A 115,343-nucleotide genomic window follows, 5' to 3' on the forward strand; every position below is an offset into this window, starting at 1 on the left:
TGGCCATTGTGATGAGAACATGCTGCCGCCGGATATGAAATTTACCGGACGTGGTGTGGCTGACGGCCCGTGGGAAGCCCGCGCCCGTGTGCGCGAAATGGTCAAATACGGCGCCGACGTAATCAAGATCTGCGCTTCGGGTGGCGTGCTGTCGAAAGGCGACGAGCCGGGCGCGCAGCAGTACACGCTGGAAGAGATGCAGGCCATCGTGGCGGAAGCCCATAAACTGGGCCGCAAAGTCGCCGCGCACGCACACGGCACCAGCAGCATCCGCGATGCCATCCTCGCCGGTGTCGATTCGATCGAACACGCCAGCCTGATCGACGAAGAGGGCATCCGTCTGGCGCGCGAGAAGGGCGTATATCTGGTGATGGACATCTATAACGACGACTACATCCTGCAGGAAGGCGAGAAGGCGGGCATGCTGCCCGAGTCCATCGCCAAGGAAAAAGTCATAGGCCAGACCCAGCGCGACAACTTCCGCAAAGCCTTTAACGGCGGCGCCAAAATGGCTTTCGGTTCAGATTCCGGCGTCTACCCGCATGGCGACAACGGCAAGCAGTTTGCCTACATGGTCAAGTACGGCATGACGCCTATGCAGGCGATACAGTCGGCCACCATCAACGCGGCCGATCTGCTGGGCTGGAAAGACAGCGTAGGTTCGCTCAGCGCCGGCAAATTTGCCGATATCGTGGCCGTCAAGGGTGATCCGTTTGCCAATATTGGCGAATTGACCAAGATCGACTTCGTCATGAAGGGCGGCGCCGTTATCCGCCGCTAAAATGCGGGCACAGGGATGGGCAGGCCGGCGGCTACACGTGCGGCGCGGCCTGCGCGGTCATCCCGCTGGCTCGCCGGGTCATGCTGTTGTGGCGCAGATGGTATAGGGTGTTGTTAGCTTTTCTATATACTTTTTGCTTTCAGATCGAGCCCTGCGAGCCCGTATGCGTTTACTAGCTTTTCCCCGCCAGCTAGCCTGTCTGCTGCTGGCAGCCTCTCTGGGCGCTTGCGGTGGCGGCGCCTCTTCTTCCAGTTCTTCCTCCCAGACCAGTTCCGGCAGTACGAGTACGCCGGATACCAGTGCCAGCATCACCGTGGCCAGCCCGCAGCTGGTGACGCTGGCCGGCAATGCCGCGCTCAAAGGGCTGGGCGAAGCGCTGGTGGTGGGCGAGCGCATCGTGATGCTATCCGCCTCGGAGGCGGAAATCACCCTGAATAAAAAGCAGGTGCACCCGCGCACCCGCCTCAGCGTGCTGGACAAGGATGGCACGCTGCTCTCCAGTACCGATTATGGTTTCACGCTGGCCGACGCCTATGTGGGCGAGTGGTTGCTGCTGCCGGCACCTGACGGTTTCGTCATGCTGCAGGCCGGCCCCGGCACGCGCATGCTGAAGTTCGACATGCAGGCGAAACTGCAGGGCAGTGCGGTCGATCTGTATCCCGTCGTGGCGGCCAGTTCGACCACGGAACTGGCAGCGGCCGAAAATGCGGCCTCGGTGGACGGTAACGGCTTCTGGCTGGCCACCACTTTCTCGCTGCTGCCGGTGAACGACAAGACCCAGTATCTGCTCAAGCTGTGCAAGTACGATTTCTCTGGACGCCAGCTCACGCCGCCGTTCGAAATTGCGCTGTCGGCCGTGCGGCCGCGCGTGGCCACGTCAAGCGGCACGGTGCTGACCACCTGGCTGGATGGCTCCACTGCCATGCTGGCCATCTGGCCCCAAGGGCTGGGCGCTCCCGTGATCCACTCGCTGGGCACGGGCGGGGCCGAGCCTATGCCGGTGGCGCTCGATAGCAACGGCAAGATGGGCGCGATCTGGAATGGCAAAGCCACTTTCACCAGTCCGGGCGGGGTGATGGGCGTGGCGCTCGACAAGAACGGCGTAGCCGTGCTGCCGACGGGGCGCACGGAACTGGGGCAGGAAGTACTATCGACCCAGTGGGCCGCGTCGGGACGGGCGCCGTTTATCGATGCACGCCTGTACAAGAATAATCTGCTGCTGGCCGATGTGGGTGTGGGCACCTATGCCAGCGGCGATGCGCAGGGCGATGTGCTGGTGCTGGCTGATTACGCCATCGGCACGACGGCCCTGTCGGAGCAGAAGGCCACCATCAAGCGCTTACGCCTGTATGGTGGTGCGCTGGTGATGGGGAACTATCCCGTGCTGCGTCAGCTGATGTTCAGCGATCACAGCCTGCTGCTGGTGGGGGATGAATACCATCTGGAAGTGTTCCGCATCACCCGTCCGTAACCTATTGCGGTCTAGATAGAAATAGACTTTTCTAGACCGGATTAGACTAATCTAGACCGATCTAGACCGATTTAGACCGGAAGACGAAAAGGACTACAGCAGGGTCTCCGCCAGATCTTTCAGATCTTCTGCATACACCAGCTCATCGAGCTGCTTGCGTGCTACGCCGCTGCCATAAGCTGCGGCAGCGATTTTCGGCGTGACGCCGGATAGCAGACGCGGATCGAGCAGGCCCGGTACCACATAGTCCTTGCCAAAGCGGCTGTCGCTACGGGCCATCTCGGCCAGCGCCATGACGCAGGCGCGCTTCATTTCCTGATTGATAGTAGAAGCACCGCTATCGAGCGCCGCGCGGAACAGGTAGGGGAAGCACAGCGCGTTATTGATCTGGTTAGGATAGTCGGAACGACCGGTGGCGATGATGGCATCCGGCGCCGCTTCGCGCACCAGTTCCGGCCGCAGTTCCGGTTCCGGATTGGCCAGCGTGAAGACGATGGGCTGCTTGCTCATCTGCTCGATATCGCGCGGCGACAGCACGCCCGGACCGGACACGCCGAGGAATACATCGGCACCCACCATCACTTGCGACAGGGTGGTGGCGCCGGTGTCCTGCGCCCATGCGGCTTTTTCGCCGTCGAGCTGGCGGCGCGTACTCAGCACGCCCTTGCTGTCGCAGACAAAAATGTTCTCGCGCTTGGCGCCCAGATCGAGCAGCAGGTCGAGGCAGGCCATGGCGGCGGCACCGGCACCGGAGCAGACGATTTTCACGTTGCCGATCTCGCGCCCGCTCAGTTGCAGTGCATTGATCATGCCGGCGCCCACCACGATGGCGGTGCCGTGCTGGTCGTCATGGAATACGGGAATGGCCAGCCGCTCGCGCAGCTTGCGTTCGATGTAGAAGCACTCCGGTGCCTTGATGTCTTCCAGATTGATGCCGCCGAAAGTAGGGTGCAGGGCAGCGATGATATCCACCAGTTTATCGGGATCGGTTTCATCGATTTCGATATCGAAGGCATCGATGCCGGCGAACTTCTTGAACAGCACCACTTTGCCTTCCATCACAGGCTTGCCGGCCAGCGCGCCGATATTGCCGAGGCCCAGCACGGCGCTGCCGTTGGTAATCACGCCCACCAGATTGCCTTTGGCCGTGTACTCGTAGGCACGGGCCGGTTCGCGCTGGATTTCCACGCACGGTGCGGCCACGCCGGGCGAATAGGCCAGTGCCAGATCTTCCTGCGTGCCTACGCTCTTGGTCACTTCTATGGCGATTTTGCCGGCGCTGCCCTGACGGTGATAGGCCAGCGCCTTCTGTTCGATGGTGCTCATGTGGTCCCTTGTTTTGGTTCTGCAAGCGATGTAAAAAACGCCTGCACGGGCCGGAGCCGGTGCAGGCGCGAACTGCTGGGGATCAGTACATTATGGATACAGGCCGCGGACTTCGCGCGCCTGCAGCACGCGGGTGCAGGCGAGGATGAAGGTGGCGGTGCGCAGCGTGACTTTCTTCTCCTGTGCGACAGTCCACACCGAGTTGAAAGCGTCCTGCATGATGCGGGTCAGGCGCGCGTTGATTTCGTCTTCGGTCCAGAAGAAGCTGGAGAAGTCCTGTACCCACTCGAAGTAGGAAACCGTGACGCCGCCGGCATTGGCCAGCACGTCCGGCACGATCAGCACATCCTTGTCGGTCAGGATGTCGTCGGCTTCCGGCGTGGTCGGGCCGTTGGCGCCTTCCAGAATGATTTTGGTGCGGATCTTCGGTGCGTTGGCAGCCGTGATCTGCTGTTCCAGCGCGGCCGGAATCAGGATGTCGGACTCGATGCCCCAGAACGCGTCGCGGTCGAGGAAGGCTTCAGCGCCGGGGAAGCCGGATACGCTGCCGCATTCGGCCACGTGCTTGTGCAGACGCGGAATATCCAGGCCGCCCTGATGCACCACGGTGCCGGTATGATCCTGCACGGCGATGATTTTCGAGCCGGCTTCTGCGAACATGGTGGCAGCAACGCCGCCCACATTACCGAAGCCCTGTACTGCAACGCGGGCACCTTCGATCGCTACGCCGCGCTTGGCAGCAGCTTCGCGGCCTACCACGAACACGCCGCGGCCGGTGGCTTCGCGGCGGCCCAGCGAGCCACCCAGCGAAATCGGCTTGCCGGTCACTACGCCGGTCGACAGATTACCTTCGATCATGGCGTAGGAGTCCATCATCCATGCCATCACCTGTTCGTTGGTGTTGACGTCCGGTGCAGGAATGTCCTTGTTAGGGCCGATGATCAGCGAGATTTCGCTGGTGTAGCGGCGGGTCAGGCGCTGCAGTTCGCCGCGCGAGAGAGTCTTAGGATCGACACGGATACCGCCTTTAGCGCCGCCGTATGGCACGTTCACAGCGGCGTTCTTGACCGTCATCCATGCCGACAACGCCATTACTTCGGAGAGAGTTACGTCCTGGTGGAAGCGCACGCCGCCTTTGCCCGGACCACGCGACATATTGTGCTGTACGCGATAGCCTTCGTAGTGGGCGATGCTGCCGTCGTCGCGTTCGATCGGAACGTCAACGGTCAGGATACGCTTCGGGCGTTTCAGGGTTTCGACCCAGCGCGACAGGCTGCCGAGGTGCGGCGTGACGCGATCGATCTGTTGCAGGTAGACGCCCCATGGGCCCAAATCTTCTGGATTCAGGTAGGAAGGCAATGCGTGTGCTGGTGCGGTAGTCATGCTCAGGTCTCCGATAGATTCGAGGCTGAAGCGCACTTGTGGCGCGCTTCAAGTGGGGCGAATCATAGAACCGGAGGGCGCGAGGCGGCCAATGCTGTATGCGCATTCAACTATGCAAAATTTGCATAGTTATGAAATTCGCTGATCTGATCTGGCGCAGTTGCGGCCTTCCACACTAGTGTTGCGCACTAGCGTTCGGACACCGCTACGCGGCGTTTGCGGCCACTGTTTTTCTGCTGCTGTTCGAGGTAGTCCCACAGCCGCTCGACGATGGCTTTGCCGCGCCGGCTGGCCGAAGGGCGCTCGCGGTAGAGGCGGATTTCCATTTCGATTTCCCACTGTGCGCTGCCATCGTCGGCGCGCGCGAGCTGCTTGCTTTTGAGTTCGCGGGTGACTGCCGATTCGGGCAGGAAGGCTACGCCGCGGCCTTCCAGTGCCATCATCTTGAGGCCTTCGGCCATATCGGTTTCGTACTGGCGATCCAGATGCAGCGGGGTGCGCGCATCGGTCAGGATCAGTTCCACCATACGTCCCAGATAGGCATTGTTGGTGTAGGACAGGAAGGGCAGCGGTTCCTTTTTGCTGCCGGGCAGGCTGAATTCCGGCACGCGGTTTTTATCGCAGCGGGCATAGGCGCGCAGCGATTCGCGCCCTAGCACCAGCATGTCGTAGCGGCCCGGATCGAGCTGCACGGGCTGGCGCGGATGGTGGTAGCACAGCAGCAGATCGCAACCGCCTTCCACCAGCTGCATCACGGCGTCGTGCACATTGAGCGCCATCAGGCGGCTGCTGATGGGCGCGAAATCCTGCTCGAGTGCCGTCAGCCATTTGGGGATGAAAGTCAGCGACAGCGTGTGCGGCACGGCCAGATCGATGCTGGTCTGGGCGGCCGCCCGTTTGGAGCGCAGCATGTCGCGCGCGCCGTTAATCTGCGCCAGCATTTCCAGCGCCTGCTCGTAGAACACCACACCGGCCGGGGTCAGGCTGGTGGGGTAGGAAGTGCGGTCGATCAGATCGGTGCCCAGCCAGTTTTCCAGCGACTGGATGCGGCGTGAAAAGGCCGGCTGGGTGACGTGGCGCAGGGCGGCGGAACGACTGAAGTTGTTGGTCTCGACCAGCGAGATGAAGTCTTCCAGCCATTTGGTTTCCATGCGATGTCCTTTACTGCGCTTGCGTTGCGTCGGGCGTGTTAGCGGTGATGCTGCCGATAGGCGTGAACAGGTAGGCCAGTGCAGCAAACGTGACCAGTATGATGCCACCGCCGACGAACAATTGCGACAGCGAGATCAGTTTCAGCAGCCAGCCGGTGGCGGCAGCGGAAATCGGCGCCAGCCCCATGAAGATGAACATGAAAATGCTCATGGCGCGGCCCATCATCTGCGGCGGTACGCGGCGCTGTATCCAGGTGAAGACATTGATCTGCACATAGCCGCCCAGTACACCGAGCAAGAGCAGCAGGGCGCCGGCCAGCCAGGCATTGTAGGCTGCGCCCAGTCCCATCACCAGCACGCCGGCCAGTGCATCCATCAGCAATATCATGGCGCCGAAGCTGACGAAACGCAGCCGTGCACCGATGGCCGCTGCCGCGCCCATGCCGAGCAGGGTGCCGGCACCGTTGGCGGCCAGCAGCAGGCCCAGTGCCGAGGCGCCGTGCAGCAGATCGCTGGCCAGTACGGGCAGCGCCACCTGCATGGAGCCGCCGATGAACAGCGATACCGTGCCCCAGTAGATGAAGCACAGCCGCAGCGGCACATCGCGCCACACCATCAGCAGACCCGAACCGATGGAGCTCCACACCGACAGTGCGCTCGCGCCGGCAGCATTGCCTGCGCCAGGCCGGGCGGTGACACGGCTCAGCGTCCACGCCGAGACGACGAAGCTCAGGCAGTCGAGCGCGAAGGCGGCGGCCAGCCCGTGCGCATCGGGCATGCCGGCGCTGCTGATGCTGCTGCCTGCGCCGTTGCTACCACTGTTGCCATTACCGCCAAAGACGGCCAGCAGGACAGCGGCCAGCACGGGACCGAGCAGCATGGAGAGCTGGCGTAGTCCCATCAGCACGCCGTTGGCGGCCTGCAGATATTCGGCCGGTATCGATTGCGGCATGATGCTGGTGCCGGACGGTACGCCGAAGGCCTGGGCCAGACCTATGCCCAGTGCCAGTGCATAGATCAGCATCAGGGTGATGTGGGGCGTCAGTTCCAGGCTCAGTTGCAGGCTGCTGCCCAGCGCCAGTGTGATCACGCTTTGCTGGCGCAGCACCAGCAGTGCCAGCAGACCTAGCAGGATGGCGTTGGCGTATTTGCTCAGCATGAGTACGCGCTTGGGCGAATACTGGTCGACCACGGCGCCGCCGATCAGGATGAAGGCGGCGCGCGGTATGCTCATCAGGGCGATCACCAGCCCCAGTGCCATGGTGTCGCCCGTCAGCTTGAGCACCAGCCATGGCAGTGCCACCATGGTCAGCTGGTCGCCCAGCATGGAGATCACGCCGCCGCGTAGCAGCCATTTGAAGTTGGGATTGCGCATCAGCTCTGCGCGCTGGTTCGGTGCCGGATGGGACATGGTCTGTGCTCCTGCCTAGTTTGCGCTGCCGAGGGGGACGCTGGGCAGGCCGCTGATGATGGTCATGGCTTCGGTCAGGCTGGCGTATTGCTCGCCCGGACAGTTGCGCAGCAAGTCTTTGCTGCACAGTTCTGCTGCCGGGGTGGCATTCAGCAGCAGTTCGCGGCCGCTAGCGGTCAGCGCGGCATAGGCCACGCGCGCATCGCGCGGGTCCTGCTGGCGTTCGATCAGGCCGATTTTTTCCAGCGGCAGCAGGGTGCGGGTGACGCCGGAAGCAGTCAGACCCTGACGCTCGGCCAGATCGACGCGGCGCATACGTCCGCCCGGCGCGCGCGCCAGCGAGTTCAGCAGCATAAAATCGCCGAAGCTGATACCGTGGTAGGAACCCAGTACCTGATCGAGCCGGCGTACCATGGTGGCCTGGGCGCGCGCCAGACCAAGGGCCAGCGCCAGCGCTGCGCCCGTTTCGGGCAGGGGAGAAGAGAGGTCGCTCATAATGACTTTCGGTAAGCTAGTAATATTGAAAACTACTGCATAACTACTTAAATAGTGTTTGAGTGCGCAAGTATAATCCTATTTTCTGACTTGGCAAGCATTGTTTTGTTTTGGACAATGTGTGACACAAAACTACAGTTTTGCTAAACACGGAGAATATTTACTGATTTGCATATTTTGCGCATAAACCGCGCTAGAATTGGCGCGGCTGGCCTTGCTAGCTTTACTTAAACTACAAAAAATTTTTGGAGACATATGCACATGGCGACCACAGAAATTTTCCTGATCGCGATGCTGATCATATTCAGCCTGCCTTATCTGATCTGGCGTGTCGGTCAGACCGACTACTATGCGCCGCTGGTGGTGGTGCAGATTATTACCGGCATACTGCTAGGCCCCGGCATTCTGGGCCGGGCCTATCCCGAGTACTATCAGTTCGTATTTAACCCGCAGGTGGTGCAGTCCTTGAACGGCATTGCGTGGTGGGCCGTGATGATCTTCGTGATGATTGCCGGTATCGAACTGGATCTGAAAAAAGCCTGGGAACACCGGCGCGAAAGCAGTATCACGGCCGGCCTGGCGCTGGGCGTACCGCTGGTATTCGGCAGCATCGCGGCACTCGGTCTGCTCGGCTATGCCGGCTGGATGGGACCGAAAGCCCAGAGCTGGCAGTTCGTGCTGGGCGTGGGCATGGCTTGCGCCGTGACGGCACTGCCCATCCTGATCCTACTGATGGAAAAACTGGAAATCCTGCGCCAGCCTATCGGCCAGCGCATCCTGCGTTACGCCAGTCTGGACGATATCGCCATCTGGGGCGTGCTGGCCGTGATCCTGCTGGACTGGGAACGCATGGGGCGCCAGCTGGGCTTCCTGCTGCTGTTCGGCGTGGCGACCATACTGTACCGCCGCCTGATGCAGGGTCTGCAAGAGCGCGACCGCTGGTATGTGGCCTTCATCTGGCTGGCCGCCTGCGCCTTCGCAGCGGACTGGGCTGGCCTGCACTACATGGTGGGCGCTTTCCTGGCCGGTGCCGTGATGGATGCGGACTGGTTTAACCAGCAGCGCATGGACTTCCTGCGCGCCAATGTGCTGATGGCCGTGATGCCGGTATTCTTCCTCAGCACGGGCTTGCGCACCAACTGGGCGCTGGGCGGTTCGGCCGTGTTTCTGGTGGCGGCCGTCATGCTGTTCGCTTCCGTCGCGGGCAAGCTGACCGGCATCCACATCGCCGGCAAGATCCTCAATTGGGGCCCGGGCGAAGCGTCGATCATCGGCTGGCTGCTGCAGACCAAGGCGCTGATCATGATCATCTTCGTCAACATCCTGCTGGACAAGCAGATCATCACCAGCGAAACGTTTACCGCGCTGCTGCTGATGGCGATAGGCAGCACCATGCTGACGGTGCCGGTGGTGTATCCGAAACTGCAGCGGGTGGCGCAGCTGATCTTCAAGACCAGCTAAAGCGGCTGCAGGCGGGCAGGGAGCTGATGCTATAATCTCGGCATGAACGATACTACTCAACTCCCTCCGCTGCCCGATCGCCTGTCGATCGACCCGCGCAGCAAATTCCATGTTGCCGCCATCTTCGAACACGATATCGGCATCCGTTTCAACGATAAAGAGCGTCTGGATGTGGATGAATACTGCATCAGCGAAGGCTGGATCAAGGTCGCCGCTGGCCGCAGCCTGGACCGCCATGGCCGCCCTATGCTGATCAAGCTGAAAGGCAAAGTCGAGGCATACTACCGTTAAGCGTCGTGCGGGCCGTGTGTGCGGCCTGTAACGCAAAAAAGCCACCATCAGCCTGAGCATGCTCAGTGCGGTTGGTGGCTTTTTTACGTCCGTGGATGACGCGGCGTGCGCGTCAGGACAGCAGGCTAGATGGCGGGTGCCGTAATGGCGACCGGCACTTCGGCGCGCAGCTTGTCCAGCATTTCCAGCGTGGCGGGCATCATGTTCATGATGCCGTGGTAGGCGCAGTATTCGCAGAAGGCTTCTTCTGGCGTCATGGCGCTAATGCTGGCGTCGGAATGGCCGCGGCGGCGCAGCGCGCGCAGGCAGCCGGCATCCATGGTTCTCGGGTTCATGTGCTATTTCCCTTTCTGTAATAAATAGTGGGCGAGCGGTAATCGTCATGAACCATTATAGTACAAAAAAGATGCCGTGCGGCAACAATGTATTCAATTATTTCATTGTCTTGGACAGAAACTCAAGATTGCCGGGGCCGTAGCGCCAGTTGCTGGTGCAGCCGCCACACCAGCACCATAGCTAGCAAAGCGGAAGCAACGACCACGTAGCCGATGCGGTCAAAATGCAGCAACTGGCCGCCGGCGCCACTGACCACGATATGCCCGGCCAGCACCGAAGCCAGCCCGCCCGACAGCTGCTGGATGGAGGCGCTGATGGCATTGAATGCGCCCCGCTTGGTGGCCGTCGGCACGCTACTCATCATGGCCTGCACGGGGATCATGCGCGAGAAGATGCCGATGAACAGCAGGGTATTCACGATGATCAGGGCCAGCAGCGAGATGTGGCCCAGATTGGTGTAAATCAGCACCATGGCGATAGACAGCACGGTGCCGAACAGGTAGACGCGGAATTTGCCCACGCTGTCGGCCGCCTTGCCCACCAGTGGCCCGATGAAGATGGTGCACAGGCCCGTCACCAGATAGATGGTGGGCAGGTGGTCGAGCGAGATGCCCAGATTGTTGACCACGTAGGCGCTGCCGAAGGGCATCAGCATGAAGCCACCCGTGCTGAGCAGGGCCGTGATGGCGAATGCCAGCAGGTGCTCGCGCTCGGTCAGCGTGTGGTACAGGTGCAGCCAGGCGCTATGTTCCTGCGGCTGCTTCAGGTGGGCATTCACGGGCTGCATCTGCCAGACCACCAGCAGGCCGCCGGCCAGACCGAACAGGGCCATGGCAATGAAGGGCACATGCCAGTTCCACTGGTTGGACAGGTAGATGCCGGCCGGCAGGCCCAGCACCTGACTGGCGGCAAACGCGGTCTGGATCAGGCCCATCACGCGGCCACGCTGCTCCGGTGCAAACAGGTCGGTGGCGATGGCCAGCACCACCGAGCCGATCACGCCGCCGAACAGGCCGGTGACGATGCGCGCCAGCAGCAGCGATTCAAAGCTTTGCGCCATGCCGCACCACAGGGTACCGAGGATGAAGCCGGTGTAGAAGAACAGCAGCAAACGCTTGCGGTCGTAGCGGTCGGCAAAACCGGCGGTGAGCAGGCCGGAAATGCCGGCGCTGAAGGCGTAGGCCGAGACGACGACACCGAACTGGCTGGGGCTGATCTGCAAGGCCGGCATGATCAGCGCCCCCAGCGGCGACATCAGCATGAAGTCGAGGATGACGGCGAACTGCAGGAAGGCCAGCAGGCCTACGACGATTTTCTGGTAACTGCTAAACGGTGCGGCGGAGTGTTTTTTCATTCAGCTTGGGCTTCAGGTTTGGCTGCGGGTTTGGGTTCAGCTTTGGGGCGGCAGAAGATGCCGCGATTCTTGTGGAACAGGGCCCGCTCTTCCGGCGTCATGGCTTGCCAGCGTGCCCAGCGCTCGCGGCCGAAGCCGTGATGGCCATGACCGTGGCCGCGCCGGCCGCGGAAGCCGCCGAACAGGATGCGGCATAGCACCAGTAGGCCCATGGCATGCCAGAAATCGATGCACTGGGCGCCGGTAAAGATGGCCGGCATCACAGCATTCCAGAGCAGCATCACCAGTGCCGACATGGCAGCGACGGCGATCAGGATCATCGGGATCATACACAGTTTCCAACGCATTGCAGTTCTCCTTATTCGGGCTCGTACAGGTATTGCAGGCGTGCGCGCAGGTATTGCACGGCATAGCGCTTGCGTGCCAGCAGAGTATTGATGGGGGTGCCGCTGGCCTCGGCCATTTCCTTGAAGCTGACGCCGTCGAGTTCGTGGGCGACGAAAACATCACGCTGGGCAGCGGGTAAATCTTCCAGCGCCGCCTGCAGTTCTTCCAGCAGGGTGGCGCGGGCATAAGCTTCCTCGGGGCCGCCATCAGGCGAAGGTAGCAGCAGGTCGAGGGTATATTCTTCATCATCGTCGCTGCCAGTCAGATCGGCCAGCGCCACTTCGCGCTTCTTGCGGAAGCGGTCGATGATGCGGTTGCGTGCTACACGGTAGAGCCACGCAGTCACCTGTTCTATCGGTTCCGGTAAACGATAGGCTTGCACGAACTCATGGAACACATCCTGCAGGATGTCGTCGGCATCGGTAGGGTCGGCCACGCGGCGGCGGATAAAGTTGCCTAGGCGTGAACGCTCCTTGAGCACGGCGGCGGTAATGGCCTGTTCTGTCATGGTTTGCGCGGAAGTCATGCCCTGAAGACGGGCCAGCAGAGCAGATATTGTAGTCGCAGTTAGAAAAAACGCCACCGGCAGTGTGACTGGCGGTGGCGTTGCGGGGTTTTTACCCGTTCAGATCGCGCCGGCGGGACTGAACGGGCGGGGCGGCCGATTAGCGGTCGCCGTAGCTGCGGCGGGCTGCGCCTTCGCTGCTGCGCGGGTTGCTACCTTTGTAGCCGCCTTCCTTGCGCGGTGCGCCCGGCTTGCTGAAGCTGCGCTGGCCCGGCTTGGCGCCATTGCGGTTGTCGCCCGGCTTCCAGCCGCCCGGACGCGAGCTCGAACGTGGCGGGAAGCTGGTTTTCTTCGGCTCGTAGCCTTCGATCACGTTGACCGGAATCAGCTGCTTGGTGAAGCGCTCGATACGCTTCACGTTCATGCCTTCGGCGTGGTTGACCAGCGAGATGGCCAGACCGTTACGGCCGGCACGGCCGGTACGGCCGATGCGGTGCACATAGTCTTCCGGGAATTTCGGCAGATCGTAGTTGAACACGTGGGTGATGTTCGGTACGTCGATACCGCGGGCGGCAACGTCGGTGGCGATCAGAATCTTCACGTGGCCGCGGCGCAGGCTTTCCAGCGTGCGGTTACGGGCGCCCTGGTGCATGTCGCCATGCAGTGCGGCGGCCGAGAAACCGGCGATGTTCAGACGGTCGGCGATGGTGTCGGCGTCGCGCTTGGTGGCGGTGAATACCACGGCCTGATCGAGCGCTTCGTCGCGTAGCAGGTGGTCCAGCAGGCGGTTCTTGTGCGACAGGTCGTCAACGAAGTGCACGCGCTGGGTGATGTTTTCATGCTTGTTGGCGGCCGTCATGATCTGGATGATCTGCGGATCTTTGGTGATGCGGCGTGCCATATTGCCGACCACGCCGTCCAGCGTGGCCGAGAACAGCATGGTCTGGCGGCTGGCCGGGGTGGCGGCGACGATTTTTTCGATGTCGTCGATGAAGCCCATGTCCAGCATGCGGTCAGCTTCGTCCAGCACCAGAATTTCCAGTTGCGAGAAGTCGATCTTGCCCGATTCCATGTGGTCGATCAGACGGCCTGGCGTTGCCACCAGAATCTCGGGATTCTTGGCTAGCAGTTGCATCTGTTTCGGGTAAGGCATGCCGCCCAGAATCGACACGGCTTTCAGGCGGCGCAGGTTGACGCTGTATTTGTCAGTATTGGTGGTCACTTGCAGGGCCAGTTCGCGGGTCGGGGTCAGCACCAGCATTTTTGGCTGGGCAGGCTTGAAACGTGGACGTTCGCCACGGGCGCGCGCGGCCTGCATTTCCTGATTGTGGGTTTTGCCGCCGGCGGCTGGCTCGAGGGCGGACAGACGGTGCAGCGAAGGCAGCATGAATGCTGCCGTTTTGCCGGAACCGGTTTGCGAGGAAACCAACAAGTCCTTGCCGGCGATGGCGGCGGGTACGGCTTGCTCCTGCACGGGCGTAGGCTTGGTGTAGCCGGCGTCGGTCAGGGCTTTGATAATGGACGTGTTGAGACCAAGTGCTTCAAATGTCATGCTGTTCTTTCGTAAAATTCTGCGTCCGGCTCAGGCGCCGAGCGCGATATAGCAACGCCAACCACAGACGAAATGGCCCATCGAACTAGTATAGGACAGAAATTTCGGCACAAAAGCTTTGCGCCGGGACGGTGTCAGGTTCGACACACAGGGCGGGAGGGCTTTATAAATCGCGACACCCCAGGGGTGCGCTACAGGCTTGCGAAGCTGCTCATTGTTATCTTTGCCACTGTAATGTACAGGGCAGGGCGGCATTATATACGAGATTGCGCAGGGCTGCACCAGCTATTTTTGCGCTGCCGCATTTGCCGCTGTCACCGCTGCCGGTATGGCGGCAAACTGGCCGGCGAAAAAAAAAGCGCCCAGCGGGCGCTTTTTTCGTGGCTAGGTGCCAGCTTATGCGTAGTCTTCCGCGTTCAGGCCCATCACATGCGAGAAACCGCCATCGACATAGGTGATTTCGCCGGTGATGCCGGAGGCCAGATCGGACAGCAGGAAGGCGGCCGTGTTGCCGACTTCTTCGATCGTCACATTGCGGCGCAGCGGAGCGTGCGAGGAAGCAAAGCCCAGCAGTTTGCCGAAGTCCTTGATGCCGGAAGCGGCCAGAGTCTTGATCGGACCGGCGGAAATGCCGTTGGAACGGATGCCGTGCTTGCCCAGGTTCTCGGCCAGATAGCGTACCGAGGCTTCCAGCGAAGCTTTGGCCAGACCCATGGTGTTGTAGTAAGGGATGGCACGGATGGCGCCCAGATACGACAGGGTCAGCAGCGAGGAACCTTCTTTCAGCAGCGGCAGGGCGGCTTTGGCCAGTGCCGGGAAGCTGTAGGCGGAAATGTCATGGGCAATGCGGAAGTTCTCGCGGGTCAGGCCGTCGAGGAATTCGCCAGCGATGGCTTCGCGCGGGGCGAAACCGATGGCGTGCACCAGACCATCGAGCTGGTTCCAGCTCTGGGCCAGATCGGTAAACAGGGCAGCGATCTGCTCGTCGCTGGTGACGTCGCAGTCGTATACCAGCTTGCTGTCGAATTCGGCAGCGAACTCGGTGATGCGGTCTTTGAAACGTTCGCCCACATAGGTGAACGCCAGTTCGGCGCCTTCGCGGTGGCAAGCTTTAGCGATACCGTAAGCGATGGAACGGTTCGACAGCAAACCAGTGATGAGGATTTTTTTGCCTTGCAGGAACGCCATATTGACTCCGATTGCGACTGCGTGCCTGGCTGGCCGAGTAGGCGGGCTGGCGACGTCAGTTTGGTTGTTGAGTTGGCCGGAGGCCGGACAAGACCGAGATTGTAGGGCCAGTAGGACGCTACTGCAACCCGGTCGGCAGGCCGATTTCCGTGAAAACCGGCCCCGAACTGGATAAAACGGAGCAAAAACGACAGTTTTGCCCTTGAGACAGCATTAGTCGTCGTGTTTGTGACGTTTCTTGTGCGTGCTGTTTTTTTCCGATTTGCTGTCGCTGCGGGCCTGCTTGTAGCTAGTCTTGCTGACTTTGCCAGCTTTGCTGCTGCGTTCGCGCTCGGTTTCGAAGGCGACGGTGGCCGTGCGTTCCACTTCGGCCGGAATGTCGATGCTGGCGCTGGTCGACAGTTTCGGCACCAGAATGGTGGAGCCGGCCTTGAGTGCCGTTTTCTGCGGAATATTGTTGGCCTGACGAATCACATCGGGCGTGGTGTGGAAGCGCGAGGCCAGCGTGCTGATGCTTTCGCGTGCACTGGTGATCTTGTGGGTGGTCCAGGTGGACAGGTTTTTCCCCCACTGGGCCAGATTCAGGTGGAATTTGTCGGCGTTTTCCTTGGGCAGCAGAATCTTGGTCTGTTCGTCGCCCGTGATCACGGGGCGCTTGAACTGCGGGTTCAGGGCCTTGAATTCGTCCACCGACAGTTCGGCCAGATGGGCCGCAATGGTCAGGTCGATATCGCTGGTCTTGTCCACGGCCGTGAAATACGGCGTGTTGTCGATGGCGGGCAGGTTCAGGCCGTACTGGGCCGGATTGGCCACGATGTTTTTCACGGCCTGCAGCTTGGGCACATAGTTGCGGGTTTCGGCCGGCATCAGTTCGGCCAGGCTTTCGAAATCGGTAGGCTTGCCGGCCGCCTGATTGCGCTTGATGGCTTTCTGCACCGAGCCTTCGCCCCAGTTGTAGGCGGCCAGCGCCAGTTGCCAGTCGCCGAACATATCGTACAGGCGCTGCAGATAGGTCAGGGCAGCATCGGTCGAGGCCAGTATGCCGCGTCGCTCATCCTTGAAGGCATCCTGCTTGAGGTTGAAATCGCGTCCCGTGCCCGGTACGAACTGCCACATGCCGGCCGCATTGGCGCTGGACAGGGCTTGCGGGTTGAAGGCCGATTCGATGAAGGGCAGCAGCGCCAGTTCGGTCGGCATGCCGCGTTTTTCCAGTTCCGTCACCACATGGAACAGGTAGCGCGAAGCGCGCGTGGTGGTGCGGGCAATGTAGTCGGGGCGGGTGGCATACCAGTTCACATGCTTGCCGACCAGCTCATTGCTGATATCGGGGATGGCATAGCCGCTACGGATGCGGCCCCACACGTCTTTTTCGCGGAAAGCATCGTCCTCGGCGCTTTTGGCGGCCGGTTTGGCGGGTTTCTGGGAGCTGAGGTCGGAGACGGGGAAGCGGGGGAGGTTGCTGCTGACGCTGTTGACTGGACTGGTGGCGGCTGAGCCTGCCGGCGGGTAGCCGGTGTTGTCATCGTGAGCCTGGGCCGGCGCTAGTAGTTCCAGCACTAGCAGAGTAGCCAGAACTGCGGAATGGGGAATTCGTGCTTGCATAGTATCCTAATATTGTCGACTGGAAACATCGATCGGACTATGAATAAACCCCGAGTGTACGGAGACCCTGCCGGCACGTCAAGAACTATGTCAGGCGTATGACAGGGTGGTTTGTGGAATATTTCCAATCAGATAGCGCGCAGATGGCGGCAGAATGCGGGAAGTAGGCTTTCCGCGGCAGAGTGCGTACAATCCTGCTTTTGCGCAGTCCACAAGGAATTGAATATGAGCCGTCCCGTCCCCGATCATGATGCCGTTATTGCCGCCACTGCCCACTGGGTGGACAAGGCAGTGATCGGCCTGAACCTGTGCCCGTTTGCCAAGGCAGTGCAGGTGAAGAAGCAGATCCGCTATGTGGTCTCGGACGCCACCACGCCGGAACAGCTGCTCGAGCAGCTGGTGGCGGAACTGGAAGTGCTGGCCGAAGCCAACCCCGAGAAAATCGATACCACCCTGCTGATCCACCCGCAGGTGCTGACGGATTTCGAGGACTTCAACGAGTTTCTTGATGTGGCCGATGCGGCGCTGGAAGAGCTGCAGCTCGATGGCGAACTGCAGATTGCCAGCTTCCACCCGGATTACCAGTTTGCCGATACCGACCGTAACGATATCGACAACTACACCAACCGTTCGCCTTATCCTACCCTGCACCTGATCCGCGAAGACAGCATAGACCGCGCCGTGGAAGCCTTCCCCGAAGCGGCCGATATTTTCGAAAAGAATATCGCCACCATGCGGGCGCTGGGCCACGATGGCTGGGACAAGCTGATGCAGGGCAAAGATGAGTGATCTGCCGATCCGGCCCGATACGCCGTGCGTGGCCGTGTGCTCGACCACCTTCGATGAAATCTGCCGCGGCTGCGGCCGCAGTGTGACGGAGGTGGCGCACTGGGTCTCCATGAGCGCCGAGGCCAAGGAAGTGGTGTGGCAGCGCATCCTGGCGCAGGGCTATCCGCGCCGCAACACCTGAAGCCTAGGGCCGCCGGGCGGCCGTGCAGCTTAGTTAGAGCTTAGTAATTACCGATAAAGTCTTTCTTGCCGATTTCGATGCCGTTGTGGCGCAGGATGTCGTAGGCCGTGGTGGCGTGGAAATAGAAATGCGGCAGAGCGTAGTGGAATAGATACACGGCGCCCATGAAGTGTTTGGTTTTCTCGCCGCTGCCGGTGGTGATGGCGCGGCCTTCGCTGCCTTCGATGGCGCTGCGCGGCACGCTTTCGATGAAATGCAGAGTTTTCTCGATGCGGGCGCGCAGTTCGGCGAAGCTGGTTTCGTTGTCGTCGTAGGAAGGCACGTCCTGACCGCCGAGGCGGGCCGCCGCACCTTTGGCAAAGTCGCAGGCGATCTGGATCTGGCGGGTGAAGTTCAGCATGTCCGGATAGAGGCGGTATTGCAGCAGCGCTTGCGGATCAATTTTCTTTTCTGCAACATGTGCTTCAGCCTTTTCCAGCAATGCCAGCTGGGCGCCCAGTATCTGTTTAAACACGGGGATGGATGCGGTGTACATAGAGAAGGTAGTCATGGTGGTCCCTCGTAATCGGTGAGTGGCGATCATAGCCTGCCATGGAGATTTTTGCATGCCATGGAACTTTTAAGACGGAATCCGTGCATAATTCTGTCTAGTAATATTATTTTTCCGCTATCCAGAGCGCCCTACACGATGCTGTTTCAACTCTGTTCCTCTTGCCCGCATGCTTAGTCGCCTGATAGTCAGCCTGCGTGCACGGCTGGGATTACTCTACGGACGCTCCATTTATGGTGCGCTATTGCTCGTGGTGCTGGGCGGTCTGGGCGTGCCTGCCATGGTCGGCAGCTATGTGCTGGTGGGGGTGCGCGAGCAGGAAGCCGCCCGTACGGCGCTGCAGGAGGCTTTGCAGCGCAATGCCGACATTCTGGCGCTGGGCATGCAGGAATCGTTGTGGAATATGAACACCGAATCGGCCCATTCGCTGGTCGACTCCGTCATGCGCGACCCTGCCGTGCTGCAGGTGCAGGTGGTGGGGCAGGCCGATATCCAGTTCATGAAAGCGCAGTCGCAGCGCAAGCTGACGGGCCATGTGCTGCGTGCCGAGCGCGAAGTAGTGATGCGCGGCGAGCGTATCGGCCATATCACGCTGGAAATGGATGATGCGCGCAGCCAGCAGGAGCTGGCCGAGAAGCGCACCTCGTATATTCTGGTGCTGGCCGGGCAGGTGCTGATTTCCGCGCTGCTGATCGTGCTGTTCCTGAACGCCCGCCTGATGAAACCGCTGCGCAAGCTGATGCGCTTTTCCAACCGGCTCTCGCATGGCGATTTCGACACCCGGCTGGATCTGAGCGGCAGCGATGAACTGGGTCTGCTGGCCAGCCAGCTGGACCAGATGCGGGTGGCGATCCGCCGTCTGTTCGACGATATCGGCCAGCGCGAAGAGCGTTTCCGCACCATCGTGACGCAGGTGCCGGGGGCGGTGTTCCGCTGCCGTCCCGATGGCGCCATCGATTTTGTCTCGGAAGCCATCGAAGAGATTTCCGGCTATCCGGCCGCCCAGTTCATGCGCGGCACCACCCATGAATGGACCAATCTGATCGTGCCGGAAGACCGGCGCCGCCAGCGCCGCGCCGTCACGGATGCCATCCAGTCGCGCCAGCCGTATGAAGTGGAATACCGCATCGTCGATGCAGGCGGGGTGGAACGCTGGGTGCTGGAAAACGGCCAGCCGCAGACCCATGAAGATGATCCGGCACCCTGGGTGGACGGCATCATTTCCGATGTCAGCCAGCGCAAGTCGAATGAAATGCGGATTGCCGCCCTGCTGGCCGAGCAGAGCGCGATTCTCGATAACGTGATGTTCGGCGTGATGTTTGTGCGCCACCGCCAGATCGTCTCCGTCAACCGTCGTTGCGAACAGCTGTTCGGCTACGAGCCGGGTGCGCTGACGGGGGCGTCCACGGCCATCCTGTTTGCCGACAGTTTCGACTTCGAAGCCAGCGGCATACGCCAGTACCGTGCGCTGTCGCAGGGCGAATACTTCAGCGAAGAACGCCATTACCGGCGCAAGGATGGCAGCATGCTGTGGTGTCTGGTCAGCGGCTGTGCGCTCGACAAACAGCATGCGGAAGAAGGCAGCATCTGGGTGTTTGCCGATATCAGCGAGCGCAAGGAATCGGAAGAGAAGCTGCGCCTGTCGGCCACTGTGATCGAGCACATCGCTGACGGCGTGGTGGTGCTCGATGGCCAGGGCATGATCGTGGCGGTGAATCCGGCCTTCACCCAGATTACCGGCTATACCGAAGCCGAGGCGCTGGGCCAGGACCATACGCTGACCCGTTCGGGCCGGCACGATGCGGCCTTCTACGAAAGCATGTGGCAGGAGCAGGTGACGCAGGGCCACTGGCGTGGCGAAATCTGGAACCGCCGCAAGAGCGGCGAGCTGTATCTGGAACAGCTGACGGTGAATGCCGTGCGTGACGGCGATGGCGTCACCACCCATTATGTGGGCGTGTTCAGCGACATCACCAAGGCCAAGGAATCGCAGGAAAAACTCGATCATCTGGCGCACCACGACCCGCTCACGGCGCTGCCTAACCGCCTGCTGTTCCACGACCGCCTGCAGCATGCGCTGCAGCGTGCCTCGCGCGACAAGGAGCAGCTGGCGCTGCTGTTCATCGATCTGGACCGCTTCAAATACGTCAACGATACGCTGGGTCACCACATCGGCGACGAGCTGCTCAAGCAGGTCTCCAAGGCGCTGCAGGCGCGCCTGCGCGAAGGCGATACGCTGGCGCGGCTGGGCGGCGATGAATTCATCGTGCTGCTGGAAGATATCGATAACCAGTATGGCGCCAGCCAGGTGGCGGAAAAACTGGTGCAGATGTTCGAGCAGCCTTTCGTGGTGGCCGGCCACGAACTGTTCGTCACCTGCAGCGTGGGCATCAGCCTGTTCCCTGATGATGCCACCGACCTGAATATGCTGATCCGTAATGCCGATGTGGCCATGTATCAGGCCAAGGCGCGCGGCCGTAACGGTTATAGCTTCTACACGCCGTCGATGACGGGCGAAGGGGTGGAGCGCCTGCGGCTGGAGACCTTCCTGCGCCGCTCGATCGAAAAAGACGAAATCTTCCTCAACTACCAGCCCCAGGTCGATATCGATACGGGCACTCTGGTCGGGGTGGAAGCGCTGGTGCGCTGGAACCATCCGGAACTGGGGCTGGTGCCGCCTATCCGCTTTATCCCGCTGGCCGAAGATACGGGCTTTATCAACCAGCTGGGGCAGTGGGTGTTGCGCGAAGCCTGCCGCCAGATGGTGCGCTGGCAGGAAGCCGGGCTGGTGGTGCCCAAGATCGCCGTCAATCTGTCCGTCAAGCAGTTCGAGCGGGGCAGCATTGTCAACATGGTGGCCGATACGCTGCGCGAGACGGGTCTGGAACCGGCCCGGCTGCAGCTAGAGGTGACGGAGTCGGTGATCATGAATACCGACGATGCCATGGTCTTCATCAACGACCTGCACGCCATCGGCGTCGGGCTGGCCATCGACGATTTCGGCACCGGCTATTCCTCGCTGGCCTATCTCAAGCAGCTGCCCGTGCAGACCCTGAAAATCGACCGCTCCTTCATCAAGGACATATCCACCGACGTCAATGACGAAGCGATCGCCATCGCGATCATCCAGCTGGGCAAGAGCATGAATCTGTCCGTCATTGCGGAAGGGGTGGAGACGACGCAGCAGGCCGAGTTCCTGCTGCGCCACGGCTGCCATCTGGCGCAGGGCTACCTGTACAGCAAACCGCTGGATGCCGATGTTATGCTGACGCACTGGAAAAAATAAAAAAACGGGAGACTCCCTCATGCAGCAAGATCAGCAGGCGCCACAGCGCGTCCCTGTCCGGTCATCGCGCCGGCGTTTCATCTTTGGCGGCGCAGCAGCGCTGGGGGCGCTGGTGGTGGGCTGGGGCGTGCTGCCGCCGCGCCAGCGCCTGCATGCCAGCCATCCTTTGCCACTGAGCGGCGACGCGGTGGCACTGAACGGCTGGATCGCACTGGGCGCCGATGGCAGCGTGATGCTGGCCATGCCGCGCAGCGAAATGGGGCAGGGCATACACACGGCCTTGCCCATGCTGGTGGCGGAAGAACTCGATGTGCCGCTGGCAGCGATCCGGCTGGTACAAGCGCCCATCGATAAAATCTACGGCAACATCGCCATGCTCAAGGATGGCCTGCCGTTCCACCCCGATGACGATGGCCGCCTGAAGGCAGCCGCCAGCTGGATGGTGGGCAAGGTGGCGCGCGAGCTGGGGCTGATCATCACGGGTGGTTCGTCCAGCGTCAAGGATGGCTGGCTGCCCATGCGCGAAGCGGGTGCTACGGCCCGTGCCATGCTGCTGGCTGCAGCGGCCAAGCAATGGCAGGCCCGCGCGGCCGACTGCCGCACCGAGCAGGGCTTCGTGATCCATGCGGACGGGCGCCGTCTGGCCTATGGCGCACTGGCCCATGCGGCCGTGACGGCCACACCGGCGGAGGTGGTGCTGAAAGCGCCGCAGGACTTCAAATTGATAGGCCGTGCCCAGCCGCGCCGTGATGCAGCGGCCAAAGTCAATGGCAGTGCCATATTCGGCATCGATGTGCGGCCCGAGGGCATGGTGTATGCGGCCGTACGCATGGCGCCCGTGATCGGCGCCAGTGTGGCAAAAGTCGAGCCGAGCGCCGTGCTGAAAATGCCCGGCGTGCTGCAGGTGGTGGACTTTTCTGCCGCGCTGCCTGCGCGCACTGGCGCTGGTGCCGGCGTGGCCGTGCTGGCGCGTAGCTACTGGCAGGCCAGGCAGGCCGCACTGGCCTTGCCGCTTGAGTGGCAGGAGGGGCCGGGTGCCAGCCTGAATAGCGCAGCCATTTATGCCGATATGGCGGCCCGTCTGGATCATGAAGCAGGCCACACTTATTACGCACAGGGCGATGCTGAAGGCGCGCTGCAGCAGGCAGGTAGCGCTGCTGGCGTAAAGCGCATTACGGCCGAATACCGCGCACCCTTCCTCGCACACGCGGCCATGGAACCTATCAATTGCACGGCGCAGGTCAGGGATGGCAAGGTCCGGCTGTGGGTGCCCACCCAGTCGCCCGGCTTTGCCGTGCAGGCGGCCGCCAAGGCGGCCGGTGTAGCCGATGATCAGGTCGAACTGGTGGTTACCATGCTGGGCGGCGGCTTTGGCCGCCGGCTCGATGTAGACATGGTGGCGCAGGTGGTGGCTGTGGCCAAACAGGCTGGCGGCGTACCGGTGCAGATGATCTGGAGCCGCGAAGACGATACCGGCCATGACGTCTACCGTCCGGCTGCGCTGTCGCGTTTTCAGGCCGCGCTCGATGGGCAGGGGCGCGTGCTGGGGCTGGTGTGCAAATCGGCCAGCGGTTCGGTGTCGCACCAGTTCTTGGCGCGCAATCTGGGCCTGCCTGCCGGCGGTCCCGATAAGACCACGGCCGAGGGCGAGTTCGACATGCAGTACGAATTCCCCCATCAGCGCATCAGCCATGTGATCGTCGACAGCGCCGTGCCGCTGGGCTACTGGCGCTCCGTCGGGCATTCGCACAATGCCTTCTTCAAGGAGAGCTTTATCGATGAACTGGCTCATGCGGCGGGGCAGGACGGGGTGAGCTTCCGGCGTGGCCTGCTGCAGCGCCATCCGCGCCATCTGGCCGTGCTCGATGCGGCCGTGGCACGTGCCGGTGCGCCAGCTGCGGGGCGCGCCCATGGCGTGGCGCTGCACCAGTCTTTCGGTACCATCGTGGCGCAGGTGGCCGAGGTGGCGATCGAAGAGGGCCAGATCCGCGTCTACAAAGTGGTGTGTGCGATTGATTGCGGCATCGCCGTCAATCCCAACATCATTGCCCAGCAGGCTGAATCGGCGGTGCTATTCGGGCTGTCGGCAGCGCTGTATGGCGCCATCACCATCAAGGATGGCAAGGTCGAGCAGAGCAATTTCCACGACTACCCCGTGCTGCGCATGCCGCAGGCGCCGGTGGTGGAAACGCTGATACTGCCTAGCGCCGAACATCCGGAAGGGATGGGCGAACCGGCCACGCCGCCGATAGCGCCGGCGGTGGCCAATGCCGTGTTCAAACTGACGGGTAAGCGCTTGCGCAGTCTGCCGCTCACGCTGTAGTGCTGTAGTCCTGTGGGCTGCTGCGCTGACGCAGCGCGTCAGTCCGTCAGCAGCGTGCGCAGATTGCAGTCGTTCTGCCAGTCGCGCCGTTCGGCGCTGCTGGCCGCTTGTGCAGCCAGTTCGGCCTCGCTGAGCGCAGCCTGCGCCGTGATCAGGCGGTGTGCCACGCCGGCATCGGGCAGGGTGGTGCCGAAGAAGGCCACCACGTCATCATGCTGGATCAGCAGGGTAGGGAAGTTTTCTACGTCAAGATCGCCCACCACGTCGGCGTGGTCTTCGATATCGATCCAGACAAACTGTTTGTCCGGATGGCGGCTGGCCAGTTCTTCGAAAGTGGCACGGTAGCTGCCGCAGGTGCCGCACCATGCGGCGCACAGGCAGGCCACCACCCAGCCTTCGCCAGCGATGGCGGCGGCCAGTTCCTTGCGGTTGTCGGCGTTCAGGGTGATTACAGGCATGGCCAGAGTCAGAATTTTAGTCGGATGCGGGTTCAGGCTGCGGCGGCAAGTCGCCTAAGGGGCGTATTTTACATGGCTGAGCGGGGTCGCGCCTGTTAGCGCGGCAGGTTAAAATAGGGGATGCCTATTATTCTTGCCATTGAAACTTCGTCCGAACTGGCTTCCTGCGCGCTGCTGCGCGGCGAGTCGGTGCTGAGCCGCGTCTCGTCCGGGGTGCGTACCCATTCCCAGTCGGTCTTGCCGATGATACAGGAACTGCTGGCCGAAGCCGGTATCGCCCTGTGCGATTGCGACGCCATTGCCTTCGGCTCCGGTCCCGGTTCCTTCACGGGCGTGCGCACGGCTTGCGGCGTGGCGCAAGGGCTGGCATTTGGCGCCAGCCTGCCCGTAGTGCCAGTGGTGACGCTCGATGCCATGGCGCTGGCCTGCCATCAGCAGCACGCTGCACGGGACGTGCTGACCGTGCTCGATGCCCGCATGGGCGAGGTGTACTGGGCGCAGTATCGCTTTGGCGCCGATGGCAGTCCGCAGGCGGTGCTGGCACCGGTGCTGTCGGCACCGGCTGCGGTGCAGCCGCAAGGTACGCCGCTGGCGTGCGGCAATGGCCTGTCGGCCTACGCCGAAGCGTATGCTGAAACGCCACTGGCGCGCGGCGATGCTGCCATCATGCCGCATGCAGTACAGATCGCGCAGCTGGCGGCGCTGGCGTTTGCCGCCGGGCAGACCGTGACGGCGGCCGATGCCCAGCCGCTCTACCTGCGCAACAAGATCGCTTACACGCAGGCCGAACGGGCCGCCATGGCGGCTGCCAAAGCGGCGGAGGGCGGCGCGTGAAACCGGTGTGGGATCTGGCGCGGCTGCAGTACGAGCCTATGCAGCCGGCCGATCTGCTGGAAGTGGCAGCACTGGAGGCGAGCGTCTATCCCCATCCGTGGAGTCTGGCCAATTTCGAGGATTCGCTGCGCAGCCAGTATCAGGCATGGGTGCTGCGCGACCAGAGCGGCAGCCTGCTCGGTTATTTCCTCGTCATGGCGGTAGTCGATGAAGCCCATCTGCTCAATGTCGCGGTGGCGGCCGAGCAGCAGGGCAAGGGGCTGGGGCGTTTTCTGCTGAACCAGGCCGTGGCCTGTGCGCGCGGGCTGGGCATGGAATCCATGCTGCTGGAAGTGCGGCCTTCGAATACGCGGGCGCTGGAAATCTACGAGCGCTATGGTTTCAAACACATAGGCCGGCGCAAGGGCTATTATCCGGCCGCTAACGGACAACGCGAGGACGCACTGGTGATGCGTTTCCTGCTATGAGCGCCATGGATAAACGTTCGGCCATTTTCCTCGACGAGATGGACATAGGCGTGCAATGGCAGTTGCGCCAGCGCCCGGCCGTGCCTGCAGCCGACGAGCTGCCTGCCGAGGCGGAGCCGCTGACCGATGTCGCGCAGGACGATATCGCGCCGCCGGCGATGGATGCGGCAGAGCTGCCGGTTCGTGCGCATTCCGCAGCTCCGGCGGGAGCTGTGGCGATGGCGCCGGCACCGGCCTCACCCGCGGCGCCTGTCGCCGCCCCCGCCCCCGTTTCAGTTCCGGCTTCGGTGTCGGGCAAAACTGCCGGTGCGGAAGACATGTCGTGGTTCGACGATGTTCCTGCGCCCATGGTGGCGCCGACTCTGAAGGGGGCACCGGCAGTGGCAGCGCCTGCCGCCATTGGTGCCAGTGCCGCGTCGCTGTCCGATGCGGCGATCGCTGCGCTGGACTGGCCTGCCCTGCAAAGCGCCATCAGTCTATGCACCCGCTGTACGCTGTGCCGGAGCCGCCAGCAGCCCACCATCGGACGTGGCAGCCATACGGCTGGCGCTATCGCAGTGGTGGCTGCCGCCTCGGCACAGGACGAAGCGGCGGCAGAACTGGTATCGGGCGACGCCGGCCAGTTACTGGGCAATATGCTGGGCGCCATCGAGCTCGATCTGGCCAGCGATGTCTATCTGACGGCGCTGGTGAAGTGCCGCCCCGTGGATGATCAGGGACAGGAGCGCGCGCCCAGTGCGCCGGAACTGCAAGCCTGCCGCCCGTATCTGGAGCGCGAACTGGCGCTGACGGGGGCGACGCTGGCAATAACCTTCGGCCAACATGCAGCGCGCGGCCTGATGCTTGGCGCAGCGGCACGGGGCAGCGTGATGACCTATGGCGCCAGCGGTCTGCCCGTCGTCGCCACCTATCATCCTGACGATCTGCTGCAACGTCCGCAGGACAAGGCCAAAGCATGGGCCGATCTGTGTCTGGCAAGGTCGGTGCGTGACTAATCCTCTGCTCGCGCAAGGCGATGCCTATCAGGCTGGCTTTGCGCAGCGCTGGGGCCATCTGGCCCATCCCCATGTGCGGGCGCTGGCCTGGCTGCTCGATGCGCCCGATCTGCTCGACCCCGCCGCGCCCCAGTGGCAGGGGCAGGTGGCTACGCTAGGGCCGGTGAGTGCAGCCGTGGCCGACTGGCTGGCTGCACTGGACCGCCAGCCGGCCGCGCTGGAAGCGGCCTTAGGTCAGCACCGCCAGACTCGCCTCGGTAAATATGCCGAGCTGCTGATGGCCTTCTATTTCGCAGCGCAAGGCCAGCTGCATGCCCATGGACTGCAGGTGCGCGCCAGCCGTAACGACACCGTGGGCGAGTTCGATTTCCTGCTGAACGCCGGTGACGGCCTGCAGCACCTTGAATTCGCCACCAAGTTCTATCTGCTCGATGCCGCTGCGGCCAGCGATTTCAGTGGTCTGATCGGCCCGAATCTGGCCGATACACTGGGTGCCAAGATGCGCAAGATCTTCCAGCAGCAGCTGTCCCTGTCGGCCCATCCGGCAGCGCAGCCATTGCTATCCAAGCCCGTGACGCAGGCGCAGGCGCTGGCCAAGGGCTGGCTGTTCTACCCGCCGCAAACTCCGGCGCAGATGTCCGGCATCTCCAGCGCACATTGCCATGGCTACTGGCTGACGCGCAGCGCAGCGGCGCAACTGGAAGGCGAGCGCTTTGTGCTGTTGCCGCGGCTGCAATGGCTGGCGCCCGTGCGCCTGCCGCTGGCGGCTGCCGGCGAGGCGGCCGTGCTGGATCTGGCCGAGCTGCTGCTGGCGCTGGACGACCAGCAGGCGCAATTGCCTGCGCCGGTGATGGTGGCGCATCTGCTGCCTTACGGCGAGAGTCTGGTGGAAGTGCGGCGTGGTTTCGTGGTGCCCGATGCGTGGCCCGAACTGGCCATGCAGCGCCGCCAGAGCGGCGCGCTGCCGGTCTGAGCCGGCGTCAGCGTAACGCTGTGGCGGGCCGGCGCAGGCCGGTGATCAGTGTTTGGCTTCGCCGATCAGCGCGACGGAATCGAACTCGCGCTGGTTGGCCTGATGCTTGCGCAGGATGAACAGCATGGTGCCGGCGAGGAACAGGCCGAACAGCACGATGATCACGTCCAGATTCAGGTGGGCGCGCAGCATCAGCGAGTACACGGCCAGCATGGTGAGGATGGACAGATTCTCGTTGAAGTTCTGCACGGCGATGGAATGGCCGGCGCTCATCAGCACGTGGCCGCGGTGCTGCAGCAGAGCATTCATCGGTACCAGGAAGAAACCGCCCAGCAGGCCGACCAGTATCAGCAGAGGGTATGCCACTTTGACCGAGGTCACCAGCGTCATGCTCATCACGATCACGCCCATGGCTATGCCCATGGGAATCACGGCCAGCGACTTGCGCAGGGCGATGAAGCGGGCCGAGAGCACGGCGCCCAGCGCCACGCCGATGGCCACTACGCCGACCAGACTGGTCGACTGTTCATAGCTCAGGTGCAGGGTACGGTTAGCCCATTCCAGCACGATGAATTGCAGGGTCTGGGCAGCGCCCCAGAACAGGGTGGTGACGGCCAGCGAAATCTGGCCCAGTTTGTCTTTCCACAGCAGGGTGACGCAGTTGGAGAATTCGCCGATCAGCTTGATCGGGTTGCGCTCCTGATGGCCGTACACGCAGCCCGTGTCGGGAATACGGGTATTGAACAGGGCTGCCAGGGCATAAATGGCCACCACCACGCACAGCGCGGCTTCCGGTGCCGTGTCGATGCCGGTATCGAAGAAGGGCAGGTCGAACGACAGCAGGAAGCCCGATACCTGTGCGCCCACCAGTTTGCCACCCAGCACGGTGCCGAAAATAATCGACAGCACGGTCAGGCCTTCCACCCAGCCGTTGGCGGCAACAAGTTTCTCTGCGGGAAGTAATTCAGTGAGGATGCCGTATTTGGCGGGCGAGTAGACGGCGGCGCCGAAGCCCACCAGCGCATAGGCGAGCAGGGGATGGACGTCGGCAAAGATCAGTAAACAGCCCGCAACCTTGATCAGATTGGAAATGAACATGACCTTGCCCTTGGGCATGGAATCCGCGAAAGCGCCGACAAATGCGGCCAACAGCACGTAAAACAGCGTGAACGAGAGTTTCAGCAGCGGGGTGATCCATGCTGGCGACTTCATGGTAACCAGCAAGTCTATCGCAACGAACAGCAGTGCATTATCCGCCAGAGAGGAGAAGAACTGCGCTGCCATGATGGTGTAGAAACCACGCTTCATACTGGATGCCTGAAAACTTATCTGGCTTGCTTTATACCATGCTTTGTTCGTATCCCCAAGAATTGCACCGCGCGCTAGAGGCGCCACACGGTAAAATACGGGCTTCTCTGATTTTGCGTATTGTGATTATGCCTAGGCCTATACTCGCTACCATCCACGTTGATTCCCTGAAACATAACCTGGCGCTGGCAAAAGCGCAGTCGCCCGGCGCGCGCGCCTGGGGCGTACTCAAGGCGAATGGCTATGGCCACGGGCTGGAGCGGGCCATGCGCGGCTTTGCCGAAGCCGACGGACTGGCGCTGGTAGAAGTCGATTACGCCGTGCGCCTGCGCGAACTGGGCTGGACCAAGCCTATCCTGCTGCTGGAAGGTTTTTTTGACGCCCAGGATATCGAGACCATGGCCGAGCACAATCTGCAGGCCGCCGTGCACTGCAATGAGCAACTGGCCTGGCTGGAAGCGGCGCAGGAGCGCCTGACGGCGCGCGGGGTGCGATTTGATCTGCATCTGAAAATGAATAGCGGCATGAACCGTCTTGGTTTCATGCCGCAAGCCTTTGCGGCGGCCCATGCCCGCCTGAGCGCGATTTCCTGTGTGGCCAGCATCACCATGATGACCCACTTTGCCAATGCCGACGATACCGAGCATCCGCTGCTGCCTATCGCCGAGCAGATCCGCCGTTTCGAAGCCGGTACGGCCGGGCTGGAAGGGGCGCGTAGTCTGTCCAATTCGGCCGGCGTGCTGCTGCACCAGAAAACTCTGCGCAACGACTGGATACGCCCCGGCATCATGCTGTACGGCGCCACCCCGGGCGGCGCCACGGCCCAGCAGTTCGGCCTGCAGCCGGCCATGACGCTGAGCAGCGAAATCATAGGCGTGCAGGAAATCGCAGATGGCGAGCTGGTCGGCTACGGCAGCCGTTTCCAGGCCGAAGGCAAGATGCGCATAGGCGTGGTCGCTTGCGGCTATGCGGACGGCTATCCGCGGCACGCGCCGCTGGGCACGCCAGTGCTGGTCGATGGTGTGCGCACCCGTCTGATCGGCCGCGTATCGATGGATATGCTGACGGTGGACCTGACCAACCTGCCGCAGGCCAAGGTAGGCAGCAAGGTAGTGCTGTGGGGCCGTGGCAACCCTATCGATGATGTGGCCACGGCAGCCGGCACCATAGGCTATGAGCTGATGTGCGCGCTGGCGCCGCGGGTGCCGGTGGTGGAAGGCTGAGCATGGCCAAGGCGAAAACCCAGTACACCTGCAGCGAATGCGGTGCCACGGCCAATAAATGGACGGGGCAGTGCAGCGCCTGCCAGCAGTGGAATACCATGGTGGAGACGCTGGTGGAAACGGGTGGCAACAACCGCTATTCCCAGCCCCAGCATCTGTCGCTGGCGCAGACGGCGCCCGTGCTGTCGCTGGCCGATATCGATGCCATCGACGTGCCCCGTTTCGGCACCGGCATCGAGGAATTCGACCGTGTACTGGGTGGCGGGCTGGTGGCGGGTGGCGTGGTACTGATAGGCGGCGACCCCGGCATCGGCAAGTCCACGCTGCTGCTGCAGGCGCTGGCGAATGTGTCGCATCTGAAAAAAGTGCTGTATGTGAGCGGCGAGGAATCCGGTGCCCAGATCGCTTTGCGTGCCAAGCGGCTGGCCATCGATGCGCGCGAACTCAAGCTGCAGGCAGAAATCCAGCTGGAAAAAATTCTTGCCACGCTGGCCGACCTGAAGCCGGAAGTGGCCGTGATCGACTCGATCCAGACCCTGTATTCGGATGCGCTCAGTTCGGCACCAGGCTCGGTGGCGCAGGTGCGCGAATGCGCGGCCCAGCTGACCCGCGTGGCCAAGCAGACCGGTATCACCATTATTCTGGTGGGCCATGTGACCAAGGAGGGGGCGCTGGCCGGGCCGCGCGTACTCGAACACATCGTCGATACCGTGCTGTATTTCGAAGGCGATAGCCATTCCAGCTTCCGGCTGGTACGCGCCATCAAGAACCGTTTCGGCGCCGTCAACGAACTGGGGGTGTTTGCCATGACGGAAAAAGGCCTGAAGGGCGTGTCCAACCCGTCGGCCCTGTTCCTGTCCCAGCACGACAATCAGGTGCCTGGTTCCTGTGTGATGGTGACGCAGGAAGGCACCCGTCCGCTGCTGGTGGAAATCCAGGCGCTGGTCGATGCCAGCCACCAGCCCAATGCGCGCCGCCTGTCCGTTGGGCTGGAGCAGAACCGTCTGGCCATGCTGCTGGCCGTGCTGCACCGCCATGCCGGTATTGCCGCCTTCGATCAGGATGTCTTCATCAACGCCGTGGGCGGGGTGAAGATCACTGAACCGGCGGCCGATCTGGCTGTGCTGCTGGCAATTAATTCGTCGATGCGCAACAAGCCGCTGCCGCGCGGCTTCGTGGTGTTCGGCGAAGTGGGGCTGGCCGGTGAAATCCGTCCGGCGCCACGCGGCCAGGAGCGTTTGCGCGAAGCGGCCAAGCTGGGCTTTTCGATCGCCATGATCCCGAGTTCGAATGCGCCCAAGCAGCCTATCGAGGGCATGAGCATACTGGCCGTCGACCGCATCGACGATGCCTTTACCAAGCTGCGCGAAATCCAGTAAACCTGTATTGTTATGCTTGTCCGTAAATAGCGCGGAAATGCTGGGAAATAGAGTGGTTTGCAGCTTAAAAGCTGGCAAAGTATTAGTACAAAGGATAGCAAATTGTTAGCCGATCAACGAGCTGTAGCGCGTAAGATTCTAAGAGCAAAAGTTATGGTGGCGATGGACGGGATGCCGCCTTATCAGGGGCGCACCATCGATATCTGCCCGCAGGGCTTGTCGCTGCATTTTGATCACAAGCTCAACCCCGGCCAGACGGGCCAGATGATGTACGAGATTTTTCTCGATGGTAAAGCTCAGGTGCTGACCTGCCGCTGCAAGGTCAGTCACTGCATCTTCAGCGGTGACCAGTTCAAGATCGGCTTCCAGTTTGTCAATCCTGATGCGGCCGTCACGGCGGCTATCGCCAAATATATGCGCTAGGCAGGGCCAGTCGCACGAGCAGAACACGATTTCCGATGCTGCTCGCGGCTTTAAAAATTCCATCATGTTGCATACTATGTAAGTAATTGTGATCGGATCTCACCATGGCTACCTCCACCATCAATACCGCCACCACCAGTAGCGGTACTTCGCTGTCCACCGACGTCTATAACCGCGTCCAGAAAACCATGTCTGCCCAGAATGGGGTGGCCACCAAGCTCAACACGGCGCTCAAGGCCGATCAGACCAAGCTATCCGGACTGGGCCAGCTGAAAAGCGCCTTGTCCGCTTTCCAGACGCTGGCCGCCAGCCTGAGCGGCAGCGGCCTGAGCACCAGTGCCAGTGTTTCCGCCAAGTCCGTGCTGACGGCCAGCAGCAGTGGCGCCGCCAAAGCCGGCACCTACGCGCTCGATATCAAGCAGCTGGCACAGGGCCAGTTCCTCACCAGCGACGCGTTTGCGGCTTCCGACGCCAAGCTCGGGAGTGGCGCCGTCACCACCGTCAAGATCGATTTCGGCACGGCCAGTGCCAAGGGTTTTACCATCAATGGCAGCGCCAGCAGCAAAGCCATCACTATCAATAGCAGTAACAATACGCTGGATGGTATCGCCGCTGCGCTCAAGGCGGCCGGAGTGGATGCCAAGGTGGTCAAGGATGAGGACGGCAAATATGCGCTGGCCCTGACGGGCGCCAGCGGCGCAGCCAATAGCATGCGCATCAGCGTATCGGGCGATGCGGCGCTGAAAAGCCTGCTCAGCTTCGATCCCGATGGTACGCAAAAACTCAAACAGGGGAGCGCGGCCAGCGATGCCGTGCTGACCGTGGGCGACAAGCAGATCACCAGTGCCAGCAATACGCTGGACAAGGCCATCGCCGGCCTGACCCTGAAGCTGACGGGAACGGGCAAGACCGAGGTGACGGTGGCGCAGGATGCCAGCCAGATAGGCAGCAATCTGAAATCCTTCGTTTCGGCTTACAACGAGCTGAACAAGAAACTGCAGGCTTTGCAGAAGGGCGATCTGAAAGGCGATACGGCACTCAATCAGGCCGTCAGCCAGTTCAATACGCTGCTCAGGTCGGGTGGCGGGGTATCGCAATCGGCGCTGGCGACAGCCGGGCTGGGGCAGGATGCCAATGGCAATCTGGTGCTCGATGATAAGAAATTGCAGGCCGCCCTGAAAACCGATGCGGCCGCTGTCGGCAAATTGTTCACCAACGAAGGCCGCGGTCTGGCCGATCTGCTGGCCACGCAGGCCGGTAGCCTGACGGGGGACAGTAGTGTGCTGAAGCGGGAAACCACGCAGGTGAGCAAGGAAATCACCAGCATCAATGCCAAGCGCGCCAGCCTGAGCAAGGCGCTGACGGCGCAGGCGACGGCGCTGGCGGCGCTCTACTCGGCGCAGGCACAGACGGGGGCAGGCTCGGCCATCAACGGCGCGGCCGGCAGTGCCGGTACCCTGTTCGACATGCTGGGCTGAGTCAGCACTGGTATCAGCACCAGCGCGGGCCCCGTTTAGGCGCATTTTTCTACAGAACTCCTTGCATCCCTGCCAGCTATGCCCGATCATGCGGGCTAGTGATAGATTCCTATTTCGGAGGTGTTATGGCAGGGAAGTTGGTTGGTAGTCTGATGCTGGCAGCCGGTCTGATGGCAGGTGCGGCGCAGGCGCAAGAGGAAAAAGTCCTCAATATCTACAACTGGTCGGATTACATCGCCGACGATACCGTGAAAAACTTTGAAAAAGAGACCGGTATCAAAGTTCGTTATGACCTGTTTGATAACAACGAGATTCTGAATTCCAAGCTGACGGCCGGTAAGTCCGGCTATGACATCGTCGTGCCGACGGCGCAATGGGCCCGTCTGCAGATCGATGCCAAGCTGCTGCGCAAGCTGGACAAGAGCAAGCTGCCGAATCTGAAAAACATGGATCCGGCCATCCAGGCCAAGCTGGCCAGCATAGACCCGAACAATGAATACCTGATCGACTGGCTGTGGGGCTATACCACGGTCGGCATCAATGTGAACAAGGTCAAGGCCGCACTGGGCGGCATGCCCATGCCGGACAATGCCTGGGACCTGATCTTCAACCCCAAATATGCCGCCAAGCTGAAATCCTGCGGCGTGTCCTTCCTCGATTCGCCGTCGGAAGTGCTGCCTGCCGCCCTGATCTATCTGGGCAAACCGGCGTATTCGAAAAACGCCGCCGATTACACGGAAGCGGGCAAGCTGCTGCAATCGATCCGTCCCTACATCACCCTGTTCAGCTCCTCGGGTTATATCAACGACATGGCCAATGGCGCGGTCTGCGTGGCGCTGGGCTGGTCGGGCGACATCAGTATCGCCCGTCAGCGCGCCATCGATGCCAAGAACGGCAATGTGATCGAAGTGCTGGTGCCCAAGACTTCGGCTGCACTGGTGTTCGACACCATGGCGATTCCAGCCGATGCGCCGCACCCTAACAATGCCCACCTGTGGATGAACTACATCATGCGGCCGGAAGTACATGCCAGCCTGACCAACAAGGTGTTCTATGCCAACCCGAATTCGGCCAGCGTTAAATTCGTGCGCAAGGATATCGCCAGCAACCATACGGTGTTCCTGACCGATGCCGACAAGCAGCGCATGGCCGCGCCGGAAGCCGTGCCGGCCGATATCCGCCGCAACATCACCCGCATCTACACCAAGTTCAAGACCGGCATGTAAGCAGTGTGACGGGGCCGCGCCTTGCGGCTCCGCAAAAAACTAAGGCGCCGGCAGCGGTGTGCTGCGGGCGCCTGTCAGGCTCAAGGCCATACTGGCTATTCGTGATAGCGGTCCATCAGTTTGTGTTTGCTGCCGCGCATTTCGACAATAATTTCATACACGACTAGGGCGATCATTCCGCCGAAGATCCCCATGGTGAGCAAGGTGAACATGCGATCCTCCCTCCGGTTGATACGCTTTCACTCTAGCAGCCAATTGCCGTTTTACAAGGCTCGTTCCACGGGATTTTTGCGCTAGCTCAGCTTGCTTTTATTTCATCACCAGATCGGCCGCCATCACGGCTTTCAGGTAGAGGCTGGCCGGGTCACCGGCATCGCGCTGGCAGAACCACCAGGCGCTGGCCTTGCGCATTTCCCAGTCCATGTCGTCGCCCGTCATCAGCAGCGCGGCCACCTGTCCCAGTGTGGGCTGGTGGCCCACCACCAGCACGGAATCCTTGTTGCCGGGCCAGTTGGCGGCTTTCAGGATGTCGGCCGGGTCGGCTCCCGGCGCCAGATCGTTGTGGATGCGGTATTTGCGGCCCAGAGCTTCGGCCGTCTGCAGGGTGCGGATGGCGGGGCTGACCAGCACCTTGCAGCTATCGGGCAGTTGCGAGCCTAGCCACTGGCCCATGCGGCGCGCCTGCTTCTGGCCCTTGCCGGTCAGCGCACGTTCCAGATCGGACATGCCCGGCTGAGGGTCTTCGGCTTCGGCATGGCGCCACAGGATCAGATCCATCTCACTCCTCCAGTTGCGGACTAGGCGTGCCCAGCGTTTCCATCAGATGCTGCTGGGCGCTCAGGGCCGCCTGCTTGGCGCGCGGTTTGCGGCGCTGATACTGGCCGCTAGGTTCCAGTTCCCACGCGTTGGTGTTGTCCTTGAGGTAAGGATTCAACCCTTCCGCCAGTACCCGCCGTTTCAGCTGCTTATCCAGTACGGGGAAAGCCACTTCGATACGGCGGAACAGATTACGGCTCATCCAGTCGGCACTGGCCAGCAGGATGTCGTGCGCCAGATCGTTGCGGAAGTAATAGATCCGGCTATGTTCGAGGAAGCGGCCTATGATGGAGCGCACGCGGATGTTTTCCGACAGGCCCGGTACGCCGGGCTTGAGGGTGCAGGCACCGCGCACGATCAGATCGATCTTCACGCCATCCTTGGAAGCCGCATACAGCGCGCGGATCACCGATTCGTCGACCAGTGCATTGATTTTAACAATAATCCGTGCCGGCCGTCCCGCGCGCGCGATGCGTGCTTCGTTGCGGATTGCCTTGATGATTTCGTTCTGCAGCGCGAACGGTGCCAGCCACAGGTGCGACAGGCGGTGCGGCTTGGTCAGGCTGGTGAGGTGGATGAAGACTTCGTTGACTTCGCGCGCAATGCCGTCGTGGCAGGTCAGCAGGCCGAAGTCGGTATAGAACTTGGTGGTGCTGGGGTGGTAGTTGCCCGTGCCGAGGTGGGCGTAGTAGCGCAGCTTGTGGCCTTCGCGCCGTATCACCAGCGCCACTTTGGCATGGGTTTTCAGACCCACCACGCCATACACCACCTGCGCACCGGCCTGTTCCAGCTTGTCGGCCCAGTTGATATTGGCTTCTTCGTCGAAGCGGGCTTTCAGTTCGACGATGACGGTGACTTCCTTGCCTTGCTGCGCCGCGAGTATCAGCGATTCCATCAGGTCCGAATTCATGCCGGTGCGGTAGATGGTCTGCTTGATGGCCACCACATGGGGATCGGTGGCGGCGCTGCGGATGAAGTCTATGACGGTCTGGAAAGTCTGGTAGGGGTGGTGCAGCAGAATATCGTGCTGGCGCAGTTCGGCAAAAATATCGAGGTTGGCATTTTTGCGTGCATTGCCGGGAATGAAGGGCGGGAAGCGCAGCGCCGGTTTGTTGACGTGGTCGGTGATTTCCGTCAGCCGCACCAGATTGACCGGGCCGTTCACTGCATACAGGCGGCTCTGGTCGAGGCCGAACTGGTTGAGCAGGAATTGCGACAGCTCGGGCGGGCAGTTCATGGCCACTTCCAGCCGCACGGATTTACCGAACTGGCGGCCCTGCAGCTCGCCTTTCAGGGCCTGACGCAGATTCTTCACTTCATCTTCGTCCACCCACAGATCGCTGTCACGGGTGACGCGGAACTGCGAGTAGGCCAGCACTTCGCGGCCGGCAAACAGGTCGGAGATGTGGGCGTGAATCACCGAGGACAGCAGGCAGAACGACACGCCGCCATTGTCCGACAGGTGGTCGGGCAGGCGGATAATCCGTGGCAGCACGCGTGGCGCTTTCACAATGGCAATCGCCGTGCCGCGCCCGAAAGCATCTTTGCCGGACAGGGAAACGATGAAGTTGAGGCTTTTGTTAACCACCTGCGGGAAGGGGTGGGCCGGATCGAGGCCGATAGGGGTGAGCAGGGGGCGCACTTCCTGATCGAAATATTCCTTTACCCAGGCACGCTGGGCTTCGTTGCGCTCGTTGTGGCGCACCAGATGTACACCCGCTTCGGCCAACTGGGGCAGCACTTCCTGATTGAGGATTTCATACTGGTGGGCCACCAGCGCATGGCATTCGTCGCTGATGCGGTTCAGCGTGGCGACCAAGGCAGGGTGGTTGGACAGTGCGCCGTCAATGGTGCCGGCCGCCAGCAGGCTGGCGACGCGCACTTCGAAGAACTCATCGAGATTGCTGCTGGCGATACACAGGTAGCGCAGCCGTTCCAGCAGGGGTATCGAGCGGTCCTCGGCCTGCGCAAGCACACGCCGGTTGAACATCAGTTGCGAAATCTCCCGGTCGAGGAAGGCGGAGGTCTTGCTTATGTCAGCGGACAGGTCTGGCTTCATGTCTTTTTGTTCACTTTGCAATTATTGCATTCTACGCCAGGTAGCGTAATTGTTGTCAGTGTAAGCATCAAATATGACAAGTTCGTGACATAAGCTGTCATAAAAGCCTGTCACAAACCATGAAATATGACAGCCCTCGACGTCATATTAGTCCCGTTGCGGCGAACTTTTCATAGTGCGTTCCGTCTATTCCATTAATGCTTGGGGAAATTTCAAGTTTTTTTGTTCATGTCATAAAGCTGTCACATACGCTGGTTAGACTGCGCAGCATCCTAACCCGTCATAACAAAGGACTTGATATGCGACTGAAACACTTGTTTTCCTCTCTGGTAGTTGGCGCGGCTGCTGTAATGGCATTCTCGTCCGCTGCTCACGCCGCCGATATGACCGGCGCCGGCGCAACCTTCCCATACCCTATCTATGCCAAATGGGCAGAAGCGTACAAAGCCAGCACCGGTAACGGTCTGAACTACCAATCCGTCGGCTCGGGCGCCGGCATCAAGCAGATCAAAGCCAAAACCGTGGACTTCGGCGCTTCCGATATGCCACTGAAAGCAGAAGAACTGGACGCCGAAGGCCTGATGCAGTTCCCTGCCATCATGGGCGGCGTAGTCACCGTGGTGAATCTGGATGGCGTGACCCCGGGCCAGCTGAAACTGACCGGTCCTGTGGTAGCTGATATCTATCTGGGCAAGATCACCAACTGGAATGCACCGGAAATCGCTGCCCTGAACCCTGGCGTGAAAATCCCAGCCGGCGAAATCACCGTGGTACACCGCGCTGACGGTTCGGGTACCTCCTTCCTGTTCACCGACTACCTGTCGAAAACCAGCCCAGCCTTCAAAACCCAGATCGGTGCCGGCACCGCAGTCAAGTGGGTAGTAGGCGTAGGCGGTAAAGGTAACGAAGGCGTTGCTGCCAACGTACAGCGTATCAAGGGTTCGATCGGCTACGTCGAGTGGGCTTACGCCAAGAAAAACAAGATGTCGCACACCCAGCTGAAAAACAAGGATGGCAACTACCTGCAGCCTGATGACGACTTCTTCAAAGCTGCTGCTGCCAACGCAGAATGGACCAAGACCCCGGGCTTCGGCGTGGTGCTGACCGACCAGGCTGGCAAGAACTCGTGGCCTATCACCGGCGTGTCCTTCATCCTGATGCACAAAGCTCAGGCCGACGCGACCAAAGGCAAGGAAGTCATCAAGTTCTTCGACTGGGCCTTCAAGAACGGCGGTACTGCTGCAGTGGAACTGGACTACGTGCCTCTGCCACCAGCGGTCGTGAAACAGGTACAGGATGCCTGGAAAGCTAACCTGAAAGACGCTTCGGGCAAAGCCATCTACTAATCCTCAGTCCCTTCGCCGCCACGGCGGCGAGGGGGTTAGCCTGCGCTACCCGGGTGGGCAGCGCAGGCTAGCTTCCATCGACGAGATCACAATATGAGTGCTGACATCACTTCCACGCCCTTGAATACCAACGAGCCAGTCCAGATGGCAAAAGCCGCCGCCAATACCGATGCCGAACAGGCCGCCCAGCGCGCCATGCATCGTACTATGCGTAACCAGCGCATTCAGGACTTCTTCTTCCACAAGACCACCATGCTGTTCGCCCTGTCCGTGCTGGCGGTGCTGCTGGGGATTATCGCTTCGCTGATGGTGGGCGCCTGGCCTGCCTTCAAGGAGTTCGGTCCCCGCTTCATCACCACGGTGGAGTGGGACCCGGTCAATGACCAGTACGGCGCGGCCATCGCCATCGTCGGCACGCTGGCCACTTCGGGCATTGCGCTGCTGATCGCCTTCCCCGTCAGCTTCGGCATCGCCCTGTTCCTGACTGAAATCTGCCCGGCCCCGCTGCGCCGTCCGCTGGGCACGGCCGTGGAGCTGCTGGCCGGTATCCCGTCCATCATTTACGGCATGTGGGGCCTGTTCGTGTTTGCGCCGCTGTTCGGCGACTATGTGCAGCCGCTGATGAAAAGCGTGCTGGGCCCGCTGCCCATCATCGGCCAGTTCTTCAGCGGCCCCACCATGGGCATAGGCATCCTGACCGCGGCATTGATACTGGCCGTGATGATCATTCCCTTCATTTCCTCGGTGATGCGCGATGTGTTCGAAATCGTCCCGGCCGTGCTGAAGGAATCGGCCTACGGTCTCGGTTGCACGCGCTGGGAAGTGGTACGCAAGATCGTGCTGCCTTACACCAAGACCGGTGTGGTGGGCGGCGTCATGCTGGGCCTGGGCCGCGCGCTCGGTGAAACCATGGCCGTGACGTTCGTGATCGGTAACGCCAACAAGCTGTCGTGGTCGCTGTTCGCGGCCGGTAACTCGATCGCTTCCACGCTGGCCAACGAGTTCGCCGAGTCGGATACGCCGCTGCACACTTCCTCGCTGTTCGCACTGGCCCTGATCCTGTTCGTCATCACCTTTATCGTTCTGTCCGCCGCCAAGCTGATGCTGGCTGGCATGTCTCGCAAGGAAGGCGTCAAATGAAGCAAGTTATGAATCCGGTGTACCGCAAGCGTCTGCGCATGCACCGCATCGGCATCGCGCTGTCGGTGGGCGCCATGTCCATCGGTCTGCTGGTGCTGGCCTGGATCCTGATCACGCTGGCCGTGAAAGGTTTCGGCGCCCTGAGCCTGAATATGTTCACCCAGACCACGCCGGCCCCGGGCAGCGAAGGCGGCGGCCTGATGAATGCCATCTTCGGCACGGTGATGATCGTCAGCCTGTCGACGCTGATCAGCACGCCGATCGGTATTCTGGCCGGCATCTATCTGGCCGAATACGGCGAAGAGAACAAGGTGGCCAACCTGACCCGCTTCGTCACCGACATCATGCTGTCGGCCCCGTCCATCGTGATCGGCATGTTCGTCTGGGCCATGTATGTGGCGACGGCCAAGCACTACTCGGGTTACGCCGGTTCCATCGCGCTGGCCCTGATCGCCGTGCCGGTGGTGGTACGTACCACCGACAATATGCTGCGACTGGTGCCGAACAGCCTGCTGGAAGCCGCTTTCGCGCTCGGTGCACCGCGCTGGAAAGTGGCCCTGATGGTGCGTCTGCGCGCCGTCAAAGCCGGGGTGATCACCGGTGTGCTGCTGGCGGTAGCGCGTATCTCGGGCGAAACGGCACCGCTGCTGTTCACTGCCCTGAACAACCAGTTCTTCAGCGCCGATATGAACGGGCCTATGGCCAACCTGCCGGTGGTGATCTACGGCTTCGCCATGAGCCCTTATGACAACTGGCGTGAACTGGCATGGGGCGGTGCCCTGCTGGTGACGTTCAGCGTGCTGGCGCTGAACATCCTGTCGCGTACCGTGTTTAGCCAGAAACAACCGAATTAATCTGATAGAGCGAGTATCCATGAATACCCAACTGAGCGCAGAAAACGTGGTAGCCAACCAGAATAGCGTGGCCGTGAACGGCAAACCGAAAATTATCGAAATCCAGGGCCTGAACTTCTTCTACGGTAAGAGCCAGAGCCTGCACAACGTCAACCTCGACATCCACGAGAAGCAGGTCACAGCTTTCATCGGCCCATCGGGCTGCGGCAAATCGACTCTGCTGCGCACCCTGAACCGCATGTACGACCTGTATCCGGGCCAGCGCGCGGAAGGATCGATCCGCTATCGCGGCCACAATATTCTGGAAGGTACGCAGGACGTCAACATGCTGCGTGCCAAGGTGGGCATGGTGTTCCAGAAGCCTACCCCGTTCCCGATGTCGATCTACGACAACATCGCGTTCGGCGTGCGCCTGTATGAAGACCTGTCCAAAGGCGAGATGGACGAGCGGGTGGAATGGGCGCTGAAAAAGGCCGCACTGTGGACCGAAGTGAAGGACAAGCTGAACAAGAGCGGCCTGTCGCTGTCCGGCGGTCAGCAGCAGCGTCTGTGCATCGCCCGCGGCGTGGCCGTGAAGCCGGATGTGCTGCTGCTGGACGAGCCGACTTCGGCGCTGGACCCGATCTCGACTTCCAAAGTGGAAGAGCTGATCAGCGAGCTGAAAGGCGATTACACCATCGCCATCGTGACCCACAATATGCAGCAGGCTGCCCGTTGCTCGGACTACACGGCCTATATGTATCTGGGCGAGCTGGTGGAATTTGGCGAGACCGACCAGATCTTCATGAATCCTGCCCGCAAGGAAACCCAGGATTACATCACCGGCCGTTTCGGCTGATCAACCTTATAATACCCATACGATTACGGAGAGCAGCATGATCGGTGAGCATTCATCCAAACAGTACGACAACGAATTAGAGTCCATCCGCTCCAAGGTATTGCTGATGGGCGGCATCGTCGAGACCCAGTTCCTCGACGCCATGACCTGCTTCCGCATCGGCAACCCCGAGCGGGCCGACCGCGTGATGCGCGAAGACGACGCCGTCAACCAGCTGGAAGTGTCGCTGGACGACGCCTGCAGCCACCTGATCGTGCGCCGCCAGCCGGCAGCCAACGATCTGCGCACCATCATGGCCACCATCAAGGTGATCACCGATCTGGAACGCATCGGCGACGAAGCCACCAAGATCGCCCGTATCGCCAAGGCCCTGCATGCGCGCGGCACCGTCACGGTGAGCCACTATGAAATGGTGCGCGGCATCGCCACCAATGCCAGCGACATGCTGCACGACGCGCTGGACGCGTTTGCCCGCAACGACGGCAAGCGCGCGCTGCAGCTGATCGCCCAGGATGCCGTGATCGATCACGAATTCCGCTCCATCATGCGTAACCTGATTACGTTTATGATGGAGGACCCGCGCACCATTTCGGCGGCGCTCGATACGCTGTGGGTGGCCAAGGCCATCGAGCGTATAGGCGATCACGCCAAGAATATTGCAGAATATGTGATTTACGTCGTCGATGGTAAGGACATCCGCCATACCAAGACGGCGCAGATCGAAAACAGCGCCCCCGAGCAGGCGGAGTAAACTGCCGCTACGGACGGCGCAATAAATACAATAAAATAAAGAGCTATGGCATCTGATAAAACTACCATTCTGATCGTCGAGGATGAGCCGGCGATTGTGGAACTGGTGACTTTCTCCCTGCGTGAAGCAGGCTGGAACTGCGTTGCGGTACAAAGCTGCGGCGAGGCGTGGGACTTTCTGCAAACCCGCACGCCGCAACTGATACTGCTGGACTGGATGCTGCCCGACCAGACCGGCCTGCGTCTGCTGACGCGCATCCGCGCCGACCGTCACTTCAATGAAATCCCGGTCATCATGCTGACGGCCAAGAGCATGGAAGAGGACAAGCTGGCCGGCCTGAATAACGGCGCCGATGACTACATCACCAAACCGTTTTCGCCGCGCGAGCTGCTGGCCCGTGCCAAGGCGCTGCTGCGCCGCAAAGCACCGGAACATGCGCAGGCCACCATGCGGGCCGCCAATGTGGTGCTCGATCCGGTCAGCTGCACGGTGATGATGGACCAGCAGAAGATCGATATCGGCCATGCCGAATACAAGCTGCTGAAGTTCCTGCTGGCCCATCCGGAGCGCGTGTTCTCGCGCAGCCAGCTGCTCGACAAAGTCTGGGGCGACCACGTGGTGATCGAAGAGCGCACGGTGGATGTGCATGTGCTGCGCCTGCGTAAGGCACTCAAAGAAGCCGAGCATTTGATCAAGACGGTGCGTAGCGTAGGCTACATGCTGTCGGAAAAATAGAAAGCGTAACGGATGAATCCCAAGTTGCTGTTCTGGGTGCCGGCGGCACTGCGCAGCGCCATCATACTGGGTGGTTGCGCAACGCTGGGCTGGCTGTTTGGCTGGGTAGAAGGACTGGTGCTGGCGCTGGGCGCCATGATCGTGATGGTGTTTGTCCAGCTGTCGTATCTGTACCAGCTGAGTAGCTGGCTGGATGATCCGCAAAGCGCCAAGCTGCCCGATGGCTGGGGCGCGTGGACCAGTATTTTCTCGCGCCTCTACAAGATGCGGCGCGAAGATGAAAAAAATCAGGCCGAGCTGACCGAATGGCTGGCGCGCTTCCGTCAGGCCATGCATTTGCTGCCGGACGGTGTGGTCATCATGGACGATGTGCTGTTCCTCGAATGGTGCAATCCGGCTGCCGAAAAACATCTGGGCCTGACCCATGAACGCGACAAGGGCATGCGCGTGACCAATCTGGTACGTAATCCCGATTTCATGGATTACATCATCCTGGGCCGCTACGACCAGCCGCTGACCATCAGCTTCCGCGACCGCAAGCTGATCGTGCAGATTATTCCGTTCGAAAACCGGCGCCAGATTCTGGTCACTCACGATGTGACGGAGAGCGAGCGCATCGAGGAGATGCGGCGCGACTTTATCGCCAATGCGTCGCACGAGCTGCGTACGCCACTGACGGTGATCGTCGGCTTCCTCGAAATCGCTGCCTCGGAAGGTCTCGATGCTGCTACCCGCAGCGCCCACCTGAAGCTGATGACGGAGCAGGGTCACCGCATGCAGCACCTGATCGAAGACATGCTGACGCTGTCACGGCTGGAATCGGTGGACTACCCGCTGCGTGCCGAACGGGTCGATGTGCGGCGGCTGGTGGAGCAGGTACAGCGCGACGCCGAAGCCCTGTCGGCCGGGCGGCATGAGATCAGCATCGCGATCGATGGCCCTGATGTGATGGGCAGTTATGAAGAACTGCATAGCGCCTTCGGCAATCTGGCTTCGAACGCCGTGCGCTACACGCCGGCCGGCGGCCAGATCCGTCTGGTCTGGAAGGCTTCGGATGCTGGTGCCAAATTCATGGTGGAAGATACCGGCATAGGCATCAGCACCGAACATATCTCGCGCCTGACGGAACGTTTCTACCGCGTCGACAAGAGCCGCTCGCGCGAAACCCAGGGCACGGGGCTGGGGCTGGCCATCGTCAAGCACGTGCTGCTGCGCCATAGCAGCACGCTGCAGATCAAATCGGAAGCAGGCAAGGGCAGCACCTTCATCGTCTGCATGCCCAAGACGGCACTGGTGCTGCCGCAGATCGAACTACAGCTGCACTAGGCTGGATTAGCTGGCCAGCGCGGGGTAGGTGAAGCCGAGGAAGTGCACAGCGTTCACCAGCAGGTGGGTGGCGATGGCTGCCTCGATGCGCCCCGTAGCATGGTAGGCATAGGCATAGCCAACACCGGCCAGCGCCGCCAGCGCGGCATAGGCCGGGCCGCCGCCCAGATGGGCCGCGCCGAACAGCAGGGCAGAAACCAGCACGGCCAGCAGGCCAATCCAGCGTGTCTGCGGCCAGCGCTGCTCCAGCCAGCGCGTCAGCTGGCCCTGTATCAGACCACGGAAGAAAGTCTCTTCCGCTATCACCGTAAAGAACAGATTCACGACAATGAACTGCAGCGTGTAGGCGGGCAGTTTGGCATCGATGCGCACAAAGCCGCTGGCCAGTGCCGCAGCCATCACGGTGACCACGGTCGCCGGGGCGAGCACTGCAAAGCAGCGCAGGGCCGTGCGCAATTGCGCCATGTTGTGCAGGCGCTGGCTGACAAGGGCCAGCAGCACCAGCCCCACGCAAGCCTTGTCCAGATTGGCGTACTGGGTGAACGGCAGGCCGTCCGGCGACACCAGCACGCCTTTGAGCAGTACCGGATTCACGAAGCCCGGCAGCTTGTGCATGGCCAGCGCCAGTGCCAGCACCAGTGTGAGCACACCGCCGAGCAGGCGCAGCGCGCGCTGCGGCGCATGGCGGTAGGCCCACGCCGATAGCAGCAGCGCTGCCAGTGCCAGCCAGCCGGAAGCATGCAGGGCGCCCAGCAGAGTGGCCCAGCCTAATGCCAGCACGGCCAGCACCAGCCAGCGCGGTAGTTGCAAACGGGGGGAGAGGGTAATCGGCGGGGACCAGACGGTGCCGATGGCAGCCATCAGGATCAGCGAATACGGGGCGGCGGTGATGAGAGCGAGCATAAACGGGAGCAGCACAGGCCTTGGGGTGTACGGCTCCCGATCATAACATTATGACATCGTTATTAGAACGAATAGATCAGGCCAGTCAGCAGTATCGGCGCGGTGCGGCGTTTGGTGAGGGGGCTGTCGGCCGCATCGCCCGTCAGGGTCTTGAAGCCGGCCACCGTATGCACCGACCACTGCTTGTCGATTACGTGGTTCCAGTTGACGGCCGCACCCACGCTGGTGAAGCCGGCCTTGGTCGAGAAGCTGTGATAGCCGGAGTCCTGGCTCTGTTTCGCGGTGACGCCGAAGTAGGTCTGCACATGTTTGCGGTCGCCGTATTCGGCCGAGACGCCCAGCCCGATCTGATCGCTGGGGGTGCTCATCAGCTGCAGGCTGCTGCCCAGCGTGTAGGTGTTGCCGTGGCTGCGCTTGCCCAGACTCTGGGTGGTGCCCAGGCTGACGCTGATGGCGTCGAAGCGGTAGCTGGCGCTGAGTACAGCCTGCGCAGCGCCGTCGATGTCGCCCATGCCTTTCAGTGCATCCGAACCTTCGAACACATTTCGCTTGTGGTCGGCGCGCGCACCGCCATAGCTCAGGGCTGCGCTCAGTTGCAGATTATCCTGAGCCATCTGTATGCCGAGGCCGCGTACGCTGCTGATGAATATACCGTTGCTGAAGGTACGCTCGAAGATAGGCATGGGAACTACGCGGCTTTTTTTGGCACCGGTATATTCCGGGATGTAGGCCAGCCCCACACCTAAGCGCATACTGTCTTCGCTGGCGGCGGCTGGGCGGTCTTCCGTACTGGCGCTGGCTAGCGGATCGGCGTGGCAGGGCAGACTCAGGGCGCTGATGGCGCACAGGGTGGCAAGGGTGATGGCGACTGGCTTCATAATTTCCTCGTTGTTGGGGAGTGGCGTTGCCCCGCCGGCGCTTTGTGTAATGGCCCGGCGCTGGAGCGAACGCAGTATTGCCGTTTTTATCAGACGCCACCAGCGCTCAGTCTGAAGTATCATGTGCCGCATATTCTGGTATCACGCGGTGATGCCTCACCTTCGGAGCTTCCCATGTCGCTGACGCTGTATTACCACCCGCTCGCTTCGTTCTGCCACAAGGTGCTGATCGCCCTGTATGAAAACAATACAGCGTTCGAGCGCCGCATCATCAATCTCGGTGAACCAGCCGACCGCGCGGAGCTGGAAGCTATCTGGCCGCTGTGCCGCTTCCCTGTCGTGCGCGACCACGCGCGCGCGGTAGATGTGCCGGAGACCAGCATCATCATCGAATATCTGGACCGCTACTATCCGGGTGCGCAGCCGCTGCTGCCGGACGACTTCGATGTGGCACTCGATGTGCGCCTGTGGGACCGCTTCTTCGATCACTATGTGCAGGAGCCCATGCAGTCCATCGTACTGGCGCGCCTGAACGACGTTCAGTGCGATCTGACGAGTGAGCGCACCAAGCTCAAGACGGCTTACAAGATGATAGAAAAGCGCATGGAAGCGCGCGCCTGGATGTGTGGCGACAGTTTTTCGCTGGCGGATTGTGCCGCTGCGCCGGCGCTGTTCTACGCTGCTACCGTACTGCCTTTCCCCGAGGAGTACGATGCGCTGACGACTTACTTTGATCGCCTGATGGCGCGGCCTTCGGTGCAGCGCGTGCTGGAAGAAGCCAGGCCGTACTTCCAGATGTACCCGTTCTACGACGATATTCCAGAACGTTTTCTGTAAGGAGCGGGAACGCCCGCTGGCGCTTCGGGCCGCAGGCATCGTGCGCCTGCTGCCCCTGCTAACTGTGGGCGGCTATTTACCGGCGAAGTGGGCTTCGATTTCTTCCAGCGTCTTGCCGCGCGTTTCAGGCAGCAGCAGGGCCGCCGTGAGGAAGTACAGTAGCGAGCAGCCGGCACCATAGAAGAACAGGGTGGCATAGCCATACTGTCCCACCGTGGGCAGGAAGACGGCAGCGATGGAAGTCGAGACAAACTGGTTGATCAGCAGGGCGATGCTCATGCCGTTCGAGCGTATGCGGTTGGGCATCAGTTCGGACAGTGCCAGCCACACGCACACGCCGGGGCCGACGGCAAAGCTGGCCACGAACAGACACATGGCCAGTGCGACCTGCCAGCCATGGCTGGTTGATGGCAGCGACGACAGGTGGGCCTGTTCGATGCGCAGCGGCGCACCGGCAGCATCGGCCGGATCGGCAAACGGATTCAGGTGCAGGCGACGGAAGAAAGCGCCGATCACGCTATCCGGCTGCACCGTGTCGGCGCGGTTCAGGCGCAGTATGGGCAGGGCCGGATCATCGCTGCGCAGGCTTTGCACATTGGTGAAAGGGCCATAGGAATAGGCCAGCGTCAGTTGCTGTGCCGGCGCAGCGGCGGCGGTGCCCGACACCGTCGCCGCGTTGCTGCTACTGGTAGCGGCGCTGGCACTGGCGCCCAGCGCCTGCAGGGTGGCGCTATCGAGTTGTATGCTCAGGCTATCGCCCTGCACGCGCGCCTGCAATACACTGGCTACATCACGCTGATGGCCTTCGGCGCTGCGGAACAGCAGTCCGGCCGATAGCAGCGCCAGCACGATGCCGCCCGTGCCCAGCATCAGCAGGAATTTGCGGCCCTTGCGGTCCACCAGCGCTACTGCGACTACCGTCATCACGGCATTCAGTACCTTCAGGCCCACATCGGCCATATTCGCACTGGCGCCGGACAGGCCGGCCTGATTCAGGATGGTGACGATATACGCCAGAATCGAGTTGATGCCGGTCGCCTGCGTCAGCGCCAGCACCAGACAGGCTAGCAGGAAGGGCAGCACATAGCGGCGGCTCAGCAGCGGTTCACCGGAGTGGCGGCTGTCCGCCGTTTCCGGTGCCAGCGCCTGTTCGATTTCGCGCAGTTCGGCTTGCGCTTCGGCGGCAGGGCGGGTGCGCAGCAAGGCCTGATGGGCCTGCGCCAGCTGGCCACGGCGGGCCAGCCAGCGCGGTGATTCGGCCAGCAGCAGGCTGCCCACTGTGAAGATCAGGCCCGGCGTCAGGCAGACCCAGAAAATGCTGCGCCATGCGTGATCGCGTGCGGCAAACAGTGCGTCTGCCCGGGCTTCGGGTGCCAGCGCCTGTGCTGCCGTGCTGACGGCTTCCACACTCTGGGCCTGATACAGGCCGATCAGCGCGGCCGCTACCAGACCTATGGTGAGCAGCAGCTGGAACAGGGCGGCGCCGCGGCCGCGCTGGCGCGCGTGCAGGCACTCTGCCAGATACAGCGGCACTACCACGCCGATCAGGCCACCGCTGATACCTTGCAGCAGACGACCCAGTAACAGGGGCAGATAGCCGTCGGCCAGCGCAATCAGGGGAATGCTCAGGGTGAACAGGGCACCGGCCAGCACCATGGCCCAGCGCCGTCCGATCAGATCGGCCAGCGCACCAGCGAACAGCGAGGACAGCACGGAACCGAGCAGCACGGCCGCCACGATGAAACTTAGCTGCTGCGCGCTCAGATGCCATGCCACCGAAGCCGTGGCTTCCAGATAGGGCAGGGCACCGGCGATGATGCCGACGTCGATGCCGTACAGCAGACCGCCCATGCCGGCGATGAATAGCAGATAGCGCATGGCGCGGGCAGTGGATTTCAACTCGGTGGGCGTTGCTGCGCTAGGCTCGGTGACGTGCATCGGTGCTCCGGTTCGGGTTGGTGGGGGAAGTGGCAGTGGTTCAGGCGGCGTTCAGCGCGATGGCTTCACCTTCGACGTAGACGGCAACGGGCTGCAGGTCGGCATCGAGCACCACCAGATCAGCCCAGGCGCCCGTCTGCAGGCGGCCACGTTCGGTTTCGCCCAGATAGTCGGCCGGGTAGAGCGACAGGCGGTGCGAGGCATCGGCCAGATCCAGCCCCAGTGCGACAAAGTTGCGCAGTGCCTGATCCATGGTCAGCACGGAGCCGGCCAGCGAACCTGTGGCCAGCCGCACGCAGCCCATGCATTTGTAGACGCGCTGGCTACCGAGGCCGTACTCGCCATCGGGCATGCCGGTGGCGGCGGTGGCATCCGTCACGCCATACAGGCGCGGGATGGCGCGCAGCGCAGCGCGGATGGCGCCTTCGTGTACGTGCTGCAGGTCGGGAATGATTTCGGCATATTCGGCATGGGCCAGCGCAGCGCCGACGATGCCGGGCTGGCGGTGCTGCAGCGCCGTCATGCCGTTGAACAGGTGGGTGAAGCCGGCTGCACCGGCCTGCAGCGCGGCCACGCCGTCGTCGTAGCTGCCGTTGCTATGGCCTAGCTGGACGCGGATGCCCAGCTGTTTCAATTGCGGTATCAGCTGCAGATGCCGGGCCACTTCGGTGGCCAGCGTCATGGCCCGTATCGGCGCAATGGCGTGATAGCTGCGTACCAGATCGAGGCTGCCTTCCACCACCGCGTCGGCTGGCTGGGCGCCGAGCCGGTGAATGCTGAGGAAAGGGCCTTCCAGATGCACGCCCAGCATGCGCGCGGCGCCGGCCGGACGCTCGGCGATCGCAGGCGCCAGACCGTTGAGGGCACGGCGGATGGAGTTGTCGGTGGCCGTCATGGTGGTGCCCAGCATGGCCGTGGTGCCATGGCGGGCGTGGGCGCGCGCCACGGTCACGCCGGCATCGCCGCCCTGCATGATATCGACGCCGGCGGCGCCGTGCACGTGCAGATCGATGAAGCCGGGCAGGATGGTCAGCTTGCCGCCGGCGGCGCTGGCCGCAGCGTCGGCTGCCGCGGCATCGGCCTCGATGGCGCCGATGCGCTGGCCGAACTGCAGGCTGCCTTGCAGCCAGCCTTGGGGGGTGAGGATGTTACCGCTTACTTTACGGGGAAACACGTGCTTAGTCCGCAATCAGAAGTTCGATACCGGCGGCCAGCAAGCCTTCGCGATACTCGTCGCTGATGCTGGCGTCGGTGATGACAGTGTCGACCCGGTCCAGCTGCACGATGCGGTGCAGGCTGACCCGGCCAAATTTGGAGGCATCCGTGAGGACGATGATTTTCTTGGCCCGCTCGACCATCTTGTGATTCAGGCTGGCTTCGGCCTCATGGTGGGTGGTGACGCCGAACTGCAGATCGAAACCATCCACGCCGAGGAACAGCTTGTCGAAGCTGTAGGCCTGCAGGCAGGCTTCGGCCTGGCTGCCCTGTACCGACAGCGATTGCTTGCGCAGCAGGCCACCCGTCAGGATCAGGTCCACGCCCGGTGCCTGCGCCAGTTCCCACGCAATGTTCAGGCCATTGGTAAGCACCGTGACGTTTTCTGCGTCGTGCAGGTGGCGCGCCAGCGAAATGGTGGTGGTGCCGGAATCGATGATGATGTTATCGCCGGGCTGCACCATGCGGGCAGCACAGGCGCCGATGCGCTCTTTCTGTTCGTGGTTGAGCGCATCCTTCTGCGGTATGGTCTGTTCCGGCGGTGGCGTGCGGCTCAGGCGCGCGCCGCCATGGCTGCGCCGCGCCAGTCCCTGTGATTCCAGAGCACTGAGGTCACTGCGTATGGTGACCGCAGAAACGCCCATTTGCTCCACCAGTTCGTTGACCTGCACGTTACCGTGCTCGGTCAGGGCTTGCAAGATGGCGGCACGGCGTTGGCTGGTTTGTCGCATGATGATGTGGCTAGTGCAGAAAAGACGTCGAGCTTAACAGATTGCGAGGTTGTGGTTGCAGGCGCGTGCATATGGCGCCAGTGCCAGGCCTATGCTGTGGTCCAGCAGGGCGTCATAGCGGTTGGCCAGCTGGCCATCGCGCACCGCCTCGTACTGCAGCGGCAGGAACTGGGCGATCAGCATCAGCGGAATCTGCAGGCCGTCCAGATTGCGCTGCAGCTGATTGACAGCTGCCTGCACGCTGGCCTCGCCCCAGTAGTAGCGGCAGCGGTCACTCAGACCGTAGCGGCGCAGCAGACGCTGTTCGCTGGCCGTGCCCGGATAATGCTTGAGCCACTGCTTGGGCTGGGCCAGCATGGCATCGTCGAGGATCTGCATCAGCTGCGAGCACTGGCTGGCGGGCAGCAGTTCGGCCTCGATGGCGCACAGGGCCTGCAGCGCGCTGCGCAGGGCAAAGGTGGCTGCCGGCCCCACTTTCAGGATGGCGAAGTGGTCGTGCACCATGCGGTGCAGGGCGGTCTCGCGCTGGTAGTCGGTGGAGTGGGCTTCGAATACCAGCCCGGGCTGGCCAGCAATGAATTCGGACAGCGACTGTGCGGCGTCGGCCTGATAGTGCTGGATCTGGCTATGGTCGAAATCCACGCCGGGCTGCACCACCATGGCGATCACGCGGCGCCATGCGCCATGCAGATCGTGCTCGAAAAAGGCCTGGCGGTGCACGTCCAGCGTGCGCGCGGCAGCCTTGGGCGAGGTAACGGCGCCGGCCTGTGCCAGACTGGCTTCGCCGCCCGGTATCGGCACTTCCGTGCCGATCACATACACGGGGGGCGGCAGGCCGGCCTGCGCGGCTGCTGTTTCGGCCACGGCGCACAAGCGCGCCGAGCGCGCCGCTATCAGATCGTCGCCGAGGATGGCCGGATCGTCGGCACAGCGCATGCTGCAATCGAGGTGGATCTTGTGGAAGCCCGCAGCGGCATAGGCGGCGATCAGAGTTTCTGCGTGCTGCATGGCGCTGACAGCATCGAGCGCCTGCCAGGCGTTTGGGCCCAGATGGTCGCCGCCCAGCACCAGCCGCTCCAGCGGGAATTGCTGTGCGCTGGCCAGCTGCTGCACATAGTCGCGGAACGCGGCCGGCGTCATGCCCGTGTAGCCGCCGAACTGATCGACCTGATTCGAGGTGGCTTCGACCAGCAGGATGGTGTCGTAGTGCAGCGCCACCTGCATGGCGGCGCGCAGCACGGCAGGGTGGCTGCAGCAGACACTGTAGATGCCGGCCGCTTCGCCTCGGCGGTGGGCGGCGATGATGTGCTGGACGGGGGAGAGCGTAGCGTTCATTTTCTTCACGAATTGAGTCAGGGATAAAGCTGGCGTGCCAGTAAGGCCGCGCCGCGTGCACCACCGGCATCGCCGTAAGCCGGCGGCAGGATGGGCGGCACGATCACGCCGGTAAACAGGTGGCGCTTCACCGCCGCCGGTAATTGCTGGTACAGGTGGCTCATCTGCGAAAGGCCGCCACCGAGCACGATGGCATGCGGGTCCAGCGTGATGACCAGCGTGGCCAGTGCATGCGCCAGCAGGTCCAGATGCAGCGCCAGCGTCTGCTGGGCCAGTTGCGAACCGGCGGCAGCCTGCGCGGCGATGGCCAGCGGCGGTGCGCCGTCGCCGCCCAGATGGCGGTGCAGCTGGCTCATGCCGGGGCCGGACACATAGCGTTCCAGGCAGCCGCTGCGGCCGCAGGCGCACGGCAGCAAAGGCAGCTGGTATTGCTGCAGCAGGGCAGCCGGCATGGGCCAGTGGCCCCATTCGCCGGCGATGCCGTTGGCGCCGCGCAGCAGCCGGCCGTTGACGCAATAGCCGCCACCGGCGCCGGTGCCGATAATCGCGCCGAACATGCTGGGCAGCGCATGGGCTGCGCCGCCATCGGCTTCGGACAGGGCAAAGCACTGGCAGTCATTGCCGATTACCAGTGGCCGCTGCAGCGCTTCCTGCAAGGCGCTGGCGACCACGCGGCCATTCAGGGCCGGCACATTGGAGCTGAGCTGGCGCCCGCTGACCGTGTCGACGATGCCGGGCAGGCCGATGCCGACGGCAGCGCGCATATCGAGTTCCACATCGGCGCGTGCCACTAGCGCCTGCATGGACTGGACGAACTCCGCAAAGTCGGTGCCCGGTGTGGGGATGCGTTCGCGGTGGACTTCGCGCAGGCCATGCTCGTCATCGTGAAACGCCACCAGTTCTATCTTGGTGCCGCCGATGTCGATGCCGTGGTAGCCGCGCAGTCTAGAACGCATCATGGCGGTAAATGGTAACGCCCTGTACCACGCGGTTGACCGTGCCGCTGGCGAAGGGATTATCGGGACGCAGCTGCAGCAGGGCCGACTGGTGCAATGCATATTGCTGCGCCATCAGCAACCACAGGGGCGCCAGCCATGCGTCGGCCCAGGCCGGTGCATCGATACTGAAATTGCCGCCGGCGCCTATGGTCAGGCAGGCCGCCGCAATCTGGTCGCGCTGCAGTTCGGCCAGCAGGTCGCCTTCGTAGCGGCGCGCTACCGGATCGGAGCTGCGGAACATCAGCACCAGGGTTTCGCGATTGACCATGGCTTTCGGACCGTGGCGGAAGCCCAGCGCGCTATTCGCCACGGACAGTACTTCGCCGCCCGTCAGTTCGAGGATTTTCAGTGCCGCTTCCTTGGCCAGCGATTCCAGCGGGCCGCTGCCCAGATACACCACGCGCGCCACTTTCTGTGCGCCCAGCTGCGCCACGGGGGCAGACCAGCCGGCCAGCGCCCGCTCGCCCAGCTGGGCCAGCATTTCGATCTGCGCGGTCTGGAAGTCCGGATCAAGCACGGACAGTGCGGCCAGCAGCATGCAGGTGAAGCTGCTGGTCATGGCGAAGCCGCGGTCGCAGCTGGCAGCCGGCATCAGCAGGTTGTAGGTGAACTTGTCGCCGGCGCCCTGACGCGCCAGATCGCCGTCGGCATTGCAGGTGATGTTGAGGAAGCGGGCATGCGGCACCACGTCGCGCACCAGCTGGACGGCGGCCGTGCTTTCCGGGCTATTGCCGCTGCGGGCAAACGAGATCACCAGGGTGGGGCGTTCGCGCCGCAGGTACAGGGCCGGGTGGGTCAGCAGGCTGGTGGTGGAAATGGCCCGCACCTGACAAGGCCAGGCCGCGTTGATTTCGTCGGCAATGATCTCGCCCGCGTAGGCCGAGCTGCCGGCGCCGGTCAGTATGATGCGGGCTTCGGGCGTGCTCAGTACGTCGCCGAGGAAGTCGGCCAGGGCAGCGCGCTGGCTGTCCAGCAGGCGTGCCAGTTCGCGCCACAGGGCAGGTTGCTGGGCGATTTCTTCGGCAGTATCAAGGCCGCCGAGTTCGCGCCAGGCTTCGGGTGTGCGTTGGAATAGCGTAGTCATCGAAAGAATTCTCAGGTTAGGTGGAGCAAAGAATAAAGTTTAATTTTCGTTTTGTCAAAGTCGAAAGTGAAACGAAAGTTAATTAGTAAAGTTGTTGCGCGTCAATGTGGACATTTTGCTACATAAACGAAAGCTGTATTTCCTTGTTTGAACGTAAACGAAAGATATTGCTGGTCATTTGAAAATTTTTCTTTTCTTTTTATTGACCGGCTGAATTTTTATTTCTAGAGTTAATACATCGCAATACCGTAATTACGAATCTCACACGACATGAAACAGATACCGCAACCTGCTGCGCTGTGCAGCGTTCCCGCCGTCCGGCCGCTGGTGCTGGCCATTGCCACCTCGCTGGCCATGCTGGCAAGCAGTCCGGCCGCGCAGGCCGCCGCGATCGGCAACCTGCGTTCGATTCAGGCAGTCAGCAGCAATAGCACCAGCGGCACCAGCGGCACCAGCAGCAGCGGCGCACAGTGGCAACTGCAGACCGATACGGGCGCGCAGATCGAACTGAGCCTGCCCCGTGCCGACGTGCTGCATATCTGGGCCGGCCCGAAAAAGACCGGCCTGACGGGCCCCGGCGATCAGGCCGCGCCCATCGTGGTGGCGCAGGCGGCCGGCAAAGTCGAATACAGCGTGAGCGAACAGCCCGACCACATCCTGATCCGTACCGCTGCGCTGACCTTGAAGGTGGAACGCAAGCCGCTGCGTTTCAGCCTGTTCCGCACGGGCGAGGCCCAGCCCCTGTGGCGCGAAGTGCAGCCGCTGGAACTGGGCGACAAGCAGAGCGTGCAGGTGCTGTCGAGCGACAAGGCCGAGCGTTTCTTTGGTGGCGGCCAGCAGAACGGGCGTTACGAATTCAAGGGCAGGCAATTACCCGTATCCTACTCCGGTGGCTGGGAAGAGGGCGACCGGCCTAGCCCCGCGCCTTTCCTCATGAGTTCACGCGGCTGGGGTGTGCTGCGTAACACCTGGTCGGACGGGAATTACGATCTGCGCCAGAACGAGCAGATCGCGCTGGCCCATGACGAGGCCCGCTTCGATGCCTATTACTTCGTCGGCAAGGATGTCAAGGACGTGCTGGCGCGTTATACCGAGTGGACCGGGCGGGCGCGCATGCTGCCGCGCTGGGCGCTCGAATATGGCGATGCCGATTGCTACAACGATGGCGACAATGTGAAGAAGCCGGGCACCGTGCCTAAGGGCTGGAGCGATGGTCCTACGGGCAAGACGCCGGACGTGATCGAAACGGTGGCCCGCAAATACCGCGAACATGATATGCCGGGCGGCTGGATACTGCCGAACGATGGCTATGGCTGCGGCTACACGGCGCTGCCGGAAACCGTGCAGGGGCTGGCCAAATATGGCTTCCGTACTGGTTTGTGGACGGAAAACGGGGTCGAGAAAATGGCCTGGGAAGTGGGCACGGCGGGCACCCGCGTGCAGAAGCTGGACGTGGCATGGACCGGCAAGGGCTACCAGTTTTCGCTCGATGCCAACAAGTCGGCCTACGACGGCATTCTGAATAATTCCGACGGCCGTCCTTTCATCTGGACGGTGATGGGCTGGGCCGGTACCCAGCGCTATGCCGTGACGTGGACGGGCGACCAGAGCGCCAGCTGGGACTACATTCGCTGGCATGTGCCTACCCTGATCGGCTCCGGCCTGTCCGGCCAGGCCTATGCCACGGGCGATGTGGACGCCATTTTTGGCGGCAGCCCGGAAACTTATACGCGTGACCTGCAGTGGAAGAGCTTTACGCCTGTGCTGATGGGCATGTCCGGCTGGGCGGCGGCGGAGCGCAAGCATCCGTGGTGGTTTGCCGAGCCGTACGTCAGCATCAACCGGCGCTACCTGAAACTGAAGATGCGCCTGACGCCGTATATGTACACGCTGATGCACGAGGCCGAGCAAAGCGGCGCGCCGCTGGTGCGTGGCCTGATGTGGGATTATGCGGATGATCCGACCGCGCTGACGGAAGCCCATAAATACCAGTTCATGCTGGGGCGTGATCTGCTGGTGGCGCCGGTGTACCGCAGCCAGGCGGTCAGCGCTGGCTGGCGCCGCGCCATCCACCTGCCGCAGGGCCAGTGGTTCGATTACTGGGACGGCCGTCGGGCCACGGCAGGCAAGGGCGGGCGCGATATCGATCTGGCCGTCACGCTGGACAAGCTGCCCGTGTTCGTGCGCGCCGGGGCCATCGTGCCCATGTATCCGGAAATGCTGTACGACGGCGAAAAACCGAAAGATGTGCTGACGCTGGACCTGTATCCGCACAGCGGCGCCGGCGATTCCGACTACACGCTGTATGAAGACGACGGCAACACGCGACGCTACCAGCAGGGCGCGTTCAGCCAGCAGACTTTCCGCCTGCGCAGCGCCGCCGATGGCTATAGCGTGGAGCTGGCGCCCGTGGTCGGCAGCTACGAGGGCCAGCTGCTACGGCGCGCCTATGCGCTGCGCGTGCTGAGCCGCCAGCGTCCCGCCTCGGTCAGCGCTGGTGATCGCGTACTGGCAGCACAGGCTGACCGCGCTGCCTACGATGTGGCCAGCGAGGGCTGGTATTTCGATAGTGCGGAGCGTCTGGGTACGCTGCATGTGAAGCTGGGTCAGCAGGATATCCGCCAGCCGCTGCAGGTGCAGGTGCAGCATGCGGCCCAGCCTGTGCTGGCCGACGATGCTTTCCCTGCCGCGCCAGCCATAGGCCGCGCCATTCCCGCTGACGGCATGATGGTACTGAACCGGCCGTCGGAAGAAGTGGGTAATCCGCTGGAAAATGCGTTCGACGACAATCCGGCCAGCTGGTTCCGCACCACGCGCAGCCCGGCCGTACAGGGCGGGCCGCACGAGTGGGTGATAGGCTTTACCGAGCGTCGTCTGATCGATGGTATCGAACTGGCACCGCGCACGGACCAGCACTGGAAGCATGGCCAGATCCGCGACTACGAAATCTACCTCGGCGATAACAATGGCGACTGGGGCACTCCCGTCAAACGGGGCCAGCTGAAACTGGCCGAAGGACTGCAGAGCATCAGCTTCCCTGCTACCGCGGGCCGGCTGCTGCGCTTCCGCGTACTGAGCACGCACAATCCCGAAGGCGACGGTGCTTCGGCCAGCGATCCTATGGTGACGGCGGCAGCCACGCCGGTGGCGCGGGCCTACAACGCGGTAACGGCCAGCGAAGTGGCGCCGATTACCCTGTCCACTTTCCACGTGATGGCTTACCAGCCCAAGGAAGGGCCGGAAATCCAGCAGTATCTGTCCGATCTGGCCTTGCCCAAGAGTGTGCGGCGCGACCAGCCCATGCAGGGCAAGGAAATGCGCATGAACGGCCTGTGGTTCCGCAAGGGCCTGGGCGTGGGTGCCAGCAGCCGGGTCGATCTGCAGCTGGCCGGTAACTGGAATCTGCTGCGCGCCGATCTCGGTGTGGACGATAGCTGCCGCAGCGCCGGTGGCCTGCAGTTCCAGATCTGGAGCGGTGAACGCCTGCTGTACGACAGCGGCCTGATCAGCGCGCCCGCCGTCGTCAAGCCGGAGATCGATGTGCGCGGACTGACCCAGCTTAGCCTGCGTACGCTGGGTGCGCAGGGCAGCAAGCCGGCGCAAGTCTGCGCCAACTGGGCCAACGCGGTCCTGATAGGCACCGAGGGCAGCACCGTACGGCCACGCTGACCTAATCCTTTTTTTTCCACAAGTAGGAACCCCTCCACGGACCGGGGATGGGTAGTTGCATCTTGACGTTTTGAGTAACACACGACACCACGCAATTCAGGGAGATAGACATGCAGATAAAAAAACTGGTAGCTGCAATGATGGCGGTGGGCCTGGCTTCGGGCGCACTGGCAGCAGACGAGCAGGAAGAACAGAAGCAGAAGAAGGACGAGAAGATCACGCGGGTAGAAATTACCGGCTCCAGTCTGAAGCGTATCAACGCCGAAACGGCTTCGCCGGTACAGGTGGTGGATGCCAAGCAGATCGCGAACATGGGGGCGCGCACGCTGCTGCAGGTACTCGATAATCTGCCGGCTGCGCGGCCTTCGCAGCAGGACTTCCGTTCCATGTTCACCGGCTCGGATGGTGCTTCGCAGGCCAATCTGCGCGGCCTCGGTGCGCAGGGCACACTGGTGCTGCTGAATGGCCGCCGCCTGTCGTTCTACGGTGCGCCGGCCGGCTTCCAGACCATGTTCGTCAACATCGATGCGATTCCTGCGGCTGCCATCGAGCGTATGGAAATCCTGACGGACGGTGCTTCCGCCGTGTACGGCTCCGACGCGGTGGCCGGTGTAATCAACGTCATCACCAAGAAGAACTACCAGGGGCTGGAGCTGCGTGCCAACGGCGATTTTTCGCCTAGCGTGAAATCCTATGGCGAACGTCAGGCCAGCCTGCTGTATGGTCTCGGCGATCTGAATAACGAAGGCTATAACATCTATGGCTCGATCAACGTCTATCAGCGTGACCGCATTGCGCTGGAAGACACTTATCTGAAACGCCCGGCCGGCTTCTATGAAAACAACCCGACCTTTGTACCGGGCTTCCGCGTCGGCGTCGGTAGTGAACCGGGCGTGGTCAATCCCGGCACCTTCTTCGTGTTCGACAAAAACGCCAACAATGCGCGCACCCAGCGTGCCGTGAAGGGCTGCAGTACGTCGATCACGGAAGCTTCGGGTACGCGCTGCGTGTGGAACTCGCTGCCGTATGCACTCGATACGGGCCCGACTTCCGACCGTGCCACCGGCTATCTGAATGGCCGCATCAAACTGGGCGGCGATCTGGAAGCGTTTGCCGAAACGGCCTACACCCACATCAAGCTGCGCGGTGAAAACGGCCCACGCAATTTCAACAGCGGCACCGCCAGCAACTGGTTCTCGCGCAATACCGGCAACAATCTGAATACCTTCGTCACGCCGTATCTGGGCCCGAACAATGTCTACCTGAAGGGCAAGCTGGATGCCGACATGGCCGCCAAGATGGGTGGCGCCGCAGGTCTGAACTATCTGCTGACGGATGCCGTGGGCCACTTCGGCCAGACCAATATCGATAACAGCTACCGTGCGCTGGCTGGTCTGCGCGGCAGCTTCGCCAATGGCTGGGATTTCGAAACGGCGCTCAGCGTGGCAGGCAGCCACTCCACCCTGTACCAGACCATCAACATCAACACCAAAGGCTTCGAGGCGGCCTTCGGCCCGTTCACCAAGGACCCGGTCAGCGGCCGTACCTATATAGCCGATAATCCGGCCTACAAGTTCGGCGAAATCAGCGACGCCAATGCAGCGCTGCTGCGCGCAGCCTATCCGACTTTCGATATCCAGTCGTGGACCAAGCTGATTACCTGGGACGGCAAGGTAGAAGGCACGGTAGCCAAGATAGGCGAACGCGAAGTGCGTGCTGCCGTTGGCGCCAGCCTGATGCGCGAGACCTTCAGCACGCCCGGTAATGCCGATGCGGCCAATGGCCTGATTACCCAGCAGGGCGGCTCGTGGTTCGATGGCCAGCGCAATATCTCCGCCCTGTTCGGCGAGGTGGTGGTGCCGCTGACGGATACGCTGGAAATCAATGCCGCGGCACGTCTCGACAAATATCCTAACTTTGCCGCCAATCTGGCGCCCAAGCTGGGCGTGCAGTGGCGCGCCATGCCGGAAGTGATGGTGCGCGGGACTTATTCGGAAGGCTTCCGTGCGCCGAATCTGGCCGAATCGGGCAGTGGTGGCGTGTTTGCGCAGGTGGGTGGCATCCGTGATACGGTACGTTGCGACCAGACCAATGCCATGGCCAATCTGCTCAAGAAGTCCGTGGTGCCGACTGACGTCGAACTGGGCAAGACCCTGCTCAACTCCAACTGCTCCACCACTGTGGGCGGCCTGACCCCGCCGAATCCTAATCTGCGTCCGGAAAAAGCCAAGATTTCCACGGCCGGTCTGGTGCTGCAGCCCGCCAAGGATGTCAGCGTCTCGATCGACTACTGGTTCGCCTACCGTCGCAACGAGATCGTGCGTCAGGACTTCAACGAACTGTTCACCCAGCTGGTAGAAAAGTTCGGTCCTACGCTGGCCGGCACTACGGCGGCGATCCGTAACCCGATCAGCGATGCCGACCGTGGCAACATGGCGGCGGTAGCGACCATGTGCAAGAACCCCGCCAATGCAGCTGCCTGCGCCGGCACGTTGCCGACCTACACGGTGGGCAATATCGGTGGTCTGATCAACTCCTATTCCAACCGTGGCCGCACGCTGATCGACGGTATCGATCTGGACGCACGCACCCGCTTCAGTCTGGGCGCCTACGGCAAGCTGAATACGGGCGTTTCCACCACCTTCCGCCGGCGCGAAACCTATAACAGCGAGGACGGTAGCGGCTTCGGCGGCAACAACGTGGGTTACTACGATTCGCCACGCATGCGCGCCACCTTCAATGCCGACTGGAGCTACCGCGATTTCGTCACCAGCCTGTTCGTGAATTACACGGGCAAGACCAAATGGGCCTACGGTCCATGGGATGCCGACAACGCACCCGGTACCTGCAGCGCTGCCGGTGTGAAGATGCCGAGCGAACTGTGTGATGGTGCGCCGTCCTACACCACCGTCAATCTGGGGCTGAACTGGACGCCGATGAAGAACCTCGATCTGGGTCTGAACATCAAGAACCTGTTCAACAAGCAGCCTTACTATGATCCGAACGGCTGGGAAGGCTATAACCACAGCCAGAACCTGTTCGGCCGTCAGTACGCGTTCTCGCTGAACTACAAGTTCTTCTGATCGCGTCAGGGTGAGGGCAGGCCTGTGCTGGCAGCGGGTCTGCCTGCCCGACGCTACAACGAAACGAGGAGTGAAGGATGCAAGGACGTAGTTTGCTGTATTCCGCCCTGATGTGGCTATGTCTGAACAGCAGCGCGCTGGCGCAGGCAGCAGCACCAGCGGCGCAGCCTGTGCCCACCATAACGGTGGCGCTAGCAGGGAACGCGTTTGTCGTGCAGGCGCCGGACGGGGCGCAGGAGAGCATAGAAGAACAGGGGCTGACTCACTGGAGCAATCCTGCTGCGGTGATCAGCACCTATTTCCGCATGCAGCAGGCAGGCACGCTGACACTGGCGCTCGATGCCCGCCTGCAGGGCATTGAACACAGCACCATCCGCGTCACCGTGAATGGCCAGCCCTTTACGGTGGCGCTTGCGGGTAGCACAGTGCGCAGCTATGCCGTAGGCAGCATCGCCGTGGCCGCTCCCGGTTATGTGCGCGTCGATCTGCAGGGCGTGAGCAAGGATGGTAGTGCGTTCGGTGAAGTCAGCGCGCTGAAGGTGACTACGGCCAGCCCGCTGGCGTATGCCAGCGAAGCGGAGAACTATTACTGGTCGCGCCGTGGTCCTTCGGTACACCTGAACTACAGCACGCCGAATGCTACCGAGTATTTCTATAACGAGATGAGCATCCCCGAAGGTCAGGATACGCTGGGTTCCTACTTCATGGCCAACGGCTTCCGCGGCGGCTACTTCGGCATACAGGTCAACTCTCCCAGCGAACGCTGGATCCTGTTCTCGGTGTGGGATGCCCAGAACGGCGAGCGGACCACGTTGGTACGCAAGGGCGAGGGCGTGGTGGACAACAACTTTGGTGGTGAAGGCACGGGCGGGCAGAGTTATCTGGTGTTTAACTGGAAGGCCGGCACGACTTACCGCTTTATCACCCGCGGCCAGCCCGACGGTCATGGCGCCACGCTGTACTCGGCGTGGTTCTACGCACCGGAGCTGCGACGCTGGCGCTTCATCGCCACATGGAAGCGGCCGGCCACGGTCAGCTATCTGGCCGGTAACCATTCCTTCCTGGAGAACTTCGAGGATACGCAGGGTTATGCGGGACGCCGTGTTTTGTACGGCAATCAGTGGGCACGCGATAGCGGCGGTGTATGGAGCGAAGTCACCACGGCCAGGCTGACCGGTGATATGACGGCACGCAAGGCGCAGCGCATGGACTATGCCGGTGGCCTGGAAGGTGGCCGCTTCTACCTGCGCAACTGTGGCTTTTTTAATGATTATGTTGGACTCGACCAGAGCTTTACCCGTCCTGCTGCCGGCCAGCCGCCGCAAGTGGATGTGGCTAGCCTGCCGCAATGATATTTTGAGGGAGTAGCATGAAATCTGTATTCAAACGACGTGATTTTCTGGCGGCCGGTGCCGCGCTGGCCGGTAGCCTGCTGCTGCCAAGTGCCCATGCAGCGATACGTCCGCGTGTGCGCCTCGGCATGATAGGTACGGGCATGCGGGGGCAGGTGCTGCTGCAGGAGCTGCTGCGCCGTGATGATGTGGACGTGGTGGCGCTATGCGATATCGAACCTGTCATGCTGGGCAAGGCGCTCAAGCAGGTAGAAAAATTCGGCAAGGCGCGGCCACAGACCTACGGCGAAGACCGTGACCCGCAGGCGTACAAGCGCATGCTCGATGCCGGCAAGCTCGATGGCGTGATCATCGCCACGCCGTGGGAATGGCATGCACCGATGGCGATAGCGGCCATGCAGGCCAGGGTGCCGGTGGGCTGCGAGGTGGTGGCCGGCATCACCCTGCAGGATCACTGGGATGTGCTGAACACCCAGCTGAACACGGGTACGCCGTATATGCTGCTGGAGAACGTGTGCTACCGGCGCGATGTGATGGCGGTGCTGCAGATGGTGCGTGCCGGTGTATTCGGCGAACTGGTGCACCTGCAGGGCGGCTATCAGCACGATCTGCGCGCCGTGAAATTCAATAGCGGCGATCCGGCCCGGCCGTATGGCGGCGGGGTGGAATTCGGCAGCAAGGGCTGGTCGGAAGCGCGCTGGCGCACCGAACACTCGGTGCAGCGCAATGGCGAACTGTATCCTAGCCACGGCATCGGCCCGTGCGCGATGTATAGCAATATCAACCGCGGCAACCGCTTTACCCGCATCAATACCTTTGCCAGCAAGGCGCGCGGCCTGCATGACTACATCGTCAAGCAGGGCGGCCCGCAGCACCCGAATGCGCGCGTGCAGTTCAAACTGGGCGATGTGGTGACTACCACGCTGGCCTGCGAGAACGGCGAGACCATCATCCTGCAGCACGATACTTCGCTGCCGCGGCCGTACTCGCTGGGCTTCCGTGTGCAGGGTACGGACGGGCTGTGGATGGATGTGAACCATTCCATCCACATCGAAGGCAAGAGCAAGCCGCACCAGTGGGACGATTTCCAGCAGTGGCAGGACCGTTACGAGCACCCGCTGTGGAAGAAGTACGCCAGGACGGCAGAAGGGGCTGGCCATGGCGGCATGGACTTCTTCGTGATCCACGCTTTCGTGGAAGCGCTCAAGGCGGAGGCGCCCATGCCTATCGATATCTATGATGCGGTGACGTGGAGCGCCATCACGCCGCTATCGGAGCAGTCGATTGCGCAGAACTTCCAGACGCTGGACTTCCCCGACTTCACGGCGGGCCAGTGGAAGTCGCGCAAGCCGCTGTTCGCTTTCGACGATCGGTATTGATAGTCACTATTCTGCTGCGCCACTGAAGGAATAGGGCAGGCGGTGTACAATCTGGGCGCTTGAATTTAACCCAACGTTCAATCCAACCCCGTCCATGTCTGCACGCCGCCTCGCTCTCCTGACTCTCGCCACGCTAACCGCCGCCACGCTGTTCGGCTGCAAAACCACGCCGGTGGCCGAAACGCCGGCACTCCAGCCACCGGTGGCGGAACCTGCACCGCCCCGAAAAGTCCGTATCGGTCTGGCTCTTGGCGGCGGTGCGGCGCGCGGTTTTGCCCATATCGGCGTGATCAAGGCGCTGGAAGCGCAGGGCATCCACCCCGATGTGGTGGTGGGCACCAGCGCCGGCAGTGTGGTCGGCGCGCTGTACGCAGCCGGTAATACCGGCTTCCAGTTGCAGAAGATGGCGCTGGAAATGGACGAAGCGTCGATTTCCGACTGGGCGCTGCCGCTGTTCCGCAAGAGCACCGGTGTGCTCAAGGGCGAGGCGCTGCAGGCTTACGTCAACAAGGCGGTCAACAACCAGCCCATGGAGAAGCTGAAGATACCGTTCGGCGCCGTGGCGGCGGATCTGAAAGATGGTCAGCCCATCCTGTTCCAGCGCGGGAATACCGGCATGGCCGTGCGTGCCTCGTCCGCCGTGCCCGGCGTGTTCCAGCCGGTGACCATCAATGGCCGCACCTATGTCGATGGCGGTCTGGTGGCGCCGGTGCCGGTGCGCTTTGCGCGCGACATGGGCGCCGATTTCGTCATCGCCGTGAATATTTCGACCCAGGCCGATGTGCAGGCGACTGTCAGTTCGCTCGACGTCATCATGCAGACCTTCAGCATCATGGGCCAGCGCATCAATCAGTATGAACTCAAGGATGCCGATATCGTCATCGTGCCTGCACTGGGCAAGATGGCCAGCAATGATTTCGCCGGCCGTAATCAGGCCATACTGGCCGGCGAGCAGGCGGCTGCGCAGGTGATGGCGCAGCTTAAACAGAAACTGGAAGCGAAGCGCCATCCGCTGTGAGGCGGCGCTACGCTATTACACACTCCCTGAAAGAGGAAACATCATGCAAAGCAAACCTTATCTGTCGCTCGCTGACGTGAAGAAAATCGCTGCCGCCGCCGAAGCGGAAGCTGTGGCCAATAACTGGGCTGTGGTGATCGCCATCGTCGATGACGGCGGCCACCTGCTGTGGCTGCAGCGTCAGGACGGTGCGGCAGCGCTGTCGGCGCATATCGCACCGGCCAAGGCGCGCGTCTCGGCACTGGGTCGCCGCGAATCCAAGATCTATGAAGACATGATCAACAATGGCCGCACCTCCTTCCTGAGCGCACCGGCGCCGCAGACGGACGGCATGCTGGAAGGCGGCGTGCCTATCGTGGTGGATGGCCATGTGATCGGCGCGGTGGGCGTTTCGGGCGTTAAGTCGGCCGAAGACGCGCAGATCGCCAAAGCAGGTATTGCTGCACTGGGCTAAATTTTTGGTCCTGTCGCCAGATCAAGCCGCCCGGCTCAGGCCCGGCGGCTTTTGTCTTTCTGGTGCTGCATACGGCCCACTTCCAGTTGTATTTGTGAGCTCGGCGGAAATAATCAGTTGACAATAAAACGTGCTTTGTTGATACTTTTGTGATCTTTTATTCAATCAGCAATCAGGATATAGCATGAAGAAAATTCAGGCACTTGCTTTCTCGGCTCTGCTGGCACTGGGCGGCAGCGCCAGTGCGGCCAATCACCTGTACACCTTTAATGGCACAATGGCCGACGCGCTGGGCGGTGCCGACATGGTGGGTGCCGGTGGTACATTGGGCAGCACTAGCTACAGCTTCGGCAAAAACGAAGGGCTGTCGCTCGGTGAACAGCTGGGCAGCGTGTACACCATCGACATGGTGATGAGCTTCGATACCCACAGCGGCTGGCAGAAACTCATCGATTTCAAGGATCGCACCGTCGATACGGGGCTGTACACCAGTAATACCCAGTGGTACTTCTACAATGTGGGGAGCATGGGCAATGTGCCGGCGGACGGGCAGTCTGCCCGGGTAACGCTGACGCGCGACAGCAGCAAGCTGGTATCGCTGTATGTAAATGGTACGCTGGCTGGCTCTTTCGTCGATAGCGCCAACATCGCCGCCTTCGAAGGCAAGGGCGCCCACTTCTTTATGGATGACACCACGAATACCAAACCGGAAGCAGCAGCTGGCAATGTTGATTACATCGCCACCTTTGACCGTGCGCTGACAGCGGGCGAAGTGGCGGCCGGTGTGTCGCCCGTGCCGGAGCCGGCCAGTGGCGCCATGCTGGCGGCCGGTCTGGGCATGCTGGCCATGCTGCGCCGCCGTTCGCGCAAGGCCTGATACGCCTGCTGGCAGTGGTGACGATAGCCCGGCACGGCACACCGTGACCGGGCTTTTGGCGTAAAAAACTCCCGCCACGCCATTGCCAAGCAGGGGAGATTTGGTTATAATTCAAAGGTTTAGCCAATCTCACATCTACCGTAGCGACTACCACTCATCCATCTTCAATCTGACTATCCTTTCTGGCCTGAGATGGCTGAGATAGCACGACGGTCGTCTGACGTGGCGCAGCTACGGTAACTTTATCAGGAGTTGCCCTTGCCGCCATTTTTTTCTGGCCCCACCGTTCCAGCCATACTGGCCCTCGCTGACGGAACTATCTTCAAAGGTTTTTCGATCGGCGCTGCCGGCCACACTACCGGTGAAGTGGTCTTCAATACTTCCATGACGGGTTATCAGGAAATCCTGACCGATCCATCGTATAGCCGCCAGATGGTCACGCTGACCTATCCCCACATCGGCAACTACGGCATCAATCCTGAAGACGTCGAATCCTCCAAAGTTCATGCCGCTGGCCTGATCATCCGTGACCTGCCACTGGTCGCCTCGAATTTCCGCTCCACCCAATCCCTGTCCGAATACCTGAAGGCCGAGAACATCGTCGCCATCGCCGGTATCGATACGCGCAAGCTGACCCGTATCCTGCGCGAGAAGGGTGCCCAGTCCGGCGCCATCCTCGTGGGTACGCAAGGTAACGAGCCGTCGGAATCGCAGGCACTGGATCTGGCCCGTTCCTTCCCTGGCCTGTCCGGCATGGATCTGGCCAAAGTGGTCACCGTGCAGTCGACCTACGAGTTCACCGAAACCGAATGGGCACTGGGCGAAGGCTATGGCAAGCTGGCCGATCCTAAATTCCACGTGGTGGCCTACGACTTCGGCGTCAAGCGCAACATCCTGCGCATGCTGACTTCGCGCGGCTGCAAAGTCACCGTGGTGCCAGCCCAGACCAGCGCAGCCGACGTGCTGGCGCTGAATCCGGACGGTGTGTTCCTGTCGAACGGTCCCGGCGACCCGCAGCCTTGCGATTACGCCATCGCTGCCGCCAAAGTGTTCATGGAGAAGAAGATTCCGCTGTTCGGCATCTGCCTCGGTCACCAGATCATGGGTCTGGCCTCCGGCGCCACTACCCTGAAAATGAAATTCGGCCACCACGGCGCCAACCATCCGGTACAGGATCTGGACAGCAAAAAAGTCATGATCACGTCCCAGAACCACGGTTTCGCCGTTGACCCTAACACCCTGCCAGCCAACTGCCGCGTCACCCACGTGTCGCTGTTCGACGGTTCGCTGCAAGGCTTCGCCCGCACCGATACGCCAGCGTTCTGCTTCCAGGGCCACCCTGAAGCATCGCCCGGCCCGACTGACGTCGCTTACCTGTTTGACCGCTTCATCGGCCTGATGGAAGCGTCTGGAGAAAAAATAAATGCGGGGAAAAAAGTAAATGCCTAAACGTTCTGATATTAAAAGCATCCTGATTATTGGTGCCGGTCCGATCATCATCGGTCAGGCCTGCGAATTCGACTATTCCGGCGCACAGGCCTGCAAGGCCCTGCGTGAAGAAGGTTACAAAGTTATTCTGGTCAACAGCAACCCTGCGACCATCATGACCGACCCGGAAATGGCCGATGTGACCTACATCGAGCCTATCACCTGGCAAGTGGTCGAGAAGATCATCGCCAAGGAAAAACCGGATGCGATTCTGCCGACCATGGGTGGCCAGACGGCGCTGAACTGCGCGCTGGACCTGCACCGCAACGGCGTGCTGGACAAGTACAAGGTCGAGCTGATCGGCGCCACGCCGGAAGCCATCGACAAGGCTGAAGACCGCGCCAAGTTCAAGGACGCGATGACCAAGATCGGTCTGGGTTCGGCCCGTTCCGGTATCGCCCACTCGATGGACGAAGCCTGGGCTGTGCAGCGCGATGTGGGCTTCCCGACCATCATCCGCCCATCGTTTACCATGGGCGGTAGCGGCGGCGGTATCGCCTACAACGAAGAAGAATTCGAAGCCATCTGCAAACGCGGTCTGGAAGCTTCGCCAACCAACGAGCTGCTGATCGAAGAATCGCTGCTGGGCTGGAAAGAGTACGAGATGGAAGTGGTGCGCGACAAGGCGGACAACTGCATCATCATCTGCTCGATCGAAAATCTGGACCCTATGGGTGTGCACACCGGTGACTCGATCACCGTGGCGCCAGCCCAGACGCTGACCGACAAGGAATACCAGATCATGCGTAACGCCTCGCTGGCGGTGCTGCGTGAAATCGGTGTGGACACGGGCGGCTCGAACGTGCAGTTCTCGATCAATCCGAAAGACGGCCGCATGATCGTCATCGAGATGAACCCGCGCGTATCGCGTTCCTCGGCACTGGCTTCGAAAGCTACCGGCTTCCCGATCGCCAAAGTGGCGGCCAAGCTGGCTGTGGGCTTCACGCTGGACGAACTGCGCAACGAGATCACCGGCGGTGCCACCCCGGCCTCGTTCGAACCTTCGATCGACTACGTCGTGACCAAGATCCCGCGCTTTACCTTCGAGAAGTTCCCGACTGCCGACCACCACCTGACCACCCAGATGAAATCCGTGGGTGAAGTGATGGCGATCGGCCGCACCTTCCAGGAATCGTTCCAGAAAGCCCTGCGCGGTCTGGAAGTGGGCGTGGATGGCCTGAACGAAAAAACCAAAGACCGCGAGAAGATCGAAGAGGAACTGGGCGAGCCGGGTCCTGAGCGTATCTGGTACGTGGGCGACGCCTTCGCACAAGGCTTCACGCTGGAAGAAGTGCACCAGCTGACCAAGATCGATACCTGGTTCCTGATCCAGATTAAAGAGATCGTCGATCTGGAACTGTGGATGGACACCCAGAAGCTGGAACAGCTGGACAAGAACACCCTGTACAAGCTGAAACAGAAGGGCTTCTCGGACCGCCGTCTGGCCTTCCTGCTGCAGACCACGCAGGCTGCCGTGCGCGCCCGTCGTCACGAACTCAACATCCGCCCGGTCTACAAGCGCGTCGATACCTGCGCGGCAGAATTCGCCACCAACACGGCGTATATGTACTCGACCTACGATGAAGAGTGCGAATCGAATCCGACCGACAAGAAGAAGATCATGGTGCTGGGCGGTGGCCCTAACCGTATCGGCCAGGGTATCGAGTTCGATTACTGCTGCGTACACGCGGCGCTGGCGATGCGCGAAGATGGCTATGAAACCATCATGGTCAACTGCAACCCAGAAACCGTATCGACCGACTACGACACTTCCGACCGTCTGTACTTCGAATCGCTGACGCTGGAAGATGTGCTGGAAATCGTCGAACTGGAAAAACCGCTGGGCGTGATCGTCCAGTACGGCGGCCAGACCCCGTTGAAACTGGCGCTGGATCTGGAAAAGAACGGCGTGCCTATCATCGGTACTTCGCCCGACATGATCGACGCTGCGGAAGACCGCGAGCGCTTCCAGAAGCTGCTGCACACGCTGGATCTGCGCCAGCCGCCTAACCGTACCGCCCGTACCGAAGCCGACGCACTGGCACTGGCACAGGAAATCGGCTACCCGCTGGTGGTGCGTCCTTCCTACGTGCTGGGCGGCCGTGCGATGGAAATCGTGCACGAGCAGCGCGATCTGGAACGCTATATGCGCGAAGCCGTCAAGGTATCCAACGATTCGCCAGTGCTGCTGGACCGCTTCCTGAACGACGCCATCGAGTGCGACGTGGACTGCATCAGCGACGGCGAGACCACCTTCATCGGCGGCGTGATGGAACACATCGAACAGGCTGGCGTGCACTCGGGTGACTCGGCCTGCTCGCTGCCACCGTACTCGCTGGCGCAAGCGACCATCGACGAACTGAAACGCCAGACCGCGCTGATGGCCAAGGGCCTGAATGTGGTAGGTCTGATGAACGTGCAGTTTGCGATCCAGAAGCAGGAAATCAACGGCGCGCTGCAGGATGTGGTGTATGTGCTGGAAGTGAATCCGCGTGCTTCGCGTACTGTGCCTTACGTGTCCAAAGCGACCGGCCTGCAACTGGCCAAGATCGCCGCACGCTGCATGGTCGGCCAGACGCTGGCACAGCAGGGCGTGACGCAGGAAGTCGTACCTTCCTACTACAGCGTGAAAGAAGCCGTGTTCCCGTTCGTGAAATTCCCTGGCGTGGACACCATCCTCGGCCCTGAGATGAAATCGACCGGTGAAGTGATGGGCGTGGGTAAAACCTTTGGTGAAGCCTTCGTCAAATCGCAGCTGGGTGCCGGCATCAAGCTGCCGAAATCGGGCAAGGTGTTCCTGTCGGTGAAATCGTCGGACAAGCCGCGCGCCGTGAAAGTGGCACGTGATCTGGTGGAAATCGGCTTCACGCTGGTAGCCACCAAGGGCACGGCGGCCGTGATCGCCGCTGCCGGTATCCCTGTCACTCCGGTCAACAAGGTGGTGGAAGGCCGTCCGCACGTGGTCGATATGATCAAAAACCACGAAATCGTGCTGGTGATCAATACGGTGGAAGAAAAGCGCAGCGCCATTACGGACTCGCGCGCCATCCGTACCTCCTCGCTGGCAGCCCGTGTGACCACCTACACCACCATCGCTGGTGCCGAAGCGGCGGTGGAAGGTATCCGTCATCTGGATCAGTTGCAAGTGTACGATTTACAAGGGCTGCATAAAACCTTACACTAAGGTTCTTGAGTCAGCGCGGTGTTCCACTGCGCTGACACCAAGCAGGACTTCCTAACCACAGAGCTCGCGCAGCAGGCAGGCGCGGCCTCTGTGGTTTTCCATTGTTACAACAGAGTAAATACAAGATGACATCAGTTCCACTTACCAAGTTCGGCGCAGAGCTGCTCCGCGAAGAGTTGCACCAGTTGAAGCACGTAGAGCGTCGCGTCGTGATCGACGCCATCGCCGAAGCCCGTTCGCACGGCGATCTGTCGGAAAACGCCGAATACGATGCTGCCAAAGAGCGTCAGGCTTTTGTCGAAGGCCGTATTGCCGAACTGGAAGGCAAGCTGAGCACGGCTCAGATCATCGATCCGACCACCCTGGATGCGGAAGGCCGCGTGGTGTTTGCTTCGACCGTGGATCTGGAAGATCTGGAATCGGGCGCCAAAGTGACCTACCAGATCGTCGGCATCGACGAAGCCGACCTGAAACTGAGCAAGGTGTCCGTGACTTCGCCTATCGCCCGTGCCCTGATCGGCAAATCGGCTGGCGACGTAGTGGAAGTGCAGGCCCCGTCGGGTCCGCGCGAATACGAAATTCTGGAAGTGCGTTACGTCTGATGTTACTCGCACGTACACGGCTACTGGTTGCAACGCTGTGGGCGGGCAGTATCTGGACGGTCGGCTATCTGGCCGCGCCGACCCTGTTTGCCACGCTGAGTGACCGTGTGCTGGCTGGCAATATCGCCGCCAATTTATTCGCCCATCAGGCCTGGCTGTCGATTGCCTGCGCGCTGGTGATGCTGGCTTTGCTGTGGGTAGGGCGGGGGAGCGAGACGGGCGGCATTTTTGCCGGCTCGGCGGCCAATTCGGCGGCCCGTACCCGCCGCGTGCTGCTGGTGATCGTCGCCATCATGCTGGCCTGTACCCTGATCATGCACTTCGGTCTGCAGCCTATGATGGCCAGCCTGCGCGCTGCGGCGGGCCCCGGTGGCGTGATGGAAGAGGCCGCTCACAACGAATTCGGCATATTGCACGGCATTTCCAGCAGCGTCTATCTGGTGCAGAGCTTGCTTGCTGTCTGGCTGGTGCTTAAGCAGTAAGCAGCGCCGAGGGCAGTTGGACTGTCTGTAAACAAAAGCGGGGCCAGAGCATGGTGCATGCTCTGGCCCCGAATTTCTCGCAAAAACGCGGTCTAAACCGGCTTAGCCCAGACTCTTTTTAGTCGATTTCTGACGCACTTTGGCGCGTTTGATGTTGCCGCCCTGGGTGACGCGTTCGTTGCCTTTCAGCAGAACTTTGGTCACGGATGGACGTTTGGTGCCGCTTGGGCTAGGCTTGACGATGGTGACTTCGCGCAGACCGCGGCCAGCCGTGGCGCTACGCTCGTTCGCTGCTTCCTTTTTAGGACGGTAGAGCACCAGCAGTTTGCCGATGTGTTGCACTGGAGCAGCGTCGAGCTGTTCGCAGATGCTTTCATACATGGCAATACGGGCTTCGCGGTCGTCGCCGAATACGCGCACCTTGATCAGACCATGGGAGTCGAGGCCCAGCGAGATTTCCTTGAGGACGTTGGCGGTTAATCCCGCCTCGCCGATCAGGACGATAGGCTTGAGACCATGCGCTTCGGCGCGCAGTGCGCTGCGCTCAACGGGTGTAAGTTTTTGCATAATAATATTTTTTAGTAGTTCCCTTAAAGGCAGTATTCTACGCGAATGGCAAAGAACAAAATCAACAAAAACTGGATTCACGACCACATTAACGATCCTTACGTGAAATTAGCGCAAAAAGAGGGCTTCCGAGCCCGTGCTGCGTTCAAGCTCAAGGAGATCGATGAGGACGAGAAGCTGATCAAACCGGGCCAGGTCATCGTCGATCTGGGCTGTACGCCGGGCAGCTGGGGCCAGTACACGCGTCGCAAGCTGGCCGGCAAGGAGGGCGGCGGCATTAATGGCACGCTGATCGGGCTGGATATCCTGCCGATGGAGCCGATTGCCGATTTCCACTTCATCCAGGGCGATTTCCGCGAGCCGGAAGTGCTGCAACAGCTGGAAAATGTGGTGCAAGGTCAAAAAGTCGATCTGGTACTGTCCGATATGGCACCCAATCTGTCCGGTATCGCTGCCTCCGATGCGGCGCGGATGGAACATCTGATCGATCTGGCCATCGAATTCTCCCAGGCCCATTTGAAGCCGGGCGGGGCGCTGCTGGTGAAATGCTTTAAAGACATGGGTTTCAACGACATCGTGCTGAAGTTCCGTCAGGAATTCAAAACCGTGACCCAGAAAAAGCCGAAAGCCAGCCGCGACAAGTCTTCGGAAATCTTCTTGCTGGGGCGCGGACTGAAAAATCCGACGGAAGGCATGCTTTCTTCGCAACCTTACGATGACGGTGATTTCCCTCCCGTCCGCCCTTGATATTTGCCTGACGGGCCGCACATAGCCACCGTGAAGATCAGTTTTGACTTGATCGCACCCGTGTTTTGGTCAAATAATGTGTTTTAGGCGAGAAATCTGCGCGCACCCCTGAATGGCCTTCTGGCAGTGGCTGTTTATTGCAGGTAAAATCGGATTTCAAGCTATAGGTTACAGATGCGCCCCGCATCCAAGGAGTTTTCGTGAATAACATGTTTTCCAAATCCGCCATCTGGGTAGTTGTGGTGTTGCTGCTGCTGATGTTGTACAAGCAGTTCGACAGCCATAGCGTGTCCGGTGGTCCTAAAACGATCGCTTATTCCGATTTGCTGGATGAGGTTAAAGCCAAGCGCATCAAGGATGTGGTGATCGAAGGCGCCAACATCACTGCCACCCGCAGCGATGACACCAAGGTGCGCTCGACTGCCACCATGCTCGATCGCGGTCTGGTTGGCGACCTGCGCGATGCCGGCATCCACTTCGATATCAAACCACCTGAAGAGCCTGGCTTCCTGCAGCAGGTCTTCGTGTCGTGGTTCCCTATGCTGCTCTTGATCGGCGTGTGGATCTTCTTCATGCGCCAGATGCAGGGCGGCGGCAAGGGCGGTGCCTTCTCCTTCGGTAAATCGAAGGCGCGCATGATGGATGAAACCAATAACACCGTGACCTTTGCCGATGTGGCCGGTTGCGACGAAGCCAAGGAAGAAGTTAACGAAATCGTCGACTTCCTGAAAGACCCGAGCAAATTCCAGAAACTGGGTGGCCGCATTCCGCGCGGCGTGCTGATGGTCGGCCCTCCGGGCACGGGTAAAACCCTGCTGGCGCGCGCGATTGCCGGCGAAGCCAAAGTACCGTTCTTCTCGATTTCCGGTTCGGACTTCGTGGAAATGTTTGTCGGCGTGGGCGCCAGCCGCGTACGCGACATGTTCGAAAACGCTAAAAAGCACTCGCCTTGCATTATCTTTATCGACGAGATCGATGCCGTCGGTCGTCATCGTGGCGCCGGCATGGGCGGCGGTAATGACGAGCGCGAACAGACGCTGAATCAGCTGCTGGTGGAAATGGACGGCTTCGAAGCTTCGTCCGGCGTGATCGTGGTCGCTGCCACCAACCGTGCCGACGTGCTCGATAAAGCGCTGCTGCGTCCGGGCCGTTTCGACCGTCAGGTATCGGTAGGCCTGCCGGATATCCGCGGCCGCGAACAGATCCTGAACGTGCACATGCGCAAAGTGCCTATCGGTACCGACGTCAAGGCCGACATTCTGGCCCGTGGTACGCCCGGCTTCTCGGGTGCCGATCTGGCCAATCTGGTCAACGAGGCCGCCCTGTTTGCCGCGCGTCGCAGCAAGCGTCTGGTCGACATGATCGACTTCGAAGATGCCAAGGACAAGATTTTCATGGGCCCGGAACGCAAGTCCATGATCATCCGCGAGGAAGAGCGCCGCAACACGGCTTACCACGAGTCCGGCCACGCGGTGGTGGCCAAGCTGCTGCCCAAGGCTGATCCCGTGCACAAAGTCACCATCATGCCGCGCGGCTGGGCACTGGGCCTGACCTGGCAGCTGCCTGAGCACGACAATATTTCGGGCTACAAGGACAAGATGCTGGAAGAAATTTCCATCCTGTTCGGTGGCCGTATCGCGGAAGAGATTTTCGTCGGCCAGATGTCGACCGGCGCATCCAACGACTTCGCCCGTGCCACCAAGCTGGCCCGTTCGATGGTAACCCGCTTCGGCATGTCCGACAGCATGGGCGTGATGGTCTACGAAGACAGCCAGAACGATGGTTTCTTCGGTGGTGCATCCAAAACTATTTCGGAAGCCACCCAGCAACTGGTTGATGCGGAAATCCGTCGCATCCTCGATACCCAGTATCAGCTGGCGCGCAAGCTGCTGGAAGAAAACCGCGACAAGGTCGAAGTGATGACCAAGGCGCTGCTGGAATGGGAAACCATCGATGCTGACCAGATCAACGACATCATGGCCGGTCTGGAACCACGCGCACCGAAAGCTGGCGTGACTATCCGCAAGCAGCCACCTAGCGATGGCGGTTCGGGCGTAGCGCCTAGCGTCACGGCACCAGCCTAAGCAGCTAGCCTAGCTTGTTCTAGCGGCAAGTAACATCGGGGTGAGGAGTGATCCTCGCCCCTTTTTCATTGTACTGACACACTCCATGCATAGCACTTTACAGTTTGGCCGCTTCAACTACCCCCTGAGCGGCGAACATACCCGCGCCCGTGTGATGGGCATCCTGAATATCACCCCTGATTCCTTCTCCGATGGCGGCCAGCACCATACGCTGGAATTTGCCATTTCCCATGCCGAGGAAATGATACGGGACGGCGTCGATATCATCGACGTGGGCGGCGAGTCGAGCCGGCCCGGTGCCGATCCCTTACCGCTGGAGCAGGAGTTGCAGCGCGTGATGCCGGTGCTGTACGCACTGCGCGATCAGGGCCCGGCCATCTCGGTGGATACCTACAAGCCGCAGGTGATGCGCGAAGCCATCATCGCCGGTGTCGACATGATCAACGATATCAACGGCTTCCGCGCACCCGGTGCGATCGAGGCGGTGCGTGATAGTGATTGCGCGCTGTGCATCATGCACATGCAGAAAGACCCGCAGCAGATGCAGCTGGCGCCCCAGTATGGCGACGTGGTGGCCGAAGTGATTGCCTTTTTGCGCGAACGCATCGAGGCCATGACGGCGGCAGGCATTGATCCGCGCCGCATCTGTGTTGATCCGGGCTTTGGCTTTGGCAAGACCTTAGAGCATAATTATGTTTTGCTAAGATCTACCGCGCGTATCATTGCCGAGCTACAGATGCCGCTGCTGGCGGGCCTGTCGCGCAAGTCCATGGTGGGCGGCGTCACGGGCAAACCGGTCGAGCAGCGTATGGCAGGCAGTCTGGGCGGTGCTCTGGCTGCGGTGGCGCAAGGTGCTGCCATCGTGCGCGTGCATGATGTGGCGGAAACCGTGGATGCTTTGAAGGTCTGGCAGGCTGGAATTAACCGATAACGATAGAGAGAAACACAATGTCCCGTAAATATTTTGGTACCGATGGCATCCGTGGTCTGGTCGGCGAAGCACCGATCACGCCGGACTTTGTGATGCGTCTGGGTTATGCCGCCGGTAAAGTACTGGCCAGCGGCCGCAGCGGCACTTCGCGTCCGACTGTGCTGATCGGCAAAGACACCCGTATTTCCGGCTACATGCTGGAAGCGGCGCTGGAAGCCGGGTTCTCGGCAGCCGGCGTGGATGTGATGCTGGCGGGCCCGATGCCGACGCCGGCGATTGCCTACCTGACCCGCGCGCTGCGCCTGTCCGCTGGCGTGGTGATCTCGGCATCGCACAACCCCTTCCAGGACAACGGCATCAAATTCTTCTCCGAGCACGGCACCAAGCTGCCGGATGCCGTAGAACTGGAGATCGAAGCTGCGCTGGATCAACCCATGTCCTGCGTGTCGTCGGAAAAGCTGGGCCGCGCCAAGCGCCTGGACGATGCTAACGGCCGCTACGTGGAATTCTGCAAGAGCACCTTCCCGAACGAGCTGGATCTGCACGGCATGAAGCTGGTGGTCGATTGCGCCCACGGCGCTGCCTACAATATCGCACCGCACGTGTTCCACGAACTGGGTGCGGAAGTCATCGCTATCGGCAACAAGCCCGATGGTTTTAACATCAATCTGAAACACGGTGCCACCGCGCCGGCGGCCATGGCCGAAGCGGTGCGCGCCCATGGCGCCGACCTTGGTATCGCTCTCGATGGCGATGCGGACCGCCTGATCATGTGCGACGCCAACGGCCGCCTGTATAACGGCGACGAACTGCTGTACCTGATGGTGATGGACCGTCTGGCTACCGGCCCTGTGGCGGGCGCCGTCGGCACCCTGATGACGAATATGGCAGTGGAAGTTGCGCTGAAACAGAAGGGCATAGGCTTTGCCCGTGCCAAAGTGGGCGACCGCTACGTGCTGGAAGTGATGAAGGAAAACGGCTGGATGCTGGGCGGCGAAGGTTCAGGTCACCTGCTGTGCCTCGATAAACATACCACGGGCGACGGCATCATCTCGGCGCTGCAAGTGCTGTCGGCGCTCAAGCGTGCCGGCAAATCGCTGGCCGATTGCACCAAGGATCTGGTGATCTTCCCGCAAGCGCTGGTGAACGTGCGTGTGACTCCGGGCTTTGACTGGACCAAGAACGCCGCCATGGTGGCCGAGAAAGAAGCGGTGGAGCGCGAGCTGGGCGATAGCGGCCGCGTACTGATCCGCGCATCGGGCACGGAGCCGCTGATCCGCGTGATGGTCGAAGCGCGTGAAGAGGATGCCGCACAAAGCATGGCACGCCGGATTGCCGACAAAATGGCAGCCTGAGGCAGGGCTGAATATTTTGACAATGAAAGAAAATGCTTGCTCACATTGACGTTATAGAGAGCAAGCGTTAGAATGATGTCTTCGGAGTGTGGCGCAGCCCGGTAGCGCACCTGGTTTGGGACCAGGGGGTCCAAGGTTCGAATCCTTGTACTCCGACCAAAAACACTAAACGGGTTGTCGTTGAGACAGCCCGTTTTTCATTTCCGACGGCAATTCCCGTCGCGACACAGACTGCCCATAGCTCAGTTGGATAGAGCATCAGCCTTCTAAGCTGAGGGTCGCAGGTTCGATTCCTGCTGGGCAGGCCAAAATACTCAGCTAAATCAACGATTTATATAGTTTATATTTAAATCTATTGGGGTAGTTGGGGTAATTCAAATCGATATCTTCGCCTGCCGGATGAATTCTGGCTTGGGGCAGCTTGAACTAATCTCGTTCCAATCTTGATAAGATGCTATTCTTGGTAAAAATGAAAATAGCACCTGCCGGTTGATCGCGCCGCACCGGTGTGCGGCAGGTGCTGGCGGAATCGGGAGATGGAATTGCGGGTATTGTTATCGGCACTATTGCTGGCCTCGGGCGCTGGTGTGGCACAGGCGGAGCCTCAGGCGCCATTGCAGGAACAGATACAGGCATCAATACAGGCACGTATAGCGCGGGTAGAGCAGGGCTTGCTGCTGCCGGTGGCTGTGCAGGGGCAGGCCGCGCCTGCCATGTCGCTGCAGCAGCGCATGGCCTACTGGCGTGTGCCCGGTGTGAGCGTGGCGCTGATCAACCATGGCGCGATCGAGTGGGTGCGCGCCTACGGTGTCACGGATGCCGGCGGCCAGCAGGCCGTGACGCCGGAGACGCTGTTCCAGGCCGGCTCGGTGAGCAAGCCTGTTACGGCGGCACTGGTCATGCGGCTGGCGGCGGCCGGCACAATCGATCCCGATGAAGACGTCAATCTGCGCCTGCGTGGCTGGCATGTGCCTGCAGGTGCGCCAGTCGTCACGGCCCGCACTTTGCTGAGTCATACGGCCGGCATGCCGGAATATGGTCTGACCGGCTATGCCAGCGCCGCAAGCATTCCGACGCTGCTGCAGGTGCTGCGTGGCGAGGCTCCGGCCACCAATCCGCCTGTCACGCGCCGCAGCCAGCACGACTATGCCTACTCCAGCCTGGGCTACGTGGTGCTACAGCAGTATCTGGAAGATGCCACGCAGCGGCCTTTCGCGGCACTGGCACAAACGGAAGTACTGCAGCCGCTGGGTATGCATGCCTCGCTGTTCGCGCCGTCGCCGCAGCCAGCGCAGGCTGCACGGGCGGCAGCCGGACATGATCTGGATGGCGCTGTGCTGGCCGGCCGCTGGCGTCTGCATCCCGAGCTGGCGCCCACCGGTTTATGGAGCACGGCGACAGATCTGGCGCGCTTCGCACTGGCCATGCAGGCTGCAGCAGCAGGACAGAATAAACAGTGGCTGGCACCGGCGGCTGGCCAGGCCATGCTGACGCCGGTGAGCAATGAGTACGGACTAGGCTTCGAACTGGACCACGCCGGCAAGGCGCCGGCTTTCCATCACAGCGGCTCGACCATAGGCTACAAGGCGCTCATGTTTGCCTATACGCAGACAGGGCAGGGCGCGGTGATCCTGACCAATGGCGATGGCGCATGGCCGCTGATCGAGGAGCTGATGCGCAGTATCGCTGCCGAATATGGCTGGGAAGATTATCGTCCTGTCGTGCGCGCCGCTGCGCCACCGCGGACCGACCTGTTTGACCAGTTCACCGGGCAGTTCAAGGTGGCCAATACCACGCTGCGGATTACGCGCGTGGGCGACACGCTGATGGTGGCGGGGCCGCCGCTGGGGCCTGCCGCGCTGGAGCTGATTGCGGCCGGACCCTATGATTATTTTGTGCGCGAGAAGGATGCGACCTTGCACTTCGACGCCAATCAGGGCCAGCCTGTACAGACTCTGACGCTGCTTGATGGCCGCCCGCGCGCCGGCCAGCGCCTGCCTTAACGTCACCGTGTTTTGCAGCTTGTGCCTTGCCGTTTTCGCGAGCGGACGTGGATGCAGGCTGTTACTGCATAAGGTGACATTTGGCGCATTTTCGTCGCAAGTCCGCTGGTAAGCTCGTTTCATTTTTCAGCATTATCATGGGAGTACCAAGAGGCATGGCCAGATATCTACTACTGTTTTTCTCTCTGCTGGTGAGCGTTGCCACCTGCGCGGCACAGGAGCGCGCCGACGATCCGTTGCGGCCCCTGACGGAGTGCGTCAACCGTGATGGCTTCCAGTCCCGCCAGCGTGACCGCCTGCCTGTCAGCGCGACGGGTCGTATGGTGAGTACCCGTCAGGGTGAGCTGTCCGTGTCGACTGCCGACGGCTACCGCCTGATGATGTTCCGTAACAGCAGCGCGCCGCTGGTCAACCTGAAGCTGGAGCGCTCGTTCCGCGGGCGCTTTGCCGATGACCGCGTGGCCATCATGACACAGGTGCAGGATATTGCGGCCGCCAGCAAGGCGCCCCACCTGCTCGTGCTGGAGCGCAGCACGCAGCAGGGTATCGAGATACTCGGCCTGAACTTCGCAGTTTTCGGGCAGGCCAGTGGCGTGATCAGTCACTACACGCTGTTCGATGAGCGCAGCGGCACCATCGCCACCGCCTATCTGCTGAATCAGCGGCAGGAGGTGCGCGATTTTGCGAACGAGGCAGAGTACCTTGCCCTGCGCGAGCAGTTTATTGGCCTGCTGGCTGGGTGTCTGGCCACTGCCGCTCAGGTGCCCGCGCAGCAGCAATGAAGCGGCGAGAGATGGATAGGCGGTGCCGGATCGGGCTGTCGGCTTTGATGTTCCCCAGCCACAGTAGCGTGTAAAAAAAACATCTGGCCGAGGCTATTTGCATTACGATAGTGTTCTATTGATAACTTTGTGAGCTTGCGATGAAAAAAACTCTGCTTTCGTCGGCGTTACTGGCTGCACTCCTGAGCGCCGGGCCGGTCTACGCGGCGGATCTTGCTGCCGATTTCTCCGCCTCCGCCTCGCCCCAGAGTAGCAGCAGTACCTGGACGTACGGCTATTCGTCGTCGGCAGGTGCGAGCTATTCCATGATCCTGTTCGACAGTGCTTCGGGCAATGGCTGGAGCATGTCCAGCTACAATACGCTCGGTACGCCAGCTGTCTGGAAGAATACCAATCCATACAGTGTCGCCGGCGTGGCACCGGGGCAGGTCTCGCTCCATCCGGGGCCGGTGTCGAATGGCGATGTGGCTATCGTGCGCTTTACCGCCAGCAGTGCCGGGAGCTATTCCGTCGCTGGACGCTTCTTTGCCGGTGATTCAGGCGATATGAGCGCCGCCGTGATTCTGAACAGCGATGCACTGCATCCTTTGCAGTCGTTTGCTTCGACCAATAACAGCCCCGCTCTGTCCGTATTCACGCAATATCTGGGGGCGGGCCAGACGCTCGATTTCGTCGTGGGGAATAATGGTAGTTTTTACAGCGGAAATACACCGCTTGAATTGACGGTGACGGCCGTACCGGAGCCGGCTGGCTATGTGATGATGTTGGCAGGCGGATTGCTGCTTGGTGGGATAGCCCGCCGGCGCCGTCAGCTGTCGACGCAGGATTTCCAGCGTTTCGACTAAGCGCAAGCTGTATCCCGCAGCCTGTACCCATGTCAGGCTGTTTACGCAGTGCTGGCCCGCCGAAACCCGGGCGAGCCAGTACTGCTGCTGCGCTGCTTAGCGCAGGTTGCCAGTGTGACCCACGGAGTAGCGGCCCGGTTGCGGCCAGACTACCAGACCGTGCGGTTCCTGTCCTACCTTGATCTGCTTGACGCTACCGTCGGTGGTGTCGAAGCGGTACACCACGTCGTCGAAGCGGCCCGACAGCCACAGCGATTTGCCATCGGCGCTGACGTTGCCCATGTCAGGGCTGCCGCCACCGGGAATCTGCCACTGCGCCACCACCTTTTCCGAGGCGAAGTCCACCACCGTCACGCTGCCGCGTACCTTGCGGCGGCCGTGGATGCTGTGGGTGCCGCGGTTGGCCACGTAGAACTGCTTGCCGTCGCGGCTAGGGTAGATGCCGTGTGCACCCAGGCCGGTCGAGATGAAGCCGATTTCCTTGAAGGCGTCGCCATCGACGATGTGCACGCCGTCCGCTTCCATATCGGCGATGTAGAAGCGTTTGCCGTCCGGCGAAATGCGTATGTCCTGCGGCATGCCTTTTTTGGAGCTGCAGATCTCGCTGGCAAACGGAGCGTCCGATGGCGGCACATCCTTGAAGCGGGTGCTGGGCATGTTCAGTTTCAGATAGCCCAGCACCTTGCGCTCGACCAGATCGATCTTGGCGACGCTGCCTTCGAATTCGCAGGTGAACAGGGCATAGCGGCCATCGATGGAGAAGTCGGCGTGGTTAATGCCGCCGCACTTGGGCGCTTCGATCGAATACTGCATGGCCATGGTCTGCGGATCGCGGAAGTCCAGACGGTGCTTGGCTTCAGCCACCACGATGGCGGATTTGCCGTCCGGCGTGAAGTACAGATTGTATGGGTCGTCTACCGAAATTTCCTTGCCCGGCTTGCCGGTGCGCGGGTCGATCGGGGTCAGGCTGCCGATATTGGTGCGTTCGGCATTGTTGGCCACCCACAGGGTGCGCAGGTCCCACGAGGGGATCACGTGCTGCGGCGCTTTGCCGACCTTGAACTTGTCCACCACTTTGAGGGTGACGGGATCGATCACGGAGACGTCGTTGGAGCGCAGATTGGGCACGTACACGCGTTCCAGATCGCCCTTGACGGCAGCAGCGATAAAGGCCGGGCCGTTGGTTTCGCTGTAGAGGTTATTGCGGTTCACCACCGGCGGCATGCCCGGCACGGTGACGATGGCGGCAGCGGCTGGTGCAGCCGGCTTGTCACTGACTTTATCGGCGGCGACGACAGCGCCGGCGGCAGCCAGTGCAACGATGATTGCGGCACGCATGGTAGTTGGAGTGTTCACATTAGTTCCTATGGCTGGAGGTGGAGGCGCGCGGTTCGCGCTCGTTTAAATAGTTGCGTAAGCGGGTGACCGAACTGTCGACGATGCGCTGCAGGCCTAGCTGGCCCAGTTCGGCACTGGCACGGCGCGGATCACCCTGCACGCCATCGGCCGCACCCGGTTTGGGCTGGCGGGCCATGGCGTCGCTGCGTACCAGTGTTCTGTCGACGGCCAGCGTCAGCGCGGTGTCGGCCAGTCCCGCATGGGTGCCGATTTCGGCTTCGCTATAGCCGCGGCTTTTCAGTTCGGCCACGTAGGTGGACTGGGTGGCCTGATAGTAATCGAGCAGGGCATAGGCGCGGCAGCTTTCATCGGCGCCCCAGCTCAGGTTAAGTTTCTGCGCTACCTTGCTCAGGTTCTTCTGGTAGCCGCCATGGTCGCCGATGAAGATGACGTCGCGGAAGCCGTGCTGGCGCAGGCTGCGCGCGGTGGCTTCCAGCAGCGCTTCGAACGTGGCTTCCGGGATCGAGATGGTGCCGCTAAAGCGCATATGGCCGGCTGGCGGTTTGATCTCGCCTTCCGGTACGTAGGCGACGACGGGCGCGACGATGGTGTGGCCCAGTCTGAGGGCAATATGCTGGGCCAGATACAGCGCGCGCACATTGTGTTTGCCCAGCGCCAGATAGGGGCCGCTCTGCTCCGTGCCACCGACCGGGACGATGATGGTGGTGCTGCCCGCGGCGATGCGCTCGCGCAGCTCGCTGCTGCTCAGCTGTTCCAGCGTGACGCTGGCCAGCATGGCAGGCGTGGCGGGACTCAGTGCTGGCGCTGGCGGCGTGGCGCTGGCAGCCTTCATGCTGCTGGCGGCCTGGTTCTGCGGGCTGGCGCCTGCAGACGTGGCCAGCGCCAGCGTGGTGACCAGGGCCAGGCTGAAGCCTGCGGCCAGCTGCAAAGTGCGGTGGCAAGCGGCTGTTGCCTGCCGGCTGTTCAGAGCGGGCAGGCGGGAATTCGGGACGTGACGGGCTTGCTGGTTCAAGCGTTGTTTCATGGTGCGGTGGTGGTGGGGAACTGCCCCCGTTGTGTGCGACTGTTTTCTCACTGCGCCGTGTGCGTCAGACGGTGCCCAGTGTCGCTGTTTTGGGGTGCACAGTTCATTGATGTGGATCAAATATTTCTGCATTGCTAGCAGCATACAGCTAGTTGCGCCATGTGGGGAGGCTGCCGATGTATCGTGCGAGCACGGAGGCGGGGCCGGAGCGGGCAGGCTGGCTGCCGCTCCGGCGGGGACGGGCTTATTTGCCCAGTACCTGGACTTCGATGCCGGAGTACATCGAAGGTGCGTGGTAGATGCGCTGGGTGGCTTTGCGGAAGTCTTCCCGCCTGGCGTGCGGAATATCGGTAAAAGTCTGCGGGTTCAGGTCCACCAGCGGGAACCATGAACTCTGGATCTGCACCATGATGCGGTGGCCACGGCGGAACGTGTGGTTGACATCGCTCATGCTGAAGTTGACGGCCTCTACCTTGCCCGGGGTGAAGGGCTGCGGCGTTTCGTAACCGTTGCGGAATTTGCCGCGCAGCGGATCGCCGCGCACCAGCTGCTGGAAGCCGGCCATGGTCAGGGCCGGTTTCGGCACGTCGTTGGGGCGCGCTGCGCCATCGTCGCTGTGCGGATACTCGGCCGGATAGACGTCGATCAGCTTGACGATCCAGTCGGCATCGGTGCCCGTGGTGGAGACGAACAGGCGCGGCTTGATGGGGCCGGCCAGCGTGACGTCTTCTTCCAGAATCTCGCTGCGGTAGGTCAGCACGTCGGGGCGCGAGGCGGCAAAACGCTGGTCGCCCACCATGTATTCCTTGGGCACGCCCTGGGCCGGATAGGCCGTGTAGGGCACCGGTTTGAGCGGGTCGGCCACGTATTCGTCGAACTCGGCGCCGGCGGCAGGCTGAGTCCAGCCCAGCTTGCCATCAGGCGCCAGATACAGGGTGCGGGTTTTGGCCTGCTGGGGCGGCCAGGCAGGGTAGTTGCGCCACACATTGCTGCCCGTCTCGAAGGCATAGACTTCGGCCGCGCCTTTGTTGTTCCTGCCTTTCAGATGCTGTTCGAAGAAGGGGTACAGGATGTTGCTGCGGAAGTAGGCGCCCGTCTTGGCATCGAATTTCACATAGCCCAGGCTCTGGCCGTCGGCGCGGTTCCAGGCGCCATGCGACCACGGCCCCATCACCAGACCGCTATAGATGGCGGGGTTGTTGCGCTTGATGGCGCTATAGGTGCTAAGCGGCCCCTGCAGGTCTTCCGCGTCATACCAGCCACCTACGGTGAGTACGGCCGCCTTGATGTTTTTCAGGTGCGGCACGATGTCGCGCTGCTTCCAGAACTCGTCATAGGTGCTGTGTTCGATAGTGGGCATCAGCAGCGCGCGCTGGGTGGGGCTGAGGGTGGCCGTGATATTCGACAGGGTCAGATGCTTGAGGAAGAAATCGTAGCCATCCGCCTCGCCATAGTCGAAGCGCTCCCAGGTCTTGGGTAGCGGGGTGGGGTTGGGTGCTTCCACAAACGCCGAATAGAAATCGAAGTTGGCCGCCAACATGAAGGCGCCGCCATGGTAGGAGTCGTCATTCATGTACAGATTGGTGACGGGCGCCTGTGGCGAAGCGGCTTTGATGGCCGGATGGGAATCGATGATGCTGGCCGAAGTGTAGAAGCCGGGATAGGAAGTGCCCAGTATGCCGACTTTGCCATTGTGGTTGGCAACGTTTTTCAGCAGCCATTCCACCGTGTCGTGCATATCCTGGCTCTCATTGCCCTGGCCGGCGGCGGGCTGGCTGGCCGCGTGCGGGGTCATTTCTACCCATTTGCCTTCCGACATATAGCGCCCGCGCACATCCTGCTTGACGAAGATGTAGCCGCTGTCCTCGAACTCCTGGGCCGGACCGATGTGCTCGGGGTAGTAGTCCACGCCGTAATGCAGCTGGCCATCAGCCTGGACACCGGCACTGTAGGGCGTGCGCTGGATCAGGAAGGGATAGGCTTTGCTGGCATCCTTGGGCACGTAGACGGCTGTGAACAGGCGTACGCCGTCACGCATGGGAATGCGGAATTCGTATTTGGTGTAGTGCTCGCGCAGGCTGTAGCGCGGCGCAGCGGCATCGGCTGCTGCGCCAGCCACGGGCAGGTGTGCCAGCGCGAGGCCTAGTGCGAGGGATAGCGTCAGGGTTGTCAGCAGGGGGCGGGCGCGCAGTGTCATGGGTTCCTTGCGTAAAGTAAGCCGAGCCTGACTAGTGTAATCGCAGTGGATAACTTTGGCTGCGAAATTTTTACGCAGCGAGATTTTTCCTTTTTAAAACAGCGAGTTAATCTGGTCGGCTTGGCTTTGTTAACAGCCTTATCCACAGAATTTGTTAACAACCAGTCCTTTACAACTTTGGCAGGCGCAGCGTATCGACCACCAGCCGGATCAGGCGCTGGCGCGCTGCCGTGTAGGGCGGGAAGAACAGCTTGATCAGCATGAGCGGGGTGGCGCGCAGCACGGCGCGTTCGTGCGACATGGCTTTGAAGCCGTATTCGCCGTGAGCGCTGCCGATGCCGGAATTATTGACGCCGCCGAAGGGCAAATTGCCGTGGGCAAAATGGGCCACGCAGTGATTGACGCATACGCCGCCCGAGCTGGTCTGAGCGACAATCTGGCGGATCTGTTCGTTGCGTGTACTCCAGACATACAGGGCCAGCGGTTTGGGGGCGGCATTGATGCTGGCTATGACCTGATCGATGTCATCATAGGCGATGATGGGCAGCAGCGGGCCAAAGATTTCTTCCGACATGATGTTGGCATCGGCCGGAATATCCTCCAGCAGGGTAGGCGCTACATAGCACTGGTCCAGATCCGTCAGGCCGCCCGCGCTCAGCACGGCACCGCGCTGCAGGGCATCGGTCAGCAGGCCGGCCACCCGTTCCGTGTGGCGGCGGTTGACGATGCGGGTCAGATCGGGACTATTCAGGCGCGCGCTGCCATCGGCGCCGTAGCGCTGCTGCAGGACGTTGCGGCAGGCTTGCACGAAGGCGCTCTTCACGCTGGCGTGGACGTAGACGTGGTCGGGCGCCACGCAGGTCTGGCCGTTGTTGAGGAATTTGCCCCACATCAGGGTTTCGGCGGCCAGCGTCAGGTTGGCGCTGGCATCGACGATGGTAGGCGACTTGCCGCCCAGTTCCAGCGTGACGCTGCTCAGGTGGCGCGCGGCGGCAGCCATTACCAGCTTGCCCACGGCCGGCGAGCCGGTGAAGAAAATGTGGTCGAAGGGCAGGTCGAGCAGGGCCTGTGCCGTCGGCTGGCTGCCTTCGAACAGGGCGACTTCTTCGGGCGGGAAAATGTCGGCAATGATGCGGGCCATCAGGGCCGAGACGGCCGGCGTCATTTCGGACGGTTTGATCATGGCCGTGTTGCCCGCCGCCAGAGCGGAGACGAGCGGTCCGAAGCACAGACTGAGCGGGTAGTTCCACGGAGCGATAATCAGCACGCGGCCGCGCGGCTGGTATTGCACCGAGGCGCGCGTGCCCAGCATGGTGCTGGTGGGCCAGTGGCCGCGCGGTTTCATCCAGCGCCTGAGCGAACCGAGTGCGTGGCGGATTTCGTCCATCACGGGCAGGAATTCGGAGGCTTCCACTTCGGCCGGCGATTTGCGGTAATCGGCCGCAAACGCCGCGTAGAACGCTGCACGCTGGGCCATCATGGCGTCGCGCAGGCGCGTCAGACGGGCTTTGCGTTCGGCTAGCGTGGACAGGCGCCAGCGCAGGGCGGTGGCTTGTTGTGCTGCAAAGGTGCGCTGGATCAAACTTACGTCGGCTTCCGTCATGCTGGCAGTCTCCCATATTTTTTATGGGGTCATTATTGCTGCATTTTCAATACCGAGCAAGCGCTTGATTTTCTGTTGGGCGAGCGCGCACTGGTCCATACCGGCCGTCAGCCGGGCTTATTGCACTGTGCTGCGCGCGGGCCGGAAATGATCGAGTATGGCCTGAATACGGCCGCGCTTTTTCAGCGACCGGAGGGCTTGGTCCAGGGCGGCGAGGCTGAGTCTGCCCTGTGCCGGCAGGGCACAATAGGTGTCGAAGTGAAGATGAGGGGATTCAGGGCAGCCCGTTCCGGATGCACCTTGCGCTGATAGTCGTAATACAGGCTGTTGGTGATAACGTAGCTGAAGCGTTTGCGCAACAGTTTAGCCAGATTCTGGTCATTATTGGCGGCGCAATTCGTAGACGCTGCGGATGGCCGCCGTGTCGCGCCGCATGGCGACGATTTAACGGCAAACACCAGCGTGCCGCCTCGGGCCGGGAGGAGGCAACAGATGGCGATGAGTAGTAAGAAAACCCGCTTCATGTGGGTATCATATTCGTAGTCGGACCTGATGCCGGTTTCCGGCTCGCATAGATTTTATTTGCTCGAGAGGATCAGTACATGCACGACAGCTACTTTTACCAGCCTGCGCTCGGCCACGGCCTGGCGCATGACCCGTTCAATGCCATCATCGGCCCTCGCCCGATAGGCTGGATTTCCACGCTGGGCGCTGATGGCGTACGCAATCTGGCGCCCTACAGCTTTTTCAATGCCTTCAATTACACGCCGCCGCTGATCGGTTTTTCCAGTCTGGGGCGCAAGGATACGCTGCGAAATATCGAGCACAGCGGTGAGTTCGTGTGGAATCTGGCCACCCGTCCGCTGGCCGAGGCCATGAACCAGAGCTGTGCCGCGGCGCCGCCGGAAGTGGACGAATTTGCGCTGGCCGGTGTGACGCCGCTGGCATCACAGCTGGTGCAGCCGCCCCGGGTGGCCGAGAGTCCGGTCGCCTTCGAGTGCAGCTGCAGCCAGATTGTGCGGCTGAAAACGGCCGCAGGACAGGATACCGATGCCTGGCTGATACTGGGGGAAGTGGTGGGCGTGCATATCGCCCGGGCTTTGCTCAAGGATGGGGTGTATGACACGGCCGGTTCGCAGACCATACTGCGCGGGGGAGGACCGGCCGATTATTTCGAAATTCAGCCCGACAGCCTGTTCCGCATGGCGCGGCCCGAGTATCCGCCGCAACGCTAGCGCTGGTCGCAACCCATCTGCTGGCGCTGCGGCGCGGGGGATGCCAGCTGTTTCTGCTGCGCCGCAGTGACGATCCGCTGCCGACAGGCGCCCGCGGCGGATCAGACTGCAAGGTGCTACCGTATCAGTAGCGGTAGAACATGCGCTGGATTTCCTTGCTGTCCGTGCTGCGGGTCAGGGCCAGCATCAACAGGATGCGGGCTTTCTGCGGATTCAGCGTATCGGCCGCCACGAAGTCCAGTTCATCATCATTGGCTTCGCCGTTACGCGCCACGATGCCCTGGCCGACGCGGCTGGCGCGCACGATCAGCACGCCTTGCTGGCGCGCCGCTTTCAGCGACGGCACCACTTTGCCTGCCAGACTGCCATCGCCCACACCAGCGTGGATCACCCCTTTGGCGCCGCTTGCTACCACGGCATTCAGCGCGGCCGGCCCCATGTTGGCGTAGCCGTAGACGATGTCCACCTGCGGGAGGGCATCGAGCTTGCTGATATCGAACTCCGTATCGACCGTGTGCTTGCGGGCCGACACATGGTAGAAGTAGGGCTTGTTGCCCTGAATGTAGCCGAGCATGCCCAGTTCCGGCGTCTTGAAGCTGTCCAGCGTCGAGGTATTGGTCTTGGTCACATCGCGCGCAGCGTGGATCTGGTCATTCAGTGCCACCAGCACGCCTTTGCCTATGGCTTCTTCGCTAGCCGCCAGCAGTACGGCGTTGTACAGATTGATGGGACCGTCCGCCGACAGGGCCGTGCCGGGACGCATGGCGCCCACCAGTACCACCGGCTTCTTGCTCTTCACCACCAGATCGAGGAAGTAGGCAGTTTCTTCCAGCGTGTCGGTGCCGTGGGTGATGACGATGCCATCCACGTCAGGCTGGGCCAGCAGGGTGTTGACGCGCTTGGCCAGCGTCAGCCAGTGTTCGTTGCTCATGTTTTCGCTGGCGATCTGGAATACCTGTTCGCCTTTCACCTGGGCCACTTTGGCCAGCTCGGGCACGGCCTGGATCAGGCGATCGACGCCCACCGTGGCCGCCGTATAGCCTACCGTGGTGGTGCTGGTGGCGCCGCTACCGGCGATGGTGCCGCCAGTGGCGAGAATGGTGACATGGGCCAACTTATCAGCGCTGGCAGCGGCGGCCTGGGCGGCGCTGGTCAGCAGCATGGCGCAAGCAAACAGCGTCTGTAGCAGGCGGGCGGGTAGCGGATGGGACATGGGTTCTCCTGAGCTGGCTATAAAGCTGGTGATAGTAACAAATACCCGGCCTGTCAACAATGCAAGCCTCTGCCGCGTTATGTCTGGCGGGACACAGTGTTTTCGTGGATAATTTTCCTGAAACTGTTATAAAAGAGAAAATATGATGATGTTAATAAACGTCATGCGGGGTCTGGGCTGGCTGGCCCTAACGTCGGCGCTGATGCTGACGCTGGCAGCCTGCGGCAAGAGTGCCGCCCAGCAGCATCAGGAAGATGTGGCCACGCTCACCAGTCAGGGTGAAAAATACGTGAAGGAAAAGGTGCTGGAGCCCGGTGCGGCCCAGTTCCGCAACCAGTTCATCGGCAAGGGCGGTGCCCCTTGCGGCGAAGTCAATACCAAGGATGCTTTTGGCGGCTACATCGGCTATCAGCGCTATATCGCCGTGGCGCGCGACCTGACCCTGCTGGCGCAGGATGTGGCGCCGGAAGAATTCGAGCAGAACTGGCGCCAGCTGTGCCGCTAGCGCCTAGCTGCGCACACTGCGCAGCGGTTTGCTATGGCGCGTGGCACGGCGGATGCCGGGCGGATGCTGGCCGCGCGGGTGGCGCAAGGCTTCCTCGGCGCGGTCATAGCCGAACTGCCACTGATCATCCATGAAACGCACAAATTCCTCGTAGGTGGGCGGCATGGCCAGCTCGATGCGGTTGCGCCGCCAGTGCAGCTTCTGCTGCAGCTGCTGGCGCGCCAGCGTGTGCGACACATCGGAACTGTCGATGCGGATATCGGCCAGATGGGTGTTGGCATAGCGCAGACGGGCATTGCCATTGATGCCCAGCACGGCGCGCCATGCGGGGATGGAAAACACCTGATCAAACGCTTCCTTGAACTCCATAATCACTTCATGCCCGAGCCGGCGCGCTATTTCGACGGGAAATAGATCAAGTACGCCACCGATGTATTCGTCGCCGTTGTAGGGCTGGCAGCGGAAGTAATACATATCGGCGATGGAAATTCGCGCGGCCTGATCCAGCGTCGCGCCCTGTTCCAGCAGTAATTCGTTGGCGATGGCGTGCTGGCCCCAGCGCGCTGAACTGAGCGGTGCCTTCATATGCGCCAGCAGGGCGGCGCTGCGCGCATCGCAGAACACTGTCTCGGCAAACAGTTTGCGCTCGCGGCGCGGCTGGCCGATTTCACTGGCATCGAATAGCAGCTTGCCGCCTATGATGGCAACCGCCACTTCGGGCTGGCCGCTATCGGGCGGGAAGGGTAGCAGGGGCGGAATTTCAAACAGATAGTCACCGAACAGATCGGGAATCACGGGCGCGTTGGCGCTCGAGAGTTTGCGCCGCGCGGCCGCCAGCAGTGTACCGGCCAGATTGGCTTGCGGCGTCGAGCGCAGGCTGCACCAGAACTGGTACATGGCTGGCGAAGACAGCCAGGCGCGCTGGGCGGCCGGATCGGGCAGGTGGTGGATGATGGTGGCCGCAATTGCGCCGCCGCAGCTGGCCAGCAGCATATCGGGCGCCTGCCCGGCCGCGCGCAGGGCTGCATACATGCCGATATAGATGCCGAAACGGAAGCCACCCCCGCCCAGCACCATGCAGCGTTGATAGGGTTGCGCTGCAGGCGCAACGTGCGGATCGGGCTGGGCAAACGGATTCATGGCGAGCACCTTATCACATCCGCCGCTGTACTCCCATGCTTGCGCCCCGCGCAAGGATTTACCCTTGGTTTTGTATAAAAATTTGTAACATTGTTTTATTTCAATTTTTATTATGATATGCTTAGTTTTTTACTAAGTATCAATCAGACTGGCATTTTAGAAGGAGTGCTCGGGGCACGGCTGGTGCAGTGCAATACAATGAACTGGCGATGGCAATCAGGCCGTCGACTGAACTCATTGGAATTGGCATGTACTACGGCGAACGGTTTAACAGCATCACCCATACGGTAGGCGCAGCGCTGGCTGCCATAGGCGGCACTTTGCTGGTGGTGCTGGCAGCGCGCAGCGGCGACGCGTGGAAGGTGGTCAGTTTCAGTGTCTATGCGGTCACGCTGCTGGCGCTGTATCTGATCTCGACGCTGTACCACAGCCTGCGCGGGCGTGCCAAGCAGATACTGCGCAAGATGGACCACTGCGCTATCTACCTGCTGATCGCCGGCAGCTATACGCCGTTCACGCTGGTCAGCCTGCGCGGGCCGTGGGGCTGGTCGCTATTCGGCGTGGTGTGGACGCTGGCGCTAGTGGGCATCGTGCAGGAGCTGCTGTTTGCACGCGGCGCGCGGGTGTTGTCGCTGGTGATTTATGTCGCCATGGGCTGGGTGGCCGTGATCGGCGCCAGTCCGCTGGTGCAGGCGCTGGGCTGGGATGGTTTTGCGTGGCTGGCCGCTGGTGGTCTGGTGTACACGGCGGGCATTGTGTTTTTCGTGACGGACCACAAATGGTCGTATGGCCATGGAGTCTGGCATTTGTTTGTGCTTGGCGGCAGTGCCTGCCACTTTGGTGCGGTGCTACTGTATGTCGCCTGAGCGTATCCGGTAACAGTAATTTTCTAGGGTAGAGTGCAAGTGGAAATCAATTCCGATGATCTGAAGACGTTTATTACCGTAATCGACAGCGGCACTCTGAGCGCTGCCTCCGTTCATCTGGGCCAGACCACTTCTGGCGTGAGCCGTGCACTATCACGGCTGGAAGACAAGCTGGCGACCTCGCTGCTGACCCGTACCACCCGCCGCATGGAACTGACGGAAGAAGGCCAGATTTTCCTCGATCAGGCGCGTGCCATCCTGGGTGCCATGGAAGAGGCGGAAGAATCCATTCGTATCCGCCAGCAGAAACCGGCCGGGCGGCTGTGCGTGTCGGCCGATTCGGCTTTCATGCTGCATTGCGTGGTGCCCCATCTGGCCGAGTTCCGCCAGCGCTATCCCGACATCCGGCTGGAACTTAATAGCAACGAGCAGCTCAGCGAGGTGCTCGAGCAGCGCACCGATATCGCCATCCGGGTCGGCCTGCCGGAAGATCCGGCCCAGCATGCGCAAGTGCTGGCCAATTCGCCGCTGCAGGTGCTGGCCAGCCCGGAATACCTGCTCGAGCACGGCACCCCGCAAGTGCCGGAAGATCTGGCCGGCCATACCCTGATAGGCGAAGGCCAGCATGGCGCGGAGCAGCTCTGGCCGCTGCGCCATGGCGGCGGCAATAGCCTGCCCATCATGACGGCACTGGTAGCTTCCAGCGATGAAACGCGGCGCCAGCTGGCGTTGCGCGGGCAGGGCATCGTCTGCCTGGCCGATTACCTGACGGCGGCCGATGTGGCGGCGGGGCGGCTGGTGCCTTTGCTGGCCGAGGCGAATAACGGCCAGACCCAGCAGATCTGCGCGGTCTACTTCCGCAACACCCAGCTGGCCCAGCGCATCCAGTGCTTCCTCGGCTTTTTACGGGAAAAACTGTAAGCCTGCGCCATTCACCGGTCGATTTCCGTCATTGGCCGAATAGCAGTTTCCCCGCCAGTGGCGGCGCGGTATCGTGCTAACCATACCGCAACGGGAGACTGACATGACTGTACACACTGCTTATCGCTGGCGCAAACAGATGATCTGGGGCATCGTAATGATCGCCGCTGGCGGCGCCTTGCTGCTGGACCAGATCGAACTGATCCATCTTGAATTCAATCTGGCCCGGCTGTGGCGCTACTGGCCATGGCTGCTGGTGATCAGCGGCGTGATCAAGATGATCCCGCCGACCACGGCCAAGCATTTTTCCAACGGCCTGTGGGAGATTTTCTTCGCCGGCTGGTGGTATGTTTCCTTCAACCGTATCTGGGGTGTAGGCTTTGGTGAGACCTGGCCGGCACTGCTGATCGCCTGGGGCGTGTGCCTGATGCTGCGCCCCCTGCTGGACAATATCCACGCCTCGATCAAGGAGCAAGCATGAGAACCCCGCGTCCACGTAATCCTGCCTCGCAAATGGTGGTAGGCCTGTTCGTCATCGTGATCGGCCTGATTTTCCTGCTCGATAATATTGGGCTGCTTGATCTCGATTTCACCCTGCACCTGTGGCCGACCGCGCTGATTTTCTTCGGCATCCTGAAGATGCTGCAGACCCGCACGGCTGGGGGGGCCATCGTCGGTGGCGGTCTGATCCTGTTCGGCGGCGTGATCTTCCTGCACGATATAGGCATCATCCAGCTGAGCTGGCGTGCGCTCTGGCCGCTGATGCTGATTCTGGCCGGGCTGTCAGTCGTGTTCAAATCGGGTACGGGCAAGTCGCTGTTCGAGGATGGCCGCATCAGTCTGGACAAGGGCAGTGACGATGCGCTGCTGAATATTACCGCCATCCTGGGCGGCTTCCAGCGCCGTGTCACCACGCCAGATTTCCGCGGCGGTGAAGTGACGGCCGTATTCGGTGGCTGCGAACTGGACCTGCGCCAGAGTTCGATCAACAGTGTGGCTGTGCTGAATGTGTTTGCCATGTTCGGCGGCATCACCATCAAGGTGCCGGCCGACTGGACGGTGGAACTCGAAGGCACGCCGATTATGGGCGGCTTTGAAGAGAAGACCATCGTACCGCCGACCCAGGAGAAACGCCTGATCGTACGCGGCTACGCCATCATGGGCGGTCTGGAAGTGCGTAACTGAGCATGCAGGGGCTAAACCTCAACCGGCGCGGTAGCCAGATCTATCTGCTGGTCTGGCTATGCCTCGGTAGCGCGTTCGGCAGCGTGCTGGTGCTGGCCAAGGTGGCACCGCTGGCCAATGCGCTGCTGTTCGCGATTCCCATGCATCTGCTGTATGCGTTTGTGGCGGGCTACTCGGCGCACTATCTGTGCCGCGCCTATCCGCTCAGCGGCCGTAGCGAGGGTGCCATCGTACTGGTGCTGCTGATGGCGGCCATGGTGTCCGGCCTGCTGTGGCTGGGGGCGGGGCAGTTGTGGAATAGCGCCTGTCTGGCACTGGGCGTGAGCTGGGCCGGCATCGCGCTGGGGCCGCAGCTGGCGGCCACCGTGGTAGGACTGGGCGTGCTGCTGTATGGCTTTGCCGCCGCGCTGCATTATCTGGTGATCGAGTTTGTCCGTGCCAAACAGGCCGAGCAGCGCGAACTGGAATCGCTGCTGATGGCGCAGGAAGCCGAGCTGCGCATGCTGCGCACCCAGATCGATCCGCACTTTCTGTTCAACAGCCTCAATTCCATCAGTGCGCTGACGTCGCAGGACGCCAGGGCCGCGCGCCGCATGACGCTGGAACTGGCCAGCTTCTTCCGCCAGAGTCTGGGCATGGAAGCGCACAAAAAGGTTACGCTGGGCGAGGAACTCAAGCTGATCCGCCACTTCCTCGCCATCGAACAGGTACGTTTCGGCGAGCGCCTGCAGATCAGCGAGCAGGTGGGCGAGCAGGCCGATGACTGTCTGGTGCCGCCCATGATCATCCAGCCGCTGGTGGAGAACGCCGTCAAGCATGGCATTTGCAATCTGCCGGAAGGCGGCGTGATCGTGCTGACGGCGCGGCGCTCCGGCTCCATGCTGCAGATACGGGTGGAGAATCCGGTCGATCCCGATGCCGGGGCTGTGCAGCGCGACGGTCATGGCATAGGGTTGAGCAATGTGCGCCAGCGTCTGGCGGGCGTCTACAAACATGAAGCGAGCATCCACTGGGGCCGGCAGGACCAGCGCTTTGCGGTGGAGATTACGATGCCTGCGCAGACAGGCGAGGGAGAATAGGCAGCGATGCGTATCATTATCGTAGACGATGAAATGCTGGCGCGCGGGGTGGTGCGCGAGTATCTGGCCGAGCACCCCGATGTGGAGGTGGTGGCCGAATGCGCCAACGGTTTCGAAGCCGTGAAGGCGATTACGGAGCTGGCGCCGGATCTGGTATTCCTCGATATCCAGATGCCCAAGCTGGATGGCTTTGAAGTGGCGGAACTGGCCGGGAACAAGACGCGCTACATCTTTGCTACCGCGTTCGACCAGTATGCCATCAAGGCCTTCGATTTCCATGCGCTCGACTATCTACTCAAGCCTTTCAGCCAGCAGCGCTTCGATCAGGCGCTGGCCCATGCGCGCGCGAATCTGGCCGCCAGCAGCGGTGCGGGCGATGCGGCCGTGGCGAATATGGTGAAGGAAGCCGTGGCGCGCCAGCGGCCGCTGGGCCGGGTGCTGATACGTGATGGCGCCAAGGTGCACGTGATCACCTGCGACAAGATAGAAGTGATCGAAGCGCAGGATGATTATGTGCAGATCCGCTCGGAGGGGCGCAACTACCTGAAGAACCAGCGCATGGCCGAACTGGAAGAACAGCTCGACGGCGAGCAGTTCATGCGCATCCACCGTTCGTGGATCGTCAACATTGCCTGCGTGGAGCGGATCGAGCAGGCCACGCGCGATAGCTATGTGGCTGTACTGCGCGACGGCAGCAAGGTGCCGGTCAGCCGTAGCGGCTACCAGAAAATACGGACGGTGCTGCAGTAGCGGGCCTTGCGGTGCAGGCCTGTTTTTAACTTTCTCTTTTGAGTGTCATACATGTATTCCAAACTTGAGCGTAAGTGTTGGTTCATTGCACCGGTAACGGCACTGGCAGCCATCCTGAGCAATTTTCTGGTCGGCGCTGCCGGCTTGCTCCAGCCTTACAACAGCGCCCAGTGGCTGCTGTATGTGCTGGCCTTTGTCGGTATCCAGCGCGCCCTGTCGTTTGCGCTCTGGCTGCTGGTGCTGTGCGTTAGACCAGCCAGCGTAATGCCGGAACGCGGCTGATCGCTTGTTGCGGAGAAGCGGCAGCGCCGCGCCGCTACGCGAGCTATGCGACGTGCCACCACGCGGGCAGCAGCGCGCGTAGTTCAGGGCGGTCGAAACGGTCATCGATCAGGTAGACGGTACCGCGGTCGGTCTGGGTGCGGATGACGCGGCCCGCGGCCTGTACCACTTTCTGCATGCCGGGATAGGTGTAGGTGTAGTCATAGCCTGCGCCAAACAGACTGTCCATGCGCTGGCGTATCTGCTCGTTGACGGGATTGACTTGCGGCAGGCCCAGCGTGGCGACGAACGCACCGATCAGACGGGCGCCGGGCAGGTCTACCCCTTCGCCGAAAGCGCCACCGAGTACGGCGAAGCCTATGCCGCAGCTATCCGGCGTGTAGCGGGCGAGGAAGTCGACGCGTGCCGCTTCGTCCATGCGGCGCGTCTGCGACCACTGCGGGATATCGGGGTAGTGTTGGGCCAGAGTTTGCGCGGCTTTTTCCATGTAGTCGAAACTGCTGAAGAAAGCCAGATAGTTGCCGCGCTGCGCAGCGTACTGCTGTCCCATCAGATGGGCGATAGGCAGCAGCGACTGCTGGCGCTGCTGGTAGCGGGTGGAGATGTGGGCAGCCACTTTGACGCTTAACTGCTCGGCCACGAACGGCGATTCCACATCCACCCATGCCGTATTGTCGGGCATGCCGAGCAGATCGTGAAAGTAGTTCCACGGGCTGAGCGTGGCCGAGAACAGGGCGCTGCAGTGGCTGAGCTGGAAGCGCGGCGCCAGATACGGGGCCGGCACAATATTGCGGATGCACAGCGTGCTGTCGCTGTGCGTGCTGCTACGGCCGGCGCGCTTTTCGATATCGAACAAAGCATGGGGGCCAAAGCTTTCTGCCAGCCGGGTAAATTGCAGGGCGTTGAAATAGAATTCCTGCAGCAGCGGCTCGTTATAAGTCGGGTGTTCGTTCTGGTAATCGCTGATGGCGCTGGCTGCCGTCTGCAGCGCGCCCAGCCATTTTTCCGGTAGCTCGGCATAGGCCTGATAGTCGGCCTGCTGTTCCTTGACCAGTTGATTCCACTGGCGCTGCACACGGTCCAGCGGCTTCTTCAAAGCTTCCGGCGCGATCTTGCGCAGCAGGCGCAAGCTGCTGTGGCTCATGTCGGCGCTATACATCTTGCGCGCGCGCGACACCATGTTGTGGGCTTCGTCCACCAGCACGCTGACCTTCCAGTCATTCATCACTGTCAGGCCGTGCAGCATGGCGCTCTGATCGAAATAGTAGTTGTAGTCGCCCACGATGACGTCACACCAGCGCGCCAGCTCGCTGCCCAGATAGTAGGGGCAGATCTGATGTGCCAGCGCGATGTCTTGCAGCGTCTGGCGGTCGAGTATGCGCTGCTGCTGCGCGGGCAGGCAGACGTCGAGCGCGGCCTGACGGGCGGCCGGCAGGCGATCATAGAAGCCGCGCGCCAGCGGGCAGGATTCGCCGTGGCAGGCCAGTTCGGGATGGACGCAGGCGTTGTCGCGCGCCACCAGTTCCAGTGTGCGTAGCGGCAGCAGCGCGGCGCTGGCGCGGATCACCTGAACGGCATCGAGCGCGAGCTGGCGCCCCGGCGTTTTGGCAGCCAGGAAGAATACTTTGTCGGTCTGCTGCTGGGCGGCGGCCTTGAGCATGGGGAACAGGCTGCCGACGGATTTGCCGATGCCGGTGGGGGCTTGTGCGAGCAGACATACGCCGCGTTTGCTGGCGGTGTACATGGCGGCCGCCAGTTCGCGCTGGCCGGGACGGAAGCCCGCATAGGGAAAGGCCAGTTGCTCGAGCTGGGCATCGCGGGCGCTGCGGTGAGCCAATTCCTGTGCGGCCCATTGCAGGAACCGTTCGCACTGCAGTTCGAAATAGTTCTTGAGCTCTGCTGCGCTGTACTCCTGCTGCAGCATGGTCTCCTTCTGGCTGCCGACATCAAAATACACCAGTGCCAGTGTGATCTGGGTCAGAGCCTGACTCGCACACAGCAGATGGCCATATACTTTGGCCTGAGCCCAGTGTAGCTGGCGCTGGTTGTCGGGCATGCGCGCGAGATCGCCGCGATAGGTCTTGATTTCTTCCAGCCGCTGCGCTGCGCCGTCGTAGCCATCGGCGCGGCCGCGCACATGCAGCGGGCCATAGTCGCCGGCCAGCGCCAGTTCGCGCTGGTAGTTGCTGCCGCGCCGTGCCGTAACGGTGGCATGTCCGGCGATGCCTTCCTGCGCCGTGGGCGAGGGCGTAAAGCGCAGATCGAGGTCGCCGGTTTTGGCCGTGAACTCGCATAGCGCACGCACGGCGATGGTATAGCGCTTCATTGCGTCCATTGCAGATAGCACACGGCGACGGGCATCGCGTGTTCGGCACAGTATTCGATCCAGCGCAGCTGGTTGTCCTGCAGCCGGTCGCCCGGGCCTTTCACTTCTATCATGGTGTAGCGCTGCTGTTCGGGCCAGAACTGGATCAGGTCGGGGAAGCCGCTGCGGTTGGCTTTAACGTCGTCGAGGATGCGTTCGAAAGCGCGCCGCAGGTGCAATGGCGGTATGCAGTCCAGTGCCAGTTGCAGCAGTTCTTCTTCCAGCGTTTCCCAGTAGACGAAGGGCGACTGGATGCCGGCCTTGGCACTGTAGTTGGCCAGTATGGTGGCGCGGTAGCGGCCATCTTCGAGCTGCCCTAGCGCGGCATCGAACTGGCTGCTGCGGCGCTGGCGGAAATCGGCGCTGTGCAGATCGGCCGGTGCGCGGTGGTAGGGGTGGAAGAAGGCGCCCGGGATAGGGCTGAAGATGGCGTCCCAGCACAGCAGGCCGAAGAGCGAATTGATCAGGGCATTTTCCACGTAGTACACGGGCGCTGCGTCCTGATGCAGGTGTTCGCGTACCACCAGTTCCACATAGGTGGCGATGGATGGTGGCGGCAGCTGCAGATCGATGCGCTGCGGCTGGGCCTGCTCCACGCGGGCCGGTTTGGGCTGGCCTACGGCACGCGCCAGCCGTGGCGCCATGCGTAGCAGCTGCTGGCGTTCGGCCGCGCTTTCCGGTGCCTGCATGGCTTGCTGCAGCAAGGCATAGGCGGGGCCGCTGCGGCCATCTTTTTCCAGCACACGGATGGCGCGCGCGCGGGCGCCCGGATACAGGCTGTCGGCGTATAGCAGGTAGGCGGCGGGCCAGTCCTGCTGCTTTTCCAGATGCTGGGCGATCTGGAACAGGAATTTGTGGCGCCGGCTGCGCAGCCACTCGTTGTCCTCGGCGCAGGGCGGCAGGTCGGCGATTACTTCGCTGTAGTCCGCGCCGGCATTGAAGCGTTCGTAGCAGTGATGCAGGGCGAGGAAATCGTCGATGTCGCGGCGGTTGCGGAAGCCCCGCGCTGCCGGCGAGAAGTCCACTTTTTCATACTGGTAGATGCCCAGATCGGACAGCACGAACTCGGTCCAGTCCTGATAGAAATTGCCGAAAAAGATAAGGCGCAGGCGGTCGCACAGGGGCTGGATCAGGTTGCGGTAGCAGGGATCGCTGCTGGCGCCGCACCAGTCCGTATAGTGTTGCGGGCTATCGAACTGCGGCTGCAGGGCCGCCAGCTGGTCGGCCTTGCGCAGCTGGCGCAGGGCCGGCGTGAGCTGGAATACTTCGGTGATTTCGGGCTTCTGCAGCAGTTCGAACAGCTCTTCCAGCGACAGCAGGGGATCGGCGGCCACCAGCCCCCGTTGCACCAGTGGCAGTGCGGCCTGCCCGGTGTCGCCGATTTCGTCATACACCAGTTTGGAGGCGCGGAACAGCGTGCCTTTGCGCATCACCATGCGCACCAGCAGGGCCCGCGAAGGCTGCGGCAGGCTGTGGTAGGTGGCGAGAAACTCCCTTTCGTCCTGCGCCAGCAGATCGTCGTAGCGCTCGCCTATCCAGCGCAGCACCAGTTCGAAGTTGTCGAGGTAATACAGGGGGTTGTCGAGCACGCGGTTCATGACGGGCGCTAAAAGCGATAACTGTTTTTATATACAGTGTACCGCTTCCGCTCGTATCGGGCAAACCTGTTGCGCGTGGAGAGTGGCAGGCGACCGCGTCAGACGCGGCCGCACTGCAAGGACTGGCCTTATTTGGCTGCTTTGCGGCTGCGCGCAGGCTTGGCTGGCTTGGCCGTGTTCTGCTCGACCATGGCGCTGGCTTTGGCGATCTGCTCTTCGACCGAAGCGACGGCCTGCTTGGTGGCTTTGGTGACCTGCTCGTAGCCGGCAAACGCGTTGTCGATCGCGGTCTTGACGATCTGCACGGCGTTTTCCGAACCGGGACGCACGTTCTTGGTAACGTCGTAGATCAGGGCGCTCAGCGTGCTTTTGGCTTCCGTCATGTGGGCGTCGGCTGCACGGCTGAATTCTTCGCGGATCTCGGCAATGATGGCGCCCAGCTGTTCGTTGTAGGCAGCAGCACCGGCCATACCCGGCTGTACCTTGGCCGCAGCCAGCGACATGGCGGCTTTCGGATCGCTGCTCTGGCTGAGCTCTTTGCTGGTCGCCAGCTGTTCTTCCATCTGCGCTTTGGCCGTGGCCAGATTGAGCGCAACGACCTGTTCTACCCCCTGTACGGCTTTGCTGGTGAGGGTGTTAAAGGTCTCCAGCTGGAATTCAAACAAGGCTTTGGTGGCGTTCGCAAATTGCTCTGGGTTGGTGAACATACAGTCTCCTCGAATAGTTGGGATGCAGTGTGACTTGTTCTGTGTGGCTTGATACTTTGCTACGGATTGTTTGCTACCGCATACGGGCAAACCATTATTTAGCAAGCAGGAGCTTTTCGCAACGGCTATCTTTAAACGGCCCCGCATCCTGCACCCAGCCGGGGCCCAGCGGTGTCTGCGAGCAGGCCAGCTGGCCGTCTATCTTGCTGCGCCACAGATACCATGGGGCAGGGCCGGCCTGCACGCTGGCGGCCAGTAGCAGCCAGAGCAGGCAAAGTGTCGACAAGGGTTTGATATGGCGCATGATTTATCCTAGCTGACGGCTGCACACACGGTTGCGGCCGCTGTTTTTGGCAGCGTACAGCATGTCGTCCGCTACCGTAATCATATTCATATGGGCGCTAGTGCTGCTGCGGCCAAAGTTGATGCTGGCCACGCCAAAGCTGGCCGTGGCGCTGATCTGCTGATCCTGATACACAATGGGCTGGGCGCTCAGGGCTAGCCGCAGGCGCTGTGCCAGCAGCTCGCCGCCGGCCAGATCGGTTTCCGGCAGAATCAGCAGAAATTCTTCGCCGCCGTAGCGCACCACGCTGTCGACGCCTTCGCGCGTGAGGGCCTGCATCAGACTGGCAAAGTGTTGCAAGACCGCATCGCCACCATGGTGGCCGTAGCGGTCGTTGACGAGCTTGAAGTGGTCCAGATCGCACATGATGACAGCCAGGCTCAGCTGGTAGCGCTGGGCCCGCGAGATTTCCGTTTCCAGTAATTGCTGGTGCAGATAGCGCCGATTGTAGCAGCCTGTCAGCGGATCACGGATGGACAGGTTCTTGAGCACTTTCTGCGCCGTGTATTCATGCCGCAGCAACAGCTGGTAACGCTGGGCCGCGACATAGCCGAACATATTGGTCAGCGCCAGCATGGTGGCGATTGTGCCCAGCTCGACCGGCCGCAGATGGCCCATGCCTGCCGCCAGCATCACGAAGCTCAATGTACAGCTGGCAGCCATCGCTGCCGAATACAACAGGCGGTTGGGAATATAGATGTAGAACACAATGATCACGATGGCCATCGAAATGGCGTGCAGGGTAAATTCGCCGGAACGCAGGGCCGTGACCAGCAGGAAGCCGCCGCCGCTGATCAGTTCGGCCATGCTGGCCACCAGCCGGGTAGTAGCGATGGAATCGGGCCAGCGCCGCAGCAGTAGAATGCCGCCTATGGCGGCAAGAGCCACGACCAGCCGCACGCCGGCCAGTATGGCGGTCTGGCTGGAGTAGCCTAGCCAGAGGATATCGGTGATATTGAAGCCCAGGAAGACCAGCGAGCAAATTACCAGAGTGAAGCGCAATTGAACGCGGGTGGTCACCAGATGGTGGTGCAGGAAAGCTTGTTCGTCGGCGCTGGACTGGAATTCGCAGCGCCAGGCTGCAAGAGCCGGCTTTTTTTTCGAGTCAGGTAAGGACACAGCGTATGGTTCTCCGGTCTGGTTGCACCAAGCTTAACTACCTGAACTAATTATACGACTGCAACTTCCTTGCAGATAAGAATAAATTTGCTCAGTTGGGGGCGACCAGCGGCAGGTGTATGGTGAAACGCGTGCCTTGCGGGCTGCTCTGCACGTCTATGCGTCCGCCCAGCAAGCCGGTAATAATGTTGTGCGTGCGGTACAGACCCAGCCCTGAGCCACCGGCGCCCAGCTGGGTGGTGAAGAAGGGGTCATAGATGCGCGACAGGCTGGCTTCCGGTATGCCCATGCCGTCATCTTCTATCGTCAGGATGATTTCTTCATGGCTGCCGCGCTGTGCGCTGAAACGTATGGTGCCATGGCTGCGCCCTTTGAACGCATGGACCACGCAGTTGTCGATCAGGTTTTCCAGTGCCTGCCCCAGCGGCCCCGGGTAGCCGTCCAGTACCAGCCCCGCAGCTACATCTTCCTGTAACTCGATGCCGTGCTGTCTGAGTTTTGTTTCGATCGCGGGCCGCATCAGCTTGAGCACATCGGCCAGCAGATAGCGCTCGCGCTGGGCGTTGTCGCTGTCGACGGCGATGCGCTTGAAGCTGGCCACCAGCTGGGCTGCGCGATTCAGATTGCGCAGTACCACGGCATCGGCATCGCTGGCCTGCTGCAGATAGGTGTCCAGCGTGGAACGGCGCAGGCCGTTGACCAGTTCGGCCCGCAAGCTGGCCGTACGCTCGCTCATGCTACTTGCCATGATCAGACAATTGCCGATCGGGGTATTCAGTTCATGGGCGACACCCGCTACCAGCGCGCCCAGTGCCGCCAGCTTGTCACGCCGGACCAGTTCTTCCTGCGTCATGCTGAGGTTTTCCAGCGCCACAGTCAGTTCTTCGTTGGCGTGCTCGGCTTCTTCCTTGGCCTGCTGTAACTGTGCCGTGCGTTCCTGCACCAGCACTTCCAGATGCTCACGGTGGCGCTGCAGTTCCGCTTCGCGCCGCGTGCTGTTGACGGCAATGCGGGCGATCTGGGTGGCTGCGGCGATCAGTTGCTGATCGCTCTCGGTGGGACTACGTGGCTCGCGGTAATACATGGCGAAGCTACCCAGCACGGTGGTGGGATTGGCCATGATGGGCGTGGCCCAGCACGCGCGCAGGCCGAATCTGGCCGGTATTTCCTTGTACGGCGCCCACAGCGGGTCGGTCATGATGTCGCTGACCACCACGTTCTGCTTGCGGTAGATGGCTGTGCCGCAGGAGCCCACGCCCGGGCCGGCCACCAGTCCGTCGATGCTGGCCATATAGTCGGGCGGCATGCTGGGCGCCGAGAACGCCTGCATGGTCACGCCATCCTCGCCGACCAGCATGATGGTGCACAGTACCGGCGGCGCTTGCGACTCGATCAGCAGCATCAGGCGGTCCAGCGTGGTGCTGAGCGGGACACCGCTGGCGATCATTTCCAGCAGCTGGTTCTTGCCTTCGCGTAGTTCTTCCGCCAGCCTTCCCGAGCTGATATCGACGATGCGGGTATGCAGCAGGGCATGGCCGTCGACTGTGACGGGTACCAGTGCCACGTCGCATTCCAGCGGCTGATTCTGACAGCCCAGCATGGTGAGCTTGCAGCGCTGTGGCGTGGCGCTGGCGTGCTGCTGCTGGCAGCTTTGCAGCTGCGCCAGCGTGGCCATGCCATCGGGCTGGGTAGGAGGGCAGAGCGCATCGAACTGGGTTTGCAGCAATTCTGCTTCCGTCAGGCCGAACAGGCGGCGCGCATGGTGGTTGCTGTCGATGATGGCCAGATCGGCCGCGTGCAGCAGCAGCACGGGATCGGGCGAATGGGCCAGCATGTGGTGATAATTGATTTGCAGCGTGTCTTTATCCGGCAGGCCGGGGCGGGCCGGGGCGGGACTGAGTATGCGCAGGTGCAGCAGGATTTTCTCGGCCAGCAGATCGGGCGCCAGTTGCAGGTCCCAGTGGACTACCTGCAGTATGCCGGCCTGCTGCCATGGCGCGCAGAGAGCGGCGTCCAGTGTGCTGTCGAACACGAGCAGGGCCGTATATTCGGCCGCGCCTTCGGCGGCTTGGATATCGCCGGCTGCACGGCTATCGGCCCACATGCCGTGCCGTACCAGCATGGTGTTCAGCGGAGCTACAGCATACACAGGATCACTGACGATCAGTATGCGGCGATGCTCGCTAGAGGGGAGTAGCGCTGCCATGATAGTAGTCGAGGATTAGATACCGGAAGTCCGGCGCATATTCAGTGTCACAGGATGGCGCATTGGGGTCAAGCCGCTTGTTGTTCCGCCGCCGCTTGGGCAGCGCGTATCAGGGGGAAATTGTCTTCTATCCAGTCTACCAGCACTTCCAGCCGGGTGGCGGCCTCGTGCCCCAGCGGCGTCAGGCTGTATTCGACATGGGGCGGCACCACCTGCTGGGCGACCCGCAGCACCAGCCCGTCATAGGCCAGCCCATCGAGCGTCTGGGCCAGCATTTTCTCGCTGACGCCGCCGATCGCGCGGCGCAGCTGGCTGAAACGATGGCTGCCATCAAGCAGTACCACCAGTACCAGCACCCCCCAGCGGCTGGTGATATGGCCCAGCACGGCGCGCGAAGGGCATTCGGCGGCCAGTAGCTGGGCTGGTTGCTGGTCATTCAGGCGGGCGATGGCCTTGCGCAGGGAGCGGCTACTGCCGGAGCTGTTCATGATCTATCCAGTGACAAAGGTGACGTGCTAGCCCTATTTTACCGGCCAGAGTGGCAGACGGCACATGGGTACTAACCAAAATGTGCGTACTTACATTTCGTAAGTATAGCATTTATGATGGTTGCACTCGCGCGGAAAGTTCCCCGCGAACTCACTCAAAGGAAAAAAACATGATTATCGTTACTGCAGCAAGTGGCCAGCTGGGCCGTCTGGTGATCCAGCAATTGATGCAACGCGTACCTGCTGCCCAGATTGTGGCTGCCGTGCGTGACGTCAGCAAAGTGGCCGATCTGGCAGCGCAGGGCGTACAAGTGCGCCAGGCCGATTACACGGATCCGGCTTCGCTCGACCGCGCGCTGGCCGGTGCCAGCAAAGTGCTGCTGATCTCTTCGAATGATCTGGGCCAGCGCGTCGCCCAGCACCGCAATGTGATCGATGCGGCCGCGCGCGCCAAAGTAGGCCTGCTGGCCTATACCAGCGTGCTGCATGCCGATACCTCGACGCTGGGCCTGGCTGCCGAACACCGCGAAACCGAGGCAGCGATACTGGCCTCCGGCCTGCCCTACACGCTGCTGCGCAATGGCTGGTATGTGGAAAACTATACGGGCAGCCTGGGTGCGGCGATTGCCCATGGTGCGCTGGCTGGCGCGGCAGCGGATGGCCGTATCGCTGCAGCAGCCCGTGCCGATTATGCCGAAGCGGCGGCTATCGTACTGGCCAGCGCAGCGGCGCCGCAGGCGATCTACGAACTGGCTGGCGACCAGTCGTTCACGCTGACCGAACTGGCGGCCGAAGTCTCGCGCCAGACGGGTAAGCAGATACCGTATGCGAATATGCCGCAGCAGGCGTATCTCGACCTGTTGCTGAACGTAGGCCTGCCGCCAGCACTGGCGCAGCTGGTGGCTGATTCGGATGCCCGCGCAGCCCACGGTGCGCTGGATGATAATAGTGGGGTGCTGGGTCGCTTGCTGGGGCGTCCGACCCAGACGCTGGAACAGGCTGTGCGCGCTGCGCTGGCCTAAGTAAGCTCGCCGACTGGCGCCGTGTAGCAGGGCGGCGCCAGAACTGGGTGCCGGAAATGAAAAAAGCCTCCTTCAGTTATAACGCGCTCAAGATCGCGTTGTGTACTGAAGAAGGCTTTTTGCGGAATTCTGTGGTGCCCACGGAGGGACTCGAACCCCCACACCTCGCGGCACATGGACCTGAACCATGCGCGTCTACCAATTCCGCCACGTGGGCACTGTACTGCTACTTACAACTTTCTGCTGCGTGTTCTGCAACAGAGGCCTGCATATTAAAGAAGACTTCCGATCCCGTCAAGGGCAATGCCATGCTTTTGTGAAATTATTTCAAATTTCGATATCCAGCCTCTTTTTGCGCTGCCCAGCCTGGGCATGGCACTCCGGTCGTCCGTCAGCCGAGGAGGGCGGAAATGAAAAAAGCCTCCAATCGCTTACGCTCATGAAGGCTTTTTTGCGGAATTCTGTGGTGCCCACGGAGGGACTCGAACCCCCACACCTCGCGGCACATGGACCTGAACCATGCGCGTCTACCAATTCCGCCACGTGGGCACTGTACTGCTACTTGCTACTTACTGCTGCGTGTTCTGCAACAGAGGCCTGCATATTAAAGAAGACTTCCTACCCCGTCAAGGGGAATGCCATGCTTTTGTGAAATTATTTCACTTGCGCTGAATTTATCGCCGCGGCAACGCGGTGGGCATGTGGCCTCGGGTGGTTTGCTTCAGGTCGCTGGCGTATCGAGCTTCGTCAGCGCCTGCTTGGCCTTGTCGAACGCGGGATCAAGCGCCAGCGACTGCAGATAGCTCGCGCGTGCCTTAACCTTGTCGCCCAATTGTTCGTAGGCCAGGCCTTTGCGCCACCACGCGCCAGCGGGAGGCGCCACCTGCACCGCAGTGTCGAAGCGCAGGTAACGGTCCAGCAGTGCTATCGCCTCAGTGATTTCAAAGCCGCCGTCGATGCGGGTCCTTGCAGCCTGGTACACCGACGGTGCGTGGTCCGGATTGCGGTCATACAGCCTGGCAGCGCCGCGCAGGTCGCCGCGCATTACCAGATCGAGCGCTAGCATCATGTCGGAATCGGCCTGCACGGCCAGTTGCACCGGTTTGCCGTACAGGCGTGCCTCGATCTTTTCGGCAACGTCGTCTGCTCCCATATTCGTGTTGGAAAGGACGATGACCGTATAGCCGCTGTTCTGGTAGCGGTGGAACACCGCACTGATGCCGGGTGCACCGCCACTATGGCCGATGACGGTGTCGCCGAAAGCGCGCTGGCGCCTCCAGCCGAATGCATAGTCCTTGTCCGGTCCCACAGGGGTCCACATGATCGCCTTGCTCGCTTCGGATAACAATACCGTCCGCTTGAGCGCCTGATCGTAGCGCAGCATATCGTGCGTCGTCGTGCGCATGCCGCCATCGGAGGACGGCGGAGGTACCGACTTCACGTTGGAGCTTATGCTGCCATCGCCGTGACGGGTGTAGCCGATCGAGCGGTTAGGCAGCGGTTCGTCTTCGAGGGTGAGCGAACTATCAGTCATGCCGGCAGGCTTGAAGATATGGTCGCGCAGGTAGTTGCGATAGGACTGGCCGCTGACCACTTCGATCACGGCGCCAAGCAGCACCAAGCCTGAATTGGAATACTGGAAACGGCTGCCGGCCGCAAAGCTGGGAGGCTGGTCGTAAATCAGAGGGAGGAACGCGTCTATGGTGCGCAGCTTGCCCATGCTCGCGGCGTAGTCCTTGTGCGCCATGTAGTTGCCGGTACCGGCGGAGTGGTTCAGCAAGTGTGCGATGGTGATCGTGTCCTTCTCCGCATAAGGGATATTGGGCAGGAAACGCGAGACCGGATCGCTGAGTTTGAGCTTGCCCGCTTCGGCCAGCTGCAAGATGGAAACTGCAGTGAAGGTCTTGCCGATGGAGCCTATATTAAAGCGCGTGTTGCTGCGGTTTGGTTCGCTGGTCTCGCGGTTGGCGAGGCCCACGGCCGCTTCGTATATGGGCTTACCATCGTGCGCTACCAGCACTGTGCCGGTGAAAATGCCGACCTTACCGTAGCTTTGTACGATGGCATCGAGATCGCGCTCGATATTGTCGGCATTGGCAGCGCTACCACCCATCAAAAGACAGGCAAGCAAAACTCGAAACATAAGCTTCTCCATTTTCCATTTAATCGCGCTTGAGTGCAGCGCCAATCACGTACCAAATCCGAAGGCCGCGCTCAACTCTACCCACCGATAGACTGCCTCTAGTTTCAACTAAGGTTTCAATGTTTAGTGGTTGAACTCCGGTCTCTTTTAGCCACTCGTTTGCGCTGACCATCGCCCTGTCGATACCATCAGATAGGGGGCTGCCCGGCGTGTTCGAGCGAAAATCTCTAAATGCGATCATGTCTGTTTCTTTTGATTAAGGGTTTCGTAAAGATGTCCGACATTATCGGCCTCGTCAGCCGGAATGAATGTATTACGCTCAGCCACCACATCTTCAACAATCAAGGGACTAATCATTTCCTTAATCCGTCCAATATGGTGTCTGGCTGCTTGTGGTCGTTGCCGGTCAAGTATCAATTTGCTGAGCGGCTACGTAGGCGTTTAGCCGATATGATCTCAAATACCGCTCCAGCCAGGAAAAGGAAACCGGCTCCCGATTTAAGGCCAAAGTAGTAAGACACAAGTGTTGCCACAATAAACCCGACAGTAATGAGATGTCGCATAGGTATCTCCTATCTATAGAAAACAACTACCGTGTAGAACGGTAACTCTTGGCGGGACTCTGTCGCCCATGGATTCAATTCTGCATTGAACCTTTATGTACGGTGAAGTTTGCACTATTTCGGGCAAGTAGCGATCGCGGTATTGATACGCAAAACATCCCGGGATGCGTGATTCACCCCGATTATCAGGCGCCCCCATTCATTGCCTTTCAAATCAATCACAACTGTTTGATGGCCATGACGCCGATAGACGAACTGTCTGACACCTTTTGAGATGAACGTACCGGCAGCAATTACAAACGGAACGTGGGTTCCAGGAAGCCGCCAGCCAAGCTTTAAGTTTTTCAGTCCCTGATTTTCTCTTGCAGAGACGACCTGTCCCAGCGGGACTCTCACTTTATGAATCAATGAAAAAAACTGTTCCCACTTATCCAGATGCACGATGAGCTCTTTTTCGGTGATTTCCAATCGAGGCATAACCAGAATAGCAATGTAAGTGGTGGGCGATATCTTATGTGAGTTGCGAGACCTGAACTATGTCAGCTAGTGGCCGACGTTAAGCAGTAGCTCCGAGCTAGGCAAGCGCAATTTTTACTGCTCTCAAATCGTGTATCAAACCAGCTGCGCGGTCGCCGGCGATACTTAGGCCATACTCTACTAGTGCAGCCGCAGAGTCACGACGTCCTAGGGCCAATGCAGCTCTGGACAAATGTAATGCCGCTCGAGCATGCGTGGTTCCCGTGCTGAATTTCTGAAGCAGCTGTTCAACGGTATCCTCAGAAATTGCTGTTCGCAACATACGCACCTGCCCAAAGAATTCCGACTGCGCCGCATCAATTGCCGAGGTCAAATCAGAAACCGATTCGCCTGATAAGCTCCAAGACCATTCGTTCCCCACCCGCATCCTCATGATGCACTCGTGCTCCTTTATCGTATGCAGAGCAACATCTCCCTCTGCCGGGACAAATGCAGGTTGTGCCCCAAGGTTCACGAAAAATACATCCCCGTGACGGCTACCTTGGATATTTATAACGAAGACATAGTCGTCTTCAATTTTTCTGAAATTTTGCCCCGAACCTTTAAATCCACGCGTTCTGATGAAGGAGCCCAGCTCTTTTAAAAGGTCTTTCAATTCTGCTCCTGACGAGATAGGGGATTACCCGGACTCTGACTGCTGCTGGCCGAACGTAGCCGACAGCACTGGCGTCAGCATAGCAATTCTGCGGCGCAGAAAGCTCGCTAATTGTCACGAGCCCCGATCGCCTCCCCAGGCAGCCCGATGAACGTCTCTGGCTCTATATCAACTCTGAGGTTTGCTTTCAACTGTCAACGACTCAGGAGTGATGAGTATTCGATGCAATGCACATCAGCTTTCATTTCTGCGCTGCGGTTCCGCAGCGTGGATATAGACAGTATATGTGTCGGCGGGGCGCAGCCCTCCGGCAATATCCAATGCACGGCCTATCGCGCCTCGGTGGTATGTGCCGTGATTGATGAGATGAAACAGGACCTCGACGCGTGCCATCGTTCCTCGCTTCCCGTCGAGAAAACTGAAGTGCATCTTTTCTCTGAGTGCTACGTCTGGCATTGCACCGAAATAGATTTTCAGCCAGCGATTGGATTCCGAAAGCCGCTCGCTCAATTCGGCGGTGGTCGGGAGCAGTTCTGAATTGGATTCAGTATGGGGCTCCTCGGTTCCTTGTAAGCGAGCTCGAAACACCTCTTCTACGCGTAGCATATGGTTCAATTGTTGGCGAGCAAATGCAAGTTCCGACGGAAATCGATGTGCATCTATCTGTTCCACCGCCGCAATAGTGCGACCGTCCGCCCATTGTTTGTATTGGAGTTGATTCAAGATTAAGGTTGTATGCATAGACGTAAATTCTTCCATTACTGGCCCAACGCGGTCCTCATACTGATGCCAGCATAGCGACTCAAGGTGTAGAACTCAAACTGTCACGAGCACGCATTTCGTCCGAAGCCGACATCGACATTTCTCTAGCCTATAGGATTCCGATTTCCTTAAGCCACCTTTCAACCAGCGACGGCCAGGCTGCTATCGGATGATCTGTTTCCCGCAAACCGAAAGCATGTCCACCCTTTGCAAAAAAATGGACTTCGGCCGCTACCCCTGCCTTATTGAGCTCCCGAGCATACAACGTGCTGTTGCAGATGGGATCAACAGGGTCGTTCCATGCCTGTAGCAAAAATGTCGGTGGCGTTTCCTTTGTCACGCGTATGCTTGTATTAAATACCCCCGCGCGACACAGGTGACCGGGATAAAGTGCAATAGCAAAGTCAGGGCGGCTACTCAGCTTGTCTACCGCATCGACGGGGGAGTAGGCGGAAGTAAAAATGTTACTGGTCTGCGCAACTAGATAGCCGCCTGCAGAGAAACCTATGACGCCTATCTTTTGCGGGTTTAGCGCTAGTTCTTTTGCCTTTGATCGCACCAATTTTATGGTTCGTTGTGCGTCCTGTAGCGCACGCGGTATCTTTGGATAGATCCTGCATTGACATTTTTCATCCCAGTAGTCGTTGCCTCCTGGAACGCGGTATTTGAGCAAGACGCAGGTAATGCCACGGGATGTCAGCCAGTCACAGATTTCTGTCCCTTCAAGGTCGATAGCCAAAACTCGGAACCCTCCACCGGGAAACACTATGACAGCAGATTCAGTATTTTTCCCCTTCGGGGGATACACGGTCATGGTTGGCGTGCTGACGTCATTGATCTGCATCCACCCGCCGTGTCCTGCAGCGACGATTACTGATTCGGGTTGTTTGACCGGGGTAGCATCTGGTATGGCGGCGGGCCAGATGGCAGTCTGTACTTGTCCTGGCGTGGGCTGCCAGCTGTCAGCTCGCGTCTGGGCTAGACCAATAAAGAAGATGGTCAAAACTAAGAAGATACGTATAGTCACAGGTACTCCGGGGGTGTTTGTTGAACGTCCGCAATAGTCCGATTTCTTCCCGCTATTCCGAGACTCGCATCAATACGTTGGCATGATGGTGTCCGGTATGGGCTGAAAATAGTTGTCCTCGAGCCTCAACTTTTTTGCCAAGTCTAGGCCGAAGTGCGGCGTACTGTTTTTCGTTAAGCACAAGTTGAATTTCCCGAACGGAGTCGAACGCCTCCCGGTCCGCACCAGTACCGCTCAGCGTACAAATTGGCGTATCCAGTGACAGGTAGAAGCCCGTTTCGGCTTCATCACCATTCGCCACACTTTCGTAATTAGGTCGACCAGGGAACGTTGCCCTGTGCAGCGTTCCAGTCACAACAACTGTCTCCGGTTGATATTGGAGGCAGGCCATAGGTTCGGCTAACACCGCCTGCGCCGGCGCAAACAGCAACGATGCAAAAATAGCTGGGATACCTATCCTCATATAATGTCGTTCTCACTGTTCAAGGGCCGTTTTTGGGTGGACGCGGTTATTCATGTTTATTCAAAAGGCGCTCCAGCCCCACGTTGACTGCTATCGCGACCTCGATCAGGTCGCTCAAATCCTCTAACGAAAGTCGCAGTTCAGACTGTTTGCCATCAGGATATCCTGCCACGTGAACTATATGCGGCTCATGATGTAGGAATGCCCACCGCCCATGTGCGAACCTATTTCTGGCTTCACGAAGTATGTCGGCCTTTCTGTACCAAGCGAAGCATTGCTGATAGTGAACTTCATCCTCATGGCTGTCCATAATCTGCGCATGCACGAAACCGTCTAATTTTTCCTGGAAAGGAATTTGCTCAATTGGGCGAGACGGATTAACCTTTAGATCGAAGAGTGCGTTCGTGAGACTTAGCGTCAATTTGAATTCGATGGACGAGAACACGACAAAGAACTTTCCCAAACATCTGTAGGTATGTTCCTCGGCGATCTGCATAGCATTCGCTACAAGGGGTGGTGTATCCAATTCCATTCTTTCGTCAGGTTCCTTCCTGGTCGTTAGAAGAACCAGCCATACGGAAATCCGTATCGCCACACATTGAATAATTCAGAGAAACTCTCGACCCCGCAAATCTGCATCACTTGCGTCAGGTACACAAGGATTTGTTCACGTTCCTCAGATTCTGAAGTATCGAAGCCAGCTAATGTAGCTTTCAGTGCTCTCAGCACAGTCGAACGTTGTGGGCGCATCGGCAGTTCAACAATCAGTGACTGAATCGCCGAATCCACTGCCGCCTGTGCGGCTGCTCTTTGCGCCTCATTGGCTGCCCCTGGGTAGAGCGTGCGGGCATCTGGACCAAACTTATGCTCCGACTGCAAACTACGCAAGCGCTGTATAAGCTCAGGCGTTACATTCAATTTCTCATCATTGAAGCCCGTGGGCCAAACATAAAAAGTTAGTCCGTACATTCCGGCAACTACAGTCGTCATGACCAACAAAATCACACCGGCAAATATCTTTAACAACAACTCGACTCCTATTCATTAATTCGTGAACGTTCAAAGACTGGCAGCTTATGGCCGGCCTCGGTTATTTAAGCAATGGTTTATCTAGTTGGTAGTACGCGGCTACCCGCTGTTTTGCTTCGTTCCAGGCCGCATTCCATTTCGAGCGGTCCAATTCTGGTGTCGGTTTGCAGGTGGTGGAATCTTGCAGGCATATCAGCCGTTCAAGGCCGTAGTAGGAAGGCCAATGCCGATCATAGTTCAGCGTTTCGCGCCAGGAATCGGCGGAAGCAAAGCCGCGATCTAGCATGGCTCTGGCATGTGCGGGGTGCTCATCGAAATACTTCGCGGCCAGAGCACCAACCCGAGGTCCGCCGATGACGAGCGGTAGCTTGAAGAAGCCTTCATTGTTGACGATTTCCTCGCGCCCCGAATCCGATGCGTAGCGCAATACGTCATACCAGCCCAACACCTGTTCCGCCACAATCACCTGGAATGCTTTCTCCATGCCTTCGCGTGGCAGGAAATAGAAACCAATAATCTCCAGCGCCTCCAGAGGCGTATAGCGGAACGCTGCACTTTCGTAGTCGGTGAGAAGCTTATCCAGTGCTATCGCCGCTGCGGGATCGTTCCGCATAACGCCATGGGCGACTTGATTGAATATCCTCCGCCTAAGCTGGAACTGTGGGGGTGCCGTATTGGACAATACCAGAGACTGAGGCGCAGGCCCTTGCGGCGTTGGGACAATCTGAGGAATTGAAGTTTGTGCTTGCGCAGCCCAGGATCCTACTATTAGTAATGCACCGAGAAGATTTTTCATAAATTAATTTCCGAAGAATCGCTTTCAATCTCATTGAGCCGGACTGGCCGTATCCGCGTAGGCGATGGCGTCTCTAATAAACCTGGCCTGCGCTTCGGAGGTGCTTGGTGACGTCAGGCGCTGCTTTGCAAACGCCAGTACTTTGGGATGTTGCCGGCAATTGGCTTTGAAAGACCAGCTTGCAGCCTGTATCACCAGCATCCGTGCCATGTCGCCTTTCGGCAATTCCAGACCCGCGTACTGGAAAATGTTGGCCAGATATATTTCCTCACCCGTTGCAAAGAAGCTTGCCCACCATATGTCGAGTTTTGCGGCATTGACCTGGGTATCGTCAACGACATACTTCGCCAGACGCGATTGGCCATCCGCTATTTCTTTGGCACGCAGACCGATCATGCCTTCACTGATTGGCCAGTTGTTCTTTTGCGAAATCCTCGCAATCATCACGGCCACCAGTACGTCGGAACCTTTGCCTGCTTTATCGAGCTCTTTGCGCCACCTTTCTGCATTTTTCTGAAAGGCTTCAAATGCCTCAGGTGTAGGCGTCAAATAAAAATATGACATCTGCGTCCCGAAATCTTTCAGTTCGTCCGCCCATGCAGACTGGCAGCACAGCGTGGCTAAAAAAAAGGCGAGGAAAGCAAATTTCTTCATGTGGATACGAAACTTCAATAAGAATCCAAAGGCCAAGGATGTGATAAACCGAACCCGACGCATGGCGGACCAAGGTCTCCAGATTTGTTAATCGACCTACGCTGCAGGCGCAGCGCAGGCTATGTCGTTCAGAATAACATTTTGTCAATAAGGCAAAATACACAAATTCTCACACCAGACCATGAATGCCCATTGCAGAGTTGCGCCGAATAGGACAAACTTCCACTTTTTAGTTGTCGGGAATTTAACTTATAAGTAGCCGCGTTTTGCTCATCGCCGATTGAGAAGCTGTGG

Annotated in this window: 101 protein-coding genes, 4 tRNA genes and 1 pseudogene (1 of these 106 cut by a window edge); 55 read left to right on the forward strand and 51 right to left on the reverse strand. The window is 60.8% G+C overall.

Going from position 1 to position 115,343, the window contains the following annotated elements; all coding sequences use genetic code 11:
- On the forward strand, positions 1-781 hold the 3' portion of the coding sequence (locus GTP23_RS05945) for a Xaa-Pro dipeptidase (protein ID WP_161034256.1). The gene continues 515 nt to the left of window position 1, outside the view; 781 of the gene's 1,296 nt are visible here — the last part of the coding sequence; the start codon falls outside the window, past its left edge; its stop codon occupies positions 779-781.
- A 163-nt stretch (positions 782-944) separates the two neighbouring features.
- Positions 945-2,252: a hypothetical protein gene (locus tag GTP23_RS05950; protein WP_161034257.1), complete on the forward strand. Its 1,308-nt coding sequence runs from the start codon at positions 945-947 to the stop codon at positions 2,250-2,252.
- Between the two features lie 114 nt (positions 2,253-2,366).
- On the opposite strand, the pseudogene GTP23_RS05955 reads toward GTP23_RS05950, so the two are convergent.
- From GTP23_RS05955 to GTP23_RS05975, 5 genes and pseudogenes are all read right to left on the reverse strand, one after another.
- Positions 2,367-3,578 (reverse strand): annotated as a pseudogene (locus GTP23_RS05955) (malic enzyme-like NAD(P)-binding protein); the annotation flags it as partial.
- A gap of 90 nt (positions 3,579-3,668) precedes the next feature.
- A complete protein-coding gene (locus tag GTP23_RS05960; protein WP_155433619.1) occupies positions 3,669-4,961 on the reverse strand; it encodes a Glu/Leu/Phe/Val family dehydrogenase in 1,293 nt (430 codons plus the stop codon).
- Positions 4,962-5,149: 188 nt separating this feature from the next.
- Positions 5,150-6,112, reverse strand: coding sequence for a LysR substrate-binding domain-containing protein (locus tag GTP23_RS05965; protein ID WP_161034259.1), 963 nt, complete (start codon positions 6,110-6,112; stop codon positions 5,150-5,152).
- A 10-nt stretch (positions 6,113-6,122) separates the two neighbouring features.
- Complete coding sequence (locus GTP23_RS05970; RefSeq protein ID WP_161034260.1) at positions 6,123-7,523, reverse strand: MFS transporter; 1,401 nt, start codon at positions 7,521-7,523, stop codon at positions 6,123-6,125.
- 15 nt (positions 7,524-7,538) lie between these two features.
- Positions 7,539-8,018 carry a MarR family winged helix-turn-helix transcriptional regulator gene (locus tag GTP23_RS05975; RefSeq protein WP_161034261.1) on the reverse strand — a complete coding sequence of 160 codons (480 nt, stop codon included), beginning with the start codon at positions 8,016-8,018 and terminating at the stop codon, positions 7,539-7,541.
- A gap of 255 nt (positions 8,019-8,273) precedes the next feature.
- On the opposite strand from GTP23_RS05975, the gene GTP23_RS05980 reads away from it, so the two are divergent.
- Both GTP23_RS05980 and GTP23_RS05985 read left to right on the forward strand, forming a co-directional pair.
- Positions 8,274-9,479, forward strand: a complete 1,206-nt coding sequence (locus GTP23_RS05980) for a cation:proton antiporter (protein WP_155433623.1) — start codon at positions 8,274-8,276, stop codon at positions 9,477-9,479.
- A 42-nt stretch (positions 9,480-9,521) separates the two neighbouring features.
- Entirely contained in the window at positions 9,522-9,770 is a 249-nt protein-coding gene (locus tag GTP23_RS05985) for a DUF3297 family protein (RefSeq protein ID WP_155433624.1), read from the forward strand.
- Between the two features lie 125 nt (positions 9,771-9,895).
- Here GTP23_RS05985 and GTP23_RS05990 read toward each other — a convergent pair whose 3' ends face one another.
- The 7 genes from GTP23_RS05990 to GTP23_RS06020 form a co-directional block, all read right to left on the reverse strand.
- Positions 9,896-10,105 (reverse strand): hypothetical protein, encoded by a 210-nt coding sequence (locus tag GTP23_RS05990; protein WP_229255928.1) that lies wholly within the window; start codon positions 10,103-10,105, stop codon positions 9,896-9,898.
- A 122-nt stretch (positions 10,106-10,227) separates the two neighbouring features.
- Positions 10,228-11,460, reverse strand: a complete 1,233-nt coding sequence (locus tag GTP23_RS05995) for an MFS transporter (protein ID WP_161034262.1) — start codon at positions 11,458-11,460, stop codon at positions 10,228-10,230.
- Positions 11,457-11,789, reverse strand: coding sequence for a hypothetical protein (locus GTP23_RS06000; RefSeq protein WP_229255929.1), 333 nt, complete (start codon positions 11,787-11,789; stop codon positions 11,457-11,459). The genes GTP23_RS05995 and GTP23_RS06000 overlap by 4 nt, the downstream gene beginning before the upstream one ends.
- Positions 11,790-11,818: 29 nt before the next feature.
- Positions 11,819-12,355 (reverse strand): RNA polymerase sigma factor, encoded by a 537-nt coding sequence (locus GTP23_RS06005; RefSeq protein ID WP_161034264.1) that lies wholly within the window; start codon positions 12,353-12,355, stop codon positions 11,819-11,821.
- A 157-nt stretch (positions 12,356-12,512) separates the two neighbouring features.
- Positions 12,513-13,904 (reverse strand): DEAD/DEAH box helicase, encoded by a 1,392-nt coding sequence (locus GTP23_RS06010; protein WP_155433628.1) that lies wholly within the window; start codon positions 13,902-13,904, stop codon positions 12,513-12,515.
- 396 nt (positions 13,905-14,300) lie between these two features.
- Positions 14,301-15,092 (reverse strand): enoyl-ACP reductase FabI, encoded by a 792-nt coding sequence (fabI, locus tag GTP23_RS06015; protein WP_161034265.1) that lies wholly within the window; start codon positions 15,090-15,092, stop codon positions 14,301-14,303.
- Between the two features lie 213 nt (positions 15,093-15,305).
- Positions 15,306-16,694 (reverse strand): transglycosylase SLT domain-containing protein, encoded by a 1,389-nt coding sequence (locus GTP23_RS06020; RefSeq protein WP_161034266.1) that lies wholly within the window; start codon positions 16,692-16,694, stop codon positions 15,306-15,308.
- Between the two features lie 225 nt (positions 16,695-16,919).
- Here GTP23_RS06020 and GTP23_RS06025 point away from each other — a divergent pair, with 225 nt between their 5' ends.
- Positions 16,920-17,483, forward strand: a complete 564-nt coding sequence (locus GTP23_RS06025; RefSeq protein WP_161034267.1) for a DUF1415 domain-containing protein — start codon at positions 16,920-16,922, stop codon at positions 17,481-17,483.
- Positions 17,476-17,664, forward strand: a complete 189-nt coding sequence (locus tag GTP23_RS06030) for a DUF1289 domain-containing protein (RefSeq protein WP_155433632.1) — start codon at positions 17,476-17,478, stop codon at positions 17,662-17,664. The genes GTP23_RS06025 and GTP23_RS06030 overlap by 8 nt, the downstream gene beginning before the upstream one ends.
- A gap of 40 nt (positions 17,665-17,704) precedes the next feature.
- Here GTP23_RS06030 and GTP23_RS06035 read toward each other — a convergent pair whose 3' ends face one another.
- The gene (locus GTP23_RS06035; RefSeq protein WP_155433633.1) at positions 17,705-18,214 is read right to left on the reverse strand and encodes a DUF1993 domain-containing protein; all 510 of its coding nucleotides are present in this window, start codon (positions 18,212-18,214) and stop codon (positions 17,705-17,707) included.
- A 169-nt stretch (positions 18,215-18,383) separates the two neighbouring features.
- Between GTP23_RS06035 and GTP23_RS06040 the strand changes: the two genes are divergently transcribed.
- Both GTP23_RS06040 and GTP23_RS06045 read left to right on the forward strand, forming a co-directional pair.
- Complete coding sequence (locus GTP23_RS06040; RefSeq protein ID WP_161034268.1) at positions 18,384-21,500, forward strand: EAL domain-containing protein; 3,117 nt, start codon at positions 18,384-18,386, stop codon at positions 21,498-21,500.
- 19 nt (positions 21,501-21,519) lie between these two features.
- A complete protein-coding gene (locus tag GTP23_RS06045) occupies positions 21,520-23,823 on the forward strand; it encodes a xanthine dehydrogenase family protein molybdopterin-binding subunit (protein WP_161034269.1) in 2,304 nt (767 codons plus the stop codon).
- Between the two features lie 38 nt (positions 23,824-23,861).
- On the opposite strand, the gene GTP23_RS06050 is transcribed toward GTP23_RS06045, so the two are convergent.
- Entirely contained in the window at positions 23,862-24,281 is a 420-nt protein-coding gene (locus GTP23_RS06050; protein WP_161034270.1) for a thioredoxin family protein, read from the reverse strand.
- A 120-nt stretch (positions 24,282-24,401) separates the two neighbouring features.
- Here GTP23_RS06050 and tsaB point away from each other — a divergent pair, with 120 nt between their 5' ends.
- From tsaB to GTP23_RS06070, 4 genes are read left to right on the forward strand one after another with little or no spacing between them, the layout of a single operon-like run.
- Positions 24,402-25,115 carry a tRNA (adenosine(37)-N6)-threonylcarbamoyltransferase complex dimerization subunit type 1 TsaB gene (tsaB, locus tag GTP23_RS06055; protein WP_161034271.1) on the forward strand — a complete coding sequence of 238 codons (714 nt, stop codon included), beginning with the start codon at positions 24,402-24,404 and terminating at the stop codon, positions 25,113-25,115.
- Positions 25,112-25,582 (forward strand): ribosomal protein S18-alanine N-acetyltransferase, encoded by a 471-nt coding sequence (gene rimI / locus GTP23_RS06060; RefSeq protein ID WP_161034272.1) that lies wholly within the window; start codon positions 25,112-25,114, stop codon positions 25,580-25,582. The genes tsaB and rimI overlap by 4 nt, the downstream gene beginning before the upstream one ends.
- Positions 25,583-25,587: 5 nt before the next feature.
- Positions 25,588-26,577 carry a uracil-DNA glycosylase gene (locus tag GTP23_RS06065; protein ID WP_229255930.1) on the forward strand — a complete coding sequence of 330 codons (990 nt, stop codon included), beginning with the start codon at positions 25,588-25,590 and terminating at the stop codon, positions 26,575-26,577.
- Positions 26,570-27,550: a DUF1853 family protein gene (locus GTP23_RS06070; RefSeq protein WP_371866828.1), complete on the forward strand. Its 981-nt coding sequence runs from the start codon at positions 26,570-26,572 to the stop codon at positions 27,548-27,550. Before GTP23_RS06065 ends, GTP23_RS06070 begins: the two co-directional genes overlap by 8 nt.
- Positions 27,551-27,595: 45 nt before the next feature.
- Here GTP23_RS06070 and lplT read toward each other — a convergent pair whose 3' ends face one another.
- On the reverse strand, positions 27,596-28,858 hold the full coding sequence (lplT, locus tag GTP23_RS06075) for a lysophospholipid transporter LplT (RefSeq protein WP_155433640.1): 1,263 nt from the start codon (positions 28,856-28,858) through the stop codon (positions 27,596-27,598).
- A 128-nt stretch (positions 28,859-28,986) separates the two neighbouring features.
- On the opposite strand from lplT, the gene alr reads away from it, so the two are divergent.
- The 5 genes from alr to GTP23_RS06100 all read left to right on the forward strand — a co-directional run bounded on the left by alr (position 28,987) and on the right by GTP23_RS06100 (position 34,587).
- Complete coding sequence (gene alr, locus GTP23_RS06080; protein ID WP_161034275.1) at positions 28,987-30,081, forward strand: alanine racemase; 1,095 nt, start codon at positions 28,987-28,989, stop codon at positions 30,079-30,081.
- A gap of 2 nt (positions 30,082-30,083) precedes the next feature.
- Positions 30,084-31,460: a DNA repair protein RadA gene (radA, locus tag GTP23_RS06085; protein WP_161034276.1), complete on the forward strand. Its 1,377-nt coding sequence runs from the start codon at positions 30,084-30,086 to the stop codon at positions 31,458-31,460.
- 153 nt (positions 31,461-31,613) lie between these two features.
- A complete protein-coding gene (locus GTP23_RS06090; RefSeq protein WP_229255931.1) occupies positions 31,614-31,883 on the forward strand; it encodes a PilZ domain-containing protein in 270 nt (89 codons plus the stop codon).
- Between the two features lie 104 nt (positions 31,884-31,987).
- Complete coding sequence (gene fliD / locus GTP23_RS06095) at positions 31,988-33,361, forward strand: flagellar filament capping protein FliD (protein ID WP_161034278.1); 1,374 nt, start codon at positions 31,988-31,990, stop codon at positions 33,359-33,361.
- Between the two features lie 125 nt (positions 33,362-33,486).
- Complete coding sequence (locus GTP23_RS06100) at positions 33,487-34,587, forward strand: polyamine ABC transporter substrate-binding protein (RefSeq protein WP_161034279.1); 1,101 nt, start codon at positions 33,487-33,489, stop codon at positions 34,585-34,587.
- A gap of 309 nt (positions 34,588-34,896) precedes the next feature.
- Here GTP23_RS06100 and GTP23_RS06105 read toward each other — a convergent pair whose 3' ends face one another.
- Positions 34,897-35,364 (reverse strand): SixA phosphatase family protein, encoded by a 468-nt coding sequence (locus GTP23_RS06105; protein WP_161034280.1) that lies wholly within the window; start codon positions 35,362-35,364, stop codon positions 34,897-34,899.
- 1 nt (position 35,365) lies between these two features.
- The gene (ppk1, locus tag GTP23_RS06110) at positions 35,366-37,462 is read right to left on the reverse strand and encodes a polyphosphate kinase 1 (RefSeq protein ID WP_161034281.1); all 2,097 of its coding nucleotides are present in this window, start codon (positions 37,460-37,462) and stop codon (positions 35,366-35,368) included.
- A 299-nt stretch (positions 37,463-37,761) separates the two neighbouring features.
- Between ppk1 and pstS the strand changes: the two genes are divergently transcribed.
- From pstS to phoR, 7 genes are all read left to right on the forward strand, one after another.
- Complete coding sequence (gene pstS, locus GTP23_RS06115) at positions 37,762-38,808, forward strand: phosphate ABC transporter substrate-binding protein PstS (RefSeq protein ID WP_161034282.1); 1,047 nt, start codon at positions 37,762-37,764, stop codon at positions 38,806-38,808.
- A 195-nt stretch (positions 38,809-39,003) separates the two neighbouring features.
- Positions 39,004-39,948 carry a phosphate ABC transporter permease subunit PstC gene (gene pstC / locus GTP23_RS06120; RefSeq protein WP_371866857.1) on the forward strand — a complete coding sequence of 315 codons (945 nt, stop codon included), beginning with the start codon at positions 39,004-39,006 and terminating at the stop codon, positions 39,946-39,948.
- Positions 39,945-40,802: a phosphate ABC transporter permease PstA gene (gene pstA / locus GTP23_RS06125; protein WP_155433649.1), complete on the forward strand. Its 858-nt coding sequence runs from the start codon at positions 39,945-39,947 to the stop codon at positions 40,800-40,802. The genes pstC and pstA overlap by 4 nt, the downstream gene beginning before the upstream one ends.
- 19 nt (positions 40,803-40,821) lie before the next feature.
- Entirely contained in the window at positions 40,822-41,640 is an 819-nt protein-coding gene (gene pstB, locus GTP23_RS06130) for a phosphate ABC transporter ATP-binding protein PstB (RefSeq protein WP_161034284.1), read from the forward strand.
- A gap of 37 nt (positions 41,641-41,677) precedes the next feature.
- Complete coding sequence (gene phoU / locus GTP23_RS06135; RefSeq protein ID WP_155433650.1) at positions 41,678-42,391, forward strand: phosphate signaling complex protein PhoU; 714 nt, start codon at positions 41,678-41,680, stop codon at positions 42,389-42,391.
- Between the two features lie 45 nt (positions 42,392-42,436).
- Positions 42,437-43,126, forward strand: a complete 690-nt coding sequence (locus GTP23_RS06140) for a response regulator (protein ID WP_155433651.1) — start codon at positions 42,437-42,439, stop codon at positions 43,124-43,126.
- 12 nt (positions 43,127-43,138) lie between these two features.
- Positions 43,139-44,452, forward strand: coding sequence for a phosphate regulon sensor histidine kinase PhoR (phoR, locus tag GTP23_RS06145; protein WP_161034285.1), 1,314 nt, complete (start codon positions 43,139-43,141; stop codon positions 44,450-44,452).
- A 6-nt stretch (positions 44,453-44,458) separates the two neighbouring features.
- Here phoR and GTP23_RS06150 read toward each other — a convergent pair whose 3' ends face one another.
- Positions 44,459-45,355 (reverse strand): CPBP family intramembrane glutamic endopeptidase, encoded by an 897-nt coding sequence (locus GTP23_RS06150; RefSeq protein WP_161034286.1) that lies wholly within the window; start codon positions 45,353-45,355, stop codon positions 44,459-44,461.
- Between the two features lie 62 nt (positions 45,356-45,417).
- Complete coding sequence (locus tag GTP23_RS06155) at positions 45,418-46,233, reverse strand: MipA/OmpV family protein (protein ID WP_202411931.1); 816 nt, start codon at positions 46,231-46,233, stop codon at positions 45,418-45,420.
- Between the two features lie 174 nt (positions 46,234-46,407).
- Here GTP23_RS06155 and GTP23_RS06160 point away from each other — a divergent pair, with 174 nt between their 5' ends.
- Positions 46,408-47,070 (forward strand): glutathione S-transferase family protein, encoded by a 663-nt coding sequence (locus tag GTP23_RS06160; protein WP_161034287.1) that lies wholly within the window; start codon positions 46,408-46,410, stop codon positions 47,068-47,070.
- A 72-nt stretch (positions 47,071-47,142) separates the two neighbouring features.
- Here GTP23_RS06160 and GTP23_RS06165 read toward each other — a convergent pair whose 3' ends face one another.
- Genes GTP23_RS06165 through GTP23_RS06190 form a run of 6 tightly spaced genes read right to left on the reverse strand, consistent with a single transcriptional unit; the run spans position 47,143 to position 54,371 of the window.
- Positions 47,143-49,008 (reverse strand): MFS transporter, encoded by a 1,866-nt coding sequence (locus tag GTP23_RS06165; protein WP_229255932.1) that lies wholly within the window; start codon positions 49,006-49,008, stop codon positions 47,143-47,145.
- A gap of 40 nt (positions 49,009-49,048) precedes the next feature.
- Complete coding sequence (nagA, locus tag GTP23_RS06170; protein WP_161034288.1) at positions 49,049-50,182, reverse strand: N-acetylglucosamine-6-phosphate deacetylase; 1,134 nt, start codon at positions 50,180-50,182, stop codon at positions 49,049-49,051.
- Positions 50,183-50,186: 4 nt separating this feature from the next.
- Positions 50,187-50,954, reverse strand: coding sequence for a DeoR family transcriptional regulator (locus GTP23_RS06175; protein WP_155433656.1), 768 nt, complete (start codon positions 50,952-50,954; stop codon positions 50,187-50,189).
- A 33-nt stretch (positions 50,955-50,987) separates the two neighbouring features.
- A complete protein-coding gene (locus tag GTP23_RS06180) occupies positions 50,988-52,289 on the reverse strand; it encodes a D-tagatose-bisphosphate aldolase, class II, non-catalytic subunit (protein ID WP_161034289.1) in 1,302 nt (433 codons plus the stop codon).
- Positions 52,290-52,306: 17 nt separating this feature from the next.
- A complete protein-coding gene (locus tag GTP23_RS06185) occupies positions 52,307-53,248 on the reverse strand; it encodes an ROK family protein (RefSeq protein WP_161034290.1) in 942 nt (313 codons plus the stop codon).
- Positions 53,235-54,371, reverse strand: coding sequence for an SIS domain-containing protein (locus tag GTP23_RS06190; RefSeq protein WP_161034291.1), 1,137 nt, complete (start codon positions 54,369-54,371; stop codon positions 53,235-53,237). The genes GTP23_RS06185 and GTP23_RS06190 overlap by 14 nt, the downstream gene beginning before the upstream one ends.
- Positions 54,372-54,641: 270 nt before the next feature.
- On the opposite strand from GTP23_RS06190, the gene GTP23_RS06195 reads away from it, so the two are divergent.
- The 11 genes from GTP23_RS06195 (at position 54,642) to GTP23_RS06245 (ending at position 71,959) form a co-directional block, all read left to right on the forward strand.
- On the forward strand, positions 54,642-58,040 hold the full coding sequence (locus GTP23_RS06195; RefSeq protein WP_229255933.1) for a TIM-barrel domain-containing protein: 3,399 nt from the start codon (positions 54,642-54,644) through the stop codon (positions 58,038-58,040).
- 110 nt (positions 58,041-58,150) lie between these two features.
- The gene (locus GTP23_RS06200; RefSeq protein ID WP_202411935.1) at positions 58,151-61,123 is read left to right on the forward strand and encodes a TonB-dependent receptor plug domain-containing protein; all 2,973 of its coding nucleotides are present in this window, start codon (positions 58,151-58,153) and stop codon (positions 61,121-61,123) included.
- Positions 61,124-61,200: 77 nt separating this feature from the next.
- On the forward strand, positions 61,201-62,475 hold the full coding sequence (locus tag GTP23_RS06205; protein WP_229255934.1) for a DUF3472 domain-containing protein: 1,275 nt from the start codon (positions 61,201-61,203) through the stop codon (positions 62,473-62,475).
- A gap of 17 nt (positions 62,476-62,492) precedes the next feature.
- The gene (locus GTP23_RS06210; RefSeq protein ID WP_161034292.1) at positions 62,493-63,854 is read left to right on the forward strand and encodes a Gfo/Idh/MocA family protein; all 1,362 of its coding nucleotides are present in this window, start codon (positions 62,493-62,495) and stop codon (positions 63,852-63,854) included.
- A 94-nt stretch (positions 63,855-63,948) separates the two neighbouring features.
- Entirely contained in the window at positions 63,949-64,872 is a 924-nt protein-coding gene (locus tag GTP23_RS06215; RefSeq protein WP_161034293.1) for a patatin-like phospholipase family protein, read from the forward strand.
- Between the two features lie 43 nt (positions 64,873-64,915).
- Positions 64,916-65,326, forward strand: a complete 411-nt coding sequence (locus tag GTP23_RS06220; protein WP_161034294.1) for a GlcG/HbpS family heme-binding protein — start codon at positions 64,916-64,918, stop codon at positions 65,324-65,326.
- Between the two features lie 184 nt (positions 65,327-65,510).
- Positions 65,511-66,203 carry a LamG-like jellyroll fold domain-containing protein gene (locus tag GTP23_RS06225; RefSeq protein ID WP_161034664.1) on the forward strand — a complete coding sequence of 231 codons (693 nt, stop codon included), beginning with the start codon at positions 65,511-65,513 and terminating at the stop codon, positions 66,201-66,203.
- Positions 66,204-66,461: 258 nt separating this feature from the next.
- A complete protein-coding gene (gene carA, locus GTP23_RS06230) occupies positions 66,462-67,652 on the forward strand; it encodes a glutamine-hydrolyzing carbamoyl-phosphate synthase small subunit (protein WP_161034295.1) in 1,191 nt (396 codons plus the stop codon).
- On the forward strand, positions 67,645-70,875 hold the full coding sequence (carB, locus tag GTP23_RS06235) for a carbamoyl-phosphate synthase large subunit (RefSeq protein WP_161034296.1): 3,231 nt from the start codon (positions 67,645-67,647) through the stop codon (positions 70,873-70,875). Before carA ends, carB begins: the two co-directional genes overlap by 8 nt.
- 125 nt (positions 70,876-71,000) lie before the next feature.
- The gene (gene greA, locus GTP23_RS06240; RefSeq protein WP_155433667.1) at positions 71,001-71,477 is read left to right on the forward strand and encodes a transcription elongation factor GreA; all 477 of its coding nucleotides are present in this window, start codon (positions 71,001-71,003) and stop codon (positions 71,475-71,477) included.
- Positions 71,477-71,959, forward strand: a complete 483-nt coding sequence (locus GTP23_RS06245; protein ID WP_161034297.1) for a DUF4149 domain-containing protein — start codon at positions 71,477-71,479, stop codon at positions 71,957-71,959. Before greA ends, GTP23_RS06245 begins: the two co-directional genes overlap by 1 nt.
- 102 nt (positions 71,960-72,061) lie before the next feature.
- On the opposite strand, the gene yhbY is transcribed toward GTP23_RS06245, so the two are convergent.
- Entirely contained in the window at positions 72,062-72,526 is a 465-nt protein-coding gene (gene yhbY, locus GTP23_RS06250) for a ribosome assembly RNA-binding protein YhbY (protein ID WP_155433669.1), read from the reverse strand.
- 45 nt (positions 72,527-72,571) lie between these two features.
- Between yhbY and GTP23_RS06255 the strand changes: the two genes are divergently transcribed.
- From GTP23_RS06255 to GTP23_RS06295, 9 genes are all read left to right on the forward strand, one after another.
- Entirely contained in the window at positions 72,572-73,273 is a 702-nt protein-coding gene (locus GTP23_RS06255; RefSeq protein WP_155433670.1) for an RlmE family RNA methyltransferase, read from the forward strand.
- A gap of 200 nt (positions 73,274-73,473) precedes the next feature.
- The gene (ftsH, locus tag GTP23_RS06260; RefSeq protein ID WP_348694101.1) at positions 73,474-75,357 is read left to right on the forward strand and encodes an ATP-dependent zinc metalloprotease FtsH; all 1,884 of its coding nucleotides are present in this window, start codon (positions 73,474-73,476) and stop codon (positions 75,355-75,357) included.
- A gap of 85 nt (positions 75,358-75,442) precedes the next feature.
- Complete coding sequence (folP, locus tag GTP23_RS06265; RefSeq protein ID WP_161034298.1) at positions 75,443-76,288, forward strand: dihydropteroate synthase; 846 nt, start codon at positions 75,443-75,445, stop codon at positions 76,286-76,288.
- A gap of 17 nt (positions 76,289-76,305) precedes the next feature.
- Complete coding sequence (gene glmM / locus GTP23_RS06270; RefSeq protein WP_161034299.1) at positions 76,306-77,643, forward strand: phosphoglucosamine mutase; 1,338 nt, start codon at positions 76,306-76,308, stop codon at positions 77,641-77,643.
- 82 nt (positions 77,644-77,725) lie between these two features.
- Positions 77,726-77,802 (forward strand) — tRNA-Pro (locus tag GTP23_RS06275).
- 72 nt (positions 77,803-77,874) lie between these two features.
- Positions 77,875-77,951: transfer RNA gene (locus GTP23_RS06280), tRNA-Arg, on the forward strand.
- A 228-nt stretch (positions 77,952-78,179) separates the two neighbouring features.
- The gene (locus GTP23_RS06285; RefSeq protein ID WP_161034300.1) at positions 78,180-79,646 is read left to right on the forward strand and encodes a serine hydrolase domain-containing protein; all 1,467 of its coding nucleotides are present in this window, start codon (positions 78,180-78,182) and stop codon (positions 79,644-79,646) included.
- A gap of 155 nt (positions 79,647-79,801) precedes the next feature.
- The gene (locus GTP23_RS06290; protein WP_161034301.1) at positions 79,802-80,428 is read left to right on the forward strand and encodes a hypothetical protein; all 627 of its coding nucleotides are present in this window, start codon (positions 79,802-79,804) and stop codon (positions 80,426-80,428) included.
- A 140-nt stretch (positions 80,429-80,568) separates the two neighbouring features.
- On the forward strand, positions 80,569-81,273 hold the full coding sequence (locus GTP23_RS06295) for a PEP-CTERM sorting domain-containing protein (protein WP_161034302.1): 705 nt from the start codon (positions 80,569-80,571) through the stop codon (positions 81,271-81,273).
- A gap of 96 nt (positions 81,274-81,369) precedes the next feature.
- Here GTP23_RS06295 and GTP23_RS06300 read toward each other — a convergent pair whose 3' ends face one another.
- The 4 genes from GTP23_RS06300 to GTP23_RS06315 form a co-directional block, all read right to left on the reverse strand.
- Positions 81,370-82,611, reverse strand: a complete 1,242-nt coding sequence (locus tag GTP23_RS06300; protein ID WP_161034665.1) for a YncE family protein — start codon at positions 82,609-82,611, stop codon at positions 81,370-81,372.
- A gap of 19 nt (positions 82,612-82,630) precedes the next feature.
- Positions 82,631-83,656 carry a creatininase family protein gene (locus GTP23_RS06305; RefSeq protein WP_229255935.1) on the reverse strand — a complete coding sequence of 342 codons (1,026 nt, stop codon included), beginning with the start codon at positions 83,654-83,656 and terminating at the stop codon, positions 82,631-82,633.
- Between the two features lie 244 nt (positions 83,657-83,900).
- The gene (locus GTP23_RS06310; RefSeq protein WP_161034303.1) at positions 83,901-85,853 is read right to left on the reverse strand and encodes a CocE/NonD family hydrolase; all 1,953 of its coding nucleotides are present in this window, start codon (positions 85,851-85,853) and stop codon (positions 83,901-83,903) included.
- Between the two features lie 169 nt (positions 85,854-86,022).
- Complete coding sequence (locus GTP23_RS06315; protein WP_161034304.1) at positions 86,023-87,456, reverse strand: aldehyde dehydrogenase family protein; 1,434 nt, start codon at positions 87,454-87,456, stop codon at positions 86,023-86,025.
- 602 nt (positions 87,457-88,058) lie between these two features.
- On the opposite strand from GTP23_RS06315, the gene GTP23_RS06320 reads away from it, so the two are divergent.
- A complete protein-coding gene (locus tag GTP23_RS06320; protein ID WP_161034305.1) occupies positions 88,059-88,691 on the forward strand; it encodes a flavin reductase family protein in 633 nt (210 codons plus the stop codon).
- A gap of 124 nt (positions 88,692-88,815) precedes the next feature.
- On the opposite strand, the gene GTP23_RS06325 is transcribed toward GTP23_RS06320, so the two are convergent.
- Positions 88,816-89,904 (reverse strand): type II asparaginase, encoded by a 1,089-nt coding sequence (locus GTP23_RS06325; protein ID WP_161034306.1) that lies wholly within the window; start codon positions 89,902-89,904, stop codon positions 88,816-88,818.
- Positions 89,905-90,046: 142 nt separating this feature from the next.
- Between GTP23_RS06325 and GTP23_RS06330 the strand changes: the two genes are divergently transcribed.
- Positions 90,047-90,409, forward strand: coding sequence for a hypothetical protein (locus GTP23_RS06330; protein WP_229255936.1), 363 nt, complete (start codon positions 90,047-90,049; stop codon positions 90,407-90,409).
- 3 nt (positions 90,410-90,412) lie between these two features.
- Here GTP23_RS06330 and GTP23_RS06335 read toward each other — a convergent pair whose 3' ends face one another.
- Positions 90,413-91,549 carry a patatin-like phospholipase family protein gene (locus tag GTP23_RS06335; protein ID WP_229255937.1) on the reverse strand — a complete coding sequence of 379 codons (1,137 nt, stop codon included), beginning with the start codon at positions 91,547-91,549 and terminating at the stop codon, positions 90,413-90,415.
- Positions 91,550-91,797: 248 nt separating this feature from the next.
- Here GTP23_RS06335 and trhA point away from each other — a divergent pair, with 248 nt between their 5' ends.
- The 7 genes from trhA to GTP23_RS06370 all read left to right on the forward strand — a co-directional run bounded on the left by trhA (position 91,798) and on the right by GTP23_RS06370 (position 96,632).
- Entirely contained in the window at positions 91,798-92,415 is a 618-nt protein-coding gene (gene trhA / locus GTP23_RS06340) for a PAQR family membrane homeostasis protein TrhA (protein WP_161034307.1), read from the forward strand.
- 39 nt (positions 92,416-92,454) lie between these two features.
- Entirely contained in the window at positions 92,455-93,336 is an 882-nt protein-coding gene (locus GTP23_RS06345; protein ID WP_161034308.1) for a LysR family transcriptional regulator, read from the forward strand.
- Between the two features lie 103 nt (positions 93,337-93,439).
- Positions 93,440-93,817: a LiaF transmembrane domain-containing protein gene (locus GTP23_RS06350; RefSeq protein ID WP_161034309.1), complete on the forward strand. Its 378-nt coding sequence runs from the start codon at positions 93,440-93,442 to the stop codon at positions 93,815-93,817.
- Entirely contained in the window at positions 93,814-94,521 is a 708-nt protein-coding gene (locus GTP23_RS06355; protein WP_196308712.1) for a LiaF transmembrane domain-containing protein, read from the forward strand. The genes GTP23_RS06350 and GTP23_RS06355 overlap by 4 nt, the downstream gene beginning before the upstream one ends.
- A 2-nt stretch (positions 94,522-94,523) precedes the next feature.
- Positions 94,524-95,600 (forward strand): sensor histidine kinase, encoded by a 1,077-nt coding sequence (locus GTP23_RS06360; protein ID WP_161034310.1) that lies wholly within the window; start codon positions 94,524-94,526, stop codon positions 95,598-95,600.
- Positions 95,601-95,606: 6 nt separating this feature from the next.
- Positions 95,607-96,350, forward strand: a complete 744-nt coding sequence (locus GTP23_RS06365) for a LytR/AlgR family response regulator transcription factor (protein WP_161034311.1) — start codon at positions 95,607-95,609, stop codon at positions 96,348-96,350.
- A gap of 51 nt (positions 96,351-96,401) precedes the next feature.
- On the forward strand, positions 96,402-96,632 hold the full coding sequence (locus GTP23_RS06370; protein WP_161034312.1) for a hypothetical protein: 231 nt from the start codon (positions 96,402-96,404) through the stop codon (positions 96,630-96,632).
- Positions 96,633-96,675: 43 nt separating this feature from the next.
- On the opposite strand, the gene GTP23_RS06375 is transcribed toward GTP23_RS06370, so the two are convergent.
- The 7 genes from GTP23_RS06375 to GTP23_RS06405 form a co-directional block, all read right to left on the reverse strand.
- Positions 96,676-98,958 carry an ATP-dependent DNA helicase gene (locus tag GTP23_RS06375; protein ID WP_229255938.1) on the reverse strand — a complete coding sequence of 761 codons (2,283 nt, stop codon included), beginning with the start codon at positions 98,956-98,958 and terminating at the stop codon, positions 96,676-96,678.
- Positions 98,955-100,595, reverse strand: a complete 1,641-nt coding sequence (locus GTP23_RS06380) for a VRR-NUC domain-containing protein (RefSeq protein ID WP_161034314.1) — start codon at positions 100,593-100,595, stop codon at positions 98,955-98,957. Before GTP23_RS06380 ends, GTP23_RS06375 begins: the two co-directional genes overlap by 4 nt.
- A 128-nt stretch (positions 100,596-100,723) precedes the next feature.
- Positions 100,724-101,302 (reverse strand): phasin family protein, encoded by a 579-nt coding sequence (locus GTP23_RS06385; RefSeq protein WP_161034315.1) that lies wholly within the window; start codon positions 101,300-101,302, stop codon positions 100,724-100,726.
- A gap of 94 nt (positions 101,303-101,396) precedes the next feature.
- A complete protein-coding gene (locus GTP23_RS06390; RefSeq protein ID WP_161034316.1) occupies positions 101,397-101,606 on the reverse strand; it encodes a hypothetical protein in 210 nt (69 codons plus the stop codon).
- Between the two features lie 3 nt (positions 101,607-101,609).
- Positions 101,610-102,764: a GGDEF domain-containing protein gene (locus GTP23_RS06395; protein WP_161034317.1), complete on the reverse strand. Its 1,155-nt coding sequence runs from the start codon at positions 102,762-102,764 to the stop codon at positions 101,610-101,612.
- 91 nt (positions 102,765-102,855) lie between these two features.
- Positions 102,856-104,970, reverse strand: coding sequence for an ATP-binding protein (locus tag GTP23_RS06400; RefSeq protein WP_161034318.1), 2,115 nt, complete (start codon positions 104,968-104,970; stop codon positions 102,856-102,858).
- A 68-nt stretch (positions 104,971-105,038) separates the two neighbouring features.
- The gene (locus GTP23_RS06405; protein WP_161034319.1) at positions 105,039-105,458 is read right to left on the reverse strand and encodes a winged helix-turn-helix transcriptional regulator; all 420 of its coding nucleotides are present in this window, start codon (positions 105,456-105,458) and stop codon (positions 105,039-105,041) included.
- Positions 105,459-105,628: 170 nt separating this feature from the next.
- Here GTP23_RS06405 and GTP23_RS06410 point away from each other — a divergent pair, with 170 nt between their 5' ends.
- Positions 105,629-106,480 carry an NmrA family NAD(P)-binding protein gene (locus tag GTP23_RS06410; protein ID WP_161034320.1) on the forward strand — a complete coding sequence of 284 codons (852 nt, stop codon included), beginning with the start codon at positions 105,629-105,631 and terminating at the stop codon, positions 106,478-106,480.
- A 132-nt stretch (positions 106,481-106,612) separates the two neighbouring features.
- Here GTP23_RS06410 and GTP23_RS06415 read toward each other — a convergent pair.
- From GTP23_RS06415 to GTP23_RS06470, 12 genes are all read right to left on the reverse strand, one after another.
- Positions 106,613-106,697: transfer RNA gene (locus GTP23_RS06415), tRNA-Leu, on the reverse strand.
- A gap of 247 nt (positions 106,698-106,944) precedes the next feature.
- Positions 106,945-107,029, reverse strand: a tRNA-Leu gene (locus GTP23_RS06420).
- 172 nt (positions 107,030-107,201) lie between these two features.
- Positions 107,202-108,593: a serine hydrolase domain-containing protein gene (locus GTP23_RS06425; RefSeq protein WP_161034321.1), complete on the reverse strand. Its 1,392-nt coding sequence runs from the start codon at positions 108,591-108,593 to the stop codon at positions 107,202-107,204.
- 707 nt (positions 108,594-109,300) lie between these two features.
- Complete coding sequence (locus GTP23_RS06430; RefSeq protein ID WP_371866832.1) at positions 109,301-109,654, reverse strand: hypothetical protein; 354 nt, start codon at positions 109,652-109,654, stop codon at positions 109,301-109,303.
- Between the two features lie 106 nt (positions 109,655-109,760).
- Positions 109,761-110,318, reverse strand: coding sequence for a DUF4304 domain-containing protein (locus GTP23_RS06435; RefSeq protein WP_161034323.1), 558 nt, complete (start codon positions 110,316-110,318; stop codon positions 109,761-109,763).
- A gap of 234 nt (positions 110,319-110,552) precedes the next feature.
- Positions 110,553-111,059 carry a DinB family protein gene (locus GTP23_RS06440; RefSeq protein ID WP_161034324.1) on the reverse strand — a complete coding sequence of 169 codons (507 nt, stop codon included), beginning with the start codon at positions 111,057-111,059 and terminating at the stop codon, positions 110,553-110,555.
- A 130-nt stretch (positions 111,060-111,189) separates the two neighbouring features.
- A complete protein-coding gene (locus GTP23_RS06445) occupies positions 111,190-112,107 on the reverse strand; it encodes an alpha/beta hydrolase (protein WP_371866833.1) in 918 nt (305 codons plus the stop codon).
- A gap of 52 nt (positions 112,108-112,159) precedes the next feature.
- Positions 112,160-112,570 carry a DUF4431 domain-containing protein gene (locus GTP23_RS06450; RefSeq protein WP_161034325.1) on the reverse strand — a complete coding sequence of 137 codons (411 nt, stop codon included), beginning with the start codon at positions 112,568-112,570 and terminating at the stop codon, positions 112,160-112,162.
- A 46-nt stretch (positions 112,571-112,616) separates the two neighbouring features.
- Positions 112,617-113,096 (reverse strand): hypothetical protein, encoded by a 480-nt coding sequence (locus GTP23_RS06455; RefSeq protein WP_161034326.1) that lies wholly within the window; start codon positions 113,094-113,096, stop codon positions 112,617-112,619.
- Between the two features lie 32 nt (positions 113,097-113,128).
- On the reverse strand, positions 113,129-113,599 hold the full coding sequence (locus tag GTP23_RS06460; protein WP_202411936.1) for a DUF4844 domain-containing protein: 471 nt from the start codon (positions 113,597-113,599) through the stop codon (positions 113,129-113,131).
- 61 nt (positions 113,600-113,660) lie between these two features.
- Positions 113,661-114,395 (reverse strand): hypothetical protein, encoded by a 735-nt coding sequence (locus tag GTP23_RS06465; protein WP_161034327.1) that lies wholly within the window; start codon positions 114,393-114,395, stop codon positions 113,661-113,663.
- Positions 114,396-114,425: 30 nt separating this feature from the next.
- Positions 114,426-115,067, reverse strand: a complete 642-nt coding sequence (locus GTP23_RS06470) for a hypothetical protein (RefSeq protein ID WP_161034328.1) — start codon at positions 115,065-115,067, stop codon at positions 114,426-114,428.
- Positions 115,068-115,343: the final 276 nt, after the last annotated feature.

This window comes from Duganella fentianensis (assembly GCF_009857835.1).
Taxonomy (GTDB): Bacteria; Pseudomonadota; Gammaproteobacteria; order Burkholderiales; family Burkholderiaceae_D; genus Rugamonas; species Rugamonas fentianensis.

Excerpts from the sequence above, each read along its gene's own strand:
- GTP23_RS06425 (WP_161034321.1), bottom strand. The coding sequence starts at position 108,593 with ATGGGTGGTAGCGCTGCCAATGCCGACAATATCGAGCGCGATCTCGAT.
- GTP23_RS06160 (WP_161034287.1), top strand. The coding sequence starts at position 46,408 with ATGTCGCTGACGCTGTATTACCACCCGCTCGCTTCGTTCTGCCACAAG.
- GTP23_RS06025 (WP_161034267.1), top strand. The coding sequence starts at position 16,920 with ATGAGCCGTCCCGTCCCCGATCATGATGCCGTTATTGCCGCCACTGCC.
- GTP23_RS06190 (WP_161034291.1), bottom strand. The coding sequence starts at position 54,371 with ATGACTACGCTATTCCAACGCACACCCGAAGCCTGGCGCGAACTCGGC.
- GTP23_RS06375 (WP_229255938.1), bottom strand. The coding sequence starts at position 98,958 with ATGAAGCGCTATACCATCGCCGTGCGTGCGCTATGCGAGTTCACGGCC.
- GTP23_RS06215 (WP_161034293.1), top strand. The coding sequence starts at position 63,949 with ATGTCTGCACGCCGCCTCGCTCTCCTGACTCTCGCCACGCTAACCGCC.
- tsaB (WP_161034271.1), top strand. The coding sequence starts at position 24,402 with ATGCCTATTATTCTTGCCATTGAAACTTCGTCCGAACTGGCTTCCTGC.
- GTP23_RS06105 (WP_161034280.1), bottom strand. The coding sequence starts at position 35,364 with ATGGATCTGATCCTGTGGCGCCATGCCGAAGCCGAAGACCCTCAGCCG.
- GTP23_RS05995 (WP_161034262.1), bottom strand. The coding sequence starts at position 11,460 with ATGAAAAAACACTCCGCCGCACCGTTTAGCAGTTACCAGAAAATCGTC.
- GTP23_RS05965 (WP_161034259.1), bottom strand. The coding sequence starts at position 6,112 with ATGGAAACCAAATGGCTGGAAGACTTCATCTCGCTGGTCGAGACCAAC.
- greA (WP_155433667.1), top strand. The coding sequence starts at position 71,001 with ATGACATCAGTTCCACTTACCAAGTTCGGCGCAGAGCTGCTCCGCGAA.
- alr (WP_161034275.1), top strand. The coding sequence starts at position 28,987 with ATGCCTAGGCCTATACTCGCTACCATCCACGTTGATTCCCTGAAACAT.
- GTP23_RS06285 (WP_161034300.1), top strand. The coding sequence starts at position 78,180 with ATGGAATTGCGGGTATTGTTATCGGCACTATTGCTGGCCTCGGGCGCT.
- GTP23_RS05980 (WP_155433623.1), top strand. The coding sequence starts at position 8,274 with ATGCACATGGCGACCACAGAAATTTTCCTGATCGCGATGCTGATCATA.
- GTP23_RS06385 (WP_161034315.1), bottom strand. The coding sequence starts at position 101,302 with ATGTTCACCAACCCAGAGCAATTTGCGAACGCCACCAAAGCCTTGTTT.
- ppk1 (WP_161034281.1), bottom strand. The coding sequence starts at position 37,462 with ATGAAGCCAGACCTGTCCGCTGACATAAGCAAGACCTCCGCCTTCCTC.
- carB (WP_161034296.1), top strand. The coding sequence starts at position 67,645 with ATGCCTAAACGTTCTGATATTAAAAGCATCCTGATTATTGGTGCCGGT.
- fabI (WP_161034265.1), bottom strand. The coding sequence starts at position 15,092 with ATGGCGTTCCTGCAAGGCAAAAAAATCCTCATCACTGGTTTGCTGTCG.
- GTP23_RS06405 (WP_161034319.1), bottom strand. The coding sequence starts at position 105,458 with ATGAACAGCTCCGGCAGTAGCCGCTCCCTGCGCAAGGCCATCGCCCGC.
- phoR (WP_161034285.1), top strand. The coding sequence starts at position 43,139 with ATGAATCCCAAGTTGCTGTTCTGGGTGCCGGCGGCACTGCGCAGCGCC.
- GTP23_RS06330 (WP_229255936.1), top strand. The coding sequence starts at position 90,047 with ATGATGATGTTAATAAACGTCATGCGGGGTCTGGGCTGGCTGGCCCTA.
- GTP23_RS06000 (WP_229255929.1), bottom strand. The coding sequence starts at position 11,789 with ATGATCCCGATGATCCTGATCGCCGTCGCTGCCATGTCGGCACTGGTG.
- GTP23_RS06245 (WP_161034297.1), top strand. The coding sequence starts at position 71,477 with ATGTTACTCGCACGTACACGGCTACTGGTTGCAACGCTGTGGGCGGGC.
- GTP23_RS06220 (WP_161034294.1), top strand. The coding sequence starts at position 64,916 with ATGCAAAGCAAACCTTATCTGTCGCTCGCTGACGTGAAGAAAATCGCT.
- GTP23_RS06290 (WP_161034301.1), top strand. The coding sequence starts at position 79,802 with ATGGCCAGATATCTACTACTGTTTTTCTCTCTGCTGGTGAGCGTTGCC.
- GTP23_RS06380 (WP_161034314.1), bottom strand. The coding sequence starts at position 100,595 with ATGAACCGCGTGCTCGACAACCCCCTGTATTACCTCGACAACTTCGAA.
- pstA (WP_155433649.1), top strand. The coding sequence starts at position 39,945 with ATGAAGCAAGTTATGAATCCGGTGTACCGCAAGCGTCTGCGCATGCAC.
- GTP23_RS06450 (WP_161034325.1), bottom strand. The coding sequence starts at position 112,570 with ATGAGGATAGGTATCCCAGCTATTTTTGCATCGTTGCTGTTTGCGCCG.
- GTP23_RS06355 (WP_196308712.1), top strand. The coding sequence starts at position 93,814 with ATGAGAACCCCGCGTCCACGTAATCCTGCCTCGCAAATGGTGGTAGGC.
- GTP23_RS06315 (WP_161034304.1), bottom strand. The coding sequence starts at position 87,456 with ATGACGGAAGCCGACGTAAGTTTGATCCAGCGCACCTTTGCAGCACAA.
- GTP23_RS05990 (WP_229255928.1), bottom strand. The coding sequence starts at position 10,105 with ATGAACCCGAGAACCATGGATGCCGGCTGCCTGCGCGCGCTGCGCCGC.
- pstS (WP_161034282.1), top strand. The coding sequence starts at position 37,762 with ATGCGACTGAAACACTTGTTTTCCTCTCTGGTAGTTGGCGCGGCTGCT.
- GTP23_RS06185 (WP_161034290.1), bottom strand. The coding sequence starts at position 53,248 with ATGATGCGTTCTAGACTGCGCGGCTACCACGGCATCGACATCGGCGGC.
- GTP23_RS06200 (WP_202411935.1), top strand. The coding sequence starts at position 58,151 with ATGCAGATAAAAAAACTGGTAGCTGCAATGATGGCGGTGGGCCTGGCT.
- GTP23_RS06020 (WP_161034266.1), bottom strand. The coding sequence starts at position 16,694 with ATGCAAGCACGAATTCCCCATTCCGCAGTTCTGGCTACTCTGCTAGTG.
- GTP23_RS06370 (WP_161034312.1), top strand. The coding sequence starts at position 96,402 with ATGTATTCCAAACTTGAGCGTAAGTGTTGGTTCATTGCACCGGTAACG.
- GTP23_RS06040 (WP_161034268.1), top strand. The coding sequence starts at position 18,384 with ATGCTTAGTCGCCTGATAGTCAGCCTGCGTGCACGGCTGGGATTACTC.
- GTP23_RS06300 (WP_161034665.1), bottom strand. The coding sequence starts at position 82,611 with ATGCGTGCCGCAATCATCGTTGCACTGGCTGCCGCCGGCGCTGTCGTC.
- GTP23_RS06365 (WP_161034311.1), top strand. The coding sequence starts at position 95,607 with ATGCGTATCATTATCGTAGACGATGAAATGCTGGCGCGCGGGGTGGTG.
- GTP23_RS06350 (WP_161034309.1), top strand. The coding sequence starts at position 93,440 with ATGACTGTACACACTGCTTATCGCTGGCGCAAACAGATGATCTGGGGC.
- GTP23_RS06180 (WP_161034289.1), bottom strand. The coding sequence starts at position 52,289 with ATGAACGCTACGCTCTCCCCCGTCCAGCACATCATCGCCGCCCACCGC.
- trhA (WP_161034307.1), top strand. The coding sequence starts at position 91,798 with ATGTACTACGGCGAACGGTTTAACAGCATCACCCATACGGTAGGCGCA.
- GTP23_RS06465 (WP_161034327.1), bottom strand. The coding sequence starts at position 114,395 with ATGAAAAATCTTCTCGGTGCATTACTAATAGTAGGATCCTGGGCTGCG.
- GTP23_RS05970 (WP_161034260.1), bottom strand. The coding sequence starts at position 7,523 with ATGTCCCATCCGGCACCGAACCAGCGCGCAGAGCTGATGCGCAATCCC.
- pstC (WP_371866857.1), top strand. The coding sequence starts at position 39,004 with ATGCATCGTACTATGCGTAACCAGCGCATTCAGGACTTCTTCTTCCAC.
- glmM (WP_161034299.1), top strand. The coding sequence starts at position 76,306 with ATGTCCCGTAAATATTTTGGTACCGATGGCATCCGTGGTCTGGTCGGC.
- GTP23_RS06065 (WP_229255930.1), top strand. The coding sequence starts at position 25,588 with ATGGATAAACGTTCGGCCATTTTCCTCGACGAGATGGACATAGGCGTG.
- GTP23_RS06325 (WP_161034306.1), bottom strand. The coding sequence starts at position 89,904 with ATGTCCCATCCGCTACCCGCCCGCCTGCTACAGACGCTGTTTGCTTGC.
- yhbY (WP_155433669.1), bottom strand. The coding sequence starts at position 72,526 with ATGCAAAAACTTACACCCGTTGAGCGCAGCGCACTGCGCGCCGAAGCG.
- GTP23_RS05975 (WP_161034261.1), bottom strand. The coding sequence starts at position 8,018 with ATGAGCGACCTCTCTTCTCCCCTGCCCGAAACGGGCGCAGCGCTGGCG.
- GTP23_RS06140 (WP_155433651.1), top strand. The coding sequence starts at position 42,437 with ATGGCATCTGATAAAACTACCATTCTGATCGTCGAGGATGAGCCGGCG.
- GTP23_RS06010 (WP_155433628.1), bottom strand. The coding sequence starts at position 13,904 with ATGACATTTGAAGCACTTGGTCTCAACACGTCCATTATCAAAGCCCTG.
- GTP23_RS06045 (WP_161034269.1), top strand. The coding sequence starts at position 21,520 with ATGCAGCAAGATCAGCAGGCGCCACAGCGCGTCCCTGTCCGGTCATCG.
- GTP23_RS05960 (WP_155433619.1), bottom strand. The coding sequence starts at position 4,961 with ATGACTACCGCACCAGCACACGCATTGCCTTCCTACCTGAATCCAGAA.
- phoU (WP_155433650.1), top strand. The coding sequence starts at position 41,678 with ATGATCGGTGAGCATTCATCCAAACAGTACGACAACGAATTAGAGTCC.
- GTP23_RS06050 (WP_161034270.1), bottom strand. The coding sequence starts at position 24,281 with ATGCCTGTAATCACCCTGAACGCCGACAACCGCAAGGAACTGGCCGCC.
- GTP23_RS06255 (WP_155433670.1), top strand. The coding sequence starts at position 72,572 with ATGGCAAAGAACAAAATCAACAAAAACTGGATTCACGACCACATTAAC.
- GTP23_RS06320 (WP_161034305.1), top strand. The coding sequence starts at position 88,059 with ATGCACGACAGCTACTTTTACCAGCCTGCGCTCGGCCACGGCCTGGCG.
- GTP23_RS06175 (WP_155433656.1), bottom strand. The coding sequence starts at position 50,954 with ATGCGACAAACCAGCCAACGCCGTGCCGCCATCTTGCAAGCCCTGACC.
- GTP23_RS06335 (WP_229255937.1), bottom strand. The coding sequence starts at position 91,549 with ATGAATCCGTTTGCCCAGCCCGATCCGCACGTTGCGCCTGCAGCGCAA.
- GTP23_RS06100 (WP_161034279.1), top strand. The coding sequence starts at position 33,487 with ATGGCAGGGAAGTTGGTTGGTAGTCTGATGCTGGCAGCCGGTCTGATG.
- GTP23_RS06155 (WP_202411931.1), bottom strand. The coding sequence starts at position 46,233 with ATGAAGCCAGTCGCCATCACCCTTGCCACCCTGTGCGCCATCAGCGCC.
- lplT (WP_155433640.1), bottom strand. The coding sequence starts at position 28,858 with ATGAAGCGTGGTTTCTACACCATCATGGCAGCGCAGTTCTTCTCCTCT.
- GTP23_RS06225 (WP_161034664.1), top strand. The coding sequence starts at position 65,511 with ATGAAGAAAATTCAGGCACTTGCTTTCTCGGCTCTGCTGGCACTGGGC.
- fliD (WP_161034278.1), top strand. The coding sequence starts at position 31,988 with ATGGCTACCTCCACCATCAATACCGCCACCACCAGTAGCGGTACTTCG.
- GTP23_RS06205 (WP_229255934.1), top strand. The coding sequence starts at position 61,201 with ATGCAAGGACGTAGTTTGCTGTATTCCGCCCTGATGTGGCTATGTCTG.
- GTP23_RS06360 (WP_161034310.1), top strand. The coding sequence starts at position 94,524 with ATGCAGGGGCTAAACCTCAACCGGCGCGGTAGCCAGATCTATCTGCTG.
- GTP23_RS06295 (WP_161034302.1), top strand. The coding sequence starts at position 80,569 with ATGAAAAAAACTCTGCTTTCGTCGGCGTTACTGGCTGCACTCCTGAGC.
- GTP23_RS06390 (WP_161034316.1), bottom strand. The coding sequence starts at position 101,606 with ATGCGCCATATCAAACCCTTGTCGACACTTTGCCTGCTCTGGCTGCTA.
- GTP23_RS06030 (WP_155433632.1), top strand. The coding sequence starts at position 17,476 with ATGAGTGATCTGCCGATCCGGCCCGATACGCCGTGCGTGGCCGTGTGC.
- pstB (WP_161034284.1), top strand. The coding sequence starts at position 40,822 with ATGAATACCCAACTGAGCGCAGAAAACGTGGTAGCCAACCAGAATAGC.
- GTP23_RS06005 (WP_161034264.1), bottom strand. The coding sequence starts at position 12,355 with ATGACAGAACAGGCCATTACCGCCGCCGTGCTCAAGGAGCGTTCACGC.
- radA (WP_161034276.1), top strand. The coding sequence starts at position 30,084 with ATGGCCAAGGCGAAAACCCAGTACACCTGCAGCGAATGCGGTGCCACG.
- GTP23_RS06090 (WP_229255931.1), top strand. The coding sequence starts at position 31,614 with ATGGTGGCGATGGACGGGATGCCGCCTTATCAGGGGCGCACCATCGAT.
- GTP23_RS06210 (WP_161034292.1), top strand. The coding sequence starts at position 62,493 with ATGAAATCTGTATTCAAACGACGTGATTTTCTGGCGGCCGGTGCCGCG.
- GTP23_RS06305 (WP_229255935.1), bottom strand. The coding sequence starts at position 83,656 with ATGAAACAACGCTTGAACCAGCAAGCCCGTCACGTCCCGAATTCCCGC.
- GTP23_RS06400 (WP_161034318.1), bottom strand. The coding sequence starts at position 104,970 with ATGGCAGCGCTACTCCCCTCTAGCGAGCATCGCCGCATACTGATCGTC.
- GTP23_RS06440 (WP_161034324.1), bottom strand. The coding sequence starts at position 111,059 with ATGCATACAACCTTAATCTTGAATCAACTCCAATACAAACAATGGGCG.
- GTP23_RS06410 (WP_161034320.1), top strand. The coding sequence starts at position 105,629 with ATGATTATCGTTACTGCAGCAAGTGGCCAGCTGGGCCGTCTGGTGATC.
- GTP23_RS06195 (WP_229255933.1), top strand. The coding sequence starts at position 54,642 with ATGAAACAGATACCGCAACCTGCTGCGCTGTGCAGCGTTCCCGCCGTC.
- GTP23_RS05950 (WP_161034257.1), top strand. The coding sequence starts at position 945 with ATGCGTTTACTAGCTTTTCCCCGCCAGCTAGCCTGTCTGCTGCTGGCA.
- folP (WP_161034298.1), top strand. The coding sequence starts at position 75,443 with ATGCATAGCACTTTACAGTTTGGCCGCTTCAACTACCCCCTGAGCGGC.
- GTP23_RS06165 (WP_229255932.1), bottom strand. The coding sequence starts at position 49,008 with ATGCACGTCACCGAGCCTAGCGCAGCAACGCCCACCGAGTTGAAATCC.
- GTP23_RS05985 (WP_155433624.1), top strand. The coding sequence starts at position 9,522 with ATGAACGATACTACTCAACTCCCTCCGCTGCCCGATCGCCTGTCGATC.
- GTP23_RS06310 (WP_161034303.1), bottom strand. The coding sequence starts at position 85,853 with ATGACACTGCGCGCCCGCCCCCTGCTGACAACCCTGACGCTATCCCTC.
- GTP23_RS06035 (WP_155433633.1), bottom strand. The coding sequence starts at position 18,214 with ATGACTACCTTCTCTATGTACACCGCATCCATCCCCGTGTTTAAACAG.
- GTP23_RS06150 (WP_161034286.1), bottom strand. The coding sequence starts at position 45,355 with ATGCTCGCTCTCATCACCGCCGCCCCGTATTCGCTGATCCTGATGGCT.